This window comes from Sphingomonas guangdongensis (assembly GCF_900199185.1).
Classification (GTDB): Bacteria; Pseudomonadota; Alphaproteobacteria; order Sphingomonadales; family Sphingomonadaceae; genus Sphingomonas; species Sphingomonas guangdongensis.
In genome coordinates this window covers 1,118,564-1,230,913 of sequence record NZ_OBMI01000001.1, presented here as the reverse complement: position 1 = coordinate 1,230,913, position 112,350 = coordinate 1,118,564, and the positions used below count along the sequence as shown (strand labels likewise).

110 protein-coding genes and 1 tRNA gene (2 of these 111 only partly in view) are annotated in these 112,350 nt (G+C 67.3%); 50 read left to right on the top strand and 61 right to left on the bottom strand.

Annotated features, from left to right (window positions below; translation table 11 throughout):
* Window positions 1–286, top strand: partial view of an ABC-type transport auxiliary lipoprotein family protein gene (locus CRO12_RS06020; RefSeq protein WP_097063030.1) — the 3' end only. It extends 299 nt beyond the left edge of the window; only the last 286 of its 585 coding nucleotides appear in the window; the start codon falls outside the window, past its left edge; its stop codon occupies window positions 284–286.
* A gap of 70 nt (window positions 287–356) precedes the next feature.
* Here CRO12_RS06020 and CRO12_RS06015 read toward each other — a convergent pair whose 3' ends face one another.
* The gene (locus tag CRO12_RS06015) at window positions 357–992 is read right to left on the bottom strand and encodes a peptidylprolyl isomerase (RefSeq protein ID WP_097063029.1); all 636 of its coding nucleotides are present in this window, start codon (window positions 990–992) and stop codon (window positions 357–359) included.
* 264 nt (window positions 993–1,256) lie between these two features.
* Window positions 1,257–2,987, bottom strand: a complete 1,731-nt coding sequence (locus CRO12_RS06010; RefSeq protein WP_097063028.1) for an ABC transporter ATP-binding protein — start codon at window positions 2,985–2,987, stop codon at window positions 1,257–1,259.
* Between the two features lie 113 nt (window positions 2,988–3,100).
* Here CRO12_RS06010 and CRO12_RS06005 point away from each other — a divergent pair, with 113 nt between their 5' ends.
* Together CRO12_RS06005 and CRO12_RS06000 are read left to right on the top strand one after the other, a co-directional pair.
* On the top strand, window positions 3,101–4,591 hold the full coding sequence (locus tag CRO12_RS06005; RefSeq protein WP_218838858.1) for a glycosyltransferase: 1,491 nt from the start codon (window positions 3,101–3,103) through the stop codon (window positions 4,589–4,591).
* Entirely contained in the window at window positions 4,584–5,576 is a 993-nt protein-coding gene (locus CRO12_RS06000) for a polysaccharide deacetylase family protein (protein WP_097063026.1), read from the top strand. The genes CRO12_RS06005 and CRO12_RS06000 overlap by 8 nt, the downstream gene beginning before the upstream one ends.
* A 19-nt stretch (window positions 5,577–5,595) precedes the next feature.
* On the opposite strand, the gene CRO12_RS05995 is transcribed toward CRO12_RS06000, so the two are convergent.
* The 4 genes from CRO12_RS05995 to CRO12_RS05980 all read right to left on the bottom strand — a co-directional run bounded on the left by CRO12_RS05995 (window position 5,596) and on the right by CRO12_RS05980 (window position 9,133).
* Window positions 5,596–6,753: a glycosyltransferase family 2 protein gene (locus tag CRO12_RS05995; protein WP_097063025.1), complete on the bottom strand. Its 1,158-nt coding sequence runs from the start codon at window positions 6,751–6,753 to the stop codon at window positions 5,596–5,598.
* A gap of 9 nt (window positions 6,754–6,762) precedes the next feature.
* On the bottom strand, window positions 6,763–7,860 hold the full coding sequence (locus tag CRO12_RS05990; protein WP_097063024.1) for a glycosyltransferase family 2 protein: 1,098 nt from the start codon (window positions 7,858–7,860) through the stop codon (window positions 6,763–6,765).
* Window positions 7,861–8,108: 248 nt separating this feature from the next.
* On the bottom strand, window positions 8,109–8,639 hold the full coding sequence (locus tag CRO12_RS05985; protein WP_097063023.1) for a hypothetical protein: 531 nt from the start codon (window positions 8,637–8,639) through the stop codon (window positions 8,109–8,111).
* Window positions 8,636–9,133 carry a hypothetical protein gene (locus tag CRO12_RS05980; protein ID WP_097063022.1) on the bottom strand — a complete coding sequence of 166 codons (498 nt, stop codon included), beginning with the start codon at window positions 9,131–9,133 and terminating at the stop codon, window positions 8,636–8,638. The genes CRO12_RS05985 and CRO12_RS05980 overlap by 4 nt, the downstream gene beginning before the upstream one ends.
* Before the next feature lie 521 nt (window positions 9,134–9,654).
* On the opposite strand from CRO12_RS05980, the gene CRO12_RS17665 reads away from it, so the two are divergent.
* On the top strand, window positions 9,655–10,605 hold the full coding sequence (locus tag CRO12_RS17665; protein WP_144033532.1) for a hypothetical protein: 951 nt from the start codon (window positions 9,655–9,657) through the stop codon (window positions 10,603–10,605).
* Between the two features lie 51 nt (window positions 10,606–10,656).
* Here the strand turns inward: CRO12_RS17665 and CRO12_RS05970 are convergent, their stop codons facing one another.
* Together CRO12_RS05970 and CRO12_RS17660 are read right to left on the bottom strand one after the other, a co-directional pair.
* Entirely contained in the window at window positions 10,657–11,553 is an 897-nt protein-coding gene (locus CRO12_RS05970; RefSeq protein ID WP_097063020.1) for a DNA N-6-adenine-methyltransferase, read from the bottom strand.
* 90 nt (window positions 11,554–11,643) lie between these two features.
* On the bottom strand, window positions 11,644–12,216 hold the full coding sequence (locus tag CRO12_RS17660; RefSeq protein ID WP_179640881.1) for a hypothetical protein: 573 nt from the start codon (window positions 12,214–12,216) through the stop codon (window positions 11,644–11,646).
* Here CRO12_RS17660 and CRO12_RS05960 point away from each other — a divergent pair.
* Window positions 12,215–13,342 carry a M48 family metalloprotease gene (locus CRO12_RS05960; RefSeq protein ID WP_097063018.1) on the top strand — a complete coding sequence of 376 codons (1,128 nt, stop codon included), beginning with the start codon at window positions 12,215–12,217 and terminating at the stop codon, window positions 13,340–13,342. The genes CRO12_RS17660 and CRO12_RS05960 overlap by 2 nt on opposite strands.
* 137 nt (window positions 13,343–13,479) lie before the next feature.
* Here the strand turns inward: CRO12_RS05960 and CRO12_RS18110 are convergent, their stop codons facing one another.
* Window positions 13,480–13,584, bottom strand: a complete 105-nt coding sequence (locus CRO12_RS18110) for an SOS response-associated peptidase (protein ID WP_218838857.1) — start codon at window positions 13,582–13,584, stop codon at window positions 13,480–13,482.
* Window positions 13,585–13,593: 9 nt separating this feature from the next.
* Between CRO12_RS18110 and CRO12_RS05955 the strand changes: the two genes are divergently transcribed.
* A complete protein-coding gene (locus CRO12_RS05955; RefSeq protein WP_097063017.1) occupies window positions 13,594–14,076 on the top strand; it encodes an energy transducer TonB in 483 nt (160 codons plus the stop codon).
* 75 nt (window positions 14,077–14,151) lie between these two features.
* On the opposite strand, the gene hxsA is transcribed toward CRO12_RS05955, so the two are convergent.
* From hxsA to CRO12_RS05940, 3 genes are read right to left on the bottom strand one after another with little or no spacing between them, the layout of a single operon-like run.
* A complete protein-coding gene (gene hxsA, locus CRO12_RS05950; protein WP_097063016.1) occupies window positions 14,152–14,832 on the bottom strand; it encodes a His-Xaa-Ser repeat protein HxsA in 681 nt (226 codons plus the stop codon).
* A complete protein-coding gene (hxsC, locus tag CRO12_RS05945) occupies window positions 14,829–15,914 on the bottom strand; it encodes a His-Xaa-Ser system radical SAM maturase HxsC (RefSeq protein WP_097063015.1) in 1,086 nt (361 codons plus the stop codon). The genes hxsA and hxsC overlap by 4 nt, the downstream gene beginning before the upstream one ends.
* Window positions 15,911–17,323 carry a radical SAM protein gene (locus tag CRO12_RS05940; protein WP_097063014.1) on the bottom strand — a complete coding sequence of 471 codons (1,413 nt, stop codon included), beginning with the start codon at window positions 17,321–17,323 and terminating at the stop codon, window positions 15,911–15,913. The genes hxsC and CRO12_RS05940 overlap by 4 nt, the downstream gene beginning before the upstream one ends.
* A 348-nt stretch (window positions 17,324–17,671) precedes the next feature.
* Here CRO12_RS05940 and CRO12_RS05930 point away from each other — a divergent pair, with 348 nt between their 5' ends.
* On the top strand, window positions 17,672–18,424 hold the full coding sequence (locus CRO12_RS05930) for a hypothetical protein (RefSeq protein WP_097063012.1): 753 nt from the start codon (window positions 17,672–17,674) through the stop codon (window positions 18,422–18,424).
* 116 nt (window positions 18,425–18,540) lie between these two features.
* Here the strand turns inward: CRO12_RS05930 and CRO12_RS05925 are convergent, their stop codons facing one another.
* The gene (locus tag CRO12_RS05925; RefSeq protein ID WP_179640880.1) at window positions 18,541–19,548 is read right to left on the bottom strand and encodes a zinc-dependent alcohol dehydrogenase family protein; all 1,008 of its coding nucleotides are present in this window, start codon (window positions 19,546–19,548) and stop codon (window positions 18,541–18,543) included.
* A gap of 180 nt (window positions 19,549–19,728) precedes the next feature.
* Window positions 19,729–20,322 carry a hypothetical protein gene (locus tag CRO12_RS18290; protein ID WP_245858223.1) on the bottom strand — a complete coding sequence of 198 codons (594 nt, stop codon included), beginning with the start codon at window positions 20,320–20,322 and terminating at the stop codon, window positions 19,729–19,731.
* Between the two features lie 168 nt (window positions 20,323–20,490).
* On the opposite strand from CRO12_RS18290, the gene CRO12_RS05915 reads away from it, so the two are divergent.
* The 6 genes from CRO12_RS05915 to CRO12_RS05890 all read left to right on the top strand — a co-directional run bounded on the left by CRO12_RS05915 (window position 20,491) and on the right by CRO12_RS05890 (window position 24,380).
* A complete protein-coding gene (locus CRO12_RS05915) occupies window positions 20,491–21,039 on the top strand; it encodes a 3'-5' exonuclease (protein WP_097063011.1) in 549 nt (182 codons plus the stop codon).
* Between the two features lie 15 nt (window positions 21,040–21,054).
* Window positions 21,055–21,426, top strand: coding sequence for a GIY-YIG nuclease family protein (locus CRO12_RS05910; protein ID WP_097063010.1), 372 nt, complete (start codon window positions 21,055–21,057; stop codon window positions 21,424–21,426).
* Between the two features lie 58 nt (window positions 21,427–21,484).
* Window positions 21,485–22,285 (top strand): transglutaminase family protein, encoded by an 801-nt coding sequence (locus CRO12_RS05905; RefSeq protein ID WP_097063009.1) that lies wholly within the window; start codon window positions 21,485–21,487, stop codon window positions 22,283–22,285.
* A 243-nt stretch (window positions 22,286–22,528) separates the two neighbouring features.
* Complete coding sequence (locus CRO12_RS05900) at window positions 22,529–23,266, top strand: hypothetical protein (RefSeq protein WP_097063008.1); 738 nt, start codon at window positions 22,529–22,531, stop codon at window positions 23,264–23,266.
* A 124-nt stretch (window positions 23,267–23,390) separates the two neighbouring features.
* On the top strand, window positions 23,391–23,753 hold the full coding sequence (locus CRO12_RS05895; protein ID WP_097063007.1) for a DUF427 domain-containing protein: 363 nt from the start codon (window positions 23,391–23,393) through the stop codon (window positions 23,751–23,753).
* Between the two features lie 120 nt (window positions 23,754–23,873).
* Window positions 23,874–24,380, top strand: coding sequence for a peptidase M16 family protein (locus tag CRO12_RS05890; protein WP_144033529.1), 507 nt, complete (start codon window positions 23,874–23,876; stop codon window positions 24,378–24,380).
* A gap of 10 nt (window positions 24,381–24,390) precedes the next feature.
* Here the strand turns inward: CRO12_RS05890 and cas5c are convergent, their stop codons facing one another.
* Window positions 24,391–25,014 carry a type I-C CRISPR-associated protein Cas5c gene (cas5c, locus tag CRO12_RS05885; RefSeq protein WP_179640879.1) on the bottom strand — a complete coding sequence of 208 codons (624 nt, stop codon included), beginning with the start codon at window positions 25,012–25,014 and terminating at the stop codon, window positions 24,391–24,393.
* A gap of 485 nt (window positions 25,015–25,499) precedes the next feature.
* Between cas5c and CRO12_RS05880 the strand changes: the two genes are divergently transcribed.
* Window positions 25,500–25,910 (top strand): response regulator, encoded by a 411-nt coding sequence (locus CRO12_RS05880; RefSeq protein ID WP_179640878.1) that lies wholly within the window; start codon window positions 25,500–25,502, stop codon window positions 25,908–25,910.
* 163 nt (window positions 25,911–26,073) lie between these two features.
* Here the strand turns inward: CRO12_RS05880 and CRO12_RS05875 are convergent, their stop codons facing one another.
* The 7 genes from CRO12_RS05875 to CRO12_RS18285 form a co-directional block, all read right to left on the bottom strand.
* The gene (locus CRO12_RS05875) at window positions 26,074–26,283 is read right to left on the bottom strand and encodes a hypothetical protein (protein ID WP_097063003.1); all 210 of its coding nucleotides are present in this window, start codon (window positions 26,281–26,283) and stop codon (window positions 26,074–26,076) included.
* A 167-nt stretch (window positions 26,284–26,450) separates the two neighbouring features.
* Window positions 26,451–28,196 (bottom strand): recombinase family protein, encoded by a 1,746-nt coding sequence (locus CRO12_RS05870; RefSeq protein WP_097063002.1) that lies wholly within the window; start codon window positions 28,194–28,196, stop codon window positions 26,451–26,453.
* A gap of 86 nt (window positions 28,197–28,282) precedes the next feature.
* Window positions 28,283–29,194 carry an EamA family transporter RarD gene (rarD, locus tag CRO12_RS05865; RefSeq protein ID WP_097063001.1) on the bottom strand — a complete coding sequence of 304 codons (912 nt, stop codon included), beginning with the start codon at window positions 29,192–29,194 and terminating at the stop codon, window positions 28,283–28,285.
* A 144-nt stretch (window positions 29,195–29,338) separates the two neighbouring features.
* Entirely contained in the window at window positions 29,339–29,845 is a 507-nt protein-coding gene (locus CRO12_RS05860; RefSeq protein ID WP_097063000.1) for a helix-turn-helix domain-containing protein, read from the bottom strand.
* 22 nt (window positions 29,846–29,867) lie between these two features.
* Window positions 29,868–30,299, bottom strand: a complete 432-nt coding sequence (locus CRO12_RS05855; protein WP_097062999.1) for a hypothetical protein — start codon at window positions 30,297–30,299, stop codon at window positions 29,868–29,870.
* 33 nt (window positions 30,300–30,332) lie between these two features.
* Window positions 30,333–30,686, bottom strand: a complete 354-nt coding sequence (locus tag CRO12_RS05850) for a hypothetical protein (protein WP_097062998.1) — start codon at window positions 30,684–30,686, stop codon at window positions 30,333–30,335.
* Window positions 30,687–30,745: 59 nt separating this feature from the next.
* Window positions 30,746–31,243: a helix-turn-helix domain-containing protein gene (locus tag CRO12_RS18285; protein WP_281253390.1), complete on the bottom strand. Its 498-nt coding sequence runs from the start codon at window positions 31,241–31,243 to the stop codon at window positions 30,746–30,748.
* Between the two features lie 431 nt (window positions 31,244–31,674).
* Between CRO12_RS18285 and CRO12_RS05840 the strand changes: the two genes are divergently transcribed.
* The 3 genes from CRO12_RS05840 to CRO12_RS05830 are packed head-to-tail and all read left to right on the top strand — an operon-like array spanning window position 31,675 to window position 33,695.
* Window positions 31,675–32,235 (top strand): AAA family ATPase, encoded by a 561-nt coding sequence (locus tag CRO12_RS05840; RefSeq protein ID WP_097062996.1) that lies wholly within the window; start codon window positions 31,675–31,677, stop codon window positions 32,233–32,235.
* A 60-nt stretch (window positions 32,236–32,295) separates the two neighbouring features.
* Complete coding sequence (locus CRO12_RS05835; protein WP_097063379.1) at window positions 32,296–33,120, top strand: bis-aminopropyl spermidine synthase family protein; 825 nt, start codon at window positions 32,296–32,298, stop codon at window positions 33,118–33,120.
* Window positions 33,117–33,695, top strand: a complete 579-nt coding sequence (locus CRO12_RS05830) for a hypothetical protein (protein ID WP_179640876.1) — start codon at window positions 33,117–33,119, stop codon at window positions 33,693–33,695. Before CRO12_RS05835 ends, CRO12_RS05830 begins: the two co-directional genes overlap by 4 nt.
* Window positions 33,696–33,722: 27 nt before the next feature.
* On the opposite strand, the gene CRO12_RS05825 is transcribed toward CRO12_RS05830, so the two are convergent.
* The 3 genes from CRO12_RS05825 to CRO12_RS05815 form a co-directional block, all read right to left on the bottom strand.
* The gene (locus tag CRO12_RS05825; protein ID WP_144033528.1) at window positions 33,723–34,304 is read right to left on the bottom strand and encodes a hypothetical protein; all 582 of its coding nucleotides are present in this window, start codon (window positions 34,302–34,304) and stop codon (window positions 33,723–33,725) included.
* 67 nt (window positions 34,305–34,371) lie between these two features.
* Window positions 34,372–35,364 carry an ImmA/IrrE family metallo-endopeptidase gene (locus CRO12_RS05820; RefSeq protein WP_218838856.1) on the bottom strand — a complete coding sequence of 331 codons (993 nt, stop codon included), beginning with the start codon at window positions 35,362–35,364 and terminating at the stop codon, window positions 34,372–34,374.
* A 70-nt stretch (window positions 35,365–35,434) separates the two neighbouring features.
* The gene (locus CRO12_RS05815; RefSeq protein WP_097062994.1) at window positions 35,435–36,202 is read right to left on the bottom strand and encodes a hypothetical protein; all 768 of its coding nucleotides are present in this window, start codon (window positions 36,200–36,202) and stop codon (window positions 35,435–35,437) included.
* A 142-nt stretch (window positions 36,203–36,344) separates the two neighbouring features.
* Here CRO12_RS05815 and CRO12_RS05810 point away from each other — a divergent pair, with 142 nt between their 5' ends.
* Window positions 36,345–36,839, top strand: coding sequence for a hypothetical protein (locus CRO12_RS05810; protein WP_144033527.1), 495 nt, complete (start codon window positions 36,345–36,347; stop codon window positions 36,837–36,839).
* A 109-nt stretch (window positions 36,840–36,948) separates the two neighbouring features.
* On the opposite strand, the gene CRO12_RS05805 is transcribed toward CRO12_RS05810, so the two are convergent.
* Complete coding sequence (locus CRO12_RS05805) at window positions 36,949–38,511, bottom strand: ComEC/Rec2 family competence protein (RefSeq protein WP_097062992.1); 1,563 nt, start codon at window positions 38,509–38,511, stop codon at window positions 36,949–36,951.
* Window positions 38,512–38,988: 477 nt separating this feature from the next.
* Between CRO12_RS05805 and CRO12_RS05800 the strand changes: the two genes are divergently transcribed.
* Entirely contained in the window at window positions 38,989–43,455 is a 4,467-nt protein-coding gene (locus CRO12_RS05800) for a HEAT repeat domain-containing protein (protein ID WP_179640875.1), read from the top strand.
* A 707-nt stretch (window positions 43,456–44,162) separates the two neighbouring features.
* On the opposite strand, the gene CRO12_RS05795 is transcribed toward CRO12_RS05800, so the two are convergent.
* The 7 genes from CRO12_RS05795 to CRO12_RS17920 all read right to left on the bottom strand — a co-directional run bounded on the left by CRO12_RS05795 (window position 44,163) and on the right by CRO12_RS17920 (window position 54,243).
* Window positions 44,163–45,722, bottom strand: a complete 1,560-nt coding sequence (locus CRO12_RS05795; protein ID WP_097062990.1) for a hypothetical protein — start codon at window positions 45,720–45,722, stop codon at window positions 44,163–44,165.
* Window positions 45,719–48,013, bottom strand: a complete 2,295-nt coding sequence (locus tag CRO12_RS05790) for a KGGVGR-motif variant AAA ATPase (protein WP_097062989.1) — start codon at window positions 48,011–48,013, stop codon at window positions 45,719–45,721. Before CRO12_RS05790 ends, CRO12_RS05795 begins: the two co-directional genes overlap by 4 nt.
* Window positions 48,010–48,714, bottom strand: coding sequence for a helix-turn-helix domain-containing protein (locus tag CRO12_RS05785; protein WP_097062988.1), 705 nt, complete (start codon window positions 48,712–48,714; stop codon window positions 48,010–48,012). The genes CRO12_RS05790 and CRO12_RS05785 overlap by 4 nt, the downstream gene beginning before the upstream one ends.
* A gap of 1,947 nt (window positions 48,715–50,661) precedes the next feature.
* The gene (locus CRO12_RS05775; protein WP_097062986.1) at window positions 50,662–51,501 is read right to left on the bottom strand and encodes a hypothetical protein; all 840 of its coding nucleotides are present in this window, start codon (window positions 51,499–51,501) and stop codon (window positions 50,662–50,664) included.
* Between the two features lie 3 nt (window positions 51,502–51,504).
* Window positions 51,505–52,194: a hypothetical protein gene (locus tag CRO12_RS05770; protein WP_097062985.1), complete on the bottom strand. Its 690-nt coding sequence runs from the start codon at window positions 52,192–52,194 to the stop codon at window positions 51,505–51,507.
* 412 nt (window positions 52,195–52,606) lie between these two features.
* Window positions 52,607–53,512: a 3'-5' exonuclease gene (locus CRO12_RS05765; RefSeq protein WP_179640874.1), complete on the bottom strand. Its 906-nt coding sequence runs from the start codon at window positions 53,510–53,512 to the stop codon at window positions 52,607–52,609.
* Window positions 53,509–54,243 (bottom strand): hypothetical protein, encoded by a 735-nt coding sequence (locus CRO12_RS17920; protein WP_179640873.1) that lies wholly within the window; start codon window positions 54,241–54,243, stop codon window positions 53,509–53,511. The genes CRO12_RS05765 and CRO12_RS17920 overlap by 4 nt, the downstream gene beginning before the upstream one ends.
* A 161-nt stretch (window positions 54,244–54,404) precedes the next feature.
* Between CRO12_RS17920 and CRO12_RS05755 the strand changes: the two genes are divergently transcribed.
* Entirely contained in the window at window positions 54,405–54,677 is a 273-nt protein-coding gene (locus CRO12_RS05755; RefSeq protein WP_097062983.1) for an ArsR/SmtB family transcription factor, read from the top strand.
* Between the two features lie 76 nt (window positions 54,678–54,753).
* On the top strand, window positions 54,754–54,963 hold the full coding sequence (locus tag CRO12_RS05750) for a hypothetical protein (protein ID WP_097062982.1): 210 nt from the start codon (window positions 54,754–54,756) through the stop codon (window positions 54,961–54,963).
* Between the two features lie 222 nt (window positions 54,964–55,185).
* Here the strand turns inward: CRO12_RS05750 and CRO12_RS05745 are convergent, their stop codons facing one another.
* Genes CRO12_RS05745 through CRO12_RS05735 form a run of 3 tightly spaced genes read right to left on the bottom strand, consistent with a single transcriptional unit; the run spans window position 55,186 to window position 57,727 of the window.
* Window positions 55,186–55,791, bottom strand: a complete 606-nt coding sequence (locus CRO12_RS05745; protein WP_097062981.1) for a hypothetical protein — start codon at window positions 55,789–55,791, stop codon at window positions 55,186–55,188.
* Window positions 55,788–56,990 carry a M48 family metallopeptidase gene (locus tag CRO12_RS05740; protein WP_245858221.1) on the bottom strand — a complete coding sequence of 401 codons (1,203 nt, stop codon included), beginning with the start codon at window positions 56,988–56,990 and terminating at the stop codon, window positions 55,788–55,790. The genes CRO12_RS05745 and CRO12_RS05740 overlap by 4 nt, the downstream gene beginning before the upstream one ends.
* A 2-nt stretch (window positions 56,991–56,992) precedes the next feature.
* A complete protein-coding gene (locus tag CRO12_RS05735; protein ID WP_097063375.1) occupies window positions 56,993–57,727 on the bottom strand; it encodes a hypothetical protein in 735 nt (244 codons plus the stop codon).
* Window positions 57,728–57,927: 200 nt separating this feature from the next.
* On the opposite strand from CRO12_RS05735, the gene CRO12_RS18455 reads away from it, so the two are divergent.
* From CRO12_RS18455 to CRO12_RS05725, 3 genes are read left to right on the top strand one after another with little or no spacing between them, the layout of a single operon-like run.
* A complete protein-coding gene (locus tag CRO12_RS18455) occupies window positions 57,928–58,248 on the top strand; it encodes an AAA family ATPase (protein ID WP_097062980.1) in 321 nt (106 codons plus the stop codon).
* Between the two features lie 44 nt (window positions 58,249–58,292).
* A complete protein-coding gene (locus CRO12_RS18600; RefSeq protein WP_342747211.1) occupies window positions 58,293–59,057 on the top strand; it encodes a hypothetical protein in 765 nt (254 codons plus the stop codon).
* Window positions 58,940–59,647 (top strand): ATP-dependent nuclease, encoded by a 708-nt coding sequence (locus CRO12_RS05725; protein WP_342747208.1) that lies wholly within the window; start codon window positions 58,940–58,942, stop codon window positions 59,645–59,647. The genes CRO12_RS18600 and CRO12_RS05725 overlap by 118 nt, the downstream gene beginning before the upstream one ends.
* 418 nt (window positions 59,648–60,065) lie before the next feature.
* Here CRO12_RS05725 and CRO12_RS05720 read toward each other — a convergent pair.
* A tRNA-Gln gene (locus CRO12_RS05720) sits at window positions 60,066–60,139 on the bottom strand.
* A gap of 158 nt (window positions 60,140–60,297) precedes the next feature.
* Between CRO12_RS05720 and CRO12_RS05715 the strand changes: the two genes are divergently transcribed.
* From CRO12_RS05715 to CRO12_RS05705, 3 genes are all read left to right on the top strand, one after another.
* The gene (locus CRO12_RS05715) at window positions 60,298–61,326 is read left to right on the top strand and encodes a Ppx/GppA phosphatase family protein (protein WP_097062978.1); all 1,029 of its coding nucleotides are present in this window, start codon (window positions 60,298–60,300) and stop codon (window positions 61,324–61,326) included.
* Window positions 61,323–61,991, top strand: a complete 669-nt coding sequence (locus CRO12_RS05710; protein WP_097062977.1) for an RlmE family RNA methyltransferase — start codon at window positions 61,323–61,325, stop codon at window positions 61,989–61,991. The genes CRO12_RS05715 and CRO12_RS05710 overlap by 4 nt, the downstream gene beginning before the upstream one ends.
* Before the next feature lie 105 nt (window positions 61,992–62,096).
* On the top strand, window positions 62,097–63,239 hold the full coding sequence (locus CRO12_RS05705) for a hypothetical protein (RefSeq protein ID WP_097062976.1): 1,143 nt from the start codon (window positions 62,097–62,099) through the stop codon (window positions 63,237–63,239).
* 87 nt (window positions 63,240–63,326) lie between these two features.
* On the opposite strand, the gene rpoZ is transcribed toward CRO12_RS05705, so the two are convergent.
* Window positions 63,327–63,668 (bottom strand): DNA-directed RNA polymerase subunit omega, encoded by a 342-nt coding sequence (rpoZ, locus tag CRO12_RS05700; RefSeq protein ID WP_097062975.1) that lies wholly within the window; start codon window positions 63,666–63,668, stop codon window positions 63,327–63,329.
* A gap of 119 nt (window positions 63,669–63,787) precedes the next feature.
* On the opposite strand from rpoZ, the gene CRO12_RS05695 reads away from it, so the two are divergent.
* The 8 genes from CRO12_RS05695 (at window position 63,788) to CRO12_RS05660 (ending at window position 72,216) form a co-directional block, all read left to right on the top strand.
* Window positions 63,788–64,957, top strand: a complete 1,170-nt coding sequence (locus CRO12_RS05695) for a phospholipase D-like domain-containing protein (RefSeq protein ID WP_097062974.1) — start codon at window positions 63,788–63,790, stop codon at window positions 64,955–64,957.
* Window positions 64,954–65,829, top strand: a complete 876-nt coding sequence (locus CRO12_RS05690) for an ROK family protein (protein ID WP_097062973.1) — start codon at window positions 64,954–64,956, stop codon at window positions 65,827–65,829. The genes CRO12_RS05695 and CRO12_RS05690 overlap by 4 nt, the downstream gene beginning before the upstream one ends.
* Before the next feature lie 74 nt (window positions 65,830–65,903).
* The gene (locus CRO12_RS05685) at window positions 65,904–67,148 is read left to right on the top strand and encodes a putative DNA modification/repair radical SAM protein (RefSeq protein ID WP_097062972.1); all 1,245 of its coding nucleotides are present in this window, start codon (window positions 65,904–65,906) and stop codon (window positions 67,146–67,148) included.
* 215 nt (window positions 67,149–67,363) lie between these two features.
* Entirely contained in the window at window positions 67,364–68,743 is a 1,380-nt protein-coding gene (locus tag CRO12_RS05680; RefSeq protein WP_097062971.1) for a UdgX family uracil-DNA binding protein, read from the top strand.
* Window positions 68,744–68,964: 221 nt separating this feature from the next.
* The gene (gene hppD / locus CRO12_RS05675; RefSeq protein WP_097062970.1) at window positions 68,965–70,029 is read left to right on the top strand and encodes a 4-hydroxyphenylpyruvate dioxygenase; all 1,065 of its coding nucleotides are present in this window, start codon (window positions 68,965–68,967) and stop codon (window positions 70,027–70,029) included.
* Between the two features lie 100 nt (window positions 70,030–70,129).
* On the top strand, window positions 70,130–71,416 hold the full coding sequence (gene hmgA / locus CRO12_RS05670) for a homogentisate 1,2-dioxygenase (RefSeq protein ID WP_097062969.1): 1,287 nt from the start codon (window positions 70,130–70,132) through the stop codon (window positions 71,414–71,416).
* Window positions 71,417–71,482: 66 nt separating this feature from the next.
* Window positions 71,483–71,917, top strand: coding sequence for a VOC family protein (locus CRO12_RS05665; protein ID WP_097062968.1), 435 nt, complete (start codon window positions 71,483–71,485; stop codon window positions 71,915–71,917).
* Complete coding sequence (locus tag CRO12_RS05660) at window positions 71,914–72,216, top strand: polyhydroxyalkanoic acid system family protein (protein ID WP_097062967.1); 303 nt, start codon at window positions 71,914–71,916, stop codon at window positions 72,214–72,216. The genes CRO12_RS05665 and CRO12_RS05660 overlap by 4 nt, the downstream gene beginning before the upstream one ends.
* A gap of 44 nt (window positions 72,217–72,260) precedes the next feature.
* On the opposite strand, the gene CRO12_RS05655 is transcribed toward CRO12_RS05660, so the two are convergent.
* The 16 genes from CRO12_RS05655 to CRO12_RS05580 all read right to left on the bottom strand — a co-directional run bounded on the left by CRO12_RS05655 (window position 72,261) and on the right by CRO12_RS05580 (window position 86,207).
* Entirely contained in the window at window positions 72,261–73,586 is a 1,326-nt protein-coding gene (locus tag CRO12_RS05655; protein ID WP_097063374.1) for a PQQ-dependent sugar dehydrogenase, read from the bottom strand.
* A gap of 41 nt (window positions 73,587–73,627) precedes the next feature.
* On the bottom strand, window positions 73,628–74,794 hold the full coding sequence (locus tag CRO12_RS05650; RefSeq protein WP_097062966.1) for a nucleotidyltransferase family protein: 1,167 nt from the start codon (window positions 74,792–74,794) through the stop codon (window positions 73,628–73,630).
* Window positions 74,795–74,875: 81 nt separating this feature from the next.
* A complete protein-coding gene (katG, locus tag CRO12_RS05645; protein ID WP_097062965.1) occupies window positions 74,876–77,074 on the bottom strand; it encodes a catalase/peroxidase HPI in 2,199 nt (732 codons plus the stop codon).
* A 138-nt stretch (window positions 77,075–77,212) separates the two neighbouring features.
* A complete protein-coding gene (locus CRO12_RS05640; protein ID WP_097062964.1) occupies window positions 77,213–78,124 on the bottom strand; it encodes a hemolysin family protein in 912 nt (303 codons plus the stop codon).
* Between the two features lie 10 nt (window positions 78,125–78,134).
* The gene (gene ybeY / locus CRO12_RS05635; protein WP_097062963.1) at window positions 78,135–78,647 is read right to left on the bottom strand and encodes an rRNA maturation RNase YbeY; all 513 of its coding nucleotides are present in this window, start codon (window positions 78,645–78,647) and stop codon (window positions 78,135–78,137) included.
* Complete coding sequence (locus tag CRO12_RS05630) at window positions 78,644–79,039, bottom strand: type II toxin-antitoxin system VapC family toxin (protein WP_097062962.1); 396 nt, start codon at window positions 79,037–79,039, stop codon at window positions 78,644–78,646. Before CRO12_RS05630 ends, ybeY begins: the two co-directional genes overlap by 4 nt.
* On the bottom strand, window positions 79,036–79,317 hold the full coding sequence (locus CRO12_RS05625) for a type II toxin-antitoxin system VapB family antitoxin (RefSeq protein ID WP_097062961.1): 282 nt from the start codon (window positions 79,315–79,317) through the stop codon (window positions 79,036–79,038). Before CRO12_RS05625 ends, CRO12_RS05630 begins: the two co-directional genes overlap by 4 nt.
* A 46-nt stretch (window positions 79,318–79,363) precedes the next feature.
* Complete coding sequence (locus CRO12_RS05620) at window positions 79,364–80,362, bottom strand: PhoH family protein (RefSeq protein WP_097062960.1); 999 nt, start codon at window positions 80,360–80,362, stop codon at window positions 79,364–79,366.
* An 88-nt stretch (window positions 80,363–80,450) separates the two neighbouring features.
* Window positions 80,451–81,347, bottom strand: coding sequence for a DMT family transporter (locus CRO12_RS05615; RefSeq protein WP_245858219.1), 897 nt, complete (start codon window positions 81,345–81,347; stop codon window positions 80,451–80,453).
* A gap of 10 nt (window positions 81,348–81,357) precedes the next feature.
* Entirely contained in the window at window positions 81,358–82,662 is a 1,305-nt protein-coding gene (gene miaB / locus CRO12_RS05610; protein WP_097062959.1) for a tRNA (N6-isopentenyl adenosine(37)-C2)-methylthiotransferase MiaB, read from the bottom strand.
* An 18-nt stretch (window positions 82,663–82,680) separates the two neighbouring features.
* Window positions 82,681–83,376 carry a lysophospholipid acyltransferase family protein gene (locus tag CRO12_RS05605; RefSeq protein WP_097062958.1) on the bottom strand — a complete coding sequence of 232 codons (696 nt, stop codon included), beginning with the start codon at window positions 83,374–83,376 and terminating at the stop codon, window positions 82,681–82,683.
* Window positions 83,377–83,425: 49 nt separating this feature from the next.
* A complete protein-coding gene (locus tag CRO12_RS05600; RefSeq protein ID WP_097062957.1) occupies window positions 83,426–83,848 on the bottom strand; it encodes a Fur family transcriptional regulator in 423 nt (140 codons plus the stop codon).
* 57 nt (window positions 83,849–83,905) lie between these two features.
* Window positions 83,906–84,379, bottom strand: coding sequence for a ribosomal protein S18-alanine N-acetyltransferase (rimI, locus tag CRO12_RS05595; RefSeq protein ID WP_097062956.1), 474 nt, complete (start codon window positions 84,377–84,379; stop codon window positions 83,906–83,908).
* Window positions 84,376–84,999 (bottom strand): tRNA (adenosine(37)-N6)-threonylcarbamoyltransferase complex dimerization subunit type 1 TsaB, encoded by a 624-nt coding sequence (tsaB, locus tag CRO12_RS05590; RefSeq protein WP_097062955.1) that lies wholly within the window; start codon window positions 84,997–84,999, stop codon window positions 84,376–84,378. The genes rimI and tsaB overlap by 4 nt, the downstream gene beginning before the upstream one ends.
* Before the next feature lie 12 nt (window positions 85,000–85,011).
* Window positions 85,012–85,605: a malonic semialdehyde reductase gene (locus tag CRO12_RS05585; protein WP_097062954.1), complete on the bottom strand. Its 594-nt coding sequence runs from the start codon at window positions 85,603–85,605 to the stop codon at window positions 85,012–85,014.
* Window positions 85,606–85,634: 29 nt separating this feature from the next.
* Window positions 85,635–86,207, bottom strand: coding sequence for a NifU family protein (locus CRO12_RS05580; protein ID WP_097063372.1), 573 nt, complete (start codon window positions 86,205–86,207; stop codon window positions 85,635–85,637).
* A gap of 128 nt (window positions 86,208–86,335) precedes the next feature.
* On the opposite strand from CRO12_RS05580, the gene CRO12_RS05575 reads away from it, so the two are divergent.
* Window positions 86,336–89,218 (top strand): M16 family metallopeptidase, encoded by a 2,883-nt coding sequence (locus tag CRO12_RS05575; protein ID WP_097062953.1) that lies wholly within the window; start codon window positions 86,336–86,338, stop codon window positions 89,216–89,218.
* 45 nt (window positions 89,219–89,263) lie between these two features.
* Here the strand turns inward: CRO12_RS05575 and CRO12_RS05570 are convergent, their stop codons facing one another.
* Entirely contained in the window at window positions 89,264–90,688 is a 1,425-nt protein-coding gene (locus CRO12_RS05570) for a sugar transferase (RefSeq protein ID WP_097062952.1), read from the bottom strand.
* 243 nt (window positions 90,689–90,931) lie between these two features.
* On the opposite strand from CRO12_RS05570, the gene CRO12_RS05565 reads away from it, so the two are divergent.
* A complete protein-coding gene (locus CRO12_RS05565; protein WP_097062951.1) occupies window positions 90,932–91,471 on the top strand; it encodes an HAD family hydrolase in 540 nt (179 codons plus the stop codon).
* Between the two features lie 4 nt (window positions 91,472–91,475).
* Here the strand turns inward: CRO12_RS05565 and CRO12_RS05560 are convergent, their stop codons facing one another.
* A complete protein-coding gene (locus tag CRO12_RS05560) occupies window positions 91,476–92,360 on the bottom strand; it encodes a glycosyltransferase family 9 protein (protein ID WP_097062950.1) in 885 nt (294 codons plus the stop codon).
* 107 nt (window positions 92,361–92,467) lie between these two features.
* Between CRO12_RS05560 and CRO12_RS05555 the strand changes: the two genes are divergently transcribed.
* A complete protein-coding gene (locus CRO12_RS05555) occupies window positions 92,468–93,325 on the top strand; it encodes a GDP-mannose 4,6-dehydratase (RefSeq protein WP_218838855.1) in 858 nt (285 codons plus the stop codon).
* Window positions 93,326–93,417: 92 nt separating this feature from the next.
* The gene (locus tag CRO12_RS05550; RefSeq protein ID WP_097062949.1) at window positions 93,418–94,164 is read left to right on the top strand and encodes a class I SAM-dependent methyltransferase; all 747 of its coding nucleotides are present in this window, start codon (window positions 93,418–93,420) and stop codon (window positions 94,162–94,164) included.
* A gap of 24 nt (window positions 94,165–94,188) precedes the next feature.
* Here CRO12_RS05550 and CRO12_RS05545 read toward each other — a convergent pair whose 3' ends face one another.
* Window positions 94,189–95,520, bottom strand: a complete 1,332-nt coding sequence (locus tag CRO12_RS05545) for a hypothetical protein (protein ID WP_097062948.1) — start codon at window positions 95,518–95,520, stop codon at window positions 94,189–94,191.
* A gap of 149 nt (window positions 95,521–95,669) precedes the next feature.
* Between CRO12_RS05545 and CRO12_RS05540 the strand changes: the two genes are divergently transcribed.
* Window positions 95,670–97,340, top strand: coding sequence for a hypothetical protein (locus CRO12_RS05540; RefSeq protein WP_097062947.1), 1,671 nt, complete (start codon window positions 95,670–95,672; stop codon window positions 97,338–97,340).
* On the opposite strand, the gene CRO12_RS05535 is transcribed toward CRO12_RS05540, so the two are convergent.
* Complete coding sequence (locus CRO12_RS05535; RefSeq protein ID WP_097062946.1) at window positions 97,320–98,534, bottom strand: glycosyltransferase family 4 protein; 1,215 nt, start codon at window positions 98,532–98,534, stop codon at window positions 97,320–97,322. The genes CRO12_RS05540 and CRO12_RS05535 overlap by 21 nt on opposite strands.
* Window positions 98,535–98,625: 91 nt before the next feature.
* On the opposite strand from CRO12_RS05535, the gene CRO12_RS05530 reads away from it, so the two are divergent.
* From CRO12_RS05530 to rfaE1, 10 genes are all read left to right on the top strand, one after another.
* Window positions 98,626–99,615 carry an FAD-binding oxidoreductase gene (locus CRO12_RS05530; RefSeq protein WP_097062945.1) on the top strand — a complete coding sequence of 330 codons (990 nt, stop codon included), beginning with the start codon at window positions 98,626–98,628 and terminating at the stop codon, window positions 99,613–99,615.
* 10 nt (window positions 99,616–99,625) lie between these two features.
* Window positions 99,626–100,399, top strand: coding sequence for a glucose-1-phosphate cytidylyltransferase (gene rfbF, locus CRO12_RS05525; RefSeq protein ID WP_097062944.1), 774 nt, complete (start codon window positions 99,626–99,628; stop codon window positions 100,397–100,399).
* Entirely contained in the window at window positions 100,390–101,487 is a 1,098-nt protein-coding gene (rfbG, locus tag CRO12_RS05520; RefSeq protein WP_097062943.1) for a CDP-glucose 4,6-dehydratase, read from the top strand. Before rfbF ends, rfbG begins: the two co-directional genes overlap by 10 nt.
* A 9-nt stretch (window positions 101,488–101,496) precedes the next feature.
* Window positions 101,497–102,810, top strand: a complete 1,314-nt coding sequence (gene rfbH / locus CRO12_RS05515) for a lipopolysaccharide biosynthesis protein RfbH (protein ID WP_097062942.1) — start codon at window positions 101,497–101,499, stop codon at window positions 102,808–102,810.
* A gap of 4 nt (window positions 102,811–102,814) precedes the next feature.
* A complete protein-coding gene (locus CRO12_RS05510; protein WP_097062941.1) occupies window positions 102,815–103,732 on the top strand; it encodes an NAD-dependent epimerase/dehydratase family protein in 918 nt (305 codons plus the stop codon).
* A complete protein-coding gene (locus CRO12_RS05505) occupies window positions 103,669–104,787 on the top strand; it encodes an NAD-dependent epimerase/dehydratase family protein (protein ID WP_281253378.1) in 1,119 nt (372 codons plus the stop codon). Before CRO12_RS05510 ends, CRO12_RS05505 begins: the two co-directional genes overlap by 64 nt.
* A 102-nt stretch (window positions 104,788–104,889) precedes the next feature.
* A complete protein-coding gene (locus CRO12_RS05500) occupies window positions 104,890–106,137 on the top strand; it encodes an MATE family efflux transporter (RefSeq protein WP_144033525.1) in 1,248 nt (415 codons plus the stop codon).
* A complete protein-coding gene (locus CRO12_RS05495) occupies window positions 106,106–107,098 on the top strand; it encodes a glycosyltransferase family 2 protein (protein WP_097062938.1) in 993 nt (330 codons plus the stop codon). Before CRO12_RS05500 ends, CRO12_RS05495 begins: the two co-directional genes overlap by 32 nt.
* Before the next feature lie 41 nt (window positions 107,099–107,139).
* Complete coding sequence (locus tag CRO12_RS05490) at window positions 107,140–108,165, top strand: glycosyltransferase family 2 protein (RefSeq protein WP_097062937.1); 1,026 nt, start codon at window positions 107,140–107,142, stop codon at window positions 108,163–108,165.
* Window positions 108,166–108,213: 48 nt separating this feature from the next.
* Window positions 108,214–109,680 carry a D-glycero-beta-D-manno-heptose-7-phosphate kinase gene (rfaE1, locus tag CRO12_RS05485; RefSeq protein WP_097062936.1) on the top strand — a complete coding sequence of 489 codons (1,467 nt, stop codon included), beginning with the start codon at window positions 108,214–108,216 and terminating at the stop codon, window positions 109,678–109,680.
* Here rfaE1 and CRO12_RS05480 read toward each other — a convergent pair whose 3' ends face one another.
* The 3 genes from CRO12_RS05480 to gmd form a co-directional block, all read right to left on the bottom strand.
* The gene (locus CRO12_RS05480; protein ID WP_097062935.1) at window positions 109,681–110,904 is read right to left on the bottom strand and encodes a glycosyltransferase family 9 protein; all 1,224 of its coding nucleotides are present in this window, start codon (window positions 110,902–110,904) and stop codon (window positions 109,681–109,683) included.
* Window positions 110,901–111,962: an AGE family epimerase/isomerase gene (locus tag CRO12_RS05475; protein ID WP_179640871.1), complete on the bottom strand. Its 1,062-nt coding sequence runs from the start codon at window positions 111,960–111,962 to the stop codon at window positions 110,901–110,903. The genes CRO12_RS05480 and CRO12_RS05475 overlap by 4 nt, the downstream gene beginning before the upstream one ends.
* Window positions 111,963–112,089: 127 nt before the next feature.
* Window positions 112,090–112,350, bottom strand: partial view of a GDP-mannose 4,6-dehydratase gene (gmd, locus tag CRO12_RS05470; RefSeq protein ID WP_097062933.1) — the final stretch only. 777 nt of this gene lie beyond the right edge of the window; 261 of the gene's 1,038 nt are visible here — the last part of the coding sequence; the start codon falls outside the window, past its right edge; the stop codon is at window positions 112,090–112,092.

Below are 112,350 nucleotides of genomic sequence, written 5' to 3'. Positions count from 1 at the left end.
GGTGGCGACGCGCACCGGCCGCACGATCGTCGGCCAGCGGATGTTCGGTGAGGCGGGCGTGAGCCTCGGCGGCGAGTTGCGCAGCTTCGGCGTCGATGTGCCGAGCAGCAGCGCGGTCGTCACCTTCGACGCCACGATCGTGCGTCGGCTGAACGCGCCGCTTGAGCGGCGCCGGTTCGAGGCGCGCGTGCCGGTTGCGGCGGTGGAGCCGCAGGCAGTGGCCGTCGCGCTCAATCAGGCCGCCAATCAGGTCGCGGGCGAGGTCGCCGACTGGGTCGGTCGGTAACGTCCGGGCGCCCTGCGCTCGCCGCCGCCCGACGTCGCCTTTCGCGCCGTCACCGGCGACAGGTCGGGCGCTAGATCCGCCGCGCGGAAACGATCCTGACCGGCGGCTGGAGCATCTGCCCCTTCATGATCCCGACCCCCATCGTCCTGGACGTGGGGCTCGCCAGGATCTTGCGGACGACATCCATCCCCTCGACCACGTGGCCGAAGGCGGCGAAGCCCGGCTCGCCCGGTTTCGCATCGAGCCCCGACATGTCGCCGACCATGATCGACCAGTCGGCGGTCGCGCTGCCCGGCGCGTTGCGCGCCATGGAGATCGCACCCTCCACGTGCTTGACCCCGGTCTTGTCGGTCGGCTCGTGCCGGATCGGCGGGAACAGCTTGGCCGTATCCCGCACTCCGGCCTGGATCAGCCCGCCGCCCCACTCGGTCGTCATCGCGCGGTAGAAGCTGATGCCGTCGAACCGCTTGGCATCGACGTAGCGCAGGAAATTGGCCGTGGTGATCGGCGCCCGCTCCTTTTCCAGCGCCAGCACGATCGGCCCGGCGCTGGTGACCAGCCGCACCATAACGAGCGCCGGCTGGGGCGTCGCGGCCGGCACCGGGGTGGCCACGGGCGCCGGCACCGCCTGCGGAGCGGCGGCCGGCGGCGGAGCGGCCTGCCCCATCAGGGCAAGCGACGCGAGCAGGGCGAATCGAGAGGTCATCACGCGATCATAACCCGGCCATGCCGCAATCGCACTCTTCGACACAACTGAAGGAGTTGGATGCCCGACAAGGATTCGAACCTTGATTGACGGAGTCAGAGTCCGGAATCAAGACGCAGATTTCCGTGACTTTTTGCCAGTTTGTTGCATCCTTGTTGCATGAAGATTTTGCAACAATCTGATACAACGTGTCACGCCAGGTCGTACTAGAGCATTCCTGACTAGGTGAGAAGGTGCTCTTCGGCCCCAAATTCAGTAGTCGGTTTACGCCGGCGGTGGAACTAGCGTTGCTCTTCCCTCGTCGATCAGAACCGCGTCATCACAGTGGCTGATCGTCTCGGTGCGGTGGCTGATCATGATCACGGTGGTTTCGGCCGGCAGGCCGCGTACAACCTGGATGATCTCGTCTTCGGTCATGCGGTCGATCGCGCTGGTTGCCTCGTCGAGGATCAGCAGGTCGGGCGCGCGGAGCAGCGCGCGCGCAATGCCGATCCGCTGGCGCTGCCCCCCAGACAGGGAGGTGCCACGGTCACCGACTTGCGTCTGCATCCCGTCGGGCAGTGCGGCGATGAAGTGGGCCTGGGCGCGCTCGGCGGCCTGATCGATGTCGGCATCCGAGGCGGAAGGCGATCCGAAAGCGATGTTGTCGGCGATGGTCCCGTCGAACAGCTCGAGGTCCTGCCCCGCCACCGCGACGCGCGCCAGCCAAGCCGATCGGTCGAGCTCGTCGAGCGGCACGCCATCGACCAGGATGCGGCCGGTCGTTGGCGACAGCAGCCCGCAGAGAAGGTTGACGATCGTCGACTTGCCCGCGCCTGATCGGCCGAGCAGCGCAAGCGACCGGCCCTTTGCGATCGTAAAGCTCAGCTCCGTTAGGACGGGCGTCGCTTCGCCCCGCGTCTCGTAGGAGAAGCTGACACGGTCGAACCGGATTTCACGTTCGAGCTCGTCAAAGGGGCGGGAGCCGGAGCCCATGGTCCCGGTCGTCGCGGGATCGAGCAGCCACTCGACCTCGCTCAGCCGCCCGGCGGCCGCCGCATAGGCGCCATTCGCCTGCTCAACGGCACGCAGGTGCGGCTGCGCGCGGTTGAGAAGCACCAGGAAGGTAGCCAGGACGGGCAGCGGCACCGCGATCGCGATCGCGATCAACAGCACGGTCAGGAACAGCAGGGCGTGCAAGGTCTCAAGCGCCGGCCATACCGCGCCCGACAGCCGCTCGATCGAGAACAGGCTACGGCGGAGCTGTTCACTGCTCGCCTCGAACCGGGCCTGCTCCGCCGCGGTCTGATCGAACGCCCTGATCACCCGCGCGCCGAAGATCGCAAACATCATGCGCGCCGCCAGGTGATTGTTGCGCTCGGTCACTCGGTGGCTCATTCGCCGGAGGCGCACCTCGAAGCGGGCTTGAACGAAGCGGGCAATGATCGCCCCGAGCAGCACCAGCAAGGACAAGCGCCATTCTATCGCCAGCAGCATGACGCCGAACGCCAGCGCGGTGGCCATCGCGCCGACTCGAGCGAACCGCGCCCGCGCCGCGTCGGCCGCCTGCCACGATTCGGTTCCGAGGATCTGAACCAGCCGGGCGGAGTCCGCGCGCAGGTGAAAGGCGAAGGGGGCGACCTCCAATCGCCGCGATAGGTCGTCGCAAATCGTCGCCGCAATCCGTCCATAGAGCGAGGCCGAGAAGATGCCGCCGGCGGTCGCAACCAGGTTCTTCGCGACTACCAGCATGAAGATGAAGCCGGCAATCAGCACCAGGCGATCCGACGAGTCCAGCCCACCGGCAACCGACGTAAGGTATTGCGCAAGCCGCCCTTCCGGCGGGGCTGTCGACGCCGATAATGTCGAGAGCAATGGGATGAGCATCCCGATACCGGCGCTTTCGAGCAACCCGGTCAGGACGGAGATCACGACGACGACCGGCACGGCCGACCGGAACCGATTGGCGAGCGCGGACAGGTGCGGGTGATCGCCGAACGGCTGGAAACCCCACATCGCGGGTAAATACTCCAATGAAGCCGCCGTGCTGCGTCGACCCAGGCTTAGGATTGTTTGTTGCACCTCCGCAATGCACGCTATGGTCTTTGCGGAACGTCAAGGGAGGCAGTGTGTCGAGCCAGGTGGCCGTCGTCATCACGACGTACAACGACGCGCACTTCCTGCAGGACGCGCTCGAGTCGGTGCTGGCGCAGAGCTGTCCGGCGGACGAGATCATCGTCGTGGATGATGGATCAAGGATCGATCCTCGCCCGCTACTCGCCAACTATGCGTCGGTCACCTTCATCCGTAAATCGAACGGCGGGTTGGCGAGCGCCAGGAACGTCGGGCTGCGTGCCGCGACACGTCAGTTCGTCCTGTTCCTCGACGCCGACGATCGCCTCACGCCCGCTGCGATCGAGACCGGCCTGTCGTGTCTCCGCGCCAACCCCGATGCGGTGTTCGCCCATGGCGGCCATCGCCGGATCGACAGCGCGGGTATGCCGATCAGCGCGGACAAGTTCGAGAAGGCCGATGGCTTTGCCGATTTGCTGACCGGCAATCGGATCGGCATGCATGCAACCGTGCTTTACCGTCGCGAGCCCCTGCTGGCGGCCGGCGGGTTCGACGAGCGGCTGGCCAGGTGCGAGGATTACGACGTCTATCTGCGGCTGTCGCAAACGGCAGCCATCGCGTGCCATCCGGCAATTGTCGCGGAGTATCGCTGGCACGGCAGCAACATGTCCCGCTACGCGCCGGAGATGCTGGCCGCGGTGCTCGACGTCCACGCCCGCTACCGCCCGGACGCACCCGGTCTCCGCGCGAGGTGGGACGACGGGCGACGCAATTTCACGAGCTATTACGAGGCGGAAGCGGCGATGGCGGACGGCGTGCAACCACGGCAATCGCTCTTGAGGCGGGGCGCGCGGCGCGTGAAGCGAACACTGCTTCGCAGCTGGCCGCCCGCACTCGGCAGCGTCCGGCCGGCCCATCTTGCGGGCGACCGCCCGATCAGCCTCGATTTTGGCTGGGATCGCGGGCTGCCGATCGACCGCTACTACATCGAGCGGTTTCTCCAGGCTCACGCGGCCGACATCCGCGGGCGGGTGCTGGAGGTCGGGGACGCGGCCTACAGCCGACGGGTCGGCGGTGCGCAGATCACGCAGCAAGACGTGCTCCACGTCAGTCGCGACGCGTCAGAGGCGACGATCGTTGGCAGCCTGGAAGACGCCGGAACGCTGCCGCGCGCAGCCTTTGATTGCATTGTTCTGACGCAGACCCTGCACCTCATCTTCGATCTGCAGGGCGCGCTCGTGCAGCTGGCCGACGCGCTCAGGCCGGGCGGCGTGCTTCTCCTGACGAGCCCAGGCATCTCGCAGCTCGACCGCGGTGAGTGGGGCGATACCTGGTACTGGTCCTTTACCGCGCCCGCGCTGCGCCGGCTGCTGCAGCCGCATTTCCCAGCCGGGAACTTCGATGTTCAGGCGCATGGCAACGTGTTTGCAGCCACGTCGTATTTGCACGGGCTGGCGGTCGAAGAGGTCGATACCAGGCGGCTCGACCCGGTTGACCCCGCCTATCCCGTGATCATCACGGTCCGCGCGCAGCGACCGAATGACTAGCCTCCTCTACCGTGCTGAACGTTACGCGTCGCGAATACTCACGCCCGCGCCGGCGATCCTTATGTACCACCGCGTCAGCCGGCCGCGCTTCGATCCCTGGGGTCTCGCCGTGTCCCCGGAGGACTTCGATGCGCAGATCGCCTGGCTTGCGTCGCACCGGTGGCCGCTACCCATGGACGATTTCGTCGCCGGATTGAGAAAGGGGCGGCTGCCCAGGAAGGCCGTCGCGGTCACCTTCGATGACGGCTATGTCGACAACCTGACCCACGCCAAGCCGGCGCTTGCGCGTCACGCTATCCCCGCGACCCTCTTCCTGACCACGGATCACGTCGCAGGCGGCGCTCGGTTCTGGTGGGACCGGCTCGCGGATGCGCTATTCGCCTCGACCACCGCGGCCGATTGGACGCTGTCGGTCGGCGGCGAGACGGTCCGCCTCAAGTGGGAAGCGACTACTGTTGCTGACCACCTCTGGCGCGCTTGGGAGCAGCCGAGCGGGCCACGCGAAGCGGTGTATCTGGCGACGTGGACGGCCTTGCAGCGCCTGCCGCTCGCCGCCCGTGAGGAAGTGCTGGCGCAGATCGAAGACCGCCACCCCACCCAGCCGGAACCGGACTCGCGCGCGATGACCAGTGATGAGGTGCGTGCTTTGGTCGCGGACGGGCTTGTCACGCTCGGCGGGCACAGCAGGTCCCATCCCGCGCTTACATCCCTTGATGCGTCCGACCTCCGCCGTGAACTCGCGGGCAGTCGCGATGTTTGCACTTCCCTGCAAGGCCGTCCCGTCGCCGGCTTCGCCTACCCCTATGGTGACATGGACGAGTTCGTGCGCACCGAAACCGCCGCCGCTGGCTACGCCTGGGCGTGCAGCACCGAGAGCACCGCTGTGCCTACTGAAGTCGCGGGAGAGCAGTTCTACTCGTTGCCGCGGATCGTTCCACCCCCACAGGGTGCCGCAGCACTGGCGAAGGTGCTTCGTCGCCTCTGACCCAACAAGCGATACCTTCTCAAACGTGCGAGGCGCCTGTCACAACCGGGCCACCGATCGGAAAGCGCGCGCCGCGATCCGGGTTGCGCGAGTCGGCGAGTAAGGCGTCATCTACGATCGGGAGTTCCTCGCCGGGTGAAGTGACCCGGTGAGTGACCACGATGTTGTACGCCCACCGGGGCGCGATCAGGGCGAGGCGCGGAACCAGCTTCCAATAGGTCCGGTAGCGACCATGCAGAGACGCCAGCGACAACAGCCAGCCGAGCACGTATTTGCGCCCGAGCTTCAGCGCGGCTCGAGCGGCGGGCACCTCGCGGCCGTGACGTCGTTCCACCCTGCGGAAGGAGCGATACATCTGCATACCGTCGCTCGACATGTTGGATACGCTTTGACGATAGCCGGTCAGGAACTCGCGAACGACCGCGAACTTGTGCCGCCTCGCAACCCGCAGGTAGAAGTCGATGTCCTCGCAGCCTTGTGCCCCCACCTCTCGCAGGGTCGGATCGAACCCGCCGACGGCGCGTGCGACGTCGGTGCGGACCAACGCTGCGCTCCCGTTGCCGACGAAGTTGATCTTGCACAGCTCGTCGTGCACCCATCCCTCATGCTCTGATCGTTGGCTCTCGGCGACAATCCTGCCGGAGCCGTCGATATGCGTCGACCAGGTGTAGGCCAGTGCACAATCGTCGCCCATGCGCCACATCGCGGCCAGCATCTTGGACGTGCGCTCGGGTGCACACAGGTCATCTGCATCGACGAACGCAACGTAGGAGCCCTCGGCTTCTGCCAGGCCGGCATTGCGAGCCCGAGCGACGCCGCCGTTACGCTGCTGAATCAACCTGACCCGGGGATCAGCAGCGGCATGCGATGAGGCGACCGCGGCAGTTGCATCACGGGAGCCATCATCGACCACAAAGATCTCGAGCCGCTCGAACGTCTGGTTCCGCAAACTGGTCAGAGTAGCGTTCAGCGTATCCTGCGCATTGTAGGCCGGAACGACGATCGACACGAGCGGATGGTCCAAGCCCCCCGCGTGCCGCGCGCGCGCCGGTAGTCGCGCCGTCGGCACCTTTGGCGTGCGCAGATAGAAGAGGATGCCCGCGAAGAAGCCACTAACCTGATCGGCTAAGAATGCCGTTCGCGCCGAACGCTTTCCGGCGAGACGGCGAGTGAGCAATCGTGCATATCACGCCGGCAGCGTGACAAGGAGGCGCCGCAGGTCGCCTAAGCCGGGGACGCGCTCATGCTGAACGAGCAGAGCGGCGACGTGGCCCTTCGAATAGGCTCTGATCTGCCGCCTCAAGCCGGCACGGTCCGACCGATGTTCATGGAGCGCAATCGCGCCTGGTTCGTAGCGACAACGACCGCCGTTCGTCAGAATGCGGTGCCAATATTCCGAATCACCGCTGCAACCCGCGGCGCCTGCATCGAGCCGCTCATCGAACAACCCCAAACGCTCGAAGCAGCTGCGCCGAAACGCCATACTGGCGCCCGCCCCAACTTCCCAGGCCGGAATACCCGAGCGTGAGTGCGCTGTGACGAAGTCAGTCCCGAAATCTTGGCAAACGAAGCCACGGCCAAAGCCCCATTGCCGCTCAAACGTCCACTGAGCGTCGGTCTCAAGGGCGAGTGGCAGGACAAGGCCGGTGACTGCGTCGACCGCTTCATCATCGTCGAAGGCGCGCACCATGCGCTCCAGCCACCGTGGATGGAGGACGACGTCGTCATCCGTGAACAGGACGATGCGCCCCGTTGCCGATCGCACGCCGGCGTTGCGGGCGATGTCGAGACCGGGTCGGTCCTCACGGACATAGGTGACCCCGGCCATCGACGCGACGGCGCGCGTTCGATCATCGACGGAGGCGTTGTCGACCACCAGGACCTGCGCGGCGCGGCAACTCTGGTGCGAGAGCGCGTCCAAACAGCGCGCTAGTTCATCTGGGCGGTCCCGAGTGCAGACTATGATCGTTGCGTCGACATCGAAAGCGACGGTGGCATCAAGCCTAGAGAGTGCTTCTGCCTCTTCCAGTAGTTCCGGCGAGACCGAAATCGCCTCGCCGACTGGCTCTCGTCTGAGGTCCGGTCCGCTGGTAAGAACGGCTTGCCCAATCACGCGATCTTGATGCCAGAGTATGTAAAAGCCGGGGCTCGTTACACTTGCTGTCGGTGGCGAACTAAGAAAATCGAGGTGCACGACCCCGCCCCTGACCGGCGCCTGCCAAGCCAAGTGATTGATTGCAGATCCATCGCCTGCAGAACCGCTCTGATCAAGGTTGAGGGGCATGTTTTCATGCTATGTTGAGAAGTGACGTTAGTAGAACTCATTTTTGAGATGACAATCGATAGGTTTGGTTCGGCACGTTCTATAACGAGACAGATATTTCTGATGGTATTGCGGCACGGTCGCGTGGCAGCTTCCTCCCGAGTATGAGCTAATGGGTGAGTGGGCAGGGCGGATCTGACGCGCCGAGAGCGTCAACGACAAAGTCAGCTAGCAACACTTCTTATCCGCCCTGCCGGTCTCGCGCTCCGCTACGCCATTCCAATCACCTGCCATCCGGCGATCAGCTCGGCCTTCGTCGGCATCTCGAATCGCCCGAACTCCTGCACCAAAACTCGGACTGGCCAGAGCAGGTGCAGGTGCGGCTTATGCTTGCGCCCCGCCAGCGATGGCACATGATGGACCATCAGCACCGCCAGCCCGCGCCCGTTCAGGCTCGCGCGCGCGAACTGCCGTCCGAGCTCCCAGGCGTGGTGGTGCGGCAGGTCATGCGCGAAGCGCACGGTGGTGATCCCGCATAAGTCCTGCTGATCGGGCAGCAGCTGCTCCTCATAGGTCCGCACCAGCGTGAGCGGACAGCGCATGGCAGTCGCTGCATGGCGCGGCAGCAGCACCTCGTAATCATAGGCGTCGATCTCGCCGCGGCGGTGCGGATCGAGACGACGCGCCATGGCGCGATCGACCGTGTTGACGCGGCCCGCATGGTTGCGGCGAATGATGCCGTGGGTCAGATCGATACCGGCGAACACGGATCCGGGCTGGGGCGTGTAGTCGAGGCTCACCGGTGCAACTCCACGACGTTGGTGGAGTGCCCAGCAAGCGCGACAATCGACGCGAGCGCCTGCTCCTTGCCGTGCGTGAGCGCTCCGGCGTCGCTCGTAGGCGCACGCGCCGCGAGCTGCAGCCCGCAGCCGTCCAGCCGTACCCAGAGACGCCGCCGGCCCAGCGTCATCCAGCGCGTCCCCTCATACTCCAGCAGCGCCAATCCCCGGAACGCTTCGAAGCTGCCGGCGACGCGCATCGCGACATCAACGGACACGCCGGCATCCGTCCGATATGTTAGGTGCGCCAAATCGGCGCCGAAGTGCCGGGCCACCGTCTCCAGCTGGTCGGCGCCGAGCCGCGCGAAGTGCGAACTCGCCATCAGGATCAGCGAGGGATTGGTGTAACGGACGCCGCTGGGCAACGCTCGGGCGGCGAGTGGTGTCGAGATGCTATCGTGCAGCGGTTCGGAGAGGTAGCGCAGCGCTGCTGCGGCAGTGCAGTTGGTCGTCATCAGGTAGGTTCCAGGTTCGAGAATGGCAGGCAGCTGCCGGCCATGACCCTTTCCTTGTTCGGGGCAGGATCGCCCTGCTCAACCCTTCTAACCCACCTTGCTCCAGAGCGACTCAGGCTAGAGGCCTGAGCGCAGTCCCGCCTTCCGGAACCATGTCAGCGGCATGGTGGAGGACCCGGCACCCGCATCGCGGGGCCGTCTGCTCGCGTTCGGCGTAGCCGGAATGAGAGCCGCGAAATGTAAAAATCGGGGCTGCACCATTTTTGCGGTATTGCGCCTAACTTGTGAGGGATGTCAGAGCTTAATCTCTGACCTACCCGAGAGGGGCGATCCGACGGGGATCGCGAAAACTCTGACATAGTAAGCAGCGCGCGGGCGCCGCCGCGGGCGACTGCTTAATGCTATGTCAGAGATTTGTCGGCTACTTTGCACACGAGCGGCTGCTGGGAACGTGGCGCGAGTGAGATCGGCACCCACGACGCCGTTGTTTGTTGGCTATGGCAAGCGGAGGTAAGCCGGACGTGAGTGCCCTGACAAAGAAGCCGAACGGCGGCAGGTTCACCCTTGAGGATCTGGTCGACCAACCAGGAGCCAAGAGGATCCTGGAACTGATCCTCTCCATGGCGCTGGCGCCAGGTGGAGAGGTATCGCCAGACAATGAAAGTCTGGTCGCCCTGCGACGGGAGGGGACGAGGGAACAGGTCCTGCAGGATCTGGTCGCGCTCCTCGCGCCACGCAACGTCAATCCGGCCCTGTGGCTCAAATGGCTCAGTGGCGACGGTGAGCCTTACACGCCTTCGAAACTAGCTCGAGCGGGCTCATCCAAGCACGCCTCCGGCCGCGTCCTTGATCGCGCCAGCGACCGCATCGGGACGCAGCGTCAACGACGCGACCGCGCTCGAACGAAGTTGGAGGAAGCACGAGAGGAGCTTGACCGCGAGGAGCAGGCGCTCGCCACCGCTCAGGCGATGGACAATGCAGTGCTCATGTGGGCGGTCAGCGAGCACCTGGCGAGGATCATTGGTCCGGTGTTCGCGATGGGGCCGGCGTGGACGCTCATGCGTATCTGCAGCGCTCATATTACGCGGAGCGACATGGACGAAGAGCTAAGCCGCTACTCGGAAGGCGATCAAGAATATGCTGAGGAGCAGTTCCGCCGCGATCGCACGGATCAGTCAGCACTGATCCTCGACGCGCTCGACCTGTGGTCCGGCGATGATGAGTTCGAACACGAGATGCGCATGGCCATCTCCGACGTTGCTCGTCGATACAGGGTTAAAAAACGCGATCAGAGTAGCGTGCCGCCACGCAAGCGCTCCGCCAGAGATAAGACCAACAGCGCGCGTCCAGATGCCGCAACTGATCGGAACGAAGTGCTTGACGGCTTCGCCGCTGATCCGGGCAGTGATCGCTCAAACGTCGGGAGCGCGTCGCGAGCCGAGCGCGACGATGACGAAGAGCGCTTCTACTGACCTGATGGTGGCTCTACGATAGAGCACGTGCCGGCAGCACCGCTGCTTCAGTCAAGTCGGTTGCCGACTGATCCGGTAACCCGGCGCTAATCGCGCGAACGCCTCACGCTGCTCCGTTGTCGACCCGAGGGCGACAAAAGCGAGACTGAAGGGTGTATGCTGGCGTTTGCCGCTCGGTGTCAGGAACGGCACACGACCCTGCAGCAAGTAGATGTGCGCGACAGGGCTAAGGGTCGAATGGAACCAGGCCGAGTCAAACCTGGCCGGCACAAGGCAGACGACCGTCTTAACGTTCCCGATTTGCCACTGGTCGTGCGCGCGGCGTAACCACGTCAGCTGCTCGCTAAACGGCGGATTCACGTAGGCGAGCTTACCCGACCAACCATCACGAAGCCCGTCGCCACCTTCGGACAACAAGATCTCGCGACCCGCCACCACGGAGCTCAACGTGTTCGCGCAGGGATCGAGGTCGATCTCGCCGAACGCTTGCTCGATCATCGCCAGGAACTCCGGTGGTGTGAAGCGGCTGTCACGGTCCTCCTTGTCGCCCTGACCCCAGTATGCGCGCTCCTGTGCTCGGCGCCGGACCTTTGGCGCGAGCACAGCCAGCATCCGCTCCAGGCTGGCGACGGTGCCTCCACCTTCCTCAAGGCTGGCGAGCGTCTTGCGCGAGACATCGGCCTTCGTTGCGAGCGTGCTCAACGAAAGCGAGCGCCGCTGGCGCGCGGCCCGCAACTGTTCCGCAAGCGTGCGACCGGGAGCGAGCCCGGTCAGCCGAAAGTCGAGGGCGTCCATCACTGCGACGAGGGTCTGCACGGAGCCCGTGCCCGCTTCCAGTCGCTTGATAACTTGCTGTGTGACGGCGATCCGGCCTGCAAGCGCGCTCTGCGTTAGACCCTGAGAGCGACGCGCTTCTCGGAGCTGACGGGTCAAATTGTGATCTGTCATCGGATCAGATTGTGCGCAGTAGATTGGGAGTGATTAGCGTCGGCGAGTCTCATTGGGGCCGCCCACCGAAGGCTAGTCGGGCTTTGAGGCTCAAACGCGAGGTCCTGTGCGTCGTGCTGCCACGATCGCTCTGATTTCTTCCGCGAGGCTGGTGACTTCACGCTCGTTGAAGGTGGCGAGGAGGGCCGCGTCGATCCGATGGCGCTCGAACAGAAGGTCGAGCAGCGCGCGGGCACCGCCGTAAACGCCATCGACAAGCCGAAACAGGGTGTCAATCTTGTGCTTCCGTTGGGCTGACATCACCAGAGCGAGTTCGCGCTCAATCATTTGTATTCGGATCACTTCTTCGGATGTGCTTGTGACCAGCCGGATCAGTTCATCCTGCCTCTTAAGCAACTGCTTCTTTAAGGCACCTTCGCGAACTACGAGTGGCGTCGTGGTGCCTCTTGGATTCCGAGCTCGCGCCGCAGCGTACGCATCGACTCTGTTCATCATGTCGAGCGTTTCCCGCTCGATCTGCCATGCCGATGGTACTCCAGCTCTTATGTTTCGTCCGACCGCTTCGATCCTTGGCCCAGCCGAGCGCGATCGATCCGTTCCGGATGCTTCTCGCGGCGCAGGATCGACGGTTGCCGAACCGCACGAGTAGGGTGCGGATGTCATGCCTACTCCGCTGAACGACGCCGCTGCCGACCTCTGGTCGCAGATCTTCGAGCGCATCGCCGCTCACCCCGGCGCGGCGATCAACGATCCCGAGCACGATCACGCCGCTGACGACGTCGTTATGCGCGCTGGCTTCGCCGGTGCGGGATGGAGCGAGGACGAGATATCCGGGATCGTGGCCGCTGGGAAAAGCGCCGAGGAGAAGGCGCCGTCGACCAGCCCGGGAGTGAGCCGGGCCGCCGAGGCGCGCCACGCCATTCTCTGCGGCGACGTGGAGGCGGAGATGGCGCGTCAGCGGCTCGACTCGCACGCCTTAGTCGCCCGCGGCATCGAGCCACGCACAGGACCGTTCGCGTCCAAGATCGGCGTGGTCATGACCGAGCAGAGCATCATCGCGGTGGGCTCGTTCACCTACCGGTTCTGCGGCCTGGTCGCGAAGGCGTTCACGCGCACGCTTCGCCTTGAACCCGGACTCTGGGAACCTGACGACTTCACGCCCGCCCGGGCGAGGACGTTGCTGCGACGCAACCCCGCGGTGCTCATCTATTGGTTGCGCATCCACCTCTCCTTCGCGCTCACGGGCACCAACCTCACCGTGCCGTTCAAGCCGAGCACGAAGGAGGAGATCGTGCTCGTAGAACAGGTCGCGCGCGCCATGGAGATCTTCATTGTCGCGCATGAATATGGGCATCATCACTTCGGCCACGGCCGCGACGTCGAGGCCGACGCCCATGCCGAAGAGTTCGGGGCGGATCAGTTCGCGTTGCGGATCGGCGCGCCGCTCGGTCTCCAGGAGCGCTTCTGGAACCCTTATCTCGAGTCCGGCGCCGGGGGAGCGATCCTGCTTATGGCCCTCGAGACGCTGCGCCACTTCGAAACCTTCCTCGGCGGCCGGGTGCCGGTCGCCGACACGCACCCGGTGGCCAGCGCGCGGATCGACGCGTTCGACACGGTCGCTTTGATGGAGCCAAGGCGCTTCGCGGCCTTGAAGGGCTACCGCACCGCCAGCCGAAGGCTGATGGCGGTGGTGCACGAGCTCATGGACGAGATCCTGGCGGGCATCCCGGTGGAGCTGCGCGCTTCGTTGACGCGGATGCGTGCGGAGCTCGCGGCCGAGCTCCCTTGAGGTGAGCGGCGGGAACCGTTCGCCTTGCCGATCCTTCTGATCCGTCTGCGACGCGTCGGCGTCGAGACTACGGACGGCGTCGACGGCGGCGCTCCCCGCCGGCGGTCCGCAGGCCGTCGGCGGGGGCAATGGGTCGATCAGTCCGAGGTCATCAGCTGAGCCGGATAGGGCTGCGCCAGCTTCGCGGCGGGAGCGCCGTCGAGCCAGCGTTGTTCATCCTCGTCCTTGAGGATCACCGGCATCGCCTTGGGATGGATCGGCCGACCACGCTGTTCGGTTCGCACGTCAGGAAGGCGAAGGTGATGCCGGCGCTCGACGGTCGCCAGATGCCCGCAAAGCTGAACATCGGCCGGGAGGGCACGGCGAACCAGTGGAGCGGCAGCTTGCCATCGGGACCGCGCACCATCGCCGACGATCCGTTCGCGAGCAAGGACCGGGCGCGACCGGCCGAACCGGTCGGCAATCCCGCGATGTGGGTGTCCGCGGACGACTACCCGCCTGCAGCGATCAGGGGCGGCGAGGAAGGACGCGTGCAGGTCGTCCTGACCGTCGATCGGACCGGTCGTGTCGGTGGATGCGACGTGAAGGCGCCGAGCGGCTCCGCGCTACTGGACCAGGCCATGTCCTCGGTGCTGACCCGGCGCGCCCGTTTCCGACCCGCGCTCGGGGACGACGGGAAGCCGACGGAGGGTCGCTACGAGCGGACGATGATCTGGGCGCTGCCGCAGTCCTGATCCTCGCTCCTCGACCAGGGTGATCGGCGCAGGCTGCCGCGACGATCTGGGCACCGCCACCCTTAAGCCGGCGCGCTACTGTGCCGCGATCTTCAGCGCGTCCAGCACCTCCGGCGTGATGGTTCCGGTCACCGGCAGCTTGAAGTCGGTCTGGAATCGCCGGAGCGACGTTCGCATATCGGCGCCGACCGCACCGTTCACCGTCCCGTCGTAGTAGCCGTAGGCCATGAGGCCCAGCTGCACCCGCCTCACGATCGATGTGAAGAGTTCGCTGCGACCGCTGAGCGTGCGGAGCTCCGAGCCGCCGCCCGCCTCCGGCGGGGCGGGAACGGGTGGAACCGTGGCGTCGTCATCGACTCTGGGCGTCGCGAAGAGACTCTGCGCGCGTGAACGCGGAGGCCTCGCGTAGCCGCCGGTCGGGGTCGAGGGCGTCGGCGCTGGCGCTGGCGTGTAGACCCGCGCCGCCGGTGGCGGCGTGTAGACCGGCGCGCTCGGGACCGAGTATCCGCCGTATCCGCCGTATCCGCCTGAGCTGGACCGGTGGCTGCTGTGTGAACGATGGCTGCTGTGGCTGCGGTGCGATCGATGCTGCGCGAGCGTGTAGGCGTGGTCCAGCTTGAACAGTCGGAACAGCCTGCCCTTGCCGTCGTCGTCGACTTTCGTCGTGGATGGCTGGGGCACGTCGGCCTCCGCGTTGCCCGCCGCCCCGATGCCGGCGGCGAACAGGCTCGAGATCAGGAAGCGCACCTTCTTCATATCGGTCTCGCCATCTGGATCATCTCCTCCTCGGGGTGCCACTCGAAGAACCCGGTGCAGTCCGCCTTGGCCGAGCAGGCGTCGCAGGCGGGAGCGTAGCGGCGCTTCCAGTCGGAGATCGAGGCGGGTGCGAGCGGCCGGTAGGCGTCCGGCACCGTGCAGCGTGGAAAGTTGAACAGGCGCACGTCGACGCCGTGAAGCAGGGCGTGATCGACGGCGATGGCGACGGAGGCGAAGTCGACCTCGTGGGCGAAGCGAAGCGAGCTCCATCGGCCGCGAGCGAAGCCGGCGTTCTCGAGCTGCATGATCGACCAGCTCGCGACGAAGCCGAGGCGGGCGGTGACGTGCCGCGCGAGTTGGGGAAGGCACGGCGCGTTGTCGGAGAGGAGCACCGTCCTGAGCTCGACGGCGGCGCCTGCGAGCATGAGGTGGGCAAGCGTCTCGCCCAGTCGATCGAACGCGCCCTTCTTGCCGACGATCCTGTCGTGCAGTTCCGCATCGGAGGCGTAGAGCGGGATGCCCCAGGTCACGCGGTCGAAGGGGCCGCCGCGGAGCCGCGCGACGTCCTCACCGTCGAAGTGCTGTCCGTTGGTGAGGACGTGGAACGACAGGTCGGAACGCTCGGTCAGAACGCGCTCGAGCATGGCAAGGAGCCGTTCCTTGTAGAGCGTCGGCTCGCCCCCGGACACGCCGATCACCGCGTCGGGCTCGGCGAGCAGGCAGGCGCGCTCGAAATGGTGGAACCGGTCCTCGTGCGTCTTCTTGGGTGGTTGCGAGCACATGACGCAGAGCTGGTCGCAGCGCTCCGTGACGAGCAGCGTGTTGTGGTCGGAGCCGGCGCGGAGCAGCCGCTGCGCGCGGCCCCGGTCAGGCTCGACGAGCACGACGTCGCCGTTCAGCTCCTCCGCTTGGGCGCCGCTCAGCTCGAAGAGACCGAAGCGCCCGAGGAACGCCGCCGCGCCGTCCGCGCTCCCCAGGAGCGGCGAGTCGTCCTGTCCGGATCCGACCCGTCCATCCGTGCGGAGCCGCGTGACGAAGCTCAGTTCGGCCTCGGCCGCGGCCGGGAGCGTAAGCGGGATCAAGCGTGATGGATCCCGAGCGCGGGCGGATCGCCGGGCAGGCCGAGCCAGCGTGCGACGGAGTGGCGGACAGCCGAGTCGTCGTCGTGGATCAGATCGAAGGCGAGATCGAAGGCGTGCGTCTGCCGGCGGCAGAAGTCCGTGTCCCGTCGGGCCACGTCGATGCGACCGTAGCGGGCGATGTCGTCCACCATGTCACGGCCGCAGTAGGGCTGGAAGGCGCAGCGGGAGCAGGCCGGATCGTGGACGTTGTCCGAGTGCGCGTTGAGCAGGTCGCGACGGGCTGCATCAACGCCGCTCGACACGTGCCCGATCGACAGGTCGATGACGCCCGAGCGGGCCAGCATCCGGGCCTCGTCGGTCGGGTAGAGCGTGCCGTCGTGGTCAACCACGAGATAGTCGATGCCCATCGGATTCGGGTTACGGAGGTCCACGTGGTTGTCGACGCCCGGGCGGAAGATGCGCCGAATGCAGAGCGCCAGGTGGCTCTCCTCGATGACCCGCGACCGGTCGGCCCAGTTCCGCTCCACGATCCGCCGCACGAAGCGCTCGTGGTAGGCGAGCCACGCTTCGCCGGGATCCGCGGACGCCGAGTGTCGCTTCCTCGCGAATCCGTGATACACGATCGGCCGAAGCGGGATGCTGTTCATGCCCCGCCCGACGTAGGCCTCGATCAGCGTGTCGACGTCGGGCGGCGCGAGCGGGTCGACCGTCGGGAGGGCGGCCACCTTGTCGGGCCCGTATCTCGCCAGCAGCAGGTCGAGATTGCGTCGGAAGACGTCGTCCGCGTGCACCGACCCGGTCCTGTTCCGCCGGTGGGTGTCCGGGTCGCCGTCGAGCGACGTGCTGACCAGGACGTCGGGATCGTCCAGGATGGCGAGCGTCTCGTCGTCGAGCCGCGACAGATTGGTGCAGATGACGATCTGCCGCCGAGGGAAGCGGCGAGCCCGCTCCATGACGGCGGTGATCAGGTCGGGACGGAGCGTCGGCTCTCCGCCCTGGAACTCGAGCTTGACGCTGTCCGACTCCAGTCCGTCGAGCATGCGCAGCACCGCATCGAGCGTGCCCGGCGTCCAGTCGTAGCCGACGCTCCCGATCGCGGCGCGGGACACCTGGCAGTAGCTGCAGGCGAGGTCGCACCGGAGCGTCGGGACGAGGATGAGGTAGTCGAGCTGCGTCGGCGCGCAGGTTCGTCGGGCGATGCCGCGCAGGTGAGCGAGATGGGCAAGATCGCGCTCGCGTCCGTAGGCATGCCCTTCGCGCAGGAGAAAGGCTCGGTCATCCGGCGAGAGACGGCGGTCGATGATCCTGTCGAGGAACGCCTCGTCCGTGGAGAAGAAGCGGCCGGCGTCGTTGACCGCGAGCGCGCGTCCGTTTCGCAGCGGATGGAAGCGGAGCGGTAGGGGCGTCACCCGTGCAGAGCCTCGGCGGCTCGGGCGCGTTCGTCCCGGCCGCGTCGCCACTCGAGCTCCGAGGCGAGCGCCGCCTTGCTGATCAGACGCGCTTGCGCGTCCGAGAGCGTCGCGGTCGCCGAAGCGCCGGCGGTCTCGGGTTCCCGACGTGCTGCGCCGTCTTCAGCGGCACTCGGACCGATGAACGCTGCGACTCTCTCCGATGCTGCCGAATGCACGGCGTTCCCCTGCCCCACGTCTTCCCCGACCGGAGCGTATAGCGGTGTGCGACTGCACTCAACCGCCTCGTGTCCGCTTGCGCGGCCCGCCGGCTCCGTCCACGATGTCGCGGGAGAAGGGGGTAAGCTCATGCAGGGGTCGGAGCAGCGGTCGTCGGCGCCGCCGTCGAGCGCGCCCGTCCGGCGCACGCCGGCTTCGACCGGCGCCGTGGAACGTCCGTCCAACCCGTGGCCCGTCGTCATCGGAGCCGTCGGCCTACTGGCAGTGATCGGCCTCGCCTCCAGTGACGGCGGTTCCGACCAGGCGACGACGCCCGAGCCGGTCGTAGCGGCGAGCCAGGCGGCGGCCCCACCCGAGCCCGCTCCGCCGGAGGTCGAATCCGACGCGATCCGGCGCGCCGACCGGCACGCGGAACTCGCGATCGGAGCGGAGGGCGCGTCCGGCGCGATGGTCTACAGCGTCAACTGCTGGGCCGCGGTCGAGCGCAGCTTCTCCCTGGCGACGCTCGATCGCTGCGGCGCCTTCGATGCGCTCGCCCGCCGGGTCCGCATGGATCCGGCCGAGCTCGCGGCCGAGAGCGCCTGGTTCGACGCGACGGCCGCGAACGAGCGCTACGCGGCGACCGCCAAGGCTGGCGGAATGGAGCCGGTCGTCGCAGGCGAGCGCTTGGCGCGGGTGCTCGCACTGGCGGACGCCGAAGTGCTGGAGCCGCGGCTTCCCGCTCCGGCCGAGGCCGAAATCGAGGCGATCGACGCAGGCTCCGATGATGGCGACGTCTCCGATGCGCCGGTAGAGGAGGACCTACCGGCGACCGAGCCTTCGACTGCGCCGGAACTCGACCTCAGGGGCTTCGGCGAGCCACGCGAGGGCGCGAACGGCTGACTCGGTGGCGAGTGGTTCCGGCGACGCGTCGCGACGCAAGGACGGGACCCGGGCTGATGGCTCAACGCCGATCCACGTCGCCGATCTTCAGCGAATTGGATGACGGGCGGCTTCCGTCACCATTCGATCCCGATCTTGCCGAAGTGGCCACCGCTCGCCTCGTAGCGGAACGCGTCGGCGAGTTCGTCCAGCGCGAAGCGGCGGTCGATCACCGGCCGGATGCCGCCGGCGTCGAGCGCCCTCACGAAGTCCTGCTGCTCCCGTCGGCTGCCGACGATCAGCCCCTGGAGCCGGGCCTGCTTGGCCATCAGGGCGGCGGTCGGCACCTCGCCCGCTGCGCCCGTGAGCACGCCGATCAGCGAGATGTGACCACCGAGGCGGACCGCTTCGATGGACTGGGCCAGCGTGCCCGGGCCGCCGACCTCGACGACGTGGTCGACGCCGCGACCTCCTGTCCAGTCCAGAACGGTTCGTCCCCAAGCAGGCTCGTCGCGGTAGTTCACGCAGAAGTCGGCGCCGAGCGCTCGGGCTCGCTCGAGCTTGTCGTCCGAGGACGACGTGATGGCGACGGACGCGCCCATCAGCTTGGCGATCTGCAGCGCCCAGATCGAGACGCCGCCGGTTCCGAGCAGCAGCACGGTGTCGCCGGCCTTCAGCCTGCCGTCGACGACGAGGGCGCGCCAGGCCGTGAGCCCCGCGGTGGTGATGGTCGCCGCCTCCACGGCGTCGTAGCCCTCCGGCGCGTGGGTGAAGGCGCTCGCAGGAAGCACGACGTGCTCCTGCGCGAAGCCGTCGATGCCGTCTCCGGGCGTCCGCGAGAAGTCTCCTATGGTCGGCGCGCCGTCCTGCCAGTCGGGGAAGAAGCAGGACACGACGGTGTCGCCCGCCTTGAACTCGGTAACGCCGTCGCCGACCGCTTCGACGACGCCGGCGCCATCGGCGAGGGGCACGCGGCCGTCCTCCGTCGGCATGCGCCCGGTGGCGACGCCCAGGTCGTGGAAGTTGAGCGAGCTTCCGTGCAGCGCGACCAGAATCTCGCCGCGCCCGGGCGTTCCCGGGTCCGGTCGCTCCTCCATCGTCAGCCGCTCGAGCCCGATCGGTGCCCGCAGAACCATCGCCTTCATGATCTTCCTCCGTCGGTCATGCGGTCGCAACGAACGAGAAGGGACGCCTATCCGCAGGCCTGCCGCGCGGTCCGGTCAATCAGGCGCACCGATCGGTGCCATCCTGGCGACCCGTGTGGAGCAGACCGTCGTCGGGTTCAGGCCTTCAAGCCTCGAGAAGTTGGCATCGGCGAGCGTCGCTCACGGCTCGACGATCTCGAACCCCGCTCGCGGCACGTCACCGGACAGGAGCAGCTCTCGTTCGTTCCGGTCGTCGAAGAAGGCGAGGACGTCCGATCGATCGACCGTGAGCGACAGGACGACTGGTCGAGCGGTCGATCCCCATCTCCTGGGCCAATCGTTGGCGAAGAAGCGGGCGGTGTCGGGGTTCAGAGTCCAGCTTGTCCCGGAGGCGACGCCCGCTGGCTCGCCTGTGCCACCCCGGTAGGCGGTGCATGGGAACTCGAGAGCCGCCATTTCCGCCTTCTCGTCCGGCATCATCATCGCGCTCGCCCATGCCTCGAGCAGGCGACTGGTGGAGACGTCGGCTCCGTAGCGCGCGGCTGCCGTGAAGTAGTTCCCCGCGCGAAAGCCGTAGAGATAGGGCTCGCTGTCCCATGCTTGCCGGAACGCTCCCGCGACCACCTCGCGATCGAGCGCCGTCCCCGCGTGCCAGGCTTGCATCAGCTCGTGGACCAGGTGCACCCTGTCCCGGTCGCTTATGCGGTTGAACGCATAGGCGCCATGCGACCAGCCGAGTGCGTCGCCGCGTGCGCGATCGCGCGCGATGGCCATGAATTCGGAAATCGCTGGCCATGCCGTGTCCACGTCTTTCCCCTCATCTGTTCCGATCAGAATACGCTTGTTCACCTACCTTTTACTGAATGGGTCGTTGCCAGCCGACCGCCTCGCGAAGTCGCGATCGCCCTTGGCGACCGCCCGCTTTCAGGTCAGATCGGTCGCATGAAGGTGTTCCTTGATTTTGAGGCCTCGTCGCTCTCCGATCGGAGCTATCCGATCGAAGTCGCGTGGGCGTTCCAGGACGGGCGATCGGAAGCGCACGTCATCAGACCGGCACCCGAGTGGACCGATTGGGATCCGAACGCCGAGGCGATCCACGGCATGTGCCGGGAATGGCTCATTAGGAACGGCGAGGCGCACGATCTCGTCGCGCGTCGGATGGTCGAGATCCTGGGCGGGCACGAGCTGTTCGCGAGCGCCCCGTCGTGGGACGGCAAGTGGCTGAGCGTCCTGCTGCGCACGGCGGAGCTTCCCCGGCACGCGCTTCGCCTTCGCGACACCGACGATGCGCTTCGCGAGACCGCGACCGAGCTGCTCAGGCCGGTGGTGGCGCCCGCGAGGTTGGACTTGGAGGTGCATGCGCTTGTCTCGGCGGCGAACGCGGGCAAGCCGGCGGACCCGGCGCATCGCGCACTCGCGGACGCGGAGGCCGAACTGCAGACCTGGCTTCGGCTGCGACGGGCGGCGCGCGAGGCGGCGTCGCGCGGCTGAAGGCGTCGCGTGGGAATGGGACCCGTCGCGACCGCTCCGCCGTGGTGGTCGAATGCGCGCCGGGCGGCGCTGTCGCTGGGCGCTTCGACCCGGGCGACGCGGGGCGCGGTCCAGTCGGTCTACGTCGTCCTGCTGCATGACCGGTCCTTTCCGGAGCGTCACGGCCTTTACGTCGGGCAGACCTCGCGCGATCCCGATTGGCGCTTCGACCAGCACAAGGCGGGCTACAAGGCGAGCGGCGCGGTGAGGCGCTTCGGTGAGCGGCTGCTGCCCGAGCTGTTCCAGCACCTGAACCCGCTCCAGCGCTGGGAGGCGCTCGAGATCGAGGCTGCGCTCGCGGAGGCGTTCCGCCATGCAGGCGTTGGCTGGGTCGAAGGTGGCCATTGATCGCCGCTGCCGCGTCGCGGAGTTTCGATCGACGCCTGCGCCCCCCATATGCGGTGACATGAAGGAAGACCTGAACCGCCTCGGCCTCATGGAAGAGGAAGACATCCTGCTGGACCAGGCGGCGCTCACGCTCGCGCTGATCGACCAGCCCGGAACAGACCTGTCGCTCTGCGACGACCTGCTCGACGCGATCGAAACCCGCCTCGACCTGGTAGGACGGGACGCGGAAACGTCGGCCGAGCGAGCCGACGCGATGTCCGCGGTGCTGGTCGGAGAGTTCGGCTTTGAAGGCGGTGCCGATACCTACGACGATCCCGCGAACGCCGATCTGATCAGGGTCCTGGTGCGTCGCCGAGGTCTTCCGGTGAGTCTGTCCATCCTATGGGTGGCCATGGCGCGGCGGCTCGGGTGGGCCGCGCACGTCCTCGACGTGCCCGGGCACGTGCTGGTGCTGATCGGCGGAGAGGCGGACCCGGTCATCGTCGATCCGTTCGCGGGCGGGGAGCGCGTCGACGCCGATCGGCTCGCGGCGATGCTGGAGGCGTTCGGCGGAACCGGCCGCGCGGTTACCCGGGTCGCCGCGATGCCGAACCGGGCGGTCCTCGTCCGCCTGCTTCAGAACCAGGCCAGCCGCGCCGAGCAGGCGGGCAAGGGCCGGCGCGCGCTCGAGCTCTACGAGCGGATGACGGCCGTGGCGCCGGCCTACGCGCATGCGTGGTGGGAGAAGGCCCGGCTCGAGCTCGTTGATGATCGGGTCGAGGCCGCGCGGAGCAGCCTCAGTTCGGTGCTGGAGGTCACGCGGGACGCCGGCTTGCGTGAGCGGGTGGCATCCATGCTGCACACCTTGCCGCCGGCCTGACGAGCCGCGCGTCGGCGCTTCGATCCCGCTACAATGCACTGACGATCTCGCGGGCGACCTCTACGATTCTCTTGAATCGAGTAAATCCGGCTCGGTCTCGAGTCTGCAGCCAAACGGAAGACTTTGTTTCACAGGTTCAGGCTGAGCCTGTATCGAAGGTTATCAAGGTTTCTGTGAGGTTGAGGTTGCCGGGCGTGTCTCGACGAAAAAGGTGTGGTCCCCAGCGAACGCGGGAGTTGATCGATGATCCAGCCAGCCGGACTGCCGCCAGGAACCGTCGAATCGATCGTCGAGGTGGTCGGCTTTGTGAAAGCCGCGAGCGCGACGGTGATCGTGGCGACTATCGGTTTTGCGCTCAAGAACTGGTGGGAGTTCGTAAAGCTGCGGGAAGACAGACGGAAGCGCGCTGAAGATCTTCAGTATCGGCGTGACGAAGAAGATGCTCGTCGGAAGGAGGCTGTGGTTGCCGCAAAGCGCGGGCTTACGGAACTGGAGCGCCACATGTGGGAGAACTCGCTCGTCATGCGAGCGATGAGTGAAGAACTGAAGAAATCCGAGCGATTGCCGCTCGAGTATCAGGTTCGAAAATTCAGCCTGTTGCCGCTTCCGGATTTTCTGACCGATCGCGAGTTGGCTAGGCTTGAGCCAAAACCCGCGAGTGTTCTCACCAAGCTCCAGAAGATGGTGCCCAACTTCGAACGCGAATTCGAGCAGGCGGAGAAGGCAGTTGTCGAGCGTGACCTTGAGACGTTCCGCACCATGTTGCGGACGCTGAGCATCAAGGCTTCGGTTGGCATGAACAAAGCTCGCCAATTCCACAAGGATGCGTTCGGCGACGAACTTATCGAACACGAGGAACGCTCCCCGGCCGGAACTCTCAAGCCGGTCGACTACTACGACCCGATCCCGCGACAAGCAGCCGGCGACCATGCGGGTGGTCTGCTTGCGAAGTGGCTCAAGGGCGATCGTCGTGGAAAGTGAGTCCGCATATGCTCTCGTGCTCAACGCGGTTAGGCATCTGTCCTAGGTGCGCTGTCGATTGCGACATGCCGTTTGGTGGTGGATTTTTGCCCGTCCTTGAAAGGTAGAATAAAGGGAGAATCGCATGCTTGGTGGACGGTCGCCCAGTCCCGATCATCCGATCGCCATAGGACCGGCGGAGAAGAAGGTCGTCGTGACCTTGGGTGGCGTGACGCTCGCGGAGAGCGGCAGGGCGCTGCTGCTCAAGGAGGCCAGCCTCCCCCCGGTCTACTACCTTCCGCGTGACGACGTCGCGATGGGCGCGCTCGAGCGGAGCGCCACCAGCACGCACTGCCCGTATAAGGGCGACGCTAGCTACTTCAGCGCACGTGACGGGAGCGCCCGGGACGTCGCCTGGTCGTATGAGGATCCTTTCGACGCCGTGGACGCGATCAAGGACCACCTCGCCTTCTATCCGGACCGCGTGGACGCGATCACGGTAACCTAGCGCTGAGAAGAGTGCCTGGCGACCACCCGTATGACGGGAAGCGCGGTCTTAGCACGGTAAAGCAGGCGTTCGAGGACCGACGGACGCGCTCGACGAGCGCTGATTGGTCCCGCCCCGGAGTTGGTCGGCCGGCCGGCTCAACCGTCCCTTCTTCTCGCAACGGGGCTGGACCTCCGGGGCGAAAGCAGCATCGGCGGTGGAGTGGGCCCGCAGGCGTTCGCGGTCGCCACCGGCGTGCAGACCGACAGGACGGCCGACGCCCTCAGCGAGATCGCGAAGGAGCTGAAGGGCGTGGGTGGCGATCGTCCCGCGACTGCGCAGGAGCTGAACCTTCTGACCCGAAGCGAGGTTCTGACGCTCGCCGACCGGTTCGAGACGAACTACGCGATGGCCGGCTATCTCAGCTACGTGGACCGCTACGGCCATTCCTACGAATGGCTTTCGACCCTCCCGGATCGCTACGCGGCGCTGACGCCGGCGACGATCGGCCGCAGCGCCGCGGCGCTGCATCCGAACGCGATGACGTGGGTTGTCGTCGGCGATCTGTCGAAGATCGAGGAAGGCGTGCGAGCGCTCGATCTCGGTCCGGTGGAGGTGTGGGACGCGTCTGGGAAGCGCCGGCGCTGACCAGCATGGATCAGGCGAAAAGGTCCTCGGCGTTCGCTGCCGGGATCTCGATGGCGCCTGCCCGTGCGACGGCGTGGAAGTATGCCTGACCTGAGTCGTCGTCATAGCTGTGGTCGAATGGCAGCCAGCCGAGGTCCAGCTCCTTCGCGCCGTAAGGAGCGCACGCGGAGTCGTCCGATCCGACCGCCTCGACCTGAGCGATGAAGTCCGGTCGACCGAGATACAGCTTCGTTCCCGGTCGCGGCTTCCTGGTCCGTCTCGCGAACATGGCGGCATGCTCCGCCAACGTCTCTGTTTCGGAACGGCCGGACAGCAGGGTCAGCCGAGCGTCGATCGAGTAGTCGACGTCCACGAGGATGACAGTGCGCCCCGCGCCGCCACCTGCTCCCTGGTGCAGCGTCCGCCGGACGATCGGCGCGTTGATGCGGATGCGCTCGACCGTCCATCGGATGCTCGGTCGCCAATGGATCGCATCGAAGATGCCCCGAGCGGCGCGAGGCGTGATGACGTCGAAGCTCACCCGATCCAGTCTGAACTCGGGGCGAGGAAAGAAGGCCCGTTCGCCCGTCACTCGGAGAGTGAAGGGCTTCGACGTCGGAGAAGGCTGCAGGTCGGCCCCTGCGGCTTCGATCACGCAGAAGCTCGCGACCCGTCGCGGTCGCGCTCGGGGAAATGGCGGTAAGGCGCTCCGCTGAACTCGGCAGCGTAGCCATTCGCTCCGGCGGAACAGCTCTGATCCCTTGCGGGGCTCGCGACGGCAGCCGAGCGGCAGGCGAGGCTCGACCTTCGTGACGGTGTCGAGCGATCGCTTCCCGGTGTTCCGGGCATCTTCGCTCGTCGAAACGGCCGCCGTGCGCCAAGGCGGACCCCATGCTGACGATCGTCAGCAGCGTCAGGACCGCCAAGATGATGCCGTAGAACAGTTTGGCGCGGCGCCTCGTTGGTCCCACGGGGCGAGGATCCCGGTCGCTCCACTCGTTCAGCATTTCGACTCCCCAAGCGCCTCCAACTTGCCTCGTGCGGAGCGGCAAGTCGATGCGTAACGGCCCGATCGGATGCGACCGATGCGGTTCCAATTGGGGGTGCCATAAGCAGTCGGCCGCGGTCAGAACGAGACCGGTGGACGACGACCGCACTCGCGATCTGCGCATCCTCTGCGTCGATGACGATCCCGACATTCGGCTGATCGTCGAGCTTTCGCTGCACCTCGATCCCGACATGCGCGCGATCACGGTCGGCAGCGCCGTCGAGGCGCTGTCGGTGCTGGAGGAGCAGACGTTCGACGTCGTCCTTCTGGACGCTCTCATGCCCGAGCTCGACGGTCTCGGGCTGCTCGAGCGCATGCTGCGCGGCGAGGGCGGGCCGCCGACCCCCGTCGTGTTCCTGACGGCGGACGCTCTTCGCCGCTCGCGCTACGACAGGGCGGGCGTGCTGGGCGTGATCAGCAAGCCCTTCGATCCGATGAAACTGGCAGAAGTCGTCCGGGCTCTAGTCACCAATGTCGGCTCGACCAGGGTAGTAGGCTATTAGGCAGCGTCACCAGCTTCGTTGCTGCCCAGAGCGGCGGGCATGGAGGTCGCCCAATGAGCGGGACGCCAAGGAGATAAAGCGCATCGACCCTTGTGACTCGCAAGACTGCAGTCGCGCGGACGAATCAAATCCCGATCAGGCGAAGTCGCCGAGTCTGGCGGCCTCATCCTCCCCTGACCTCGTCAGACGTGCCGCCCGGTCGAAGCGTGGTCAACGAGACCGGGTCGGACACGTCCATGGTCTCGTCGAGCGCTTCGTCCAGTCGGGCATCGACGTCCTCCGGGTCGCGCTCCAGGCGTTCGGCGATGCTCGCGTCCTGTCCAGCATCCTGCCGCGGCTCGCGCTCGGAAGCCGCGTCGCTTTCGTTCGACATGAGGGACTCCCCTGCGTTGGCGTAGGCCTAAGAGGGCGCCAGACTAGCCGTCCGAGCCGCCGGAGGAAATCGGCGACCATGTGGCGCACCTTGGCCGCCCCCGTGCCGCTTGGACGAGGGGGGTGCCGGTGCCGCCGTTGATCAGCCGGACCTTGGCGGGAGCTTACTCAGCGGGCGTGCCGCCGCCAGTTCTCCCGCTGCTCCGGAAAGCCGAGGATGCGGCGCTGCATGCCCCAGTCCGTCGGTAGGTCGCACTCGAGCAGGACGCGCCGCGTCAGTTCCGGCGGCTGGGTGCCGTCTACGATCGCCGCGACGATGTCGGGCGCGAGGTAGCTCAGTCGGACCAGCCGCGAGAACGAGGCGGACTTGCGCCCGAGCGACCGCGCGAGCGCCGCCACCTCGACGTCCCGGTGCTTGAACACCAGCTCGCGCGCGGCCGTCGCCTCGTCCAGGAGCGCGACCAGCCTGGCGCACGGCCTGCCCGCTCCGGTGCTGGTCTCGAGCGGCAGCCAGTTCCGCTTGCGCTCCCGCGTCATCGCGACCGCGACCTCCTCGACGTGCACCTGCGTCGCCTTGGCGAGGTCGAGGTCGCTCATCGCGAAGAGTCCGACGCCGTCCCAGGCGAGGAAGAGGGCGAGCGCGTCGACGCGCACGACGACGCTGACCATGTCCTCGCCAACCTCCACGCGCGCGAGCAGCAGCTTGACGGCGGAGGACAGGCGCCGTTCGTCGAGCGTCGCGAGCCTGAGCGCCGCCGCCGTTCCGCACTCGCAGAGTTCGTCGAGGCGTCCGCCCGTCGTTCCGGCGCGAAGCAGGAGCGGTCGCAGGCGCGTGCGTTCCGACATGAGCCGCTTGACGGCCTCCATGACCAGCCGCTCGGTCGCATCGGCGCGCAGCCGGACCGCGCGAACGCGCTGCCGCGCCGCCCAGGTGGCGCTCGCGGAGGCGTAGTAGCGGCCGCTGGCGTTGCCTCCGTGGACCTCGCGCGCGTGCATGCGCCGCCCGAAGGCGTCGTGGAGCAGGCCGGTGAGGATGTGCCTGGGCTGTCGCGGCTTGAACTGCTCGCGCTCCTTGAGCACCGCCTGCACCCTGCCCCACAGCTCGGGCCCGATGATCGGCTCGTGCGCGCCGGGATGGCTTTCGGATCGATGCACCGCCTCGCCGATGTAGGCGCGGTTCCGGAGGACGTGGTGCAGCGACGTCAGGCTTATGGGTCCACCGCCGCGCTGGGTGCCGCCCCGAGTGCGGCGGACGGCTCGGCGGTGCCCCTCCTCCAGCAGGCGCTTGTGGACCAGCGACACGCGGCCGGTCGCGGCGTAGGTTTCGAAGATGCAGCGGACTGCGGGCGCCTCGTCGAGGTTGATCGCGAGCCGACCTTCGCGCACGTCGTAGCCGAGCGGCGGATCGCCTCCGGTCCAGAGGCCGTGCTGGCGCATCACCATCTTCTTGTCGCGCATGCGGTCGCTGGCGATCTCGCGTTCGAACTGGGCGAAGGTGAGGAGCACGTTGCGGATCAGCCGGCCCATGCTGTCGCTGGTGTCGAAGTTCTGCGTGATGGAGACGAACGCGACGCCGAAGCGGTCGAAGAAGTCGATGAGCCTTACGAAGTCGAGGAGCGTCCGGGTGATGCGATCGAGCTTATAGACGACAACGATCTCGATGAGCCCCGCCTCGATGTCGGCCATCAGGTCGCGGAGTGCAGGACGGTTGAGGTTGGCGCCGGTGCGACCGGCATCGTCGTAGGCTCCCGGCGCGAGGACCCATCCCTTGTGCTGCTGACTCGCGATGTAGGCCGAGCAGATCGCCCGCTGGCTTTCCAGCGAGGTGATCTCCTGGCCGATCGGAGGTTCGAAGCTCTTGCGGGTGTAGACGGCGCAACGGCGCCGACGTGGTGCGATCTGCATCGACGACATGGGGTCCTCCCGATCGGCGCCGGTCGGCGACGCTCGCCGCGGCGGAGAACGACTCTACATCGTCCGTCGTCGGCGAACCCGAGGCATCACTCGGCGGTCGGTGCCGGCGTCGCCGCGCTGCTCGCCCGATGCGACATCGCGCTGTCCCAGGCGAAGAGGGCGCACCCGATCCATATCAGCACGAATACGACGATCCGAGTGGTCCCGACGGGCTCGCCGAAGAACGTGACCGCCTCCATGAACTGGAGGGTGGGCGCGATGTATTGGAGCAGGCCGAGCGTCGAGTAGGTCAGCTTGCGGGCGGCGGCCGCGAACATCAGGAGCGGTGCGGCGGTGACCGCGCCCGCCACGATGAGCAGCAGGTCGAGGCGCGTGCTCTCGCCGAAGGCGCCGTTCCCGTTCGCGTGCGCGTAGAGGAGCAGGCCTGAGCACGCCGGAGCGAGCAGCAACGTTTCGACGGTGAGGCCCCCGAGCGCATCGATGGCCGCGATCTTCCTTAGCAGTCCATAGAAGCCGAAGCTGAGGGCGAGGGTGGTCGAGATCCAGAGCATGCCGCCACCCGACGCCATCAGCGCGACGCCCGCTCCGGCAACTGCCACCGCCGCCTTCTGCAATGGGCGGAGCCGTTCGCCGAGAACGAGCATGCCGAGCGCGACGTTCACCAGCGGGTTGATGAAGTAGCCCAGGCTGGCTTCGAGGACGTGGTGATTCTGGACCGCCCAGATGTAGACGAGCCAGTTGACCGCGATCAGCGCCGCACTGCCGATCAGCAGGAGCAGGGTTCGACCCCGTGCGGCGCGAAGGACCGCCGGGCCGGCGCTCAGGACCAACACGACGAGCGCCAGGAGGAGCAGCGACCAGAGCACGCGGTGCGCGAGGATCTGGAGCGGCGGAACGCTGTTGAGCAGCCGCAGGTAGAGCGGGAGCACGCCCCAGAGGACATAGGCGCCGACCGCGAGCAGCAGGCCGGAGCGATGAGGACGGATGATGGACGGCATGGCGGCGCCCTTCGTAGCGTCGTGCGGCGAGTGCAAGTGCGAAGGTGCTGGTTTCGCCTGCCATCCGGACGCGGTTCGCCGAAGACCGAGGAAGTCGGTCGTGGATCGCGGACGCGGCCTGGCGCTGGCGGTCCTTTGAGGCTCCTACGGGAGGGATGGGATCAGACCGTCGGGCCGGCCGGTTGCCGGCTCCACGGGCTTCAGCTCCTGCTGCATGCTGACGGCGGCCAGGTCCAACCAGCGATCGATCAGCTTCACGGCGCCATCGCTGAGGTGAGTGAAGGTGCGCCGGCCGTCGGAACCGTCCCGAACGCGCCTGACCAGTCCGCGCTCCTCGAGGACCCGGAGGTGGCGGAGCGCCGTCGACGCCGCGGCGCTCGAGCCGATGCAGGCGCTCGTCACGCTGATGTTTCCGCCCCTCTGCCGCGACTGGTAGAGGTCCAGGAGCATGTCCCAGGCCGGTTCGCCGAAGACGGTGGCGTCCGTCCCGAACACGGCGTCGCGTTGGCGCCGCATCCGGTAGACTCTGCCTGCGAGCTCGTGACGCGCCATCGCGCTCGAGCGTTGCAGTTGTCGGCGGGCGCTGGCCAGCAGTTCCTCGAGGACCTCGATTTCGGCCAGGACGGCGGACACCCGATCGACCGCGATCACTTCAGGTTTCCGGAAAGGGCGATCAGTTCCATGCGGGGTCCGTCCCGTAGCGCTTGATGCGCGATTGATGGCGCCAGGAGCCGACGGCGAGGATGAGCGGGTTCGGGTAGCTCCACGCGGCCGATGCGACGGAATACGACCAGGGCATCAGCTCGGGGGTGAGCATCAGCAGGTGCGTGATCACCGTGTTGACGAGCACCGCCGCCATCCACATGGGCCAGTATCGCTGCGCGGTGAGCGCCAGCACGAGAACGCACAGCAGCATCACGAAGTCGACGGCGAGCAGACCGGTCTCCAAGCGGCTGAACCTGGTGGTCGCGCTGCCCGGCACGAAGTGCGAAGCGACGATCGCCGCGAGAAGGATGGCGACGCCCACCCGCTCCGGCGACCCGCCGCGCGTCAGCGCGTATGCGCAGCAGGTCGAGAGCAGCAGGAGGTAGATCGCGACGTTCATGCTCTCGTGTCGACACCCCGTCCCGGACTCGTGTCAAGCCACGCGCTGGGCGGTCTCGAGCTTGATCAGTTCGCCCCGCGGAGTGTCGTGGTCGGGCGTTTCGAAGATGTCGCCCTGTCCGAGTATCTGATGGCGCTCCGCCGTCTTACGGAACTCGCCGTGCGCTGCCTTGATGTCCTTGAGCGCCGCGAACACCTTCATGGTCGCTTCCCCGACGTGGTCGACCCCGGTCTGGCACTCGAGAGGATGGAACGTTCCGTCTGCGCGTGCCGTCAGCACGGCCGTTCCCATGGCGAGCACCTGGAGTGCGGCCTGGTTCACCGCGATCTCGGCGGGCTTCAGGGACCGGGCGATGCGGACGGCTGCGATCGTCTTGGGCGAGGGCATACGACTTCTCCTTCGCGGCCCGCGATGCGGCCGCGTCATAATTGACGGGTCGGTTGGGATCAGTCGGCGAGCTTGTAGAGTGCGCCGAGGCCGTTCAGGAAGTTGGCCGCCGCGATCAGCATCGCCATCGCTAGGACGGCGATCCAACCGATGCGGCTTGCTGGGCTCAGGTCATTCCGCTGCCTCCCTTGCCGCAGGAAGGGCACTCGAAGGGCCGAGTGGCCTGGTTCCGCGGCGCTGACGGGAGAAGCCATGATTTCGGCAGGCCCGACAACCGCGCCCGCTTGGGTAGCCAAATGCTGGTTACTCGCGACCGGCAGCTCGGACGCGCGGCGGGCGGCGTCGCGTCTGCTTGTCGCCCCAAGGATGCGGATCGCGCGCTTGAGGTGCAGGTCTACGGTGTGGTGGGAGATGCCGAGTTCGCCGGCGATCTCCTTCGACGACATGCCGCGCCCGACCAGTTGGAGGCAGTCGCGCTGTCGGTCGGTAAGCTGCGACGGATCGGGAGAGTTCGCTCGGCTCGGTTCGTCTTCCGGGTGTCGCACGATTTCTCCCATGCGGCAGTCATGGTTCATTCTGGTGCTTGTTCGCAAGCAGATGCACGGTGGCGCCGAGTTCGGCCGGGGGGACCGCGACGGGCTCCTCCCGCCCCATCTGCCTGGAACCCCGTAGACCGTGGGAAAGCGACATCGCCGCATTGGGGGTCTCAACGATGCGGACGGCGTTTCCGCTACGTTTTGCCGCAGGAAAAGCGGAACGGCCGCTTTCGTCCGCTCACGTCGGCGCGTCGAGGATCGAAGCTCGAAGCTCGAAGCTGAACCGCCGTGTCGAGCTGTTCGGAGAATGGGTCGCCGACTGGCGACGCGCCTGGAAGCTGGACGCGCTCACGGGAGGGGCTCACCAGGAGATGCGTTCGGATCGACGGCGATTGGTCTCTTGATCTCCCAGTCCCGACGGCGACGATGCGACCGTTCGTTGGGGAGGGTCGATGAGCAAGGTGATCTACGTGACCGGCGCGCCGGCGTCGGGCAAGAGCACGACGACCAAGCTGCTGCTGGAGCGCGTCGAGGCCGTCGAGGTCTGGGAGTATGGGGCGCGCCTCGTCGAGCATCTCCGGAAGACGGGAGTGGACATCGCCGACCAGGACGAGCTGCGCGAGAAGTCCTCGCGTCTGGCCGTCGCCGCGGCGGTCGACCGGGTGGACGACGCGTTGCTGGAGTTCGTCGGCGAGCGTCGCGGACGAGGGCACGTCGTGATCGACAGCCATCCGGTGACGCGCGAGCATCACGGCTTCCGGATCACGGCCTTCTCCCACGACCGTTTCCGCCTGCTCGCGCCTGACGAGATCTGGTGCTTCTACACCGCCCCCGAGGTCGCGGTCGCGCGGATCGCCGCCGATCCGCGTGGCCGACCCATGGTCGACGTCGAGACCGCCCGCATGCACACCATGCTGCAAGCGTCGGTGGCTGCGACCTACGGGATCGTGGCCGGCTGCCCCGTGTATCTCTTCGACACCGATCGCGACCAGGAGAGCCTGGTCCGGAGCTGAGCGAGCGTCTGACGCGCTGAACCCGACAGAGACAGGAGAATCCGCGTGATCGAAGTGGACATGAGGACTGCCGTCAACGCCGTTTCCGACGTCGTGGAGAACAGGCCGAGGCCGCTCCGCGAGTTCGACCAGATCCACATGAAGACCGGCGACATGGTCATGCAGAGCGAGGCGATCGCCTCGTGGGCGGCCGACAAGCGCCTGGCGTTCATCGGCGACGGTGATGCGATATCCGTCGCCGTCGCCTACCTGAGGAAGCGCGACGTTCTGAACTTCGGACCGAGCAGGATCACCGTCTTCGACTTCGACGAGCGCACCGTGCAGGCGGTCAGGCGTTTCGCGGACAAGGAGCGTCTCGAGTATCTCGACGCCGAGCTCTACAACGTCCTGGATCCGTTCCCGGACCGCGCCAAGTTCGACTGCTTCTACACGAATCCACCCTGGGGCGCGTCCAACGAGGGGGCGAGCGTCAACGCCTTCGTGCAGCGCGGCATCGAGGCGGTGGGGTATGAAGGCGAAGGCTGCATCGTGATCGCGGACGACGACGAGCTTCCGTGGCCGAAGCAGGTGCTCGCGAAGGTTCAGGCCTACGCGTCCGAGCGCGGGTTCTACGTTTCCCGCATGAACCGGAAGCTGCATGCCTATCACCTGGACGACGCTCCGGACCTGAAGTCGTGCAACCTCTTCATGAGTTCGTTACCGGAGAACGCCAACAGGCGCGCGCCAAGCGTATCGTTGACCGATCCCGCCAGCCTCCGCAACTTCTACGGAGGCTCGAAGGAGCCGAAGGTCCGCTACGTCCACGAGCTGAAGAAGCCTGACTATGGCAAGGCGCCTGAGGGGGAGTACAGGCTGGAGTTCCTTCCGGAGGAGAGCGGCGAGTGAGCGAGATCATCCACCCGGGCGCGGGCGTGCTGTTCATGAAGGTCGGCACGCACGCGCAGGAGAGCCTTGCCGACATCATCGCGCGCAAGACCCGCGAGATCGAGGCGACCGGCATCGGCATGTGGGGCTACGGCGGTAACACCTGTCACCCGAGCTCGATGGTGCAGCCCTTCGCGGAGGATTTCGCCAGGCGCAACGAACCCATCCATCTCGTCATGGAGGAGATGGACTCGAAGCACTTCGCCGAACCCCTCTGCGCCGCGGAGTATTCGGTGGACGGCCGCGAATGGAAGGAGATCCCGAAGGAGATCGAAGTGCGCGGTTCCCGCTTCGCCCTCGTGATCAGGAAGCTTCGGCAGGCGCAGTTCGAATTGCCGCTGGCGAGGACCCGGGTGGCGGTGGGCAACAGCAAGGGGCGGCTCGGAAGCCGCTACATCGCCGGACGGGTCGACAAGGCCTGCCTCGAGGTGCTGGAGGAGCCGGAACGCTCGAACGAGGAGCAGAAGGTCAGGCCGATCAACCTGGTCGCCGACCTCGAGAAGCCCTACGCGGTGTTCCTGCGCAACTATCGCTGACGCGGGCGCGTCGGCGTCGATGCAGGATCATGCCGCGGCTGCGGACAGGTCGTCTCCGGGCACGAGTTTGGAGCCGGAGGCCGCACGCAGGTGTGCCACGTAGCTGGCGAGCCCGCTTCGGACGCCTGCCTCGTCTACGTGCGCGGCGGCGCAGCTGAAGCAGGCGGTGACCGCGCGATCGGCCTGCGGTTCGGCGCATACGGCAGGTCGGAGCGCCTCGATGCCGAAGAGGCTCAGCAGGGTGGCCATGAGCTGCTCCAGACACGCCACGCGACCGTCCGCGCCCTCGATCTCCAGAGCATGGATCGCCGAGACCGCCCGCTTGTCCCCGGTCAGCAGCAGACGAGAGGCTCGGCGCAGCATGATCGCGATGAGTTGGCTTTCCCCGGCGTCGAACGCGAGAGAGCGACGGGTCGCTTCCTCCTCCATGTCCGCGGCGAGGGCCACTTCCTCCTGATCGGGCTCGGCGAGCGCGATCGCGCCGAAGGTCTCCTCGAGCGCGCGGGCGACCCGCTCTCGATCGATGATGCGCTTCGAACGCCTCACGCGGTCGCGCAGAGCATAGCGTCCGACGCTCAGCATCGCCGGTCGCAACTCGCCGAGCGCCACGCCGAAGCTCCCGTGATGGCCGTAGCAGCAGAGCTTGAGGATGACGTCGTTGTCGATGAGAGCGAGGTCAGTCACGGATGTCGGTCACGGTCCGGATCCATTCGGCGGCGTCGTCTCCTATCCATTCCCATCGGAGCTGCGAGGCTGCGAGCGTGTTCACGTCCCGCCAGACCCGACGCGGTGCGCCGTAAATGAACTCGAGGGCGGACATGGCGCGCCCCCACTGGCCCGTCTGGTAGGCGAGGCAGAGAGCGAGCGTTCCCGGCTCGATCCGGTAGCGGGGTGCTGCCTGTTCGACCGCTCTGGCGAGCCCGGGTGCGTTGTAGCTCGCCCCGTCCGTATCGATCGTGGGCGTGGGCGTCCCGGTAAGCAGCTCGAGGGCGAAGCGGTCCGCCGCAGTCTCCTCCTCGTCCTTATCGCCTGCTTTCGCGGGATCGTCCATGTCGACGAGGGCGGGCGCGCCTTCGAGGTGACCGAGAGCCACGTGCCCCAGCTCGTGGGCGAGCGTGAAGGCGGTCTGCGCGGGGTAAGGGGCGTCGCGGCCGAGTAGGATCGCTTGCCGCCCGTCGACGCCGACCACCATCGCATGCATCGCCTTCGCGTCTAGCGGGAAGACCCGGAGATGGACGAGCGGCAATCCCACGGCCCAGCAGACGAAGACCAATCCCTGAAGGTCGACGAAGGCGCGGTCGCGTAGGATCGCGGCACGCAGGTCCGCCGCCGTCACGCCTACGATGCCGGCGACCTCGGGAGTGGCGCGAAGCAGCGAGCCTCCGACGGTCATTCCGAAGGATGCGAGGGCCGCGCGGTGGGTGACGTCCTCGGCCGAGAGATGCTTGAAGCGAGCCTCGTCGTTCCAGACGAAGCGGACCCGCTCGCCGAGCAGGGATTTCGGCGAGAGGCCGAGTCGACGGGCGAGCGCGAAGCGCAGTTCGGCGCGTCCCGAGGGATCGTCCGCGAGCTCCTCGCTCCACCACGTCGGCCATGCGGCGTCGATAGCCTTTTCGCTTAGTCCGGCGCGACGCAGCTCGCGTCTGAGATCGTTGCTGTCGGTGGTCACCCCTGCTCCGGTCCGGCGACGGCCGGCATGTTCGCGCATAGCACGTGCCGACTCCCAAGCGACAGTCCGATCAGAACAGGAGGAGCTCGCCGCTCAGCCGCGCGGTGGCTTGCGGGCTCGCGCGCAGCTCGGCGGCGAGCTCCAGCCAGTCGCGAGGCTCGAGCTCGGCCGCGCGATCCAGCCGGGTGGCCCCTGCGGGATCGACCTCCACCGGATCGGACAGCCGCACCCAGTATCCGCCGGCGAGCCAGGCGACGAGATTGACCTCGTAGTCGGAGGTCTTCCCGGGTTCGGCGACCTGCTTGAGCAGAGCGGTCACCTGCGAGGCGCCGACTGGCGCTCCCGTTCCGCCGGCATTGCGGTAGGCCGAGACGTCGAACGGCGTGCCTCTGCTCAGCGTCAGCGGCGCTCGCGAGTGGCACATCAGCGCGTAGTGGGCGCGTTTCGCGCCACCGGCGGAGTCCGCGCGACTGGTCACCACCGCACTGGCGGGAAGAGGACGCTCGTTCGCCGACGGATCGAAGTAGCGGCGCCATGCGAAGATCCGCGACGGAGCGACGTCGATCGGCTTGGGCCTGCTCTTCATGACGGAGAAGACGACGGGCACGCGGCAGCCGATCCGCGCCAGCGCGCTGATCGCCGTCGAAGGCGGATTGCCGACGCCCCACAGGAAAAGACCGTTACCTGCACGGCGTTCCAGCTCCTTCCGGGCGATGATCGTCTCTAGTCCCTGCCCGGCCTCCGCCTGCATCCGCGACCAGCAGACGTAGCCGCCGAGATCCGCCACGGTCGGCGGCGGTTCGGCGACGTGTCGCTGCGGAGGCGACATCTCGTTCATAGACTTGTTTCCATCACGTTCCCGATTCTGCCATGGACCGTCCCCTCCCGCAACGCGCAGCGGCTGAAAAGCTGATCGCCGTTGTTGGTCGACCTGTGGAATGTCTGTTGACGGTTCCTCTCCATTGATCCCAAATCGCCCCATGGCGCGAGGTCGACCACCAAGCTGGAACCCGTTCGGCACCATGATCGAGGGCGCGTGGACCGAGGCGGTCGCAGTCAGCTCGAAGGAGCGGGTGACCCTGCCGGCCGCTGTTCGCGCCCGTCTGTCCTGGTTCGGGAAGGCGACCGACGAGGGACTGCTCGCCACGTTGGACCCGCAGGGAAGATCGGAGCTCTCCGCTTGGACGACGAGCGGCTCCCGCGCGGTCGGAGACGTGGCGCAGCGACTGGAGGCAGCGGCTCCGGACGACCGTGACGACTTGGCGATCGCCGCGATGGATCGTTACATGCGCCTTGCGGTGGAGCCGCCCGCCCGCCTGGCGCTCCCATTCGGCCTCGCCGTGCATTTGGACGCCGTCGAGGGCGGAGTGGTGAGGATCGTGGTCAGCTCGAGCCGCCTGTGGCTCTGGAGCGAGCGGCAGTGGCAAGCTCGACGGATGGACCGGATCGATCTGCTGACCGGCTCCGCGAACTGACTGCGAGCGCTTTCCGGCTCCACCCGATCAACGACCTTTTGCTTCACTACCCTTTTCGGCGAAGCCGGGATCCGCTGGAGCCGCTCGGGCCAGCGCCGAGGGTCAATCATCATGTGGACGGAGGACTAACGGTGTGCCGGATGACCGACCAGCTCTTGTCGCACTTCAATACGATTTCGCCGTGCGGCTCCCGGTCGGTCTTGGTCACCGATGCGAAGCGTTCATGGCAGCCGGCCACCTGTTCGGCCGCCGGCTCGCTCGTGAAGAGGAGTTTGAGTCCGTGCCCGGCGGGAAGGGTGGAAAGATAGTCCGGCAGCGCCGTCGCCGGCCGATGGGCGCTATGCCTCTCGTGCGAGAGGAGAAGGAAGCATGGTGCGGTCTCTTTCGCGAAGCCGGCGCTGTTGATCGCGCGGTAGAAGTGTCGGCTGATCCCGCCGTGATGCGGCGCTTGGATGACCGACAATCCCTTGAGATGGTCCGTAAGGCCGGATTCGTATTCGGATGCCCTGTCGCGCCCACGTGCGAAGCCGTCGAAGCCCGAGTCGCCGGTTATGAGCACGCCCTGTCCTTCTGCGTCGAAACGGATGACATAGCTGAGCTGATTGCTGTGCGACAAACCCTCCAACCGGTCCCAACGCTTGGCACCGAAGCCGATGACGTCGGAGGGGAGCCGGTCGCGCCGATCGGCGACGAGACGATCGGTCGGTGACAACAAGGTGGCGGTCACGCCGCCGGCTTCCGCGCTTCGCACGAACAGCCCGGCGGTCCACCTGAACCTCTTTGGTCGATGGTCGCTGCATCGGTGGCTTTCGACGATGATCGAGCTCGTCGTCGGGATCTCGTTGAGCAGAGCCTTGAGCGCGACTGCGTTGATGGCGTTCTTGGCGTTCGTCACCCGCATGTGCGCCAACTGCGCCCGTGCGGCCATCAAGGAGTGCCCACCTTCAAGGATCCCGCGCCTCTTCGTTTCCCTGATCAGCGATCCGATAGCGGCGGGATTCGGCCTCGACATGATCGCGAGGTCGTCGATGATGTCGTATGACGACGCGGACAATCGGACGAGATCCGCGTCTGGAACATGCTCGCAGCCGCGTGTGCCTACGATCTTGTAGGCGGCTTCGAGTTCTTCACCGAAGACCCGGCGCCAATCCTCGAGGGTGCGCTCGCTCGGATTGTGGCTCGACGGCTTGGGCTGATCGGACCGGTCGTCGTTCTCGCCGACCCAGGCGAGCATCCGGTCCAGATCCGACAGGGTCCGGCGGCGTTCGTCCTTCCCGCGGACGTATGTTTCGAAGGCGGCGCTGCCGTCCTCGCTCCGGAACCTGTTGACCAGCAGGCTCTCGTCCTGGGCCAACCGACCGTAGTCGCGCCCCGATTCGTCGTCGGCGATCGGCGGAAGCCAGAGCTGACGTATGTCGACCCTACCCGACTTGATGATGTGGGTCAGACCGTCGAGGTGGTCCGCGTCGTAGTGGGTGCCGATCACCAGATCGAGGGGAGCTCTCTTGCCGGTCCCGTGCGTGAGTAGCTTCTTCAGCGATTCCTCGACCCGGATGCCCGCTCTGGCATCGCCGCCGTCCGCGAGCACGCGGACGGTGTGATCTCCGTCTTTGAACGTTAGCAGCACCGCACTGCCGAGGCCGACATCATACATGGTGACTTCGATCGTCATGCCGGGTTCCTAGTTTCCGCGATCCGACATCGCCGCCAGGCGCGGCTTGCGCAATGGACAGGGCATGATTCTGACCGAACCCACTCCACTTGACGCGGCGTGGTTAGGTCGACGGACACCTGGGGTAAGCGCCGGACGTTACATTCTCTCGCCAAGTCCGAGCTGTCGAAGCGAAATCTTGCTTCCACCTCACGTTGGCGCGACCCGCTCTAGTCGGCGAAAGGGTCAACCCTCACGAGAGCCGAGCGAACTGCAACCGAAATGGATGGGAAAAAACCTGTCCGCCGGGACAGCCTCGCGTCCTGTTTGCAGATGCTCTCGACACGAACGCAAACTCCTTCGATTTGAGAACGGCTGCTAATGTTCGGCGGCGGAGTGGCCCGCTAAACCAGCCACACGGGGATCGTCATCGCGAACAAGGTTCAAGCGGAGCGGCGGCGCAGCCCGACGGGCGGGCAGGTCGCCTTGTGCGGATTCGTGTTCCAGATGCTTCGCAGCCTGCAGCTCGGCATGGCGCTTAGCGCATCGTTCGCGTTCGAGGACGGCGAAGCGTCGGCGATGACGATCACGCTCGAACCGGACGACAGCGGCGACCTGCGCATCGACGAAGGGGGCGTGTCGACCATCGAACAGGTGAAGTTGCGAGCTCTCCATCGGCGCTGGACGACGGGGACGCTGGCGGGCGAGGTTCTCCCTGATCTGATCAGAGGCGCCAGGCCCGACGAGCCTCAGCGCTTCCGCTTTGCAAGCAACCATCTGCGTGGCCTCGCCGACTTCCAGGCCTACTTGGCGGGGCGCGCCGACCGAGATTCCGGCAAGTCGTTCGCCTGGGGGAAGGCACTATTGTCCTCCGAGGACTTCGCCGCTCGGATCGCCGATCGCGCGGGTTGCGAGCCGTCGGACGCGAGGCTTCGCCACGTCCTCGACAATCTCTCTCTTGTGTCGATCGACGTATATAACGCCGCCCGCGCGATCGAGGAGCGGCTCACCCCGTTGCTCGATGCGGGAGAGGACGTCGAAGAGAAGCGGCATGCGTTGATGGGCCGCCTCTTCCAGGCGGCGAGCGCCGGTGAATCGCTGGGCGCTGCTGAACTGCTGCGTCTCGTCGGCCCCGATGCGATGAGGAGGCTGCGGCACGCGGGAACCGCGATCGAGCTTTCCGCAGCCGCGTCGGCGCGCGACTGCCGCGCGCTGGGCTATGAGGCGCAGGCTCAGGCCCGTCTGCACCCGATCGCCGCCGCGTCGTGGTTCACGGTGCTTTCCGGCGAGTCCGGGCAAGGCAAGACGTGGTCGCTTTGTCAGTCGGCGCTCAGCGAGGCTCGGAACGGTGCGGTCGTCGTGGTGGGTTCGCCGGGATCGCTCGAGGCGATCTTCGACGCGATCAACTCCAGGCTCTGGCTTCCAGCTTACGAGAGCGAGGCGTCGTTGGAGGTCTTGTCGCGACGATTGGGACGCTTCTTGGCGCCGGAGGGCGGACATTGGCTGACTCTCTACGTCGACGACGTTCAGGACAGGCTTGTGGCCCGCCGGGTGGCGGAGACCGACTGGCGACGGCTGGGGGTGAAGGTCGTCCTGTCGTGCCAACCCAGGGTGACGATGGAGATCGTCCGCTGGTGCCCTGATGCCCACATCACCCAGGTCGCGGACTTCACCAGCGCGGAGCTGCGCCGCTACCTGCGGCACCACGACCGGCACGATTCGCTCGAGATGATGCCGGACGACGTCTTCGAGCTGCTGCGCAAGCCGGTCCATGCGCGCGTCTACGTGGGGCTGCCCTCGCGAGGTGAATGGCTCGATGCGACTGAATACGAGCTCTTCAAGAGCTACTGGGACGAGGCGACGGCGGACGCTCGTGAGCAATACGACCACCCCTACGATCGTCACCGGCTGGCCAACTTGGCGGGCACCCTCCTTAAGGACCACGCCAGATACCCGTGGACGTGGTCTGACCTGGAGATGGAGGGCTTGGATGAGGCCGCGATCCGCCGCCTCGAGATGGTCGGCCTCCTACGCCGGCCGGCGCGAGATCGGATCGCCTTCTCCACCGATCGCATGTTGAACTGGGCCGTGTCCGAGCACCTGTCCGAGAGGGTGGCCTCGGGAGCGCTGGATGCGGCGTCGCTGAATCAGGTCGTCCAGAGCCTGGACGATCTGGTCGACGCTGCGGGAGCGGGGCTTGGTCGACGGCTGGGCTACGTCTTTCACGATGTCGTCTGGCTCCTGCTGCGGGTGGTCGACGCCGCGTTCGTAGCCGACCTCATCGATGCCTACGTCGCTCAGGCACCACACGAATGGCGTAGCGACGGTCGATGGCGCCAGCTCGGGACCGTCGGCCCGATGCTGCTGCCCTCGCTTGAGCGTCTGGCGCTCAGAACGTGCTCGGACGAGCAGGACGTCGGCATCGCGGACCACCTGCCGGCCGCGATCGTGGCGGCGGGCGCCGGTGCGCCCGACGAGGTTTCAGGCCTGGTCGCGAGGTTGCTGGACATGGCTGGGGATCGGGAGACCAGGATCGCGCTCAGGGTCGCGCGACGCGTTCCACTGCCGAGGGTTCTCGACCGCCTGTTCGACATCCATCTCCGGCGGGCGGCGGATCTGGACCTGTCGACGGAGGTCGATGAACGAAGCACCGGCCTCTCCCGGTATAGCCTGAGCATGGAGGCGCTTAAGCGGGCGGTCGGTGCATCTCCGGCGTGGCTGGAGGCGCGATTGGCAGTCGAGTCCCGCGTTCAAGCGCTGGACCAGCTGGTCTGGTGCCTCGTCGACGACGCCTATCTGACCGGCGTCGAGGCGAAGCCAATTTGGGCACGACAGCAGGACCAGGTCGTCTCCGTCCTACCCCGCGACAGCAAGGCCCTCATCGCGGCGCTTGAGCACTTCGATGCGGTCGACAGACGGGAATACCTGGATGCCGTGCCATCGGCGCGTGACGATTGGATGCCCTCGCGGATACTCAGGGTCCGGGCACGCATCGACCCCGAGGCCGCGTTCGAGCAGATCCGGACCAGCGCCGATGACTATGGCTGGAGCGCGTCCGATTGGTGGCTACCCGAACTGCATCGATACGATGCGGATCGCCTTTCCACGGTTCTGCGGGAGGTCGCCGCGCGGACGCGCAGCCCCGGCAACGAGCTGATGCTCTACTACTTCAATCATCCCGAGCTGGTCGACCCAGCGACGCTTGAGATCGTGATCGATGACTGTCTGGTGCGCGTCCGCAATGCCAACCGCTCGAGGTTGCCTGAAGATCGAAGACCCGACTCTCCCGTGAGGGCGATAAGGTTCCTGGGCTTGCTCCCCGAACCCTGGCAGTTCGAACAGCTGCGTCGCCGCGCCGATTCGTCCTTCGAGCGTGAGCTCACGCGCTACGCGATCGAGCGCCGCGGCCGCACGACGCGACTACGAGATCTTGAGGGCAACGAGTGCGAGCGGGTCCTCGCGATGGTGGACGGCTCGGGGTTCGCCGAGCTCGTGGTGGCCGAACTGGAGCGAGGAGACGGGTTCGGCCGCGAGGACGGCTACAACGCCGCTCACTGGACGGAGAACGGCGGAGTTCGGACGGCGCTGATCAATGCGACGAGTGACGACGGATCGGACGGCTATCGTCAGGTCATCCGGATGCAGGCGCTCGCCATTCATGCATGCGACGCATCGCTCGAACGCATGCTGCGGCTGGGTTCGCCGGTCTATGTCTCGCCTGCCGAGATGCGGAGCTCTGAAGGTCGCGACTTGTCCGGCCTGCGACAGCGGGTCGTCGACCTTCTTTCGTCGGGTGACCCGGCCGACTTGGACGCTGCTGTCGCGCTGGCTGGCTTCCTGCGGGAACCGGAAGACGCTCTGCCGCTTTTGGAGCCCTTCCTCGACGACCAGACCCCCGCCAAGACGAGGCGATCGGTCGTCGGCACGATGAAGGCGCTCGGATTCTACGATGCGTCCATGCTGCCGGTGATCCGCGCGATGCTGGTCGGACATCATGATGATCAGGCGTGGTTCCTTACGTCCTACCTCGCGGAGTTCGGGGATGAACCTGCCCGCGAGTTGGTTCGGTCGTGGTTGGACGGCTCCGACACGACGAGCATTTCGACGGCGCGCTTGCCGACCCTGCACGCCTTGCGGTCGCACGAGGACAGCCGCGAGGCGGTTCTTGGTTTTGTTCGGCGGCTTAGCGAGCGCGGACACCGCCTCCTCGACTCGCATGATCTCGGAACTCTTGCACGTGCTGGCGACGAGCGTGCCCGGGAGATGCTCGTGAACGCCGCCTATCGAGGACCTGAGATCCTGGACGCCGGCCCGGTCGGCGGCATCCTCTTCCTCCTCGAGATAGATCCTGAGGAGGCGTTCTTCGCGGCAACCAGACTGCTGGTTCGTCACCGATCCCCGGAAGCGGTGCGCCTGATGTTCAGGATCGACAAGGGCAGAGCTTACGAGGACCTGCTCTCGCGCTACCGCTCGTTGCCGCCTTCGTTGAGGAACGAGGTCGGACGGAACGTCAGGGCACATGTCCCCGCCGCGGTGATCGAGGCATCGCTCGCCAGGTTGGCCGCATCGACGAGCACTTCCGAGCGCCGCACGGCGGCCGAGCTCAGTGGCTGGATGCCGCCGAGCATGTCTCTGCCGTGGCTACGCGACCTGATCGGGGATGCGGACGTGACCGTCAGGAAGGCGGTTCTCGGATCACTGCGCGCGAGGCGCATGGAGGACGCCGCGCTCGCTCATCTGGGGGCCATGCCGACGTCCACGAAGAGTCTGCAGTGGGCAAGGCTTAGGACCGTGTTCGAGCTTGTTGATCCACGGTTCCTCTGGACGCGCGGCGATGAACTGAGCCTTCAGCCGTTTCTGGAGGATGCGGCTTACGAGTTCTGGGTGGAAGCTCGGCAGCTGCACGAGAAGCGCGAGAAGGAGGTGGCGGACAATGAGAAGAAGGCGGACGCCAAAGCTGACTGATCTAGCGCCCGGGCAAGCGACGATCACCGCTTTGTCCCGGCTTGTGCGCCTGCGATCCTGAAGGATCAGCCGACAGCATCGTTCATGCGACGTCCGGCGGCACAAGGACGCGCAACTCACTCCATATCGACCGCGTGTGCATGGCCATCGGTCGCGAGCGTAGGTTTGTGGGTGATGGACTGTCGCGGTGGTGCCGAGCTGTCCGGGCGCTTGGGACCAGGAGACTTGTCGAATAGCGAGTCGGACGTGCCCGGTGCGGAGCGCGGAATGGTAGACCGGGATCTCGGATAGATCGCGACGACCGGAGTGCCGGCAATCGCATCGGTCACCGAGTGCGACTGACGCCGGCCGACCGCCATTGCGGACCTGATCTTGGCAGGGAAAGAAATGCACGATTGCTGAGGTCCTGCTATCGGCGGCCACCGAGCTGATCTCGCGTCGGCCCGGATGTTAGGCCGTCACGGGTCAGTCGAGAGCAGCGACCTTGAGGCAGGCGTAGTTGAAGCCTGCGTGGCGTTCTGCCGCGGCGGCGGGGTAGAGCTTTCAACGTCGTCGAGCTTTGAACGTCGGTCAGCTGGACCGCTTGCCCAGCGAGTGCGTGAAGTGGACGAGCTCTGTAAGGCATCCGTCGCGGACCACCGAGCCTTCGGCTGTTCTGTGCGAGAAGGTCCGGACGTTTCTCGGACGCGAGAAGCGGGATCGCGACCTCAGCGCTTTTTAAGGTCACGCTCGGAGACCATCGTGGTCTTGGACCACACGGGCTCCTCGTAGTTCCAGCGGAGCTTGGCCGTTTTAGGCGATGTGCCATCTGCTCTCACCACGGCGAACGCTCGCGCCTGTTCGGGGTTCTCGGACGTCGCTTCGGCCGGGGGAACGGAAAGCGGACCGACGGCGAGTCCGATCGGCGTGGCCGTGCCGTCGACGGGATCCTTGATGACGCATAGGGTCAGGCTGCTGCCGACGACCAGTCTGGCCTGCGAGAGCTTGCTGAGCGCGAAGGCGCGCTGATGCACCCAGCGGCCCACGCCCACGCCTATGTCCAGAATGGGCGTAAGCACCCAGTCGGGTTGATAGTGGGTGATCACGTCTTCGACGATGGTCCGCGCCTCCAGATCCTGACAGATCAGGATCACGCAGCGTCCGAAGCCGTCCAGATCGACCACCTTGATCATGTCGCCGGCTGCGACGTTTTCCATCAGAAGGGCGTCTGGTCCCGGATCGTCGACCCTGTAGGCGTCGGCGGCGGAGCGTCCCATGCCGTATGGCCAGACCTTGCGCTGTCGCCAAAGAAGTCGTCCGACCTTGTTGAAGACGCGACCTTCGTTCCAAGGACGTCCGCACGGTCCGACCTCGTCGGTCAGTCCTGTCCCCGCCAGCATGATGCGCGGCAGCGAGGCGGCGTCGGTCGTGCATAGATCGCTGAACGCCTGCTCGTCTCCATGCGACAGCGTGAGCTCGGGCGCGATTGCCAGGTCTGCATCGCCGTTGAGGCGTGCGGCCTCGTGGAGCCGTCCGCTCAGATTCCGGCTCGGCGTCACGTCGAGCAGCGTCGACCGTCCCTTCTTGCTCGATCTGAAGGTGAGATCCTCGGCGTCTTCGGCCAAGGGGATGAAGCATAGGGTTTCGCGACCGATTGACCTCGAGGCCGGCACACCGGTGGCGACGTCGGTCCCCACAACTTCGACGTCGATCTCTACACGCGTTCCCTCCTGCTCCCCGGACAGCGGGGCGCAGGTGAGACAGCTGAATTCATCCCGAAGCGAGTTGCCCGACGAGGCGGTTCGATGGCGTCCGTGCCGCATGAAGGGACCGTTCGGCACCAGCCGCAGCGTTTCGTGACGGCCGAACTCGCCGTCCTCCAAGCGACGCGCCTCGGCGACCTTCAGCCAGAGCGGGATTCGGGCTGTCCCGACGCTAGGCGCGACGGTCCGAGTGCGCGGGTGCGTGATCCTGAATGCGTCGTCGATCAGGGCCATCGCGCGAAGCGCTGCGCCTCCGAAGCTCGAACGTGCTTCGTAGGCGCCGCGTCCGGGATGGATGGTCGTGAGCAGGTCCAGCACCTCGGTGACGGCGACCGCTCCGTCGTCCCGCGCGACTGCCTTGCGCATCGCCTCGATGAAGTCGTCGGGGGGCGGCGGCATGATGTCGCGGTTGGCCGGTCCCCACTTGTTGGCAGATCGCCAGAGGTGCAGGAAGACGTCGCCCGGATCCCGACAGCCGCTTCGCCAGGACGCGAGTGTGGCCTTGGACGGCAGATCGATGGTCATCGCGGGCTGCCGTCGTCGAGGCGCGGGCCGCCATGGACCACTGCTTCCGCGGTCTGACGCATGCTCGCGATACGCGCCGGCTCTGCGCTGACCTCCTCCAGCGCATGGGCGAGACGCTCGGCCGCCGCGCCCATCGACGCTGCGGCCTCGGTTCGCGTCGCCATGCGTGCGGCCCGTCCGCCGAAGCTCAGCCTCCTGGAGGAGACCTGGGAGACCAGCACCTCGACCATTTCAGCCGCTTGGTCGGCCGCTGCGGCTTCCGCTTCGTTGAGCGGAGCTGCCGCCAGTATGAGGTCGGTGATCGCGTCGACCAGACGCAGTGCGCTTCGGGGGGCCCTGCTGAAGTAGGTAGCGACTTGGGAGCTTCGGAAGTTGCTTCCGAAGACGAACCTCAGCATCTCGCCGGCGCTCTTGCGCGGTTCGGGCGCGCCGATCACGGCGGAGACCATGTCGGGAAGTCGCGCGTAGAACGGCAGTCCGGTGAACCCGATCTGAGCCGCGGCAGCGATCGCCCGTTTCGCCGCCGACTTGCGGGCGGCTTCGTCGCCCTTCTGCTCGATGTTCATGAGGCGGTAGTTGAGTTCTCCGCTGAGACGTGCCGGCTCGGCTTGCGATGGTTCGGTGACCAGCGGCTCGACGAGGCGCAGCGCCCGGGCGAAGCTGCTCCTTGCCTCGTCCGGTTGATCCTCAAGCAGGGCGTCGCCCTTGATCAGCAGGGCATCCGCCTCCACGATCGAGAAGTCGTCGAGCAGTTCCGGCGGCGCTGTCTTCCTGCCTGGCCTGATCAGCTCGAGAACCTCGCCGACGACGGCGAGCTGCTGCATTGCCTGATCTGCGTCGCCGAACAGACGAGCTATCCTTTTACGGATGCGCGCGCGTCTGAGCAGGTTGCCCGGGCTCACCGGCTCGGCCGCGAGGAGTTCGTCGATCTCCTCGAGCTGGATGATCTCCCCTTCCGGGCCGACGTAGTCGGCACCGATGTCCATGGCGCGTTCGAGCAGGTCGGCGAGGACCGGTCGCCATGCGTCGGGCTCCTTCCCGTGCATGCCGCGAGCGAGTTCGGCTGCGGCTTCCAGTGCGTCGGCGAGCACCGGTTCGTAGCCCACCAGTTCACCTCGTTGCTGGATCGCCAGCATGGCGTCCACCAGGGCGCGGGCGTAGGCCGTGGAGATCTCCTCGTCCGCCATCAGCAGGGCGACGGCGCTGTTGGTCAGGGCGGTGAGCTGCTGCATGGCGTCGACCGGCTCTTCGGACACGAGCGCGCTGACGTATTGATTGGTTGAAAGCGTGGGCTTGAGCCAGCTGTTGACGTTCGCCCGCCAGGCCTCGTCGATGATCGGCACGGCGATCTCTCGCCCGAGCAGTTCCTTGGTCAGCCGCGCGTAGTCGGCGGTCAGGGTGTCGTGCCGGGGATCGCGGGCGTTGAACGGAGCGAGCGACTCGACGAACGGGACGTTCGGCTCGGCCATGATCGCGAGCGTTCGCATGTCACGTTCGACATCGTCGTGATTCAGCCTGCCCACCCGTTCGAGTTCGCGCATCGCCCTCGCGCGCGCTCCTTCCTCCTCTGCGGTGCCCACTCGCGACAAGCGCATCGGCACCGCGCGGACCTGTATCTCGCTGCCGCGCTGCGCCTTGATGGCGGCGGCGACGCGGGACACTCCTTCGATGTTCTGGCGGTTGAGCACGAAGCACAGCGCGACCACGTCTGGGAGCTGCATGGTGCAGACGCCAGCGACGTCGGCGAACCCGGTCCTGCTGTCGATGAGCACCAGATCGTATTTGCGCTTTGCCCAGCGGCGGAGTGACTCGATCATCGCTCCGCCGAGTTCCTCGTCGATGAAGCTGTTCCACGACAGGTGCGCGAGAGCCTCCTCGTAGCGGAGCTTCTCCGGTCCGATCTCGGGCGAACCCGCGGTCAGCAGGTCAAGTCCGCCCGGGCCGTGCTCGGCACGGAACACCTCCTCGACGCGCCGCTCGAACGGCGCGCCGGACTCGAACTCCTCGAACATGAACTCGAGCTCGTCCGGCTCCTCGGCCGACGCCACACGGGTCTTCCATTCCCAGGCCGCGTCGAGCAGGCCTTCCGGCTTGCGGTCCTTGAGCGCGTTCCGCATCAGTCCGCGAAAGTAGGTAGGCAGCCCCGGCGCCTCGAGGTCCCAGTCCATGGCGAGCACCGCCAGTCCGTTCATGGCTGCCAGGAACGCCACGTTGGCCACGGCCATCGTGCGGCCGACGCCGCCCTTGTAGGAATACAAGGAGGCGATCAGGCCTTCGCCACCTCCGATCACGCCGCCTCGCGGGCGTCGGCGTCGGCGACCAGAACGAGCGAATGCCGAAGGTGCGCCGGCAGCTCGTCCCGCTTCTGCTCCATCACCCGGACCACCTCGCGCGGCGGCGTGCGATGGAACCGGCCGGTGCCGATCGCGCCCATGCCGATGTCGCGCGCCACGGCCTCTGCCGCGGGCGTGAGGAAGTTGATGCGGCGATTCCCTTCCTTGCGGCTGTCGCAGACGCCATTGGCCTGAAGGCGGCCGATCACGCGGCTGACCTCGGCTTCATCCTTGCCGAGAGCGTCGGCCAGCGCACGGTTGTGCAGCTCCTTGCCGAGCAGCGCACGCACGTAGCCTTCGACGGTCTTGGACCGGATGAACCTGACGAAGCCGTCTTCGACGCGCTTGCTCGCCACGCGTGCGGCGACGGCGTGCGCGAACCCGATCTGACCCAGCGCGAAGGCGGCCGCCTCCGGCGACTCGGCCGCGGCGGTGCCGTTCACCGCGCGGCGAGTGGCCGTGGGAGACGCGCCCAGCATCCGCGCGAATACCATCTCCAGGCGGGCCTGCGCCTCCTCGGCATCGGCCCGACTGGCGGAGCCGAGCGCCTCGGCGATCCTGTCGGCAAGCGCCGTCAGCGTCCCCGAGCGAACGGCTTCTGCCCTGCCCTCGGCAAACCGGTTTGAGGCGGCGTCCATGAAGCCCCAGATGTCCGTCATGTCTTCTCCTACCCCCGAGAATACGCCCTGAAGCCGCTTGGCCAATGTAGGCTCAAGCACTCCTTATTGATAGCTCCTTGAGAAAAGATTTGAGGGATCAAGGTTCCCTCAAGGACTCATTTTCCTCCCTAGCGATCACAACGCCAGATGCCCTGCTTCAATGGCCTCGACCCTCTCGAGTCCGAACGGTTGGATGTCCGAGAGCGGCCTTCCATGGCTTCGGTCCGACTGGCCTAAAGTGTGCCGCCCCCCCCTCCGTTGCCATCCGGATCGCATCCGCTGCGCGAATTCGGGACGCCCCGCTCGCGCTCAGGCCGGCACGCTACCCCCTGAGCCGGCCAGGCTCACCAGCTTCCGAGAGGCGCGATCCCATTCGCTCGACCACGCCGAACTGAGCGGCTGCTGCAATCATCCGGTCGGTGAGCTTGGACCGGCGTGCCCAACGGATTGGCCCTCCTGCGACGGAAGCACCTTTCCCGCGCATAGGACTTTGACATGCATCTTCTTCTGCCCAGGTGCTCGACGAACCTTCGTCCCGCTGCGATGCGGAAAGCTCCCTGCAACGCCTGCCGTCGGCTCGCCGTGTCGATCGCGTCGGCTTTCGCCGCGCTACTACGGCATAGGGTCGTGCGGAACGTTGGCCATGACCACCTGCGAGGGCGCGATGGCGCGGAACAGGTCCGAGGTCATCGACTCCGCTCCACTTTGGCAGACCAGCAGAAGGTAGTTTCCACTCGCGGAGCCGAGACCGGGAGACCGCCGCGGGACGAGCGCTCGCACGACGAAGATGCAGTCCGTCGGCATTGCGGGCATAGTGCCCGGCGGCACCTGCAGCCCGTTCTGCCCCACTGCCTCATCGACGCGCTCACCCGTTTACATGGTCTGCTCCGGCGTGGCACGCCGTCGCTTCCGTTCGGCGGAGAGCAGCTTGGCGAGATACGAAGCCGACGACGCCTTGTGCGTCGTTTCACTCAGCTCGCGCTTGAAGACATGGTGCCAGACGTGCTCCGGCAAGGCTTGGACGAAGTCGCGGCACGCGAAGCTCCAGGTCAGCCGGACGGTTCTCCAGGAGGTTGCGGGTGACGTGGAGCGATATCGCCTTCTCTCGCATCGACTGCTCGCAGCCGTGCAGGCGGTCTGATCCTAACACCCTCGGTCGACCTGATCAGATTCCCGGTGGTGAACACGTCGAAGATCGCCAAGTCGGAATAGGATGAGGATCGAGCATCTTCATTGTCCGGCCACCATCTCTCGATCGAGAACCGTCGAATCATGAGGACGAGCTGCGATAGAGCTCCGCCAACCGTTGCGCTCTCATTGATTGTCTCACCGCGCTCGCGGACGAGCAGTGGAGAGAAGTCCATGAGCGTCCCGATCCAGTGCTCGAACCGACGCAGGAGCAGGAGCGGCGTCGCGGCCGAGACGAAGCGCGGCGAATGCAGCAGCAGGGCGGCGTGGCGTCGATCTCCGATGCTGCGGATGTGGCCGTATATGCATCCGCGAGGTCCTCGACGTGCACGTAGGCGAGAAGCTCCGGACCGCCGCTCGGGCCCTGGTCGATCGTGAAGACCCGGCGCCCGATCATGGGCACCGAGGCGCAATCCGGATTGCCGGACAGGGTCTCTTCAACGACCTCGAGAGGTCTCAACCCGTTCCAAGGTCCGTTCTCACGCATCGACACGAGCGATCGCCTCAAGCGGATTCTGCCGGGCCTCAGCAGTCCGGCGGATCCTGAATCTGCTGGCGTCTGCGCATTGGAGCACGTCGTCCTTTCGCACGAGGGTAGCGGTCGCGTGACCGGCACCCGCGCGACAGTCCGTCGACAAACATCTCACCGACGCCCGTCGGGGTGCGACTGCGCACCGGTCCTGCATTTCGTTACCTCCATCCAAGTCGCAGCCGCCGAGCTGCCCCCTTCGACTCAGATCGTCTGTGAGGCCGTTGCAATCACGGCGGGGCCGCCCGACCGAGCGCTTCGACCATCGCCGGTCGGTCAATCCCCGACGGCTGCAGCGACGACGCCAGCACCACGAGCAGCTTGTGAGTGAGTTCGCGCGAGTTGTAGCTGCTCGCGTGCTCGCTCCACGCGTGCCACCGGTCCAGCCGGACGCAGAGCCACTCGTAGAAGTCGTCGCGCTCGCGTTCGGCGGCGAAGGCGAGCGCCCACACGGTCTGCCTCGTCGGCACTGGCCCCCTTCCCCGCTCAACCAGCACGACGGAATGCCGACCCGCGTCCACCTGCCGGAGGAAGGCCGCGTCCCAGCCGGCGACGACCCGCTCGACCTCCGCGAGCCGCTCCTCGCGCGGGTCGGGTCCTAGACCGAGGCTCACGAGGTCCTGGACGGTCATGCCCGAGGGCCGCCTGGTCTTCACCGCGTCGGGCCTGGTGGCGTGGAGCATCGCGAGTGCCGACCAGCCCTCCGGAGTCAGTTCGGCCTTATGGTAGACGTCCGGCGGTGCCGTGAGGATCCCGACTCCACCGAGCCAGTCGAGGAAGTTAGCCCTGAAGAGCCAGCTGCCCTCGAAGAGGTCGCTTCTCTCCTCGCGGGAGTCGATCGTGCCGCGACGGGCACGCAACGCCAGCACAGCGTGAAGCAGTTCGAGCTGCGCGTCCGGCGGCGCGTTGAAGCCGTCCGGCATGCCGAGGCGGCCGCACCAGAATGCCTGGCGGAGCGTCGCCCAGCGTTCTCCGGTCTCGTCGTCGACGAGCATCGGCTTGCCGTCGACTAGCTGCGCGCGGAGCCAGTAGCCCCACGGCAGCTCGTGATCGATGTGCTCCCGGCGCATGGCTCAGCGCTCGCCGTAATCGTTGGGATCGTAGGCGCGCGCCGTGGGGCCGGGATCGGCGTCCGAGGGGTGGCTACCGAGCTCGACCGCCTTGAGCTGCAACGCGAGTCGGACGCACTCGCCGTAGACGTAGCGCTCGTCCTTGTAGGTCGCCTCGTTGAGTCCAGCGAGCGGTTCGTTGGTCACCAGCCTGCCGGAAATGTTCGGCCAGGCGTCGCCGGGGTGGTTGCACGAGAAGCCGAGCCACCAGGCGTCGTCGTGCGCCTTGGCTGCCGCGTTCGCATGGATCTGCCTGGGCTGGCGCTGCTTGATGCGCACGTGGCAGACGCTGCGGTATTCCGGTTGGCGGTGCTGGCACTCGCTCGAGTAGTCGAGCCCGCCGTGGACGCCGATCTCGTAGCCGACGAGCGTTCCGACCTGGCGTCCGTAGAACGGGTGCCCGGGCGGCACGGCGACGAAGCCGCGCAGGTGCATGCCCTTGGCGTCGCGCAGGATGATGCACGCGTAGCCGGACATGGGATCGGTCCAGGCGATCTTGTCGGCTTCCAGGGCCCAGGCGCCGCCGCTCGGATGGCGGATCTCGGGGTTGCGGAACACGGCTTCGACGCGGACCAGCTCGCCGCCGAACTGACGTTCGACGGGCTTCGATGGGATCAGCGCTGAGCTGGGCTTTGAGGTCTTGTCTGCCGGCACGTTGATTTCTCCAAGTTAGGACAGGGGAAGCGAGGGAGCCGCGGCCAACGTGGCGTTGGCCGATCGCGGGCGAGCTGGCGCGACGCGACAGGAAGGCGCTTCGGCCGGTGCGCGGCCTGGACCCGCAGTTCAGAGTCCAAGGCGTGCACCCGCAGGACGGTGGGCGCGAGCGTCGCCCCGAAGGGCGTCTTGGGCGGCGGTCGGACCCGGATGACGGAGCGTCGTCGCAGGCGTGTTCCTCTCATCGGCGTCGGGCATGCGGTCACGATATGTTCCAGCCGCCTGCGCCACCAGACGTCGCGGAGGCGCATCGGCGGGCTTTGGAGGAGCAGCGACGGTCGAAGTGTAGGTCGCGACCGGCCGGCAACGCTGTGCGGAGCATGGGACGTCGACGTCTCACCCGCATGCCGCGTCAGCGCAGAGCGTAGCGTTCTCGCCAGGTCATGCGCGTGACGACCGGCTCACGCGATCCCGCGTAGACGTCGTTCACGAGCCAGGAGATCTCGGCTTCGACCAGGGCTTCGTCGGCGAGGAAGCGCCAGCGCTGTCGCCGGACCTGGTCCCATCCGTAGCCGCGCTCGCGCAGGATCGCGTTGAGGGCGAACGGCGTCTCCGGCGCCTCGATGAGCCAGTTGGGTCGGCTCGCGTTGCGGATGAGCTGCCGCATCACTGTGTCTCCGCTCTCGAGGCGGTGTTCGAGCAGCTTCACGAGCGCGTTCACGTCGTCGGAGGCCCTGTGCGGCTCGTGGAAGCCGCCGCAGCGGTGCAGGAGGCAACCGAGCTTCCGGCACTCGAAGCCGTTCGCCGACCAATCCAGATCCTGCAGGCTGCAGATCCAGGGCCGCGGCGGCAGTTCGAGGCGCCGGTCGACGAAGGGGCGGTCGAACGCGGCATTGTGCGCGAGTATCGCGTCCGCGCTCGACAGGAGCGAGAACGCCTCGGCGTCCATGATGGAGCGCCCGGCCACGTCGGCGTCGGAGATACCGGTGTGGCGGGTGATCTCGGGCGGGATGGGCCGTCCGGGATCCTCCAGCCAGTTGTAGGTGCGGCCGGTCTCTACCACCCTTCCGGACTCGTCGACCTTGATGCGCTGGATGCCGAGCTCGATGACGGCGTCCTCGCGTTGGTCGAAGCCGGTCGTCTCGACGTCGATAACCGCGACCGTCAGTTCGGAGAGGTTCCGCTGTCGGGGCTCGTTGCGCCGCGCGGCGTCGGCGAGTCGGAGCACCTTGTAGCGGGGGTGGCGTCCGAGCGCCTGCGCGAGCGCTTCGGCGGGAACCGTCACCGCGGCGAGTTCGCCGTCGCGTCCGCGCATCATGCGAACCGCCGTTCGATGGTGAGGTCGAGGTCGGCGCCGGAGGGCACGGCGTCCATCTCCAGCAGCCGGACGAGAAGGGACGACGGAACTAGCTCGTCGACCCGCGGGTCGTCCCGGTCCACGCCGTCGACGACGGCGGCCGCAGCGACCGCGGAACGGCCGTAGCGGGCAGCGAGGCGGCGCTCCGCCTCGACCCGGCTGCCGGCGGTCAGGGCGCAGAACGCGAGCGACTCCCTGGCGTCGGCGAGATCGATGATCGCGGTGAACAGGCGCCGGGACGGCCGGTCGTTCGAGCTCGGGCCCTGCAGCGCCTCCAAGGTCGCCCATCCGAACGGCGGACATTCGCGGTCGTCCCCGTCGTCGTCGTTCAGGAGGTCGTCGATTTCCCGCGGATCGGCGTCCAGGCCGAGCGAGAGACCGTGGAGGACGATCGCGCGCGAGAAGGCTTGCGCGCTGCGACACGCGAGCAGCGCGGGATCGCCGTCGAACAGGCGCCGGGGCGCGAGCATCCACGCGACCGGATCGCGAGGAGTGCCCTCGCGCTGGAAGCGCTGGGCCACGTCGGCGGCCACGGTCGCGACCCGGAGCAGCTCGCGCGCGGTCAGGGGGAGCGTGGCATCGTTCTCGGCGTCTTGGAAGGGGTCGAGGCTGGCGAGCCCGGCGGGATCGACGAGGAGCGGCTTGGCGGTGATCGCGGCTTCGTCGTATTGGCAAAGGTCTGCGAAATCCATTCGAACCTCCTGAAAGCAGCTGTCTTCGTTCACGCGCGCATACGGGCGCTCTCCTTATTTCGGCATTTCCGGAAATATCGCAATACCTGCCTGAAACTTTGATGGTTAAGGCCGCTTTCCTCTCGCTGGACCGGCGTCCGACCTGCCGTTATCGTGGAACCATGGAAGTCAGCAGGGCGGCGCGTCTGTTCGCAGCGTTGGGGCAGGAGACGAGGCTGGCGGCCGTTCGGGCCCTGGCGGCCGCGGACGCGGACGGACTGGCGTCCGGCCGCCTGGCGGCGCTGCTGAAGGTGCCGGCGAACACCTTGTCGGCCCACCTCGGCATCCTGGTCGGCGCGGGGCTCGTGTCCTCAGAGCGACGGGGAACGTCCATCGTCTACCGCGCCGTGCCCGACGTTCGCGCGTTGGTCTCGGAGGCCCTGTTCGGGGAGTGACGGCCTCGCCCGCCAAGCCCGGGAGCGGGGTCGCTGGGATCGAGAGGCGTCGCGCCTGGGCTCTTGGCGCGGCAACTTGGCGACCGTGTCCGGTCCCAACCCGACCTTTGAACGGCTCGCCATGTCGTTGACCGAGAACGGCGCCCGCGCGGCGATCCGGATCATCTTTCAGCTCAGCACGGACGCGGAGCTCGCGCGGGCGATCGGGAGGGCGTCCGAGGACGCGATCGATCCGCTGCGCGATCTGCTGGTGGTGGAGCTGGAGCGGCGGGGATTGGAGGCGTGAGCTGGCTCGGGCGCGCCTGGCGCTGGCAGACCGACAGTCCATGGGTCTGGGTTCCGCTGTGGATCTTCGCGATCGCGCTGTGGGGCGGCTTCCTGATCTGAAGCCGCCCCACAGCCCGAGCGCTCCGCCGAACGCCCGGCGACCCGCGACCCGCGACCCGCCCGGCTGGTGGCTCCGCTGTCGGTCAGACCCGCTCGCTGTGGGTCCGACCGGCGCCGCCGCTCAGGATTGGCGCTTCGCCGTCGTGAGAAGCGCGCGGAAGTCCCCGACGCCCTTCTGGTAGAAGTGGATCCTGGGAGCGTCGAACGAGGCCATATACAGCTTCTTGGCGATGATCGCGGCGTGCGCCTCGCCCGACCTCCGGATCCCGTCGGCGTCCGTGAACTCGTAGTTGAAGACCACGCCCGGAGCGCCGAGGTAGCTGCCGGGCCTGCTTCCGAGCGATCGGAACTCGCCGATCTGCTTATAGGCCCGGTAGGTTCCCTCGAGCAGTTCGGGCACCTCGACGAGCAGCGTCTCCGCGGTAAACCTCGGCAGCGGCTGACGCTTCTTGTCGCGTTCCTTGACGAGCGGAGCGCCCACCTCGACGCCGCTGTAGAAGGTGACGTCGTTCAGCTGCTCGCCGTCGAGCGTCCAGGTCTCGGCGAACTTGCCCGGTCGGATCGACAGGCGGTTCCAGTCGCGCGGGGGCGAGACGAACACGCCCGAACCGGAGAGCTCGAACGACTTCCCCTTCTCTCGGTAGTCGTTGGCCAAGGTGGGTGCGGCCGGGAAGCCGAATGAGGCGACGGCTGCGATTACGGCGACGGCGAGGATGGTGGTCTTCATTGCGGAGTCTCGGTGAGTGAGGAGGTCAGCAGCTCGATCATCTGCCGGTCGTCGGCTTGCGGTGCGAGGCTCAGGTAGGATTGCAGCGCCTTGCGTCCTTCGCTCGGCCGGCCCGTCTTGACGAGCGACAGGCCCAGGCCGCGATGCGCCTGGACGTGCCCTTGCTCGAGCTCGATGGCCTTCGCGTAGAACTCGGCGGCGTGGATCAGGTCGCGCTGGCTTCCCCGCGCCCGGAAGAGCTCGCCGCGCGCGAACCAGAGTCCGGCGGTCCAGCCGTCGGCGGCGAGGGACTCGATGAGATACTCGGACCCGCCGAAGTCGTTGAGCCCGATCTGATCCTCAAGGAAGACCGGCAGCCACTTGGCCATCGCCGCGCGGTATTTCACCGCACCATCGTCCCTGCTGGAACCCTCCGGAAGAGCCAGCGCCCCGAGGTAGGCCGCGCGCTCGGCTTCCGGCGGATGGCTCGCGAAGTATGCCACTCGGTCGAAGCGCGGGCGCTTGAGCCCCCGCGCCATGGCTGACGCTTCGGTCTCCGCCATGAAGTTCTGCCAGACCCTCGCCGCCGCCTGCGGCTGCAGGCTGCTGGCGTTGAGGTAGCCGATGCCGATCAGGTCCGCTTCGCGCTCGTTGTCGCGGTTGAAGCGCAGCAGCGATCCGTAGACCGACAGCTCGAGGTCGCCGAAGCTCCGCTGTGCGGCGGGGTTGCTGTTCATCGAGGCGAGGACCGCGGCCCAGCTGAGGAGATCGGTTCCGCTGCGGTGCGCCTTGAAGCGCTGCAGCGTGTGTCGGCGTTCGAAGTGGCCGAACTCGTGCCCGAGCACGGCGGCCAGCTCCGCTTCGCTCCTGACCCGCAGCAGCAGGCCGCTGTAGACCCGCATGGTGCCGTTCGGCGACATCGTCGCGTTGAAGCTGGGCTCCCGCATCACGTATACCCGCACGCTTCCGCAGCGCTCGGCGCCGACGGCCGAGCAGAGCACGCCTTTGACGTAGGAGGTCAGCGCTTCGTCACGAACGACCAGTCGCGACCTGGCCAGCTGGGACTCGCTTTCGTCGTCCATCTTCCAGAGGCCGAGCTCGTCGACGCCCCGCGGCTGATAGACGCCCTCGTAGGGCTGCGGGGGCGGAGCGGTGACTTTGCGCGTCTCGGCAGGCGAGCCGAGCAGGGCCGCCGCCGCCAGCAGGACCGGGCCGAACACGCTCAGCGCGCCGCGACCGCGGCGGGCGCGCTCGTCGCCTCGCTGCCGGGAAAGCCTTCGAGGAGCTGTTTGACGCGCTTCTCGGCGCCGTCGACTTCGCGGACGTCGCCGCCCATCGCGAAGTCGGCGTTGAGCCACAGGAGATCGCCGGTCCGCAGATCCACCAGTCCGGCGCCTCCCTTGTGCTCTCCCGCCTTTACGGCGATCCGGGGCCCGAGCATCGCGACGATCTGGAGGAGCTTGCGGCCCGTCGAGCCGTAGGCGTCCTTGTTGAAGATGAAGAGCGCGTAGTCTGCGTCGCGGGCGCCTGGCAGATCGCGCACCCCTTCGCCGAGCGACCAGTCGAAGACGCCCGCCTTGTTGTCGCGCTTCTTGGTCGGAAGTCTGTTCCCGACGAAGAACTGGTAGTTGACGACCGCCTGGGAGACGGCGTCGAAGAGGTTGAGGTATTCCTCGACAAGCAGCGCCTGATCGCCGGAGGCATCCGGCGCTTCGACGATGGTGTTGCCGAGGCTCGCCTGCTGCTTGGCGAGCGCCGCGTTCATGTTCCGCCTCGCGAGCTCGGTCCATTCCGCGTTCGGCTCGAAGAGCCCACCGGTCGATTGGGCGCCTACGCTGACCTTCGGGCGAAACACGATGACGCGCCTGCCGCTGCCGCTCTTGAGTTCGAATCCCTGGCGCACGGCGGTGCGTTCCTGTGCGAGCGCCTCGGTCGACAGGCCGAGCGCGAGCAGCATCGCCGCCACGCGGCAGATCACGTTGTTCAAGTCATTCCCCCTGCGGCTCCCCAGCCGCAGGACCCTTGTTGCGCATCGTCGATCGATTGAAAAGCCTCTCTCGAGCGAAGGAACCGATCCGGATGGATCGGGCGCGCTTCCGGCCGGAGCTCGCCGGAAGGCACGCGGATGCCAGACCTCAGAGGCGCTGATCGCGTTCAGTGCAGGCTGGTCAGCCCAGCTGTGCGCAGTTATCGTTCGCATCGACGAGCGCTGGGTCAAACGCCTCGCATTACAACGGACGGGGTTGGAGCGGCTTGGATCTTTTTTCGGTTAGCCTGACCGGATTCCGTCGGTTCCGATCGAAAACCACGCTCCGCACCAACGGCAGGTTGGTCGCGCTCGTCGGGCCCAACGAGGCGGGCAAGACGTCCATCCTCGACGCGCTCGGGAAGCTGAACGGACCCCAGGCTTTCAAGGACGGCGACGTCGCGCGCGGCAGCAGCCCTGAGAGCTGGAACTGGTCGCCAGGTTCCTGCTGAGCGAGGCGGACGCCACTGATGCCGGCCTGCCCCACCCGAGCTGGATGAGGCTGCACAAGGACAACGACGGCAAGCTCCTTTACGGTTTCGATCCTAAAGCGCCGCCTCGGGATCTGGCTCCCCGAACGGCGGCGGCCCGGGCGGCCGCAAAGCTCATCAATGATGGGACTTGGCTTGAGCTGTTCGACACGCCGGCGAACGCCCTTCCTGAACTGCTGCGGGACGCTCTGGAGAGCATCCGCACGGAAGACCTCAACCTGTCGAAGCAAGTCCTCTCCAATCTGAAGACGGTCGATCAGCACTTCGAGGCGCTTCAGACTGACACGGAAGGACGTCACGCTCTTGTTGGCGAAGCCGCGCGGCTCTGGAGGCTCATGGTGGAGTCGGAGACGGCTTCAAATCCTTCGCAACGCGCCATCTCGGCCCTGAAGTCTCGCGTTCCCAAGTTCCTGATCTTCGACGAGAGCGCCAGACAGCTCGCGTCGTCGTATCAGATGGAGGGCCTCGGCTCCGCCGTTCCGCCGGCCCTGCAATACCTGCTGAAGATCGCCGAGCTGGATATGGCGGACGTGCTCACCGCTATCTCTCGCGAGGCGCGCGCGACGACCTCACCACGCTCGAGCGCAAGGCGAACAAGTGTCTGGAGAAGGCGTTCAAGGAGGCTTGGCGCCAGTCTGGCGTGTCGGTCGCCCTGCGCCTCTCGACGGACCTGCTCGAAGTTCAGATCGTCGACGAGGAAGAGCGCTACACGCGGCTTGCCGAACGCAGCGACGGTCTGCGCCAGTTCGTGGCCCTGCACGCCTTCGTAGCGCAGGCTCATGCGGACGCGCCCATCCTGCTGATCGACGAAGCCGAGCAGCGGTTGCACTACGACGCCCAGGCCGATCTCGTGCAGATGCTCGCCAGGCAGAGGCTCGCGTCCAAGGTCATCTACACCACCCATTCGGCCGGATGCCTGCCCGAGGATCTCGGGCATGGGATCAGGCCGGTCAAACCGGTCCCCGACGCGCCGTCCACCAGCCGGGTCGTCAACAAGTTCTGGGGAAAGTCGAGCGAGGGGTTCTCCCCGCTCCTCCTCGGTCTCGGAGCCATGACGATGGCCTTCTTCCCGACCCGAAGAGCGGTTTGCGTCGAAGGTGCGGGCGACATGCTGCTGCTGCCGTCGATGCTTCGGGAGGCGCTCGGGTCGGAGACGCTCGGATTCCAGTTCGTTCCCGGCCTCTCCCAAGCGGCGCGGGCGCTCGCTCCGATCGTTCCTTCCATGGCGGCTAACGTCGCCTTTCTCGTCGACGGTGACGATGGAGGCGGGAAGATCGCCGAGGGCTTGAGGGACGGCGGCGTTCCGCAGGAGCGGATCTTCAATTTGAAGAGCGGGAACGGCCAGGCTATCGAGTTGTAGGACTTTGTCGATCCGAACGTCCTACTGAACGCCGCCAACACGCTGATCGCCAAATACCACAGGGAGGCACCGCCGCTGGGCCGGCGCGATCTTGGGCAGAAGCATCGAACGAAGAAGCTGAGGGCGAGCTTCATCGCCCTGACCGGGCGCGAGATCGACAAGGTCGAACTCGCCTACGAGATACTCGACGCCGCGGATGCGAACCCTACGCTCGTTATCTGCGACGCCTCGCGCAAGGACGAGTTGGCGGCACTTGGCAGACGCATCGCCGAGTCGTTTTCCGCAGTGTGATTGCGTCACAGTCCCACCCGAGACGGCGTTTTAGACGTCGAAACCGGTGAGCTGGCTGAGCTCCGCACCGGTTTAGGTCGAGGCTGTTGCGTGAACGGCCGACGCTTTATGCCGTCCGGCAAGTTTTTGGATGCCCGACAAGGATTCGAACCTTGATTGACGGAGTCAGAGTCCGCTCTCTTACCATTAGAGGATCGGGCAATCGGAGGCGCGTCCTATGCGGCGTTGCCGGGGCGGTCAACCCTGAATGACGCACGGTCCGCTTGTGTTTCCCGCGTGTTGCGCTAGCCTCCCGCGCAAGCACCGAGCGGTCGTAGGTCGGCCGTGACGGATGAAGAGCATAAGCGAGTACACGGCCCGTGGGGGAAACTTCCGCCAGCGCGCCGATCGGTCAGCGCCGACCGGCGCCCCGTCCGGCCCCGACGCCAGCGCGCGGACGCTGGCCGCAGGCGCGCCACTATGCCGCGCTTGATCTCGGCACCAACAACTGCCGCCTGCTGATCGCCCGGCCGCAGGGCAGCGGCTTTGCGGTGGTCGACGCCTTCAGCCGGATCGTCCGGCTGGGGGAGGGGCTGGCGGCGACCGGGCGGCTGTCCGACGAGGCGATCGAGCGGACCATCGCCGCCCTGCGGGTCTGTGCCGACAAGCTGAAGCGCCGCGACGTCGCGCTCGCCCGGTCGGTCGCGACGGAGGCCTGCCGGCGCGCGAGCAACGGTCCCGCGTTCATCGAGCGCGCCTATGCCGAGACCGGGATCATGCTCGACATCATTTCGGCGGAGGAGGAAGCGCGGCTCGCGGTGCTCGGCTGCCACGCCCTGCTGGAGCCGGGCGACGGCGCGGCGCTGGTGTTCGACATCGGTGGCGGATCGACCGAGCTGGTGCTGGTCGACACCGCCACGCCGCAGCCGCGCATCCTCGACTGGCACTCCGCGCCCTGGGGCGTCGTGTCGCTGACCGAGAGCGTCGGCGGCCCGCGCGGGAGCTACGCCGCAATGCGGGCGGCGGTGCGCGAGAGCTTCGCCCGCTTCGCCGCACGGCTGCCGGCGGAATGCGGCCGGCGGCGGCTGCTCGGGACGTCGGGCACCGTGACGACGCTTGCCAGCGTCCACCTGGGGCTCACCAGCTATGACCGGGCTGCGGTCGACGGGCTGCTGATGCCGGCGGCCGCGATGCGGACCGTCAGCCGCCGGATCGCCGCGCTTGACCTGTCGGAGCGCGCGCGCGTCCCGTGCATCGGCGCCGAGCGCGCCGACCTGGTGGTCGCCGGCTGCGCGATCCTGGAGGAGATCCTCGACATCTGGCCCGCCGAGCAGCTCGGCATCGCCGACCGCGGCATCCGCGAGGGCATCCTGCGCGGGCTGATGGCGACGCCGGGCGGGCGCGCGTGAGCCGCGGCGGTGGAGGCTTGCGCACCCGCGTCAAGACCGCGCGCGGCCGGACGGCGCAGTCGACCCGCTGGCTCGAGCGGCAGCTGAACGACCCTTATGTCAAAAGGGCCAAGGCGGAGGGGTATCGCAGCCGCGCTGCCTACAAGCTGCTCGAGCTCGACGAGCGGTTCGCACTGCTGAAGGGCGCGACGCGCGTCGTCGACCTGGGGATCGCGCCGGGCGGCTGGTCGCAGGTGGTCAGGCGCAAGCTCCCCAAGGCGGCGGTGGTCGGGATCGACCTGCTGCCGGTCGATCCGATCGATGGCGTCACCATCCTCCAGATGGACTTCATGGACGATGCCGCACCCGACCGGCTGCTGGCCGCACTCGGCGGCGCGCCCGACCTGGTCCTGTCGGACATGGCGGCGAACACGGTCGGCCACCCGCAGACCGACGCGCTGCGCACCATGGCGCTGGTCGAGACCGCGCACGCCTTCGCCGCCGACGTCCTGGCGCCGGGCGGCACCTTCGTCGCCAAGGTGTTCGCAGGCGGCGCCGATTCGGCGCTCGTCGCCGAAATGAAGCGCAATTTTGCGACCGTGAAGCACGCCAAGCCGCCCGCCAGCCGCAAGGCGTCAAGCGAATGGTATGTGGTGGCACAGGGCTTCAAGGGGCGGGCGGGGTGAGGTGACCGGCCTCGCCTGCAGCGATCCCGGTCGTTCAGCAACGAGCAAGGTTGAAGGACTGAGCCTATCGACTGAACGAATCACCGTGAAGGAAAGCCCGCGCTTATGATCCTTCCCCTCCTGCTCGCCGTGGCGCAGACCGCGCCGGCTTCGCCACCAGTGCAGGGAGACGTGATCGTGATCGCGCCGCGCCTCGAGAAGGAGCTCGCGGCGTGCCTGGCGCGCAACTGTCCGCCGGCCGAAGAGGTGGAGGCGTCGCTCCAAGCCTCCGTCGAACAGTTCGCGGATGGGCGTTATGCCGACGCGCGGCGGACGCTGCAGCGCGCGATCCGGCGCAACAAGGATCGGGCCGCGACCATGCCGGGGCCGATCTCCAGCCTCTACGCGACGCTCGCCACGGTCGCGGAGCATGAGGGCGAGTCCAGCCTGTGGCTCGCATCGGCCCGCAACAGCGTCCTGACCCTGCGCCGCCACGTCGGTGAGGCAGCGCGCCCGACGCTGGAGGCGGAACTCGCCTTTGGCGACAATCTCGTCCAGTTGGGTCAGCCCGACTCCGCCGGGGACATCTATGCCAAGGCACAGCGGCTGGCGATTGCGCGGGGCGAGTCGCGGATGGCGGCCGCCGCGGCCTTTCGCCGCGCCTGGCTAGCGCTGCAGCAGCGCAGCCACAAGGAGGCGGAGAGCTTCGCCAACGAGGCAGTTGCCCTCGCTGGCCCGGACAACCGCTTCATGTCCGACCTGCGCGACATCGTCGTGATGCGGATCGCGCTGCGGCGCGGAGACGAGGGGGCCGTCGATGCACTGGCCGCGCGGCTGCGCCAGGCGGCGACCGTCAAGCCGCTGCTGCTGACCTCCCCCCCGGTCGATGACGTCAACAGCTCGCTGCTCGGCGTCGTGCCGGCAGAGGGCATCCGCTTCGCCGATGTCGGCTACTGGATCCGCCCCGACGGGCGGACGGCGGACGCGGAGGTGCTCCGCACCTCCGGCCTCGGCCAGTGGGGCCCGGGCATCCTGAAGCAGATCAAGGGCCGGCGCTACGTTCCACTGACGCTCGAGGCAGGCGACCCCGGTGTGTTCCGGATCGACCGCTACACCGTTCGCGCCTCGGTGCAGTTCGTCACAGGAACGCGCGTCCGCCAACGCGCCGGCCGGCTGAGCGTCCATGTTGTCGACCTGACCGAGACCGACGCGCTGAGCACCGTGCAGCAGCAACGCACCGCCGCCGCGCGGGTGCGGACCGAGACCTGAGGCCAGTGCGCCGCCATCGGGCGGTGCGGACGTGAAAAAGGGCGGTCAGCGTCGCCGCTGCCGCCCTTCTCCGGTCAATGCTGACGCTTACTCGTAATCGCCGCCGACGTTCTGGTTGCGCGGCGGAGCGGCGGCGGTGAGGCGCAGTGCCTCCGCCGATGCGGCGAGGCTGCCGATCTCGTCCGGCGCTTCCTCATCGTCGATCTGCACCTTCTGCAGCCCGGACACGACCGATTCGGACAGCATCGCCGGCGTGACGGTCTGCTCCGCGATCTCGCGCAGCGCGACGACCGGGTTCTTGTCGCGGTCGCGGTCAAGCGTCAGTTCGGCGCCGCCCGAGATCTGGCGCGCGCGCTGCGCCGCGAGCAGCACCAGGTCGAAGCGGTTAGGGATCTTGTCGACGCAATCCTCGACGGTGACGCGCGCCATGGGGCGGTTCCTCTTGTGTCCGTGGGTGTCGGAAAGCGCTGGCGCCTACGCGCAAGCGGCGGCGAAGTCAAGGAAAGCGCCTTGCGGGCGGGCCGCGGGCGGGCCACAGCGCGCGGGCGATGGCCGACCCGCCCCCACCGCCCGAGCAGCCGAGCTTCGCCGTGGCGGGCAACCGGCTGACGCTGCTCGACACCGGGCCGCGCCGGCTGAACGCGCTCCTCCACCTGATCGAGCGCGCCCGTGAGCGGGTGCGGCTGCTCTTCTACATCTACGTCGACGATCACGCCGGCCGGCGAGTGCGCGACGCGCTGATCGCCGCCGCGCGGCGCGGGGTTCGCGTATCCCTCACCATTGATGCGATGGGGAGCGAGCCAGCGGCGCGACGCGACTTCTTTGATCCACTCGCCGCCGCCGGCGCTGACGTGTGCCAGTTCATTCCGCGGCTCGGCCGCCGCTACCTGCTGCGCAACCACCAGAAGCTGGCGGTCGCCGACGAGGATGTGGCGATCGTCGGCGGCTTCAACGTGCAGGACAGCTATTTCGGCACGGTTGCCGACCAGGCCTGGCGTGACCTGGGGCTGGTCGTCGAGGGCCCGGCGGTGCCGCGGCTCGCCGGCTACTACGACGCGCTGAGCCGCTGGACGCATCAGCCGCGCGGATCGATGCGCAGCCTCAGGCGCATGATCGGCCAGTGGAGCGAGGATGCGGGCGCGCTCCGGTGGCTGCTCGGCGGGCCGACCCGCCGGCTGTCGCCCTGGGCCAAGGTGGTGCGCCACGACATGCGCCAGGCGCAGCGCACCGACATCATCGCCGGCTATTTCGCGCCGAGCCCGGCGATGCTGCGACGGCTGGACAAGGTCGGCGTGCGCGGGCGGGTTCGCGTGGTGCTGCCGTCGCGCACCGATCACGGCGCCTCGCTCTGGGCGTCGCACTTCACTTACGCCGGGCTGCTGCGCAAGGGCGTCGAGATCTACGAGTACCAGCCGACCAAGCTCCACACCAAGCTCTACGTCATTGACGACGTCGTCCATATCGGCTCCGCCAACTTCGACATGCGCAGCCTGTTCCTCAACATGGAGCTGATGCTCCGGATCGAGGACCCGGCCTTTGCCGCGCACGTGCGTGCCTATGTGGACGGGGAGGTCGCCGCCTCGCTTCGCGTCACGGCGGAGAGTTACCGCGCGCGCACCACGCCATGGATGCGCGTCAAGCAGTTCGCGGCTTACTTCGTGATGGCGATCCTCGACCCGAGCGTGTCGCGACGGTTGAATTTCGGAGACGAGCGATGATCGCGGGGCTGGAGCTGGGCGGAACCAAGTGCGTCGCAATCCTGGCCGGCGGGCCGCAGCGCATCGCCGAGTGGGCGGTGGTGCCGACCACCGCGCCGGACGAGACGCTCGGCGCGCTGGAGGCGATCCTCGACGGGTGGCAGTTCGACGCGATCGGCATCGCGAGCTTCGGGCCGCTGGACCTGCAGCGCGGCAGCGCGACCTACGGCCATATGGCGGCGACGCCCAAGGCCGGCTGGGGCGGGGCGTCGCTGCTGCCGCGGTTTGCCGCGCGCTACGGCGTGCCCGCCGCGATCCAGACAGATGTGGAGGGCGCGGCACTCGCCGAGGGGCGGTGGGGCGCGGCGCAGGGCTTGAGCGACCACGTCTACATCACGATCGGCACCGGAGTGGGGATCGGCGCGATTGTCGCGGGGAGACCAGTTGGCGGCGTCATGCACGGCGAGGCCGGCCATATGCGCGTCGGCCGCCGCCAGGACGACGACTTCGCCGGCGTCTGCCCGTTTCATGGCGATTGCCTGGAGGGGTTGGTGTCCGGGCCCGCGATCGGCGCGCGCGCCGGACGGAGCGGGGCCGGGGTGCCGGACGACGATCCGATCTGGCAAGACGTGATCGATGCGCTCGCGGCCGGGCTCCACAACCTCGTGCTGACGCTCGCGCCGGCCCGTATCTCGATCGGCGGCGGCGTGTTCGCAGGGCGCCCGGCGCTGTTCCCGCGCCTGCGCAACGCGACCGCGCGCAGCCTCGCGGGCTACGGTACCGTCGACGCGTGGCTGGCGAGTGTCGACGACCGGATCGGCCCGCCGGGGCTCGGCGACAAGGCCGGGCCGCTCGGAGCGATCGCGGTCGGCCTGGACGCGCTCGGCGCGTAGCCAAGTCGTTGTGGCGGCGTGATTTCCGGCGCCAACGCTGGACTTTGCACGCCTTCGAACATAGATAGAACGCGATGGCGCAGCTCGACGTTCGAGAAAAGCTTGGCATCCTCGCCGATGCCGCGAAGTACGACGCGTCCTGCGCGTCGTCGGGCACGGCCAAGCGCACGTCGGTCGGCGGCAAGGGCATCGGCTCGACCGAGGGCATGGGCATTTGCCACGCCTATGCACCCGACGGGCGCTGCATCAGCCTGCTCAAGATCCTGCTGACCAACAGCTGCATCTTCGACTGCCATTATTGCATCAACCGCAAAAGCTCCAACGTGCGTCGGGCGCGGTTTACGGCGGAGGAGGTCGTGAAGCTGACGCTCAGCTTCTACCGCCGCAACTATATCGAGGGGCTGTTCCTCTCCTCCGGCATCATCCGCTCCTCCAACTACACAATGGAGCAGTTGGTGGAGGTCGCGCGGAGCTTGCGCGAGGATCACGACTTTCGCGGCTACATCCACCTCAAGACGATTCCCGACGCAGACCCGGAGCTGGTGCACCAGGCCGGGCTCTATGCCGACCGCCTGTCCATCAATGTCGAGCTGCCGACCGTTGGCGGGCTGAAGCGGCTCGCGCCGGAGAAGGACATCGGTCGCATCGAGGGTGCGATGGGCGACCTCAAGTCGTCGATCGAGGACACCGCCGACGCGCGCAAGAAGTACAAGGCGGCACCCCGCTTCGCCCCCGCGGGTCAGTCGACCCAGATGATTGTCGGGGCGGACGCCGCGACCGACAGCGACATCGTCGGCAAGGCGGCGACGCTCTATGACCGCTTTCGCCTGCGCCGCGTCTACTATTCCGCGTTCAGCCCGATCCCGGAGGCCTCGAGCGTGCTGCCGCTCCAGCGCCCGCCGCTGATGCGCGAGCACCGGCTGTATCAGTCCGACTGGCTGATGCGCTTCTACGATTACCAACCGGCCGAAGTTGCGGCGGCGGCCGATACGGCAACCGGCATGCTGCCGCTCGACATCGACCCGAAGCTCGCCTGGGCGCTCAAGTTCCGCGAGCGCTTCCCGGTCGACGTCAACCGCGCCACTCGCGAGGACCTGCTCCGCGTGCCGGGACTTGGGGTAAAGGCGGTCAAGTCGATCCTGGCGTCACGCAAGTGGCGGCGGCTGCGGTTGGACGACGTCGCGCGGCTGACGGTGTCGGTTGCGAAGGTGCGACCGTTCATCGTTGCGGAGGACTGGCGGCCAACGCTGCTCGCCGACCGCGCCGAGCTGCGTCCGGTCGTGGCGCCCAAGCGCGAGCAGATGGAGTTGTTCGCGTAGCTCGTCATCCCGGACTTGATCCGGGATCATGGCTCCGCGGGCGCTTTCGCCTGAGCCTCTAGCTTCAGCGCTCGCGGACAGATGGACCAGCATCGGGTTGAGCCTGGCCCGCAGGCTCAAGGACCGGCTTGGAGCCGGTCCGACCCGATGCTCCTTCGCCGGGGTGACGGCGTATGGAGGCAACCTCCGCCTCACTCACCAGTTGCTTTCCTCAGATGCGTGTCGCGACCCTCACCACCCCCGACGATTTCGACGGCTGGCGCGACGCCGCCCGTGCCCTCGCTGGCGCGCGTGTGCCGCCGTCCGAGGTGGTGTGGCAGGTCGGCGACCAGCCCACCGACCTGTTCGGCGACGAGGCGGTGGTGGAGACGCCCGCCCCGTTCCGCGTCCCCCGTCCGTTCGTAGATCTCGCCCGCACGGTCGTGCTCCACGCCGATCCGGAGCGCTTCGCCCTCCTCTACACGCTGCTCACCCGCGTGCTCGCGCAACCCAAGCTGATCGACGACCGCGCCGACCCGCTGGTCCGCCGCCTGGACGAGATGGCCAAGGCGGTACGCCGCGACATCCACAAGATGCGTGCCTTTGTGCGCTTCCGCGAGGTGACCGACGATGACGGGCAGGAGCGCTACGTCGCCTGGTTCGAGCCCGAGCACCACATCGTGCGGGAGAACGCGCGCTTCTTCGTCAACCGCTTCACCGGAATGCGCTGGTCGATCCTGACCCCCGAGCTGTCGATCCACTGGGACGGCGAGGCGCTTACCGAAGGGCCGGGCGCGAGCAAGGCCGACGCGCCCGATGGTGATCCAATCGAGGAGGTGTGGAAGACCTACTACTCCTCCATCTTCAACCCCGCGCGGCTGAAGGTGGGTGCGATGCTGAAGGAGATGCCGCGCAAGTACTGGAAGAACATGCCCGAGACCGCGCTCGTCGGATCGCTGATCGCGGGCGCGCAGGCACGCGAGGTGGCGATGATCGAGAAGGCACGCACGGCACCGGGGAGCAACATCGCGGGTGCGTGGGAGGCGCTGCGCGAAGAGGCAATGGGCTGCACCCGCTGCGACCTCTACAAGCACGCCACGCAGGTCGTGTTCGGCGAAGGGCCGGTCGATGCGAAGCTGATGTTCGTCGGCGAGCAGCCGGGCGACCAGGAGGATCAGGCCGGTCGCCCCTTCGTCGGTCCGGCGGGTCAGGTGTTCGACCGCGCGGTCGCGCAGGCCGGGATCGACCGCGCGGAGGTCTACGTCACCAACGCGGTCAAGCACTTCAAGTTCGAACAGCGCGGGCCCCGCCGCATCCACGCCAAGCCGGGCACGGGCGAGATCGAGGCGTGCCGCTGGTGGATCGGCCAGGAACGCGCGCTGGTGAAGCCGCAGGTGACGGTGGCCCTCGGCGCGACCGCGGCGCGGTCGCTGCTCGGCCGCGCGGTGACGATCGGGCGCGAGCGCAGCAAGCCGATCCCGCTGCCGGACGGCGGTGAGGGCTGGATCACCGTCCACCCGAGCTATCTGCTGCGTCTGCCCGACAAGGTGCAGGCGGAGGAGGAGTTCGCGCGGTTCGTGGAGGATCTGCGGATGGCGGCGGCGCGGGTGAGTTAGCGGGATTGAGCCCCTCCTCATCCGTTCGTCCTGAGTAGCCGCTGAGCGAAGTCGAAGCGGCGTATCGAAGGACAGGTCACGGGCTCCACGTGCTTCGATACGAGCCTTCGCCTGCGCTCAGTCCCTACTCAGCACGAACGGTGGTCTGTGTCGGTTGACTCTTCGCAAGGCCACCCGCACATAGTAACAATCGTTACCACTTACGCGCACGGAGCCGGCCGATGGAGCACATGGACGTCAACCCGATGGGGCTGGACGGGTTCGAGTTCTGCGAGTTCACCTCGCCCGACCCGGACGCGCTCGCGCGCCAGTTCGAGCAGCTCGGCTTCGTCGCCGCGGCGACTCACCCGACGCGCAATCTGACCCGCTACAAGCAGGGTCGCATCAACCTGCTCCTCAACCGCGAGGACAGCGGCCACGCCGCCGAGTTCCGCGCCGCCCACGGTCCGTCGGCGAGCGCGATGGCGTTCCGCGTGCAGGATGCGCAGGGCGCCTATGATGCCGCGATCGCCCGCGGCGGCAAGCCGGCGCCCGCGGGCGCGGCGCTGGACGGCATCCCCGCGCTGGAAGGCATCGGTGGGTCGATCCTGTACCTGGTCGATCGCCACGGCGCCGCAGGCTCGCTCTACGACGACTGGAACGAAGTACCCGGCTGGCAGCAGGCGGAAGCCGAGAACAACGTCGGGCTCGACCTGCTCGATCACCTCACCCACAATGTCCGCCGCGGCCAGATGCGGGTGTGGGCCGAGTTCTACGGCCAGATCTTCGGCTTCGAGGAGCAGAAGTATTTCGACATCAAGGGCAAGGCGACCGGTCTGTTCAGCCAGGCGATGATCGCGCCCGACCGCGCGATCCGCATTCCGCTGAACGAGAGCCAGGACGACAAGAGCCAGATCGAGGAGTTCATCCGCGACTACAACGGCGAGGGCATCCAGCACCTCGCGCTCACCACCGACGACATCTACACGACCGTGGAGAAGCTCCGCGCGCGCGGCGTCAAGCTGCAGGACACGATCGAGACCTATTACGAACTGGTCGACAAGCGCGTCCCCGGCCACGGCGAGGATCTGGCGCGACTGAGGCAGAACCGCATCCTGATCGACGGCGACGTGGAGAGCGAGGGCATCCTGCTCCAGATCTTCACGGAGACGATGGTCGGTCCGATCTTCTTCGAGATCATCCAGCGCAAGGGCAACGAGGGCTTCGGCAACGGCAACTTCCAGGCGCTGTATGAGAGCATCGAGCTGGATCAAATTCGCCGCGGCGTCATAACGGTGGATGCGTAACAGTGCGTCACCCCGGGATTGACCCGTGGCCCCGCTTCTTCTCCGGCCGGGTCTAGGCAGCGGGCCCCCGGCTCAAGGCCGGGGTGACGAAGGACCTCAGATGACCACCTACCTCCCCGGCTTCGCCAACCATCACGCGTCCGAGGCAGTCGCGGGTGCCCTGCCGATCGGCCGCAACTCGCCGCAGCGCACGCCCTTCGGCCTCTACGCCGAGCAGTTGTCGGGCACTGCCTTCACCGCGCCGCGGGCCGAGAACCGCCGCTCCTGGCTCTACCGCCTGCGCCCGACCGCCAACCATCCGCCGTTCCGCGCCTCCGACGCCGCGCCGCTGCTGCGGAGCGCGCCGTTCGACGAGGTACCGCCCTCCCCCAACCGGCTGCGCTGGGACCCGCTGCCCTGGCCCGAGGCGCCGACCGACTGGCTGGGTGGCCTGGTCAGCTACGGCGGCACGGGCAGCGTGGCGGAGCAGACCGGCGTCGGCATCCACCTCTATGCCGCGACCCAAGACATGGAGCGCGTGTTCTTCTCGGCCGACGGCGAGCTGCTGATCGTGCCGCAGGAGGGCGCGCTCGCGATCACCACCGAGTTCGGGCGGATCGACGTCGCCCCCTTACAGATCGCACTGATCCCGCGCGGCGTCCGCTTCCGCATCGCGCTCCCGGACGGGCGCGCCCGCGGCTATGTGTGCGAGAACTACGGCGCGCTGTTTCGCCTGCCCGATCTTGGCCCGATCGGCGCCAATGGCCTCGCCAACCCGCGCGACTTCGAGACACCGGTCGCGGCCTACGAGGACTCGGACGCGCCATGCGAGGTCGTCCAGAAGTTCCAGGGCCGGCTGTGGTCGACCACGCTCGACCACTCGCCGTTCGACGTGGTCGCGTGGCACGGCAACCTCGCGCCCTGCCGCTACGACCTCACCCGCTTCAACACGATCAACACGGTGAGCTTCGATCATCCCGATCCGTCGATCTTCACCGTCCTGACCTCCCCCAGCGACACGCCGGGCACCGCCAACTGCGACTTCGTGATCTTTCCGCCGCGCTGGATGGTGGCGGAGGACACGTTCCGCCCGCCGTGGTTCCACCGCAACGTGATGAGCGAGTTCATGGGGCTGATCACCGGTGCCTATGACGCGAAGGAAGGCGGCGGCTTCGCGCCCGGCGGCGCCTCGCTCCACAACCAAATGAACGGCCACGGCCCCGATCAGGCGAGCTGGGAGAAGGCGACCAATGCCGATCTCAAGCCGGTCAAGCTTACCGATACGATGGCGTTCATGTTCGAGACCCGCCACGTGGTGCGCCCCACCCGCTGGGCGGTCGAGAGCCCGACCTGTCAGCTCGACTACGACGAGGTCTGGAGCGGGTTCGCGAAGGCGCAGGTGCCGTAGTGCCGTGCTCCCGCGTAGACGGGAGCACGGTGGATTGCAGGCACCGTTCGCCCTACACATACGCGCATGACCCTTCGCCCCTTTCACCTCGCCTTTCCCGTCCATGACCTTGCCGCGGCACGCCACTTCTACGGCACGGTGATGGGCTGCGCGGAGGGGCGATCGTCCGATCACTGGATCGACTTCGACTTCTACGGCCACCAGATCGTCGCGCACCTCGATCCCGCCGCTGAGCCGGTCGCCGTCGCCAACGCGGTCGACGGGCATGACGTGCCGGTGCCCCACTTCGGCGTCGTCCTGACCATGAGCGACTGGAGCGCGCTGGCCGAGCGCGTCCGGGCGGCCGGCGTGGCGTTCGGGATCGAGCCGCACGTCCGCTTCAAGGGCCAGGCCGGTGAGCAGGCGACGATGTTCTTCTGCGACCCGAGCGGCAACGCGCTGGAGTTCAAGGCGTTTGCCGATGACACAATGCTGTTCGCAACCGAAAAGGCCGACGCATGACCGATCCCGTCGAACTCGACATCCGCCACTCGCTGGGGCGCGAGGCGGCCAAGGCGCGGATCGCCGGCGGGATCGGCAAGCTGGAGAGCTACATTCCGGGCGGCACGGTGACCGACAATCGTTGGGAGGGCGACCGGCTCAATTTCACGGTCGCCGCAATGGGTCAGCGCGCGCAGGTGACAGTCGACGTTCGCGACGACCACGTCCACCTGTCCGCGGTGCTGCCGCCCATGCTGGCGCTGTTCGCCGGCAAGATCCGCGACGTGCTGAACCGCGAAGGGCCGAAGCTGCTGAAGTAATCCCGTTCCACCCCGGCCTCCGCCGGGGTGAAAGTTGGATGAGCTCAGCGCGCCGCGACGCGCCAGATCTTGTTGCCGACGTCATCAGCGACCAGCAGTGCGCCGCTCTGGTCGGTGATGACGCCGACCGGCCGGCCCTGCGCGCGGCCCTCTCGGTCAAGGAAGCCGTGGAGCACCACCGTCGGGTTGACGCGCGGGTCCGGGAAGCCGTTGGAGCCGAACGGCACGTAGAGCACGCGGTAGCCCGCCGGCGGCTCGCGGTTCCACGATCCATGCTGGCTGACAAAGGCACCGTCGGCGAAGCGCGCACCCAGGCGCGCGTCACCCGCGAAGGCGAGCCCGAGCGACGCGGAGTGCGCGCCCAGCGCATAGTCGGGCCGCTTCGAATATTCCTGCAAGCCCGGATTGGCGGGCTCGACCCGCTTGTCGGGATATCCGCCCCAGTAATACCAGGGCCAGCCGAAATTGTCCCCCAGATCGACCGCGGCCATATAGTCGGGCGGCAGGTCGGAGCCGAGCATGTCGCGCTCGTTGACGACGGTCCACAGCCGGTTGGAGCGCGGCTCGATCGCCAGGCCGTTGGGGTTGCGCAACCCTGCGGCGTAGATGCGGGCGTACTTCCGCTCCGGGAACACCTCCAGGATGTTCGCGCGGCGCCTTTCGGCGTCCAGCCCGTTCTCCGCGATGTTGGAGGCGGAGCCGACGGTGACGTAGAGCGTCCGCCCGCCGGGCGCGGCGATGACGTTACGTGCCCAGTGATTGCCGCCGCCGGGCAGGTCGACGACCTTTTCCGGGCGCGCCGTGATCCGGGTCTGGCCGGCGGCGTAGGGCACGCGGACCAGCGCGTCGGTGTTGGCGACGTAGAGCCACGGACCCACCAGCGCCATGCCGAACGGCGAGTTGAGACCGGTCAGGAACGGCTGGCGCACCTCCGCCACGCCGTCGCCGTTCGCGTCGCGCAGCAGGGTGATACGGTTCGCCGACGGCACGCCCGCGCCGGCGCGACCCATCAGCTTCTTCATGACCCAACCGGTGATCCCGCCTCCTTCGCGCGGTGGCGAGTTGCTCTCCGCCACCAGCACGTCGCCGTTCGGCAGCCGGTACAGCCAACGGGGATGATCCAGCCCCTCGGCAAAGGCCGCGACCTGCAACCCCGCGGCCGCGAGCGGCTTGGCGCCGTTCTGCCACCCGACCACGTCGGCGATGCCGATCGTCGGGAAGAACTGGCGTCGCGGTGCCGAGATCGTCGGCCGGACACCCATCACCGCCGCCTCCGGCAGCCGCGCGCGGTCGGGCTGCTTTAGGTAGAAGTAGACGCCGGCCGCGGCGAGGATGACGAGGCCGAGGGCGATCAGGATGTAGCGGCGCATGGACGAAAAATAGGGCCGCCGGCCGCGCGACGCAATCACGCTCACCGGCGGGTACGCCACCAGCGCAGCAGATGACGTCCCGGCAACACGACCGGCCGCAGCAGGATGGCGAGCGTCACCGCGCCGCGTCGCCCCTCCAGCGCCAGCATCAGCCCCGGATCGACCAGCAGGCGGGCGAGCTCCTGCCGAAGGTAGCTGCCGCGCGGCGAGGCGATCAGCTTCGTGCCGGTCACCAGCAGGCGCTGACCGACCTGCTCGTCAGCCTCGCGCGGATCGCGCAGGTGACGCTCGGCGGTCGCGGCGCACCACCGCGCCCGGCGGCTCGCGGTCGCGGGATCGATCCAGCACGCATCAGGCGCGACCGTGCGTTGCAGAAGGAGCAGCGTCGAGTCGACCACCACCGACAGGCCGTGGGCGTCGGCCCACGCGCGGAACTGTTCCCGCGTTGCCTCCGACCGGCCGGCCACCAGCGCGGCGACATCCGCGAGCCACTTCAGCCGGTGCCAGCCGTGTCGGAACCCGTGCACCATGAGGTAGAGGAGCAGGTGATCGCCGGCGAGCGTGGTGACCGGCTTGCCCGGCGCCAGCTCGATCGCCTGGTGCGCGCCCGTCGCCGCAACCGGCAGCAGCGCGCCGTTCTCGCTGAGCCGGACGTGCAGCTCGACCAAGAGCCCGGTCTGCGGATGGCGCAGCTCCACGTCCTTCAGCAGGAAGCCCCGGTCGGGACGCAGCGCCGCATCGGTCCCGGCGTAGGTGGGCTGGTAGCCCTGGTCGATCAGCAGGTCGTAGGAGGTGCCCAGCGCCTCGGGTGCGACCAGCAGATCAAGGTCCCGGAGCTGGCGCACCGCGAGGGTGCCGTAGATCAGCTGCGCGAGCGCCGGCCCCTTGAGCACCGTCGCCGCAACGCCCCGCGCGGCGAGCAGCTCGGTCAGCCGCACTGCCTCGCCCGCGATCCGCAGCGCATCGATCAGGTCGCGGCGCGCCTCGTCGCGGAGCACCGCGGGGACGGGCAGATCCGCGCGAGTGAGGGCGTCGGCGACCATGCCGGCCATGCGGTGGCGGCGGCAGGCGGCAACAACGGCATCCGCGTCCACGCCGGCCGCAGCGGCGACAGCGGCCGCGCGCTCTGGCGACGGTGGCCAGCGCGCGCAGGCGAACAGCAGCGACAGCTCGGGCGCGGCGGGGTCAGGCGGGGCTGGGCTGGCCATCACCGCCCTTGTGGTCGCGACCGGCGGCTTCGGCAATCGTGCGGGCGCACGGCGGGGTCGTCCCCCGCCGTGCGCGTCCGCTCAGTTCGCCAGGTCGAAGCGATCGGCGTTCATCACCTTGGTCCAGGCGGCGATGAAGTCGGTCACGAACTTGTCCTTCGCGTCGTTCATCGCATAGACCTCCGCCACCGCGCGCAGCTGCGAGTTGGAGCCGAACACCAGGTCGGTGCGCGACGCGGTCCACAGCGGCTGATCGGTGTCACGATCGGTGCCGACGAACTCCTGGTCGCTCTCCTCGCTCACCTGCTTCCAAGCGGTGCGCATGTCGAGCAGGTTGACGAAGAAGTCGTTGGTGAGCGTGCCCGGCCGATCGGTGAAGACGCCGTGCGCTTCCGCCTTCGGGTGGTTGGCGCCGAGGACGCGCAGCCCACCGATCAGCACCGTCATTTCCGGGATCGACAGCCCGAGCAGCTGCGCACGATCGACCATCAGCTCCTCCGTCGGCACGGTGAAGCGCGTCGACAGGTAGTTGCGGAACGCATCGGCCTTGGGCTCCAGCGGCTCGAAGCTCTCGGCATCGGTCCACTCCTCCGTCGCATCGCCGCGGCCGGAGGTGAAGGGGACGACGACGTCGTGACCGGCCGCCTTTGCCGCCTGCTCGATGCCGACGACGCCACCCAGCACGATCAGATCGGCGATGCTGACGGTGCCGGCGAACTCGCCCTTGATCCGCTCATAGACCGCGAGGACCTTCTCGAGTTCGGCCGGCTCGTTAACCTCCCAGCTGCGCTGCGGCTCCAGCCGGATGCGCGCGCCGTTCGCCCCGCCGCGGCGGTCGGACCCGCGGAAGGTGGAGGCGGAGGCCCAGGCGGTCTTCACCAGCTGGCTGACCGACAGCCCGGAGTCGGCGATCGCCGTCTTGAGCGTATGCACGTCGCCGTCGAGCAGATGGGTGCCGGCGGGCACCGGATCCTGCCAAATCAGATCCTCGGTCGGCGCTTCCGGCCCCAGGTAGCGGGTCTTCGGCCCCATGTCGCGGTGGCACAGCTTGAACCACGCGCGGGCGAAGGCGTCGGCGAAGTAGGCCGGGTCGGCGCGGAACTTCTCCAGCACCTTGCGGTACTCGGGGTCGTCCTTGAACGCCTTGTCCGCGGTGGTCATCATCGTCGGGACCTTCTTGCCCGGCGTATGCGCAGCCGGGGCAAGCGTCTCCTCGGGGTTGCCGACCGGCTGCCACTGGTTGGCGCCCGCCGGGCTCTTCACCAGCTCGTACTCATGGTCGAGCAGCATGTCGAAGTAGGACATGTCCCACTTGGTGGGCGTCGGCGTCCACGCGCCCTCGATCCCCGACGTGATGGTGTCGTCGCCCATCCCGCTCTCGTGGGTCGAGTGCCAGCCGAGGCCCATGTGGGCGATATCGGAGCCCTCGGGCTCGCGCCCGACCTTGGACGAATCGCCGGCACCGTGCGCCTTGCCGAAGGTGTGGCCGCCGGCGGTCAGCGCCGCCGTCTCCTCGTCGTTCATCGCCATGCGGCTGAACGTCGCGCGCAGGTCACGCGCCGAGCCCTTGGTGTCGGGCTTGCCGCCCGGCCCTTCCGGATTGACGTAGATCAGGCCGTGCTGGATCGCGGCGAGCGGGTTCTCGAGCGTGAGGCCCGCCTCGTCGTCGATGCGGGTCTGGCCGAGCCATTCCTCCTCGGTGCCCCAGTAGATGTCCTTCTCGGGCTCGAAGATGTCCTCGCGGCCGCCGGAGAAGCCGAAGGTCGGCCCGCCCATCGATTCGATCGCGACGTTGCCGGTCAGGATGAACAGGTCGGCCCAGCTGATGTTGCGGCCGTACTTCTGCTTGATCGGCCAGAGCAGGCGCCGCGCCTTGTCGAGATTGCCGTTGTCCGGCCACGAATTAAGCGGGGCGAAGCGCTGCGCGCCCGACGACGAACCGCCGCGGCCGTCGCCGGTGCGATAGGTGCCGGCGGCGTGCCAGGCCATACGGATGAAGAACGGGCCGTAGTGACCATAGTCGGCCGGCCACCACGGCTGGCTGTCGGTCATCAGCGCCTTGAGGTCCTCCTTCAGCGCCCAATAGTCGAGCTGCTTGAAGGCCTCACGGTAGTTGAACTCCTTGCCGTACGGATCGGCGCTGACGCCGTACTGGGTCAGGATCTCCAGGCTCAGCTGTTCCGGCCACCAGTCGCGGTTGGTGCGGCCGAGCAGCTTGCGCAGCGCCTCCGGCTGCTTCTGCGGATCGTTGATCGGACTATTCTCGGGAATGGCGTCCATGATGCGCTCTCCTGTGCGGGCCCCGCCGAGCGAGATAGCGGCGGCGCGCTGCAATTAGGATACTCCGGCGAGGACTGATCGACAAAGTGGAAAACCGCCGACTGTCTGATCGACTTGTCCGATCACCGCAGGTTGCCGCTAGTCGTCGCTGCCCTCCGGCGCGGGCTTGGGTGGGTGAAGTCGGAGCTTGCTGACCCGCTTGGCGTCGGCTTCCACCACCTCGATCCACCAGCCCGAAGGATGGGTCAGGCACTCGCCCTTCTGCGGCACGTGCCCGGCGAGCACCACGGCGAGGCCACCGATCGTGTCGACGTCCTCCTCCACCTCCGCCAGCGCGGGATGGACGGTTTCGCCGACATCCTCCAGCTCGGCGCGGGCGTCCGCCTCCCAGGCGCCACCCGGCAGCGGCACGATCAGCGCCTCGGGCGCCTCGTCGTGCTCGTCCTCGATCTCGCCGACGATCTCCTCGACCAGGTCCTCGATCGTGATGAGCCCCTCCGTGCCCGAATACTCGTCGAGCACGATCGCCAGGTGAGTGCGCTTGCTGCGCATCTGCGCAAGCAGGTCGATCGCGCCCATCGACTGCGGCACATAGAGCGGCTGGCGCATGAGCTCGGTGATGGTGGCGGGCGGCAGGGCGCCGGTCGCGAGCAGGGCGAACACGTCCTTGATGTGGACCATGCCGACCACGGTATCCAGGTTCTCGCGGTAGACCGGCAGGCGGCTGTGCCCGGCATCGGCGAACAGCGCGACTAGATCGGCGAAGCTCGTCCCTTCCTCCACCGCGATGATGTCGGCGCGGGGCACGCCCATGTCGCCCGCGTCACGCTCGCCGAAGTGGAGGAGGTTGCGCAGCATCTGCCGCTCGATCGGCGCGAGATCGCCGGCGATCGCTCGGCTCTCGCCCTCGTCATGCGCGGCGATCACCTCCTCGAGCTGATCGCGCAGGCTTTCGCCGCCCTCGTCCCCGAACAGAAGGGTGCGCAGACCCTTCCATATGCTGCCTTCGTTGGAGTCGCCGTTTCCGGCGCGACTTCGGTCCTCGGCCATTGGTTGCGCGTCAGTCCTCGCGGATCAGATAGGGATCGGCGATGCCGAGCGTGGCGAGCGCGGCACGCTCGAGCTCCTCCATCGCCTCGGCCTCCGCCTCGTCGCCGTGGTCATGGCCTAGCAGATGGAGCGTGCCGTGGACAATCAGGTGCGTGGCGTGGTCGGCGACCGACTTGCCCTCCGCCGCCGCCTCGGCCGCGCAGACGCCGTGCGCGAGCACGATGTCGCCGAGCAGCACCTCGCCGTCGTCGGATCCCTGCGTGACAGCATCGAGCAGGTCGGGCTGGACCATGGGAAAGGAGAGCACGTTGGTCGGCCTGTCCTTGCCGCGGTACTGACGATTGAGCGCTTGCACCTCGTCATCGGACGTCAGCCGCACCGCGATCTCGATCACGGCGGTGCCGGTCAGCCAGGCGGCCTGCGGCGTCCGCTCGATCGCGGCGCGCGCGGCTCGAACCGCGAGCGCCTCCCAATCCTCATTGTCGGGCCAGGGTGATTCGAATTGGACGGCAACGTCGATCATGCGAGGTCCGTACGGGAGAAATCGTCGCCCTTGTAGAGGAGCGTCGCGTCGTTGGTCTTGGCACACGCATAGGCGAAGCAGTCACCCATATTGAGTCGAGCGGGGTGACGACCCTTGCCGTAGCGAATGTAGGCTTCCAACGCGATCTGCCCCACGCGCGCATCAATCGGCACCACGACGGCGCTTATCAGGTGAAGAACCCCCTCGACCTCATCGCGCGCGTCCTCAGGATCAAAACTGTGGCTGCGGCTGAGCGCGACAACAGCCTCCCAGATCGCCGTCGGTGAGGTGATCACGTCCTTGGCGTGCCGAAGCCGCTCCGCCTGCTCCCACGCATCTGCCTCATCGGCGATAATCGCAACGAGAACAGACGCATCAACGAAGCTTGTCATTCGCGCGGCACGTCCGGGACATCCTCTTCGCCAGACAGCCAGTCGAAGAACGCCTTATCCGCCTTCAACCCGGTCGGGGGCGGCAATGGGTGGGTGCGGCGTCGCTCGCGTAACCACGCTATGATATCGGGGGCTGGTCCGGGCTTTTCTGAAGCGAAGCTCGCTTTCTTTTCCCGCAACGCCGTACGCACCGCCTCGGTCTTGGTCGTCCCGAGCCGACGCGCGACTTCTGCGGCCAGCGCGGCAGTCTCCTCGTCCTTGATGTACAGCGACCCCATCACCGCACTCCTTCGAACCGGGATATACTCACGTATATCCCGGCCTTCAAGCGTCGCTGCCCTCGTACGCCTCGACGATCCGGCCGACGATCGGGTGACGGACGACATCGGCGGTGGAGAAGCGGCTGACGCCGATCCGCTCGATCCCCTCGAGCCGCGCGACCGCGTCGGCCAGGCCCGACCCCGCGACGCCGCCGGGCAGGTCGACCTGCTTGGGATCGCCGCATACTACCATCCGGCTGCCCTCGCCGAAGCGGGTCAGGAACATCTTCATCTGCGCGGGCGTGGTGTTCTGCGCCTCGTCCAGGATGATGAAGGCGTCGGCGAGCGTGCGGCCGCGCATGAAGGCGATTGGCGCGATCTCGATCTCGCCGCTCGCGATCCGGCGCTCGACCTGCTCGGCGGGCAGGCAGTCGTGGAGCGCGTCGTACAGCGGACGGAGATAGGGATCGACCTTCTCCTTCATGTCGCCGGGCAGGAAGCCGAGCTTCTCCCCCGCCTCCACCGCCGGGCGCGACAGGATCAGCCGCTGCACGCTGCCGGTGATCAGCTGTGCGACCGCCTGCGCGACCGCCAGATAGGTCTTGCCGGTGCCCGCCGGCCCCAGCGCGAAGATGACGTCGTTGGCCAGCAGGTCGCGCATGTAATGGGTCTGCGCGATGGTGCGCGGCACGATCGTCTTCTTGCGCGTCCGAATCATGATCGGCGGAATGCCCGACCGTTCGGCGGAGATGATGCCGTCGAGCGTCGGCTGCGCGGCAAGTGCGATCACCGCGTCGACCATGCCGGGATCGACGTCCTGCCCCTGCAGCAGCCGGGTGTGCAGCCCGTTCAAGACGTCGCGGGCGAGTGCCACCTGCTCGGCCGTCCCCTCCACCTGCACGCGGTTGCCGCGCGCCGTAATGTAGACGCCGAGCCGGTTCTCCAGCGCGACCAGATTGGTGTCGTACTCGCCGAACAGCTGCGGCAGCAGCTCCGGGCGGTCAAAGGTCACTTCGGCGCGACTGCGCTCGCCCGATTGGGCGGGAACGGGCTTTCGGCTCATGCGGCTCCAGGGCAGGGAGGAAGGATCACCGCGCGCGAGTGTGGCAGAGCGCGCGGGCGGGTGACAGCGCTAAAAGCGACGGAGCGGATCAGGCGCGCGCCGCCGGACGGGCGGCGAGGCCGATCGCCAGGCCGGCGAGGATCAGCAGCATGCCCGCGATATGGTAGCCATGGAGTTGTTCGCCAAGGAGCGCGGCGGCGAGCAGCGCGCCGAACAGCGGCAGGAGATTGATCGCCTGCCCCGCGCGCCCCGGACCGACGGTCGCCACCGCCTGGTTGAAGAGGTGGTAGGCGACGAGCGAGGGCAGCACCGCGACATAGGCGATCCCGGCAAGCGCCCCGGCGGTCAGGTGGACGCGCTCGCCCGCCGCCCACTCCCACGCGGCCAGCGGAAGCATCGCGGCGACCGCGACCGCAAAGGTCGCGGCCAGGAAGCTGAATGGGTGGATCGCGGGCTTGGTGCGGAGCAGGCTGGTGTAGACCGCCCAGAGCAGGATGCCGATCAGGATCAGCAGGTCGCCCCGCCCCAGCCGCAGGCCGGCGACCGCCGCCGGGTCGCCGCGGAAGACGATCACCACGACGCCCGCCACCGCGATCGCCACGCCGATCAGCGCCACCGGAGCGGGCCGAACGCCGAACAGCACGCGGTCGGCGGCTAGCACGCAGGCCGGGCTAAGCGCGCCGAGCAGCAGCGCATTGCTGGCGGTGGTGTAGTGGAGGCCGAGGTAGTTGAAGGCGTTGAACGAGGCAACGCCGACGAGTCCCAGCAGCAGCAGCCGACGCCAGTGGGCGCGCAATCCCGCGCGGTCCGCGCGCAGGTGGGCCCAGGCGAACGGCAGCAGCAGTGCAAGCGCCCCTGCCCAGCGCAGCAGGCTGAGCGTGAACGGCGGCACCGCATCGCGCAGCGCGCGGCCAGCCACGGCGTTCCCGGCCCAGAACAGCATGACGCACGCGAGCATCGCGTACGCGCGCACGTCACGGTTCACGCGACCGTGCTCAGGCGGCGGCGCTCAAGGCGGGCACGCCGGTCAGCGAGTTCGGGCCCGCGGCGGTGATCTCCACCTCCACCAGCGTGCCGACCGGTGGACCGTTCTCCAGCAGCACCGACTGGAGCCACGGCGACTTGCCGAGCATCTGGCCCGGCAGCTTGCCGGTGCGCTCGACCAGCACCTCGCAGCGCTTGCCCACCGTCGCGCGATTGAACGCCGCCTGGTCGCGCGCGAGCCGCTCCTGCAGCCGCGCGAGCCGCTCGGTCATCACCTCCGGCGCGATCTGGTCGGGCATGGTCGCGGCCGGCGTGCCGGCGCGCGGGCTATACTTGAAGGAAAAGGCGCTGGCGTGCGCGACCTCGTCCACCAGGGAGAGCGTGTCGGCGAACTCGGCCTCGGTCTCGCCGGGGAAGCCGACGATGAAGTCGCCCGACAGCGCGATGTCGGGCCGCGCGGCGCGGACCCGGTCGATGATCCGCAGATAGCTGTCGCGGGTGTGGCTGCGGTTCATCGCGCGCAGGATGCGGTCGTTGCCCGACTGCACCGGCAGGTGGAGGAACGGCATCAGCGACTCGACATCGCGGTGCGCGTCGATCAGCCCCTCGGTCATGTCATTCGGGTGGCTGGTCGTGTAGCGGATGCGGGAGAGCCCGGGCACGCGATCGAGCACCCGGATCAGCGCGCCGAGGTCGCGGTCGCCGTCGCTCCAGGCATTCACGTTCTGCCCGAGCAGCGTGATCTCCTGCGCGCCGGCACCCACCAGCGCGCGTGCCTCCTCGACGATCGCGTCGAACGGCCGGCTCACCTCCGCGCCGCGCGTGTAGGGGACGACGCAGTAGGTGCAGAACTTGTCACAGCCCTCCTGCACGGTCAGGAACGCCGATGGCCCGACCCGCCGCCGCGCCGGCAGCGCCCCGAATTTTGAGAGCAGCGGCATGTTGGTGTCGAGCGCCGGCGCGCCCCTCGCCGCGTCCGCCACCAGCCGCGGCAGGTTGTGGTACGCCTGCGGGCCGACCACCACGTCGACCTTGGCACGGCGGACGATCTCCGCGCCCTCCGCTTGCGCGACGCAGCCGGCAACCGCGATCATCTGGTTCGGCTTGCCCTTTCGCAGGCGGCCGATGTCCGAATAAACCTTCTCCGTCGCCTTCTCGCGGATGTGGCAGGTGTTCAGCACGACGACGTCGGCGTCACGCTCCGAGGCGACGCTCGCGTAGCCGCTCGCCGCCATCGCCTCGGCCATGCGCTCGCCGTCGTAGACGTTCATCTGACAGCCAAACGACTTGACGTGAAAGGTCTTGGGAGTTGCCATGATCTGCGCGCGCTTAGCTCAAGCGGCCGCGCGCGTCATCTCCGCTTCGATCGCGGCCCGCGCCCGTGCGGCAACGCCCTTTCGACCGAGCGGGGCGGGATCGAAGGGCGCGAGGAAGTGCAGCCGGACCGTGAAACTGCCAGGGCGCGCCAACACGCGCAGCGCGTTGTCCTGCCCAGGCTCGTCGCCGACCCAGGCGAGGTCGCGCGCCGCCGCGCCGTAGTCGACATAGACCGGCTGGACGCACAGGCCCGGTGCGGGCGGGTCGATGGCCCCGAGCAGCGCAGCCTTGAACGGCAGCAGGTGGGTGCCGCCGCCGTCGGTGGTCCCTTCCGGAAAGATCGTCACCGGGTGATCGGCGGCGAGCGCCGTGCGGAGCCGGTCGACCTGCCGAGCCACCCCCAGCCGGTCACCGCGATCGACGAACAGCGTGTGGTTCATGCCGCACAGCCAGCCGATCAGGGGCACGTCCTGGAGCTCGCCCTTGGCGACGAAGGCGCTGCCGCTCGCGCCCGCGATCACGAGGATGTCGAGCCAGCTCTGGTGATTGGCGAGGTAGAGGACCGCGCGGCGCTCGGGCAAGCCAATCGGCTCCGCCCGCGCGCCCGCGATCCGGCCAATCAGCCCGAGCAGCCGCCGCGGCCAGGGCGAGCGGCGTCGGAGCAGCCGCCAGGTGCCGTGGAGCAGCAGCGCAGCCAGCAGCGCCGCGACCATCGCCGCCAGCCGCGCTGCGATGCGCAGCGTGGCGGCGGCGGAGCGCCGCTCAGTTCTTGCGATCGAGGCTGACGCCGTAGAGCTCCATGCGGTGATCGACCAGGCGGAAGCCCAGCCGCTCGGCGATCTGCTTCTGAAGCTGCTCGAGCTCGGGATCGACGAACTCGATCACCCGGCCGCTCTCCACGTCGATCAGGTGATCGTGGTGCGCCTCGGGGGCGGGTTCGTAGCGGGCCCGCCCGTCGCCGAAGTCGTGGCGATCCAGGATGCCCGCTTCCTCGAACAGCCGCACCGTGCGGTACACGGTCGCGATCGAGATGCCGGCGTCGATTGCCGAGGCGCGCTCGTACACCTTCTCGACGTCCGGATGGTCCTCCGCCTCCGACAGCACCCGCGCGATCACGCGACGCTGCTCGGTGATCCGCAGGCCCTTCTCCTGACACAGGGCTTCGAGGTCGATGGTGCGCGCCATGGGGAGCGATGTAGTCCGGCGCCGCGCAAGAGAAAAGGGCGACCGACTCGCAACAAGCTACAGCGTGAGCGAGAGCGTCAGCGCGTCGAAGCGCTCGCCCTGCCCGCCGCGGTAATAGTCGCGGCGCGCCCCGACCTGGGTGAAGCCGTGCGCGCGGTACAGCGCGGCGGCGCTGTTGCCGCTGCGCATTTCCAGGTGGACCCGGCCAGCGCCGCGCTCACGCGCGTCGGCGATCACGGCGCGGAGCAGCGCGGTGCCAATCCCCCGCCCGCGCACCTGCGGCCGAACCGCCAGCAGCAGCAGTTCGCCGTCATCCACCACCACCCGCGACAGCGCGAAACCGGCGAGCAACCCGTCCTGGTCGGCCAGCATCAGCGCGACGCCGGGCAGCGCGAGCATTCCCATGCACTGCGCACTCGTCCAGGCCTCCCCGAAGCGGGGATCGAAGGCGTCGGCCATCAGCGCGGCGACCGCGGGCAGGTCGTGGGTTCCGCCCGGGCGCAGGTCGGTTAGGCGGAGCTGGGTGCTCACGCGCGCGGTGCCGCGGGCTTGGCATCGGGCGCGCGGCCGTAGATCGGCCGGACCGGCAGCGCGGCCCGGGCCGCGGGCAGCAGCGCCGCGCGCGCCGCGTCCGGCAGCGCGTCACGCGCGTTCAGCGCCGGATCGAGCGCCTGCAGATAGCGGGCTCCGCTCCCCACCGCAGGGCGCCCATCGAGCACCGCGAGCGCCGCCTCCGGCCTCAGGGAGGCGAGCGGCATCAGGTCGGCCAGCGTGCGGTCGAACGCGTGCATGAACACCTCACCGTGCCCGCCTTCGAGCACGACTGCAATCTCGGCGAGCGCCGGATCGTCGGCAAAGGCTGCGGCGGCGACGAGCGCGGTGGAGGTGTAGCCGCGGACCGGCACGGACCATCCGATGCCGAGGCCGATGGCGGCGGCCAGCCCGACCCGGACGCCGGTGAAGCTGCCCGGTCCGCAATCGACCAGTACCGCCTCCGCCCGGCCCCCGTCCGGCATCGCGGCAATGAGCGGCAGCAGCCGCTCGGCATGGCCGCGCCCCACCACTTCGTGGAAGCCGGCAACCACCCGCCCATCCTCGATCAGCGCACCCGAGCAGGCCGCGGTCGCGGTATCGATGACGAGCGTGCGCACCTGCGTGATCGGTCAGGCGATCCGGTTGAACCGCTCGAACGGGGGCCGCGGCAGGCGATCGTGGACGCTCGCAGGGTCGCCAAAGCCGAGCGTGGCGATGAAGTTGGTCGACACGCCGGGCTGGTCGGCGAAGAACGCCTTGTCGACCGCGCCGCCGTCGAACCCCGACATGGGCCCCACATCAAGGCCGAGCGCGCGCGCCGCGATGATGAAATAGGCGCCTTGCAACGACGAGTTGCGAAAGGCGGAGGCGGCGCGAAGCTCACGATTGCCGTCGAACCAGCTCTTCGCATCGACGTGGGGGAACAGCTCGGGCAGGTGCTCGTGGAAGTTCTCGTCCATGCCGATGATCGCCGTCACCGGCGCCGCCATGATCTTCGGGCCGTTGGTGCCGCTCGCGCACTCGGCAAGCCGCGCCTTGGCCGCGTCGCTCACGCACCAGACGATCCGCGCCGGCAGCTGATTGGCGGAGGTCGGTCCCCACTTCATCAGGTCCCAGACCGCGTGGAGGAGGTCCTCGCCGACCGGCTTGTCGAGATAGTGGTTGGCGGTACGCGCGGTGCGGAAGATCGTGTCGAGCGCGGCGTCGTCGAGCGGCTGACCCATGAATGGCTCCTGATGGTGTCGGCGAACGATCAGACGGCGCGGACTTCCGTCACCTCGGGGACGTAATGGCGCAGCAGCTGCTCGATCCCGTTCTTGAGCGTCGCGGTCGAGGATGGGCAGCCCGAGCAGGCGCCCTGCATCTGCAGATAGACCTTGCCGCGCTCGAACCCGCGATAGACGATGTCGCCGCCGTCGTTCGCGACGGCGGGGCGCACGCGCGTGTCGATCAGCTCGCGGATTTGGGCAACGATGTCGGCGTCGGCCGGATCGTCGGCGAAGCTCTCGGCTGCCGGCACCGCGAAGCCGGCGGATGGCCGATCGTGGAACAGCGGCATATTGGCCGAGAAATGGTCGAGCAGGATGGCGAGCACGTCACCCTTCAGCAGCGACCAGTCGGTACCCGGCGCGGCGGTGACCGACACGAAGTCGCGCCCGAAGAACACGCCGGTCACGTCGCCGAGATCGAAGATCGCCTCCGCCAGCGGCGACGCCGCGGCCTCCTCCGGCGTCGCGAAGTCGCGGGTGCCGCCGTCCATCACCGTGCGGCCGGGCAGGAACTTCAGCGTCGCCGGGTTGGGCGTGGTCTCGGTTTCGATCAGCATGGGCGGCATGTGGCGCGTGCGGGCGGACCGATCAAGCGGGGCCACGAGGAAACGCTTCGTTGGGCAGAAGCGCCGCTTGGCAGCATGGCGCTGGCGGGCGGACGGGGCTTAGCCTAGATAGGGAAGCAATGGCCTTTCTTCCCCGCGCGTTGCGTTCCGCGTTCGCCCTTCCGCTCCTGCTCGCCACAGCGCTGCCCGCGCAGCAGGTCGCCGCCCCTGCTCCGGCTGCTCCCGCACCGTCGCTCGCGATCGATCGCAGTGCGTGGCTGTACAAGGGCAGCGATATCACGCCCGATCCGGACTGGCGATTCGGGACGCTGCCGAACGGGCTGCGCTATGCCGTCCGCAAGAACGGCGTGCCGCCCGGGCAGGTCGCGATCCGGGTCCGCATCGACGCGGGATCGCTGATGGAGCGCGATTCGGAGCGCGGCTTCGCCCACCTCATCGAGCATCTGAGCTTCCGCGGGTCCGAGCACGTGCCCGACGGCGAGGCGAAGCGGGTGTGGCAGCGCATGGGCGTCACCTTCGGCGCGGACAGCAACGCCTCCACCAGCTTCACCCAGACCGTCTACAAGCTCGATCTGCCGATGGCGAACGAGACGAGTCTCGCGGAAAGCATGAAGATTCTGTCCGGCATGATGACGGGCCCGGGCCTCACCCAGGCCGCGCTCGATGCCGAACGGCCGGTGGTGATCGCCGAAGGGCGCGAGCAGCCCAGGCCGCAGGTGCGGCTGGGCGACCTTACCCGCGCGACCTTCTTCGCCGGACAGCCGCTCGCCGAACGCTCGCCGATCGGGACCACGGAGGCGCTGGCCGCCGCAACCTCGGCGTCGGTCACCGCCTTCCACAACCGCTGGTACCGGCCCGAGCGCGCGGTCGTGGTCGTGTCGGGCGACATGGACCCGGCGGTGTTCGAGCGCGAGATCGTCCGCGCGTTCGGCGACTGGAAGGGCGTCGGCCCGGCGGAGAAGGCGCCCGACTTCGGCACGCCGACGCCGCAGAAGACCAACACCGCGGCGCTGGTCGAATCGTCGCTGCCCCCGGTCGTCAGCCTCGCCTACCTCCGTCCCTGGACGGTCGGCGACGACACGGTGATCTTCAACCAGAAGCGGATGATCGACATGGTCGCGATCCGCATCGTCAACCGCCGCCTCGAATCGCGCGCGCGCGCCGGGGGCAGCTTCATCACCGCGTCGGCCGACCTGGAGGACGTGTCCCGCTCCGCCAATGGCACCTTTGTCTCGATCCTGCCGCTCGCCGACGACTGGCAGGCGGCGCTGAAGGACGTCCGCGCCGCCATCGCCGATGCGGTCGCGACCCCGCCGAGCCAGGCGGAGATCGACCGCGAGCTGACCGAGATCCGCGCCAACATGCAGGCGAGCGTCGCCAGCGCCAGAGTCGAGGCGGGCGCCAAGAAGGCCGACGACCTGGTCGAGGCGGTCGACATCAAGGAGACGACCACCACCGCCGCGACCAGCCTCGCGATCTTTCAGGGCGCGGTCGACAAGCGGATGTTCACCCCCGCGGCGGTGCAGTCGTCGGCGAAGGCGGTGTTCTCTGGCGTCGCGGTGCGCGCGGTCGTGAACACCCGCACGCCGGGCGAGAACGTGCCCGCCCAGCTCCAGGCTGCGCTCGATGCCGAGGTGAAGGGCGGCACCGCCGCCAACGCCCGCCTGTCGAAGGTCAGCTTTGACCAGCTGCCGCGGCTCGGCCAGCCGGGCAAGATCGTCGCCCGCACGGTTGCTGTCCCCGACCCCAAGATGGAGCAGATCGACTTCGCAAACGGCGTGCGCCTGCTTCTGTTCGAGAACCCGTCTGAGGCGAGCCGCGTCTACGTGCGCGTCCGCTTCGGCCGGGGCTTGCAGGCACTGCCATCCGACCGCGCCACACCGGCGTTCGCCGGCAACCTCGCGCTGATGGCGAGCGGCGTCGGCAAGCTCGGGCAGGAGGAACTCGACCGGCTGACCGGCGGACGCCGGATCGGGTTCGATTTCAAGATCGACGACGATGCCTTCGTGATGGGCGGCACGACATCGGCCGAGGACCTGACCGACCAGTTGCGCCTGCTCGCCGCCAAGCTTCAGTCGCCGGGCTGGGACCCGAAGCCGGTGGCGCGCGCCCGCGCGGTGCTGCTGACCAGCTATGCCGCGCTCGGCTCCTCCCCCGACGGCGTCCTGACCCGTGACCTCGACCGGCTGATCCACGACGGCGACCCGCGCTGGGGCACGCCGACGCGGGCGGAGATCGAGCAGCTCGACGCGGCCGCGTTCAAGGCATTCTGGTCGCCGCTGCTCGCCAGCGGGCCGATCGAGGTGCAGGTGTTCGGCGACGTGAAGAGCCAGGCCGCGATCGACGCCGTGGCGGCGACCTTTGGCGCGCTGAAGCCGCGCAAGGACGCAGCACCGCTGTCGCCGACCGCTCGCTTCCCCGCGCATGTCGCGCAAGCGGTCACCCGCACCCACACCGGCGCCGATACCCAGGCCGCCGCCGTGATCGCGTGGCCGACCGGCGGCGGTTCGGACACGATCGGCGAGGGCCGCAAGATGGAGGTGCTCGCCGCCATCTTCCGCGATCGCCTGCTCGACAAGCTGCGCTCGGAGGCCGGGGTCAGCTACACGCCCAACGTCGCGGCGAGCTGGCCGACCGGCATGCCCGCCGGCGGGCGGATCATGGCGATCGGCATGGTGCCGCCCGACAAGACGGCGTTCTTCTACGAGCTCGCGCGCGGCATTGCCGCCGACCTGGTCGCGCGACCGGTCGAGCCGGATGAGCTCCGCCGCGCGCTGGTGCCGGTGGTGCAGCTGGTCGCGCGCCTGTCGACCGGCAACCAGTTCTGGCTGGCGCAGACAGAGGGCGGCACGCAGGATCCGAAGCGCCTGGCGGCGATCCAGACCATCGCCACCGACCTGACCAGCATCACGCCGCAGGAGGTGCAGCAGCTCGCGGGCAAGTACCTCCAGCCCAGCCGCGAGTGGTCGCTGGCCGTGGTGCCGGAGAAGCAGGCGCGCTGATCACGGCGGCGGCGCGGGGACCATGCCCCGACGCCGCCGACGCGATCAGAAGGCGTTCTTGTGCGAGAGCACCCGGAACGTCGCGACGATGATCGCCAGGTCACGCCACAGCGACCAGCCGGACACATATTCCAGGTCGGCCTGAAGCCGGTTGGTGAGGTCCGACGTGGTCTCCGTCGCGCCGCGGAAGCCGCGGATCTGCGCAAGGCCGGTCATCCCCGGCTTGACCGCGTGGCGGTGCCAGTAGCGGCCGTCGATGTCCCAGAACAGCTGGTCCTCCGCCTTGCACTCGAGTGGATGCGGGCGCGGGCCGACGATGCTCATGTCGCCGGTCAGCACGTTCAGCACCTGCGGCAGCTCGTCCAGGCTGGTCTTGCGGATGAAGGCGCCGACGCGCGTGATCCGACTGTCGTTGCGCCGGGTAGACGTGCTGCCGGCCAGGTCGCCCTGCGCCACCCGCATGCTGCGGAACTTGTACATGCGGAATACGCGGTTACCGAGCCCGACGCGCGGCTGGCGGAAGAACACCGGTCCCCTGCTGTCGAGCTTCACCGCGAGTGCCGTCGCCGCCATGATCGGCAGGACGACGGGCATGGCGGCGATCACCAGCGAGAGGTCGAGCGCGCGTTTCAGCACCTGATCGGAGAGGGCGAGCGGTGCGCTGGCGACGGCCAGCGTGGTGCCGCCATTGTAGCTGCGCAGTCCGATCGCCCCGATCGCGTCGAGCTCGCCGGCGCGGATCTCGCCGTTGACGTTGGCGCTCTTCAGCGCACTCACCCAGTCGACCCGGCGTTCGGGCGGGCACATCACGATGACGCGGTCCGCGCGCTGGAGGCAGCGGCCGAGCCGGTCGAGCATCGCCGGACTGTCGAGGCGCAGGCCGATGTTGTCGCGGGTCGCGTCGAGCACGATGCTGCCGTGATGAACATCGCCGGCGACGCCGTCGCGGATCACGACCTCGTTGATCGTGACCTCGCCCAGCAGCTTGTGCGCATGGAGCGCGAGCCACGACCGGAAGGTCGCGACCGAGACGATCGCGGCGACCGTGCCGAGGCCGACCACCGCGCGCGACACGCCGCCGACCGCCTGCAGGAAGAAGGCGACTAGGCCGACCAGGCCGATCGCGATGATGAGCGACCCGCAGGCGCGAAACGCGCTCACCTTTGCCCGCGCGATCAGCGCCATGGTGAAGATGTGCTGAGTGAGCCCGATCAGGACGTAGATCGGAACGATCGCCGCCACCGTGTCGCGCGCCTGATTGTCGAGCGGATTGCCGTACCAGACGGTCGCCGCCGCGGCGAAGGAGAGGAAGATGGCGACGACGTCGCCGATGAGCGCGAGGATACGAAGCGCGCGGCGATGCTTGACGCGCCGGGCGAGCGCGTGCACCACCTCGGGCAGTGCCGAGCCGACCTCGTCGGTCAGAACAGGCTTTCCGGCGCCAGGCGAAATCTTCTGGTACTCGGTCACCAGCGCCCCTTCTACTCAGCCGCGCGGGTCTCAACTACTCGATAAATCGCGGCATTGCTGCGCTTGCGAATAGCCGAGCGGTGCCCCGTAGACAATATGGACGGCGGGCGATGATCCCGCGAAAACCACCACTTAGCTAAATCGTTTCGCTGTCAGCATGATTATCATGCGGCCGTTATGGCGTGGGCGGCAGCGGCTAGGTCCCGCATGACGAGCATCGCGACTCGTGACATAGGGCGGTAGATGAGCGGAACGCCGGCAGCCTTCTTCGACCGCGACGGGGTCCTGAACGTCGACCATGGCTATACCTTCGAGATTGATCGGCTGGAGCTGATCAAGGGTGCCGGCGCGGCACTGGCGGCTTGTCGAGCGGCAGGGCTGCTGGTGTTCGTCGTCACGAACCAGTCCGGGATCGCGCGCGGCCTCTATGACGAGTCGGCCCTAGCGACCTTCAACACGGAACTGCGTCGGCGCCTGGCGGTGGACGGCGGCCTGATCGACGACGTTCGCTTCTGCCCCCATCATCCGGATGCCGTGGTGGCGCGCTATCGGCGATCCTGCGACTGTCGCAAGCCCGCACCCGGCATGATCCTCCATCTTGCGGAAGCGTGGAACATCGATCTGACGCGATCGATCATGATCGGTGACAAGCAATCCGACATGGATGCTGCCCGCGCGGCAGGCGTGGCCGGATACCTGTTCGAGGGAGGTGACCTGTTGGCGTTCCTCACTGACGTGCTCGAATCACGAGGACTGCAGGGCGCAAGGCGCCGCGAGGTTTGACCGATCAAGCGTCGCGCAGGAACTCCGGCAGGGTCGTCTCTGCCGATGGCTGGCTGAACAACGCGTGCCGGCCGGCCGTTGCCGCGCTCAGCGGTAGCCAGAAGAACTTCTCGCGTGGCGCAAGGACGTAGACCGGCTTGTTCAGGTGCTCGGCAAGGTGCGCCGTCATGCTGTCGGCGCTGATGACCCGGTCGGCGGCTTTGACCGCCGCGAGAGTCCGTCCGAAGTCGCGCGGCATCACCTCGAGCGGCAGGGATCCGTCGTTCAACTCAGGCAATTCGCCATCCACCGTGTACACGACCGGCTCGAGGCCCTCCTGCCGTGCTTCACTCACCAACGCGCGTAGCAGGTCCAGCGAGAAGCGCCGTTCCGCCTCCCGTGCGCCGGGAAAGATGTGCAGCCGTCGCCCGTGCGGCATAGGGACGGGCGCGTGTGCGGGCAACGTCAGCTTCTCGCCATCGAGGAACAGCGCCCAGGAACGGTAAAGATTGTCGCTCGGCGGAAGCGGACGAGCGGTCCTACCTCCCGCGAGGAAGCGATGGCGGGCATCCATCTCGTCGAACACGAGCACGCGGCCGTTCGCGGTCGAAGCGCGCCGCAATCCGCGCCTGACACCCACTGCACTGCGCAGCACGGCCAGCGGCGAGCGGCTGCGCACCTGGAACAGCGCGGCGGGCCCCGCATCCGGATGGTCCAGGACCGTCGAGCCGAACGGCACATCCAAGACGGCGAGCAGCGGTTGCAGGTGCCGCCCGACAAGCAGGTGGATCCGGTGACGGCACTCCGGGCGGACGCGTGCCAGGCACGTCAACGCAATCACGAGGTCGCCGAACCCCTTGACGCTTACCACGTCAAAGATCGGGTCGGACGAGGGCCGGGGTTGCGTCATGAGCTCCTCTCGTCCGCGCGGGTCCGGTCGCTAGCGCGCGATAGAGGCGAGGTAAATGCCGGTGCGGGGCTATGGCCATGATGCGGCGCTGCCGCTACCCACGCAGCATGCGGGTTGCGCTTACCGGTGCTGACGGCTTCACCGGCCGATACGTGGCAGAGGCGCTGACCGCGGCCGGGGCAACCTGCGTCGCCCTATCGGCCGACCTGCTCGACGGCGCAGCGATTGATCGGGCTGTCGCCGAAACGGATCTCGATCGCGTGATCCACCTCGCGGCCAAGGCCTTCGTCGGGGATGCCGACTGGGTTTCCTTCTACCAGGTCAACCAGCTCGGCACCTACCGCCTGCTGGACGCGATCGCCCGGCATCGGCCGGGCGCTCGGGTGATCATCGCCAGCAGCGCCCAGGTGTACGGCCCCGGCGCGACCGGGCTGATCGCGGAAGGTGCGCCGACCCGCCCGGCGAACCATTACGCGCTCAGCAAACTCGCGGCGGAGTGGGGCGCCGCCCGCTGGAACGATCGGCTGCAGCTGGCGGTGACACGGCCCTTCAACTACACCGGCGTCGGCCAGGGTGATGAATACCTCATCCCCAAGATCGTTGCTCACTTCCGCCGCAGGACCGAGCGCATCGAGCTCGGCAACACCTGGGTGCAGCGCGACTTCGGCGACGTGCGATCGGTGGCGAGCGCCTATGCCGGACTGGTCCTTGCCGATGAGATACCCGACGTCATCAACCTGGCGACGGGCCGTGTGTCGTCGATCGGTGACATCGTGCAGATACTTGAAGGCTTGAGCGGGCATCGCATGGACGTGGCGGTCAACCCCGCCTTTGTGCGCGCGAATGACGTGCCCGTGCTCGGCGGCGACATCGCGCGGCTCCGTGCGACGTTGCCGCATTGGGAAGCGCGCACGCTGGAGGACACGCTGGCGTGGATGTATAACAATGAGCGCACGTCTGAGTAACGTCGGATTGCGCAGCGTTAGGCATACTGTTAGCTGATCCGGAACGCACCTGCGGCCTTGCCGAGGATCGCCGCACGACACCGAGGATCGACATGTCAGTAATCACACAGGCTGAACGCGAGCGACTCGAACTCCACTTCTGGGAACAATCTTCCACCGAGGGAGCGGGCACCTTTTCGATCGACAATCTTCTTAATAAGATGTCCGAAGCGCCGGTGTTCGCCTCCGAGTTAGAGCGGTTTGCTGGTGAATTCAGCCGCGCGAAAACGGTACTCGAACTCGGCGGCGGACAGCTATGGTCTTCGTGTCTGGTGAAGGCCCGCTATCCTGACGCAGAGGTGATCGGTTCAGACATCAGCGCCTCCGGTATCGCTTCTGCGCCGATGTGGGAGAATATCTTCCGGGTTAAGCTAGACGGCAGCTTCGCGTGCACGAGCTACGCTATCCCGATGGATGACCAATCCTGTGACGTGGTGTATGCTTTCCAAGCCGCGCATCACTTTGGTGACCACGCTCGAACGCTAACCGAAGTTTCCCGAATCCTGCGGCCGGGCGGCGTCCTTCTGTATCTCGGTGAGCCCGTCTGTTCGCGACTGACGTATCCGGTGGCTCTGAAGCGGGTCAATCGTATCCGGCCGGAAGTTCACGAAGACTTGCTGATCCTTGACGACATGGAAAAGCTTGCCTCAGCAAACGACATGCAGCTTGATCGATTTGCGAGAGCGGACATCATTCATCCGACCCCCAAGAAAGCTTTCTATTATGCCGCGCTTGATGCGGCACCGATACTACGACGTGTACTGCCAAGCGCGATGAGCCTGCGATTTCGCAAGCGCTGAGCGGATCAAACGCTGCATTTGCAATTAGCCGGATCGTGCACGCTGCTGCTGCACTCGGACATATGCCAAAGCGAGCATGAACCACGGCGGCAGATAACCATATTCGGGCACCGTGAGCATCACCATCGAGAATGTGGCGAGAAGAGTAGCCACTACGGCGAGGCTGTCGTCACCATCCTTCAGAAGAAAGCACGGTGCGAGCATAAGCGCCGAATAGAGGATGACGCCGACAAGCCCGACATTGGCGAGAAGGTTCGACAGCATATCGCCCGATCGCACGGTACCAAATCCGAGTCCGAAGAGCGCCCGAACAGGATTTCCGTCGAACGGCACGGCCGAATGCGTCCAGAAGTATGCCAGACGCTCGTTGCCTGAAATCGTATCGAGCTTTCCAAATGCCAGTGTGTCGAGGACGGTTCGCACGGGATCCGCGGTGGCGTAGAGCAGCGCCAGGGTGAAGATTGCTGCCCCCAGGTAAAGTACCGTCTCCGGCCGTCGCCTCGCCTCGATCCAGGCCATGCCGACGCCAAGGCCGATAACGGCCGTAGTTGACGTCGACAGCGCCAGCGACATCGCCAGAAGCATGAAGATCAGCCACCAGCGACGCCCATAGGCGTACACGGCGAATGGGGTCACGCTTAGCGCGTACATGGACGGCTCGGCCGTAAGGCTTTTCAGCCGCATGTAACCGGCGCCAAACAGGTTCGAAGTCTGCAGCCGACTGCCGGTGACCGACAGGTTCTCGCCTGCTCCTGCCGCGGCTGTTTCTAGATCACCAAAGTTTCGATTGGAGAGAAAGTCCCCATTGATGTGAAACATCGCATAGAATACAAACTCGTAGAAACCATATACGCTAAGTAGCATTATACCGTAGTAAGCGTACTTGAGGAACGATTCCTGCCAATACTTATATACTAGAAAGTAAAATCCTAATGCTGCAAGTAGGTAAACTCCTTGCGTAACATGCGTCTGTCTCAGGTATCCGAAGATGCGCACATCTCTGATGACGGTTAGCCTACTCATATCTGGCTGATCGATAGCGAAGCTGGAGAGGCTCAAAACGAGATATGCAATATAACAAGTTGTAAAGATCGCAAAGAATGACAGGACTTGGAAATACCGTTGATCATTGGCGATGAGGAGGAGCGGACATAGCAGCACGAGCAGATAGGCTGGCGTGCTGCCCTGAACGGGGGTCAGCAGGATGCTCTGGATTGGCGCAACCAGGAGCAGGACCCGGAAGAAGATGCCGGCTACCAGACCGTCGCTGCGGAAGTCGTAGAGCGAGCGGCCGGCAGGACGCGACAGCGTTCTGCCCTGTTCGGCGGTCCAACCCTGTCGCGCGAAATCGGTCATGCACCATCATCGCGTCGGTCGTCGGGCATGGCAAGTGATCCGAGCCAGTCACTTCACGCCAAGCTGGTTGGCCTGTGCGCCGGCGCACACGGGAACATAGGTCAGCTCCAGCGCGTCTCCTCCAGTCAATTTAGCGACGTTGTGCCCAGATGATGACCCTGCCTTCGATCCTCGGTTCGCGCCGCGACCTCCTTGGGGCGATTACCGCGGCCCCGCTCGCGGCCCTGCCCGGCGATGCGCGTTCAGCAAACGACCGGGAGGTCGCAGCGACAGTGGCAATCGACCATCTTACGCCCGAACAGTTCGGCGCCGTGGGCGACGGCGTCGCGGACGACGCTCCGGCGATCCAGCGCGCCTTGGCTGCTGCGGCCGCCCGCCCCCGGGCAGCAACCGTCATTCTTCAGCCGCGGGTCGCCTACCGGTGCGGCAGCGGGCTAACCCTTGATGCGACCCGGGTGTCGCTATGGGGCAACGCGCTGCTCGATTTCTCCGGCTGGTCGGGCCGCTACCTGCGCGTGGATGCCAGTTCCGTGGGCGTGCCCGGACGCGACGCCGCCAACAACTATGGTCACAGGGGAATGATCTCCGGCATGATCCGGATCGTCGGTGCAGGCTGGGACACCGCGAGCACCGGCGTCGAGTTCTCGAGCGGAGCGATCGCGACGTCGGCGCAGCTCCTGATCGAGAACCTCTCGGTCGCGCACTGCGGGATCGGTCTTCGCTTCGGCAGTCGAGGGTACAACAACGTGCTCGTTCGCTGCGACGTGTTTCAGTGTGGTGTGTGCGTCGACTGGCCGGAGGCCGACGACAATGGCGAGCGCAACACGCTGATCGGATGCACGCTGTTCAACTCGGTGCTTGCGGCGCGAGTCACGGCCTCCAACGCCTGGCTCCACCTCCTCAGCTGTTCGCTCGACTATACGGAGCAGCTCTTTGACGTACGCAGCGGCCACGTGCTGGCGACCGGATGCAACATCGAGAGCAACAGGTGGAAGGATCGCCCGATCCGCTGTTCAGGCGACGGCGGTGTGATCCGGCTGGATGGCGGAGTCATGGTCAACCAGGTCGAGCTGACCAAGCCCACCATCACCCACTTCGTCGATGTCGGAAAGGGCGCGCGCGTCGAGTTCGGCGCCGTCTTCGCGTCCAGCCTGCCGCTCCGCGCGCAGGATCCGTCGCTGCCACCGACCTGGGCGATCGGAGCCGGCGAGTTCGACGTCGAGCGTACCCAATGTTTTGAATTGAGCCTGCTCCCACCCCGCCTTCACGCCGGCCGGACCTGCCTGTCCGATCCGGACTTCGCCAGCGAGCGGTGGGAAGACGTCATTTGGCGCATCGCCGACACCGCCGGGCCGGCCGGGGGGCGGCTCGGTCGACCGGACAGCAACCTGCGGCTCGCCAAAGGTGCCGTCGCGGGTGTGCGGGGCCTGATCGCCACCAAGGCGGGGGCGTCGGGCACACTTGCGGCGCTGGCGCTGATCACTTTGCCTGTCCGCCCGGGTGACATCGTGCTGTCCGGCTTCCGTGTGCGCCGCGACCCTGGACGGGCTGGCCGGGACGGCACCGTCTTCGTCTCGCCTAGCTGGATTCGGATCGACGGGCAGGACGACCAGCACGTGCCGATCGTCGTTCGGCAGGACGTCATCGGCACCCAGGCGCTGGAACCGCCGACGGACCGGATGCTGCCCGTATGGCCGCTGCATGCCCGCTCCCAGCGTCGGGCACCGGCATGGGCCACCCATTTCTGCATGGTGGTCGACCTGTCCAAGGCCGATCAGGCGAGCTTCCTGTTCAACGGCTTATGGGCCGACACGATCTGACGATGCGATCGCCCGAGTGTCCGCGTCGATCAGCGTTGCTGCACTCACTCCGCTGGCCAGCGCGAACTCGTCTGCTGCGCGCGCCATCGCGTCGTTGACGAACCGCTCGATCTCCGCGCGGAACCGGGTGGTGCTGAAGCGCTGCGCATTGGCCCGGCATGCGTCCGGGGTGATATGAGGAGCACGCGTCTCCAGTCGCTCGATGGCGGCACGGATGGCGGCGGTCGTCTGTTCGGGAAAGAACACGCCGGTCTGGCCCTGGTCGCTGTCGTGGCCGCGGATCGTCTCCAGCGCGCCGCCCTTGCCATAGGCGACCACCGGCGTGCCGCAGGCCTGCGCCTCCAGCGGTGCGATTCCGAAGTCCTCCTCGGCGGCGAAGATGAAGGCTTTGGCGCGCTGGAGGTGGTCGACGACGACGGCGTCGGGCTGCTTGCCCATCACGGTGACGTTCGGGCCCGCCAGGCGCCGCACCTCCGCCATGTCGGGGCCGTCGCCGATCACCACCAGGCGGCGGTCGGGCATCGCCGCGAATGCCTCGACGATCAGCGGAATGCGCTTGTACGGGACGAGCCGCGACATGGTGACGTAGAAGTCGTCGCGGTGGCTGCTCAGCTGAAAGCGGTCGAGGTTCACCGGCGGGTAGATCACGGTCGACGCCCGCCCGTACACCTTGCGGATCCGGCGCGCGATGAAGTGCGAGATCGCGACGAAGTGGTCGACCCCGTTCGCGGTCCGGGTATCCCACAGCCGCATGTAGTGCAGGATCGTGCGCGCCACCGCCCCCTTCAGCCCGCGGTCGCTGTTCGCCTCGCGGAGGTAGGTTTCCTGCAGGTCCCACGCGTAGCGGATCGGGCTCAGCGTGTAGGACACATGGACCTGGTCAGGGCCGGTGATCACCCCCTTGGCGACGGCGGAGCTGGTCGAGATCACCAGGTCATAGCCGGTCATGTCGAACTGCTCGACCGCGATCGGCATCAGCGGCAGGTAGGAGCGGTAGCGCTTGCGCGCGCCCGGCAGGCGCTGGATGAAGCTGGTCGTCACCTTGTGGCCGTCGAGGAAGCGGCGCTCCTCCTCCGTCAGGAACTCGACGGTCGTGAAGACATCCGCCTGCGGGTAGAGCAGCAGCAACTGCTCCACGCAGTTCTCGCCCCCCGTCTTGGACGCGAACCAATCGTGGACGATGGCAACCTTCATGTCAGTCCCTTGTACGTGCCGTCCGGCCCGGCCCGGCTGGTCCGTAGAGTGCGCTGGACTGATTTACTATATCCACTATGGGCATCCGCCGATGCCTTCCGTGACGCTCAGCACCGGCCGGACCTTCACCGCCGATCCTGCGACCTCGCTCCTCGACGCCGCGCTGCAGCAGCAGCTGGTGCTGGAATACAGCTGCCGCACCGGGCGCTGCGGGATCTGCAAGGCACCGGTGGTCGCGGGCGAGACCCGGCTGCTGCGGCCCGAGGACGAGAGCCTGAGCGCAGAGGAGGCAGCTCGCGGCCTGATCCTCACCTGCTGCCGCGCGGCGGTGAGCGACGTGGAGCTCGACGTCGAGCCGCTCGACCGTCTGGCCGGCCTGGAGATCAGGACGATCCCGGCGCGCATCGTGTCGATCGAAACGCTCGCCCCCGACATCGTCCGCGTCGTGCTAAAGACGCCGCCGGCCTCGCCGCTGCGCTTCCTCCCCGGCCAGTACATCGATGTGCTGGCCGACGGCGTGCGGCGCAGCTACAGCCTGGCGAACGCCCCGCGGGCCGACAACCAGCTCGAGCTGCTGATCAAGCGCTATCCCGGCGGGCAGCTCAGCGGCTTCTGGTTCGAGCGGGCGAAGCCGAACGACCTCATCCGGATCGAGGGGCCGCTCGGCACCTTCTTCCTGCGCGACGAGGCGCCCGTCGAAATCCTGTTCCTGGCGACCGGCACCGGCATCGCCCCCGTCAAGGCGCTGCTGGAGGAGATCGCGGCCGACCCGTCGCGCGCCGCCCGCCACCGCATCCGCGTGTTCTGGGGGAACCGCGAGGCGGAGAACTTCTGCTGGGATCCGGTCGACCTAGGGCTCGACATCGGCTTCCACCACCTGCTCTCCGGCGGCGATCCGTTGTGGGATCGACGGCGCGGCTACGTCCAGGACGCGGCGGTGGCCGACGGGGTCGACGTGTCGGAGACGGTGGTCTACGCCTGCGGCTCCAACGCCATGATCACGGCGGCGCGGAACCTGCTCACCGCGCGCGGCCTGCCGCCGAAACGCTTCTTTTCTGACGCATTCGTCAGCTCGAACTAGGACGGACACGATGAAGGCAGTGATCCTCGCCGGCGGACTCGGCACGCGCTTTGCCGAAGAAACCAGCCTCCGCCCCAAGCCGATGATCGAGATCGGCGGCCGCCCGATCCTGTGGCACATCCTGAAGATCTACGCCGCGCACGGGGTCAACGACTTCGTGATCTGCTGCGGGTACAAGGGCTATGTTATCAAGGAATACTTCGCCAACTACTTCCTGCACATGTCGGACGTGACGTTCGACATGGCGCACAACGAGATGATCGTGCACGAGAAGCGGGCGGAGCCGTGGCGGGTGACGCTGGTCGACACCGGCGACACCAGCATGACCGGCGGCCGGCTGCGCCGCGTGGCGGATCATGTCCGGGACGAGGAAGCCTTCTTCTTCACCTACGGCGACGGGGTCGGCGACATCGACATCACGGCAAGCCTCGCCTTTCACCGCGCCCACGGCCGGGCCGCGACGCTCACCGCCACCTACCCGCCGGGCCGCTTCGGCGCGCTCAACATGGCGGACGGCCGCGTGCTCGAGTTCACGGAGAAGCCGCAGGGTGACGGCGGCATGATCAACGGCGGCTTCTTCGTCCTGTCGCCGCGGGTGCTCGACTATCTCGTCGACGACGCGACGGTGTGGGAGCAGGAGCCGCTCCGCCAGCTGGCGGTCGACGGCGAGCTGATGGCGTACGAGCACCACGGCTTCTGGCAGCCGATGGACACGCTGCGCGACAAGCAGCACCTGGAGGCGCTGTGGGACGGGGGCAAGGCGCCGTGGTGCGTATGGCAGTGAGCACGCGCGGCGACGTCGATCCCGCCTTCTGGACCGGCAAGCGGGTCTTCCTGACCGGGCATACCGGATTCAAGGGCAGCTGGCTGTCGCTCTGGCTCCAGCAGCTCGGCGCCCAAGTCACCGGCTTCGCGCTCGCGCCGCCCACCAGCCCGGCGCTGTTCGAGGTCGCGCGGGTGGCCGACGGCATGACGTCCCACATCGGCGACATCCGTGATGCCGTCGCGCTGGAGGAGGCGCTCCGCGCGGCTGATCCGGAGATCGTGATTCACATGGCCGCGCAGCCGCTGGTGCGCGCGTCCTACGACGATCCGGTCGGCACCTACGCCACCAACGTCATGGGCACGGTGCACCTGCTCGACGCCGTGCGGCGCGCGCCCGCCGTCCGCGCAGTGTGCGTCGTCACCACCGACAAATGCTACGAGAATCGCGAGTGGGCCTGGGGCTACCGCGAGGACGAGGCGATGGGCGGCCACGATCCCTATTCAAACTCGAAGGGGTGCGCGGAGCTCGTCACCTCCGCCTACCGCCGCTCCTTTTTCACCGGCGATGGTTGTGCCGCGATCGCTTCCGGCCGGGCCGGCAACGTCATCGGTGGCGGCGACTGGGCAACCGACCGACTGATCCCCGACATCCTGCGCGCGGTGGCGGCGGGTGAGCCGGTGCTGATCCGCAATCCGCTCGCGACCCGGCCGTGGCAGCACGTGCTGGAGCCACTGTCGGGCTATCTCGTGCTCTGCCAGCAGCTGTGGCACGATCCGGCGGCCGCGGCGGAGGCGTGGAACTTCGGTCCGCGCGACGAGGACGCCCGCCCCGTCCAGTGGATCGTCGAGCGGATGTGCGCGCTGTGGGGTGCCGGCGCCGACTGGACCCGCGATCCGAGCGTCCAGCCGCACGAGGCCAACTACCTGAAGCTCGACATCTCCAAGGCGCGTGCCGGGCTCGGCTGGCAGCCGCACTGGACGCTTTCGGCGGCGCTGGAGAGTATCGTCGCGTGGCACCGTGCATGGCTGGCGGGCGACGACATGCGCCGCTATTGCACCCGCGAACTGGAGCGCTTCGCCGGCGCTTCCCTCGCCGACGCCGCCTGAGGATGATTGATGACTGCTGACGACCTTCGCCGCGAGATCCGCAAGCTGGTCGGCCAATATGCCGAAGCCCAGTTCGCGCCCAAGCCGTTCGTCCCCGGCGAGAGCGTGATCCCGCCCGCGGGCAAGGTAATCGGCGCGCCGGAGATCGAGCTGATGGTAGAGGCGTCGCTCGACGGCTGGCTCACCACCGGGCGTTTCAACACGCAGTTCGAGGCGGGGCTGGCAGAAGTGCTCGGCGCGCCTTTCGTCCTCACCACCACGTCGGGCTCGTCGGCGAACCTGCTCGCGCTGTCCTGCCTCACCAGCCACAAGCTCGGCGACCGCCGGCTGAAGCCGGGCGACGAGGTGATCACGGTCGCCGCCGGCTTTCCGACCACCGTCAATCCCTCGATCCAGCACAATCTGGTGCCGGTGTTCGTCGACGTCGACGTGCCGACCTACAACATCGACGCCAGCCTGATCGAGGCGGCGATCACCGACAAGACCGGCGCGATCATGATCGCCCACACGCTCGGCAATCCGTTCAACCTGGCCGAGGTGCGGCGGATCTGCGACGAGCACGACCTGTGGCTGGTTGAGGATTGCTGCGACGCGCTCGGCGCCACCTATGGGGGCAAGAAGGTCGGCCTGTGGGGCGACGTCGCGACCGTCAGCTTCTACCCCGCGCATCACATCACCATGGGAGAGGGCGGCGCCGTCTTCACCCAGAACCTGGAACTGCGCCCGATCATCGAAAGCATCCGCGACTGGGGCCGCGACTGCTACTGCGCGCCGGGCTGCGACAACACCTGCGGCTCGCGCTTCGGCCAGCAGCACGGGACGCTGCCGTTCGGGTACGACCATAAGTACGTCTACAGCCATCTCGGCTACAACCTGAAGATCACCGACATGCAGGCGGCGTGCGGGCTGGCGCAGCTCGACCGCGTCGACGACTTCGTCGCCGCGCGCCGCCGCAACTTCGCGCTGCTGACCGAGCGGCTGCGTGGGCTGGAGGAGATCTTCATTCTGCCGGAGGCGACGCCCAACTCCGACCCGTCATGGTTCGGCTTCCCGCTCATGCTGCGCGACGGGGTGGATGCGAAGCGCGTCGACGTGACCCGCTACCTCGATCAGAACAAGATCGGCACGCGCCTGCTGTTCGCCGGCAACCTTACCCGCCAGCCCTACTTCCAGCACGTCGAGTACCGCGTCGTCGGCGAGCTGACCCAGACCGACCGGGTCATGCACAACACCTTCTGGCTCGGCCTCTACCCCGCCCTCGGGGCGGAGCACTTCGACTATGTCGGCAGCAAGCTCGAAGAGTTCTTCGGGCTGAATTTCTGAGACAATGCCGGGCGTACTGGTCACGGGTGCGTCCGGATTTCTCGGCGCACATGTTGCCGCTGGGGCATTGTCGCGCGGGCTGAAGGTGCGCGCGGGCGTGCGCTCGACAAGCGATCTTAGTCGATTGCAGCGGCTCGCGCCGGCGGCTGATCCGATGGTCTTCGACCTGGCAGGCCCGACTGAACAGTTCGCAGCGGCGCTCGACGGCATCGACCTGGTCGTCCACTGTGCGGCGTACGGCGTCGACTATCGGCAGCGCGACTTCGACACCGGGCTGGCCGCAAACGTCAGTGCTTCCGTCCGCCTGGCCGAGGCGGTCGCCGCACGAGGTGCTCGCCTGATCCACGTCGGCACCTCCTACGAATATGGCACCGAGGACGGTGTGCTCACGGAGGATCGCCGTCTTGCGCCCGTTGGCGTTTACGGTGTCACCAAGGCCGCGGCGACCCTCGCCCTGCAGGATCTCGCCCGCAGAACCGGTGCGTCGCTTGCCGTCGTGCGGCCCTTCAGCATGTACGGCCCACTGGAGGGTGAACACAAGTTTGTGCCGCTCGTGATGGCTGCGAGCCGCAGCGGCAGCCCCCTCGATCTTACGCCGGGCGATCAGCAGCGCGACTATCTGTACGTGGGCGACGTGAGCGATGCCTGCCTGGATCTGGGATCGAGCAACGACTTCCCGTCGGGTGAAGTCTTCAATCTCGCGTCCGGCTCGGGCTTGAGGCTTCGCGACGTTGCGCTTGCGGCGGTTCACGCGGCCGGCGGCGACGTCAAGGTGCTACGCTGGGGCGCCAAGCCATACCGTCCCGCCGAGAGCATGCGGGTGGTCGGCGACGCAAACAAGATCGCGCGCGCAATCGGTTGGCGAGCGACGACGTCCCTCGTTACGGGGATGCGGCTCACCGCCGCCGCAGACCTCTGCTGAGAGTGAAGGAACCGACAAGAATGAAGCTTCTGATCACGGGCGGCTGCGGATTTCTCGGCAGCAACCTTGCCGCCGCGGCGCTGGAGCGCGGCGTCGAACTGATGGTGTTCGACAATCTGTCGCGCGTCGGATCGCCGCAGAACCTGGAATGGCTGCGCGGGCAGGGTCATTTCACCCATGTCCACGGCGACATCCGGAACACGAACGACGTCACGCGAACGATCCGCGACTTCAAGCCCGAGGCAATCTTTCACGTGGCCGGGCAGGTTGCGATGACGACCTCGATCGCGAACCCGCGGTTCGATTTCGAGATCAATGCCGGCGGTTCGCTGAACGTGCTGGAGGCGGTGCGCGATCACGCGCCCGAAGCGGCGGTGCTCTACAGCTCTTCGAACAAGGTCTACGGCGACCTCGAGTACATCGATTATCTGGAAACCGACACGCGCTACGTCGATCCGGCCCACCCGGACGGCCTCGATGAGCGCACGCCGCTCGACTTCCAGTCGCCCTATGGCTGCTCCAAGGGTTCGGCCGACCAGTACATGCAGGACTTCGCGCGCGTATACGGTCTCAAGACGCTCGTTTTCCGGCACTCCTCCATGTACGGGTCGCGGCAGTTCGGGACCTTTGACCAGGGATGGATCGCGTGGTTCTGCAGCCAGGCGGTCAAGCAGCGTGCCGGACTGCTCAACGCGCCGTTCACGATCGCGGGCAACGGCAAGCAGGTTCGGGACGTCTTGGAGGCCCGCGACATGGCGCGGCTGTACTTCGCTGGCCTGGACCACATCGAGCGCGCGCAGGGGCAGGTGCTGAACGTGGGCGGCGGCATGGAAAACAGCCTTTCGTTGCTGGAACTGTTCGCGCTGTTGGAGGAGCTGACCGGCGGGACGCTTGCCTACGAGAAGCTGGAACCGCGCTACAGCGACCAGCGCGTGTTCGTCGCCGATCTCGCGAAAGCCAGGGCGCTGCTCGACTGGACGCCGCAAGTGAGTGCGCGTGAGGGGATCGCTGCGGCCGTCAGCTGGGCCCGCGCCGGCGTGGAAGCAGGCCGCTGATCGAAGCTTAGCGCCGTCATGCCAACTATTCCACGAGTATGGCTGGTAGCTGGCGGCGGTTGGATCGGGCGTGCGGTCCAGGTGGCCGCACAGTTAGCGACGGTGCGTATTCTCACAGATGGCTTGGGCACCGTCGGCTATGGCGCGTTCGCGGTCCTGAGCAGTCTCGCCGGCTGGTTCGCGCTGAGTGATTTCTCGATCGCCGTTACCCTGCAGAACTACATCTCGGAGCGCCGCGCCGCTGAGCTCGAGACGGACGACCTTGTGTTCACGGCCGCGACGCTGTCGCTCGGCGCGGCCCTGCTGTTCGCGGTAGTGCTGCTGCTGGCCGGACCATGGCTGTCGAATCTACTGCTCGACGAGTTCGCCGTTCTGTCGCGAAGTGAACGCACCCTGGCCTTCTACGCGATCGCCTTTCCCAGCATCGGGACGGCATTGGGCGGTATGGCATACAAGATCTGGTTTGCGCAGCACCGCGGATATCTGTCGAACTTGCTACCGGCGGCCGGAACGGTTCTCGGGACAGTGGCCGTCTGGCTGTTCATGCGCAGCAGCCCCCAGCAACCGCTCGCCAGCACCCTCTTCCTCTACTATGCGGCGTCGGCACTTATTCCAGTGCTTGCCTTGACGGGTATCGTGCTGGCTGCGGCCCGCCACCGCTTCGCCACCGACCTGTTGAGGCCGCTGCTGCGCCGTGCCGCGCGCTTCTGGATATTCGGTGTTCTGGCGGCAGCCGTGCTGCAGGTAGACTATATCATCATGGCCCAGGTATTGCAGGCCGCAGATATCGTGGTCTACAATGTAGCGAGCAAGATCTTCCAGCTCGTCTTCTTCGTCTATAACGCCCTGCTGTTCGCATTATGGCCGGTCTGCAGCGAGGCCATTGCGCGGGGCGAGTGGGCCCGGGTCTTCGCCCTGCTACGCCGCAACCTCGTGATTGGCATCGCCTTCACGGTCTTGTGCGGTGTCGGCGTCGGCGTGCTCAACGGCACCATTGTTTCGATCGTCGCGCCCACGCTTGCCGAGCCCTTGCCAATGCTGGTGGTGATCCTGCTGACAATCTACGTCGCCGTCAGGGTCTGGTCGGATACCTTCGGCATGGTGCTCCAGAGCATGAACGACCTGACGCCGCTGCTGATCGCGCTGCCGATCCAGGCTGTTCTCAGCGCCGCTCTGCAGACACTCGGCGCCTCCGTCGCGGGTCTTCCCGGGATGATCGCTGGTCTGACTGCCTGCTTCGTGCTAACGGTTGCCTGGTATCTACCTTGGCGCTGCATCCGGTACGCGCGCGAGCGCACTACCATAGAGACAGAACGTCATGCGCCTTTCGATCTGCATCCCGACGTATAATCGCGCCAAGTTCCTGCCAGACCTGTTCGACAGTATATTGGCGCAAACCGGCTATGCGTGCGAGGTCGAGGTCGTCGTCAGCGACAACGCGTCCGCAGACGACACTCAGGCCGTTATCGAACGCTATCGAGGCAAGTTCGACCGCCTCGTCTATCAGTGTGCCTCGCAAAACATGGGCGCCGATTGGAACTACCTGCGCATCGTCGAACTTGCATCGGGTGATTTCTGCTGGCTGATGGGTAGCGACGACGTCCTGGAGGAAGGCGCGATCGCCGCGGTCGAGCAGGTGATCGCGGCACAACCTGAGATTGCTGGATTGTCGGTCGGGCGCGTCATACGAAGCTTCGAGTTGGAGCGGCGGCGCGAGGAGCGGCTCGCCAAGGGACTTGTTCTCTCTGACAGCGGCGAACTGCACGGTGCCGACGCCATCTTCAGGTCACTTGCCGCTTATCTCGCCTATCTCTCGGGTCAGATCGTCCGGCGCTCGCTCTGGAACGAGGTGGTGGAGGACAGCCCGGTGTCCGACTACTTCAACGCCTACGTCCATGTCTACGTGATCGGGCGAATGGTTCAGCGCTGCCCACACTGGTATTATCTGGCCGAGGGGCTGGTCGGGTGGCGGGAGGACAATGACTCGTTCCTGTCCGATGGCGAGTACAATCGCCTGCGCATCGATGTGGTCGGATATGAGCAACTGGCCCGCGGACTGTTCGGCGCAGGCAGCCCGACTTACCATCACATCAACCGGGACGTCTCCACCGGTCTCCTCTTCCGCCGGCTGCTTAGTGGCGTCATCGACGCAGCGCCGCGATCCTTCTTTACCAAGGCGGCGCAGCTGACCTTTCCGTTGTACGCACGCTATCCCGCCTTTTGGATCAAGACGGCACCCCTGCTTCTTCTTCCCCGGCCCGCGCTTCGCCTCGGGCGGACGGTGGTCAAGTCGTTGAGGGCGGCCAGCTAGGCGGCCCGACTGACAGCAGGCCCAGAGCAGAAGAGTTTGGTATGCGTCTTTCCATCTGCATTCCCACCTACAATCGCGGGCAGTTCCTCCCGGATCTGCTCGAGAGTATCGCCCAGCAGACCGGGCACGGATGCGAGATCGAGGTCGTCGTCAGCGATAACGCTTCCACCGATGACACTCCCGCCGTCATTGAGCGCTTCCGCAGCCGGTTGCCGCGGCTGATCTACCGGCGTCACGAGAACAACCTGGGTCCGGACCGCAACTTCCTGAGCGCAGTGGAACTCGCAAGCGGTGACTGGTGCTGGTTGATGGGAAGCGACGACGTGGTCGAGACGGGCGCCGTCGCGCGCATCGAGCGGACACTGAATGCGCAACCCGGCATCGCCGGGCTGTCGGTCGAGCGGGTCCTCTACAGCTTCGACCTGGCAAGCCAGCGCAACTCGCCGCCTTACGATCGCGCTCTCTTCAGCAGCTCCCGGCTGCTCCGGGGCGATCGTGAGATCTTCCTGTCGTCCGCCGATTACTTCGGCTATCTTTCCGGAAACGTATTTGACCGGCAGCTCTGGGCCGATGTCGTTGCAACCTCTCCCGTTGATCAATTCTACAATGCGTACGTACACGTCTACGTACTCGGGAACATGCTCAAGCGTCGTCCAGCATGGTATTACCTCGCGGAGCCGTGCGTGCGCTACAGAACCGACAACGATTTCTTCCTTGGGGAAGGTGAGTATCGCCGACTCGAGATCGACGTGCTTGGCTACGCGGCCATTGTACGGGCGTTATACGGTGACGACAGCCCCGTCACACGCCAGATGGACAAGCGGGTCGGCAAGCACGTCTTCTACCGCCTGCTCTCGGCGAAGTTGCGCGGCGTGACGGGCGATTTCTACCGTCGGTCGCTTGGGCTGTCGTTCCGGCATTACCGGCGTTCAACCGTCTTCTGGCTGGCGATCGTCCCCGCCTTCGCCGTGCCGTCCGTCGTTGTTCGCGGCGTGCGTGAGGTGTACCGTCGCACGCTCCGGCCCCTCAGGCTTGCCAGATTGGCCAGCCGGACTGCGCAGCAGTAAGCCGGCGTTCACCGACCCGTTCCAATCCCGTCAATCGTGAAGGTAACCATGCGTCGATCGCTCGCGCACAGTCTGGACAACATTTCCGACCGCCGCATCATCGTCCTCGGCGACATCATGCTCGATACGTTCGTCTATGGTCAGTGCGCGCGCATCTCGCCGGAGGCGCCGATCCCGGTGGTCCGGATCGAACGGGAGGATGTGATGCTGGGCGGGGCGGGCAATGTCGCCCGCAACATCGCGGCACTCGGTGGCGAGGTCATGCTGATCGGTGTGGCGGGAGCGGACGCCGCCGGCGCGTCGCTGCGCGCGAGAGTCGCAGCCGAGCCGGGGATCTCGGCCGACCTGGTCGACGATGGGCGTCCGACCACGCAGAAAATCCGCTATGTCGCAGGCCAGCAGCAGATGCTGCGGGTCGATATCGAGCACACCCACGCCGCGGAATCCGCTGCGCTGCTCCACGCCTTTCAACGTCAACTGCCCGCGGCCGACGCCGTTGTCCTCTCCGACTATGCCAAGGGCGTCGTGACGCCGGATCTGCTCGGTCAGGTCATCGCTGCGGCGCGCGCCGCGGGCAAGCCGGTGATCGCCGATCCGAAGAGCGCGGATGTGACGCGCTACGACGGCGTCACGCTGCTGACGCCTAACGCCGGGGAGGCCGACGCCGCGACCGGTATCGCCTGCGACGAGGATGACGCGGCGGCGCGGGCAGCGGCGCAGCTGCTGGCCGCCATGCCGACGTCGCCGGCGGTGCTGGTGACCCGCGGCGCACGCGGCATGACGCTGGCTCGTCGCAGCGGAGAGGTCGCCCACCTCCCGGCGCTGGCGCGCGCCGTGTTCGACGTGTCCGGCGCGGGCGACACCGTTGTTGCCATGCTGGCCGTCGCGCTGGCGGCCGGCGAGGATGTCGCGGTCGCAGCCGAGCTGGCCAACATCGCCGCCGGCATCGCGGTGGCGAAGCCGGGCACCGCGGTCGTCACCATGCAGGAAGTGGCGGAGCAGATGCAGCACGATCATCGGCTGAGTGCCGACAGCAAGGTCGTGTCGCTGCCTCAGGCGGAACGCATCGTTGCGGACTGGCGGCGCGACGGCGCAAGGATCGGGTTCACCAACGGCTGCTTCGACCTGATTCATCCCGGCCACATCTCGCAGCTCGCCCAGGCGCGATCGACGTGCGACCGCCTGGTCGTCGGGCTGAACACCGACGCGTCCGTCCAGGTGCTCAAGGGCCCCAGTCGGCCCGTCCAGCGGGAGCAGGCCCGCGCAACGGTCCTCGCCGCGCTCGAGGTCGTCGACCTGATCATCCTGTTCGGTGAGGATACGCCGCTGCGCCTGATCGAGGCATTGCGCCCCGATGTGCTGATCAAGGGCAAGGATTATACCGTCGACCGGATCGCCGGCGCCGATCTTGTGCTCGGCTATGGCGGCGAGATCTTCCTGGCCGACCTGCTGCCCGGGCACAGCACGACCAGCCTCATCGCGCGCGCCCGCGAACCGGAGCTGGGCGGTGAGTGACTAGAGCGGCGCGCCCGCCAGCGCCAGCCGCGCGAGCGCCGCATCGACCACCTCGTCCGGCTCGACGCCGAGGAAGCAGGCCATCGCCTCGCAGCCCGCACGATTGCAGGGGGCGCAGCGCACCGGGCGGACCAGGACGCTGACCTGCTGGCCGTACGGCGCCCATTTGGCCGGGCTGTTGGTGCCGGTGAAGATGACCACCGTCGGGACGTCGAACAGCGCGGCGACGTGCCCTGTGGCGGTATCCGGACAGATCACCAGCGCTGCGTCCGCGAGGACGCTCGTGAACTCCTCCCATGTCGCGCGGCCCGCCAGATCGATGGTGCCCGGCGCGTCACCGGCGAGCGCCCCGGTGAGTGCCTGATCATCCGCCCCCGCGCCGGTCAGCACGATGCGGTACATCGGCGCTTCCCGGCGAAGGCGCGCCATCACGGAGCGCCAACGCTCGACACCCCAGTGGCGCGTCGGCGAGCCAGCACCCGGGTGGATGACAAGATAGGGTCGTGCCTCCCGAACGTGTTCGGGGAGTGGTGCCAGCGTTTCGCGCTCGCGATGCGGCTGGAACAAGGACGCGTCAAAGGGTCGATCGGGCGTCAACCGGTCGAGCAGATCGCGGTACTGGTCCGCCATCGGCCGCTCCTCATCCCGCCACGGCACCGGATGCGACAAGAGCGGACCGAACCCACCGCTCGTATAACCGACCCTGACCGGGATGCCGGCGGTCCGGAACAACGGATGCGCGGGTGGGAAGAAGGGATATAGATCGATGCCGATCTCGTAACGCGCCGCCCGAATAGCGCGCAGGGCGACGCTACGCGTCTCGGCGTAGCGCCCGCGCTTGTCACGCGACGTGCCCGCTGACCGGTTCGCCATCCAGTGGTCGATCACGTGGATGTCGTCGACCAGGCCGGTGCCCTCGACCGCGGCACGCCCCCAGCTGCCGACGATCATCCCGATGCGGGCTTGCGGCCACCGCGCCCTGAGTGCCCTGAGCGCGCCCAGACTGGTGGTCACGTCGCCGAGATGCGCCCAATTGGCGACGAGGATGCGCTCTGGATCGGCCGGCACGGCCGCGGACGCTCGCGGCAGCACGGCAAGCAGCGCGTCCATCATCCCGATGGCTGCGGCTTTTGGCCGATTGCGGATGAGGTAGCGTCCGCGCATGGATGGGCGCGGCTCGGCATAGGGTCCGGTTGGCGCCCGGTGTGACAGCGGCAGGATCACGGACGCGCTCTCAGATACTCCGAGAGCGCGAGGAAGATGTGGTAGAAGGTGCTGGCCGGAACCCGATCGACGAGCGGGCGTCCGTCCGTATCGATCCAGTCGATCCAGCAGCCAGGCACCGGATGCGCGAGAAAGCGGTTGAACAGGGTCGCGACGATGGCGTCGCTCCGGGCTGCCGACACACCGTCCTGCAGCCGAGCCATAACGAGTTCCGCCTTGAGTGCTTCGGTCTGCGGCCAGGATCGTGTGCTTGGCTTTGTAACGGTTCCGTCGGGCCGGACTTCGTCGATCAGCAAGGTTCCGGCGCGATTACGTCCATGACGCTCGATGAAATCGTATAAGCGGAACGCTTCATCGCACAACGGTTCACCAACTGCCTGCGCGTACTGATCCAGCAGCCACACCCATTCGGCGTGATGACCCGGTTCAATCACCTCGCCGATCGAACCCGCAGCCGGTGCCCAGCGGTCATCGTAGAACTCCCGGAGCACACCGGCGCGACGATCGAACAACCGCTGCTGGAACAGGTCAAAGAGCGTGCGGGCGCGATCCAGGAAGATGGGTTCGCCCGTCGCCTCCCACGCCGCCAGCACCGCCTCGAACAGGTGCATGTGGGGGTTTTGGTGAAAGCCGGGCGTACCCTGGTCGTCCACGACTAGGCCGGTGCCGCTCGGATGCCCCAGCAGGGCCCAGGTCGCATCGCCGAGCTCGGCAACGGCCCGCCGCACGTCGTCCCGGTCCGTTGCGCGCGCGTACCAGCTCCAGGCGAACAGCAGAAAGGCGTGATCGTAGGTGTCGCGCTTCGCGTCGACGACCACCCCGGTTCGCGACACGGCGTGAACGGCCCCCCCGGCGATACCGTCCGGAAAACCGTACGCACGCACGAAATCATAGCCGTGGCCGGCAACGGCGTCGCCGTCCGCCGCCAATCCGAGCAGCTTGGCATGCGAGAAGACATAGATCTGCCGCGCCTGCACCCGCAGCCGCTTGGCGGCATCGACATCGGGTTCGCCGGACCATGACAGGCGTTCGACGAAGCCGCCGCAGCGCGCATCCACGCCGACCGTCGACCACAGGGGCAGCGCCGTGGTCGCCAGCCAGTCACGTGCGCGCTGTCGTAGGTCTGCCATCAGCCGCTTACCCGCCCAGGCATCGTGCCCGCTGTCGCGGGAGGACGCGCACGCATCAGAACGACCAGCCGGCCTCGTTGCGCCGCAGATCGGCGGACACCATCAGCGCGGCAAGTTCCTCCAGCTGGACCGTCGGGGTCCAGCCGAGTTCGCGTTCCGCCTTGCCCGCATCGCCGATCAGCAGGTCGACCTCGGCCGGGCGGTAGAACTGTGGGTTGACCCGGACCAGCAGCTTGCCCGTGCGCCGGTCGGTGCCGGTCTCCGCCTCGTCCCGGCCGGCCCAGTCGAGCGCGATGTCCACCTGCTCGAACGCCAG

Coding starts and splice junctions, on each gene's coding strand:
- CRO12_RS05835 (WP_097063379.1), top strand. CDS start 32,296: ATGAGGACTGCCGTCAACGCCGTTTCCGACGTCGTGGAGAACAGGCCG.
- CRO12_RS05545 (WP_097062948.1), bottom strand. CDS start 95,520: ATGACCGATTTCGCGCGACAGGGTTGGACCGCCGAACAGGGCAGAACG.
- CRO12_RS06015 (WP_097063029.1), bottom strand. CDS start 992: ATGACCTCTCGATTCGCCCTGCTCGCGTCGCTTGCCCTGATGGGGCAG.
- hmgA (WP_097062969.1), top strand. CDS start 70,130: ATGACCACCTACCTCCCCGGCTTCGCCAACCATCACGCGTCCGAGGCA.
- CRO12_RS05870 (WP_097063002.1), bottom strand. CDS start 28,196: ATGTCGTCGATGCAGATCGCACCACGTCGGCGCCGTTGCGCCGTCTAC.
- CRO12_RS05600 (WP_097062957.1), bottom strand. CDS start 83,848: ATGGCGCGCACCATCGACCTCGAAGCCCTGTGTCAGGAGAAGGGCCTG.
- CRO12_RS05815 (WP_097062994.1), bottom strand. CDS start 36,202: ATGAACGAGATGTCGCCTCCGCAGCGACACGTCGCCGAACCGCCGCCG.
- CRO12_RS05565 (WP_097062951.1), top strand. CDS start 90,932: ATGAGCGGAACGCCGGCAGCCTTCTTCGACCGCGACGGGGTCCTGAAC.
- CRO12_RS05875 (WP_097063003.1), bottom strand. CDS start 26,283: ATGTCGAACGAAAGCGACGCGGCTTCCGAGCGCGAGCCGCGGCAGGAT.
- hxsA (WP_097063016.1), bottom strand. CDS start 14,832: ATGAAGAAGGTGCGCTTCCTGATCTCGAGCCTGTTCGCCGCCGGCATC.
- CRO12_RS05575 (WP_097062953.1), top strand. CDS start 86,336: ATGGCCTTTCTTCCCCGCGCGTTGCGTTCCGCGTTCGCCCTTCCGCTC.
- CRO12_RS05990 (WP_097063024.1), bottom strand. CDS start 7,860: ATGCCCCTCAACCTTGATCAGAGCGGTTCTGCAGGCGATGGATCTGCA.
- CRO12_RS05510 (WP_097062941.1), top strand. CDS start 102,815: ATGCCGGGCGTACTGGTCACGGGTGCGTCCGGATTTCTCGGCGCACAT.
- rfbH (WP_097062942.1), top strand. CDS start 101,497: ATGACTGCTGACGACCTTCGCCGCGAGATCCGCAAGCTGGTCGGCCAA.
- CRO12_RS05795 (WP_097062990.1), bottom strand. CDS start 45,722: ATGACCATCGATCTGCCGTCCAAGGCCACACTCGCGTCCTGGCGAAGC.
- CRO12_RS06010 (WP_097063028.1), bottom strand. CDS start 2,987: ATGTGGGGTTTCCAGCCGTTCGGCGATCACCCGCACCTGTCCGCGCTC.
- CRO12_RS05900 (WP_097063008.1), top strand. CDS start 22,529: ATGATCCAGCCAGCCGGACTGCCGCCAGGAACCGTCGAATCGATCGTC.
- CRO12_RS05650 (WP_097062966.1), bottom strand. CDS start 74,794: ATGGCCAGCCCAGCCCCGCCTGACCCCGCCGCGCCCGAGCTGTCGCTG.
- CRO12_RS05925 (WP_179640880.1), bottom strand. CDS start 19,548: ATGAAGGCGATGGTTCTGCGGGCACCGATCGGGCTCGAGCGGCTGACG.
- CRO12_RS05895 (WP_097063007.1), top strand. CDS start 23,391: ATGCTTGGTGGACGGTCGCCCAGTCCCGATCATCCGATCGCCATAGGA.
- CRO12_RS05905 (WP_097063009.1), top strand. CDS start 21,485: ATGAAGGAAGACCTGAACCGCCTCGGCCTCATGGAAGAGGAAGACATC.
- CRO12_RS05495 (WP_097062938.1), top strand. CDS start 106,106: ATGCGCCTTTCGATCTGCATCCCGACGTATAATCGCGCCAAGTTCCTG.
- CRO12_RS05955 (WP_097063017.1), top strand. CDS start 13,594: ATGGATCGGCCGACCACGCTGTTCGGTTCGCACGTCAGGAAGGCGAAG.
- CRO12_RS05930 (WP_097063012.1), top strand. CDS start 17,672: ATGCAGGGGTCGGAGCAGCGGTCGTCGGCGCCGCCGTCGAGCGCGCCC.
- CRO12_RS05560 (WP_097062950.1), bottom strand. CDS start 92,360: ATGACGCAACCCCGGCCCTCGTCCGACCCGATCTTTGACGTGGTAAGC.
- rpoZ (WP_097062975.1), bottom strand. CDS start 63,668: ATGGCGCGCGTCACCGTCGAGGATTGCGTCGACAAGATCCCTAACCGC.
- CRO12_RS05665 (WP_097062968.1), top strand. CDS start 71,483: ATGACCCTTCGCCCCTTTCACCTCGCCTTTCCCGTCCATGACCTTGCC.
- CRO12_RS05690 (WP_097062973.1), top strand. CDS start 64,954: ATGATCGCGGGGCTGGAGCTGGGCGGAACCAAGTGCGTCGCAATCCTG.
- CRO12_RS05625 (WP_097062961.1), bottom strand. CDS start 79,317: ATGGGGTCGCTGTACATCAAGGACGAGGAGACTGCCGCGCTGGCCGCA.
- CRO12_RS06000 (WP_097063026.1), top strand. CDS start 4,584: ATGACTAGCCTCCTCTACCGTGCTGAACGTTACGCGTCGCGAATACTC.
- CRO12_RS05640 (WP_097062964.1), bottom strand. CDS start 78,124: ATGGCCGAGGACCGAAGTCGCGCCGGAAACGGCGACTCCAACGAAGGC.
- CRO12_RS05850 (WP_097062998.1), bottom strand. CDS start 30,686: ATGCCCTCGCCCAAGACGATCGCAGCCGTCCGCATCGCCCGGTCCCTG.
- CRO12_RS05630 (WP_097062962.1), bottom strand. CDS start 79,039: ATGACAAGCTTCGTTGATGCGTCTGTTCTCGTTGCGATTATCGCCGAT.
- CRO12_RS05680 (WP_097062971.1), top strand. CDS start 67,364: ATGCGTGTCGCGACCCTCACCACCCCCGACGATTTCGACGGCTGGCGC.
- CRO12_RS05585 (WP_097062954.1), bottom strand. CDS start 85,605: ATGGGTCAGCCGCTCGACGACGCCGCGCTCGACACGATCTTCCGCACC.
- rfbF (WP_097062944.1), top strand. CDS start 99,626: ATGAAGGCAGTGATCCTCGCCGGCGGACTCGGCACGCGCTTTGCCGAA.
- katG (WP_097062965.1), bottom strand. CDS start 77,074: ATGGACGCCATTCCCGAGAATAGTCCGATCAACGATCCGCAGAAGCAG.
- CRO12_RS05755 (WP_097062983.1), top strand. CDS start 54,405: ATGGAAGTCAGCAGGGCGGCGCGTCTGTTCGCAGCGTTGGGGCAGGAG.
- CRO12_RS05765 (WP_179640874.1), bottom strand. CDS start 53,512: ATGATGCGCGGACGCGACGGCGAACTCGCCGCGGTGACGGTTCCCGCC.
- CRO12_RS05605 (WP_097062958.1), bottom strand. CDS start 83,376: ATGGTCGCGGCGCTGCTGGCTGCGCTGCTGCTCCACGGCACCTGGCGG.
- CRO12_RS05660 (WP_097062967.1), top strand. CDS start 71,914: ATGACCGATCCCGTCGAACTCGACATCCGCCACTCGCTGGGGCGCGAG.
- CRO12_RS05705 (WP_097062976.1), top strand. CDS start 62,097: ATGATCCTTCCCCTCCTGCTCGCCGTGGCGCAGACCGCGCCGGCTTCG.
- hppD (WP_097062970.1), top strand. CDS start 68,965: ATGGAGCACATGGACGTCAACCCGATGGGGCTGGACGGGTTCGAGTTC.
- CRO12_RS18290 (WP_245858223.1), bottom strand. CDS start 20,322: ATGGCCATCGCGCGCGATCGCGCACGCGGCGACGCACTCGGCTGGTCG.
- CRO12_RS18600 (WP_342747211.1), top strand. CDS start 58,293: ATGAGGCTGCACAAGGACAACGACGGCAAGCTCCTTTACGGTTTCGAT.
- CRO12_RS05785 (WP_097062988.1), bottom strand. CDS start 48,714: ATGACGGACATCTGGGGCTTCATGGACGCCGCCTCAAACCGGTTTGCC.
- CRO12_RS05580 (WP_097063372.1), bottom strand. CDS start 86,207: ATGCTGATCGAAACCGAGACCACGCCCAACCCGGCGACGCTGAAGTTC.
- CRO12_RS05620 (WP_097062960.1), bottom strand. CDS start 80,362: ATGAGCCGAAAGCCCGTTCCCGCCCAATCGGGCGAGCGCAGTCGCGCC.
- CRO12_RS05555 (WP_218838855.1), top strand. CDS start 92,468: ATGCGGGTTGCGCTTACCGGTGCTGACGGCTTCACCGGCCGATACGTG.
- CRO12_RS05695 (WP_097062974.1), top strand. CDS start 63,788: ATGGCCGACCCGCCCCCACCGCCCGAGCAGCCGAGCTTCGCCGTGGCG.
- CRO12_RS05980 (WP_097063022.1), bottom strand. CDS start 9,133: ATGACGACCAACTGCACTGCCGCAGCAGCGCTGCGCTACCTCTCCGAA.
- CRO12_RS05775 (WP_097062986.1), bottom strand. CDS start 51,501: ATGCGCCGGGAGCACATCGATCACGAGCTGCCGTGGGGCTACTGGCTC.
- CRO12_RS05540 (WP_097062947.1), top strand. CDS start 95,670: ATGATGACCCTGCCTTCGATCCTCGGTTCGCGCCGCGACCTCCTTGGG.
- CRO12_RS05810 (WP_144033527.1), top strand. CDS start 36,345: ATGGCGCGAGGTCGACCACCAAGCTGGAACCCGTTCGGCACCATGATC.
- CRO12_RS05960 (WP_097063018.1), top strand. CDS start 12,215: ATGCCTACTCCGCTGAACGACGCCGCTGCCGACCTCTGGTCGCAGATC.
- ybeY (WP_097062963.1), bottom strand. CDS start 78,647: ATGATCGACGTTGCCGTCCAATTCGAATCACCCTGGCCCGACAATGAG.
- CRO12_RS05685 (WP_097062972.1), top strand. CDS start 65,904: ATGGCGCAGCTCGACGTTCGAGAAAAGCTTGGCATCCTCGCCGATGCC.
- CRO12_RS18110 (WP_218838857.1), bottom strand. CDS start 13,584: ATGCCGGTGATCCTCAAGGACGAGGATGAACAACGCTGGCTCGACGGC.
- rfaE1 (WP_097062936.1), top strand. CDS start 108,214: ATGCGTCGATCGCTCGCGCACAGTCTGGACAACATTTCCGACCGCCGC.
- rarD (WP_097063001.1), bottom strand. CDS start 29,194: ATGCCGTCCATCATCCGTCCTCATCGCTCCGGCCTGCTGCTCGCGGTC.
- CRO12_RS05855 (WP_097062999.1), bottom strand. CDS start 30,299: ATGAACGTCGCGATCTACCTCCTGCTGCTCTCGACCTGCTGCGCATAC.
- CRO12_RS05915 (WP_097063011.1), top strand. CDS start 20,491: ATGAAGGTGTTCCTTGATTTTGAGGCCTCGTCGCTCTCCGATCGGAGC.
- CRO12_RS05840 (WP_097062996.1), top strand. CDS start 31,675: ATGAGCAAGGTGATCTACGTGACCGGCGCGCCGGCGTCGGGCAAGAGC.
- CRO12_RS05655 (WP_097063374.1), bottom strand. CDS start 73,586: ATGCGCCGCTACATCCTGATCGCCCTCGGCCTCGTCATCCTCGCCGCG.
- CRO12_RS05910 (WP_097063010.1), top strand. CDS start 21,055: ATGGGACCCGTCGCGACCGCTCCGCCGTGGTGGTCGAATGCGCGCCGG.
- CRO12_RS05970 (WP_097063020.1), bottom strand. CDS start 11,553: ATGACAGATCACAATTTGACCCGTCAGCTCCGAGAAGCGCGTCGCTCT.
- CRO12_RS18285 (WP_281253390.1), bottom strand. CDS start 31,243: ATGGGAGAAATCGTGCGACACCCGGAAGACGAACCGAGCCGAGCGAAC.
- CRO12_RS05535 (WP_097062946.1), bottom strand. CDS start 98,534: ATGAAGGTTGCCATCGTCCACGATTGGTTCGCGTCCAAGACGGGGGGC.
- CRO12_RS05735 (WP_097063375.1), bottom strand. CDS start 57,727: ATGCTGCTCGCGCTCGGCCTGTCGACCGAGGCGCTCGCACAGGAACGC.
- CRO12_RS05550 (WP_097062949.1), top strand. CDS start 93,418: ATGTCAGTAATCACACAGGCTGAACGCGAGCGACTCGAACTCCACTTC.
- CRO12_RS05490 (WP_097062937.1), top strand. CDS start 107,140: ATGCGTCTTTCCATCTGCATTCCCACCTACAATCGCGGGCAGTTCCTC.
- CRO12_RS17660 (WP_179640881.1), bottom strand. CDS start 12,216: ATGACATCCGCACCCTACTCGTGCGGTTCGGCAACCGTCGATCCTGCG.
- CRO12_RS17920 (WP_179640873.1), bottom strand. CDS start 54,243: ATGGATTTCGCAGACCTTTGCCAATACGACGAAGCCGCGATCACCGCC.
- CRO12_RS05805 (WP_097062992.1), bottom strand. CDS start 38,511: ATGACGATCGAAGTCACCATGTATGATGTCGGCCTCGGCAGTGCGGTG.
- miaB (WP_097062959.1), bottom strand. CDS start 82,662: ATGGCAACTCCCAAGACCTTTCACGTCAAGTCGTTTGGCTGTCAGATG.
- CRO12_RS05745 (WP_097062981.1), bottom strand. CDS start 55,791: ATGAAGACCACCATCCTCGCCGTCGCCGTAATCGCAGCCGTCGCCTCA.
- CRO12_RS05530 (WP_097062945.1), top strand. CDS start 98,626: ATGCCTTCCGTGACGCTCAGCACCGGCCGGACCTTCACCGCCGATCCT.
- rfbG (WP_097062943.1), top strand. CDS start 100,390: ATGGCAGTGAGCACGCGCGGCGACGTCGATCCCGCCTTCTGGACCGGC.